This is a genomic window from Corynebacterium sp. (genome assembly GCF_030532195.1).
Taxonomy (GTDB): Bacteria; Actinomycetota; Actinomycetes; order Mycobacteriales; family Mycobacteriaceae; genus Corynebacterium.
Genome location: NZ_JAUNLP010000004.1, coordinates 114,964 through 230,306, shown reverse-complemented (window position 1 = coordinate 230,306; position 115,343 = coordinate 114,964). Strand labels below are relative to the sequence as shown.

101 protein-coding genes (2 of these 101 only partly in view) are annotated in these 115,343 nt (G+C 59.1%); 33 read left to right on the top strand and 68 right to left on the bottom strand.

Features of this window, described 5'->3' with window-relative positions; translation table 11 throughout:
- A protein-coding gene (gene secA, locus Q4E11_RS06440) for a preprotein translocase subunit SecA (RefSeq protein WP_303164559.1) crosses the window boundary here: on the bottom strand, positions 1 to 2,299 show its 5' portion. 410 nt of this gene lie to the left of the window's left edge; 2,299 of the gene's 2,709 nt are visible here — the first part of the coding sequence; its start codon is at positions 2,297 to 2,299; its stop codon lies beyond the left edge, outside the window.
- A gap of 113 nt (positions 2,300 to 2,412) precedes the next feature.
- Positions 2,413 to 3,078, bottom strand: a complete 666-nt coding sequence (gene raiA, locus Q4E11_RS06435) for a ribosome-associated translation inhibitor RaiA (RefSeq protein WP_303164558.1) — start codon at positions 3,076 to 3,078, stop codon at positions 2,413 to 2,415.
- Positions 3,079 to 3,640: 562 nt separating this feature from the next.
- Here raiA and Q4E11_RS06430 point away from each other — a divergent pair.
- Positions 3,641 to 3,928: a hypothetical protein gene (locus Q4E11_RS06430; protein ID WP_303164557.1), complete on the top strand. Its 288-nt coding sequence runs from the start codon at positions 3,641 to 3,643 to the stop codon at positions 3,926 to 3,928.
- Positions 3,929 to 3,975: 47 nt separating this feature from the next.
- On the opposite strand, the gene Q4E11_RS06425 is transcribed toward Q4E11_RS06430, so the two are convergent.
- From Q4E11_RS06425 to Q4E11_RS06400, 6 genes are all read right to left on the bottom strand, one after another.
- The gene (locus Q4E11_RS06425; RefSeq protein WP_303164555.1) at positions 3,976 to 5,634 is read right to left on the bottom strand and encodes an LpqB family beta-propeller domain-containing protein; all 1,659 of its coding nucleotides are present in this window, start codon (positions 5,632 to 5,634) and stop codon (positions 3,976 to 3,978) included.
- A gap of 183 nt (positions 5,635 to 5,817) precedes the next feature.
- Positions 5,818 to 7,452 (bottom strand): MtrAB system histidine kinase MtrB, encoded by a 1,635-nt coding sequence (mtrB, locus tag Q4E11_RS06420; protein WP_303164553.1) that lies wholly within the window; start codon positions 7,450 to 7,452, stop codon positions 5,818 to 5,820.
- Positions 7,453 to 7,540: 88 nt separating this feature from the next.
- Positions 7,541 to 8,215 carry an MtrAB system response regulator MtrA gene (gene mtrA, locus Q4E11_RS06415; protein WP_303164551.1) on the bottom strand — a complete coding sequence of 225 codons (675 nt, stop codon included), beginning with the start codon at positions 8,213 to 8,215 and terminating at the stop codon, positions 7,541 to 7,543.
- Positions 8,216 to 8,256: 41 nt separating this feature from the next.
- Complete coding sequence (locus Q4E11_RS06410) at positions 8,257 to 8,886, bottom strand: dTMP kinase (RefSeq protein WP_303164545.1); 630 nt, start codon at positions 8,884 to 8,886, stop codon at positions 8,257 to 8,259.
- A gap of 34 nt (positions 8,887 to 8,920) precedes the next feature.
- Positions 8,921 to 10,375 carry an adenosylhomocysteinase gene (gene ahcY, locus Q4E11_RS06405; RefSeq protein ID WP_303164544.1) on the bottom strand — a complete coding sequence of 485 codons (1,455 nt, stop codon included), beginning with the start codon at positions 10,373 to 10,375 and terminating at the stop codon, positions 8,921 to 8,923.
- A gap of 113 nt (positions 10,376 to 10,488) precedes the next feature.
- Entirely contained in the window at positions 10,489 to 10,863 is a 375-nt protein-coding gene (locus Q4E11_RS06400; protein WP_303164543.1) for a DUF4259 domain-containing protein, read from the bottom strand.
- Positions 10,864 to 11,155: 292 nt separating this feature from the next.
- Here Q4E11_RS06400 and Q4E11_RS06395 point away from each other — a divergent pair, with 292 nt between their 5' ends.
- Entirely contained in the window at positions 11,156 to 12,046 is an 891-nt protein-coding gene (locus Q4E11_RS06395; RefSeq protein WP_303164541.1) for a hypothetical protein, read from the top strand.
- A 169-nt stretch (positions 12,047 to 12,215) separates the two neighbouring features.
- Here Q4E11_RS06395 and manA read toward each other — a convergent pair whose 3' ends face one another.
- The 4 genes from manA to Q4E11_RS06375 form a co-directional block, all read right to left on the bottom strand.
- On the bottom strand, positions 12,216 to 13,418 hold the full coding sequence (gene manA, locus Q4E11_RS06390; protein WP_303164540.1) for a mannose-6-phosphate isomerase, class I: 1,203 nt from the start codon (positions 13,416 to 13,418) through the stop codon (positions 12,216 to 12,218).
- Between the two features lie 108 nt (positions 13,419 to 13,526).
- Positions 13,527 to 14,543 (bottom strand): hypothetical protein, encoded by a 1,017-nt coding sequence (locus Q4E11_RS06385; RefSeq protein ID WP_303164538.1) that lies wholly within the window; start codon positions 14,541 to 14,543, stop codon positions 13,527 to 13,529.
- A gap of 84 nt (positions 14,544 to 14,627) precedes the next feature.
- Positions 14,628 to 16,007 (bottom strand): phosphomannomutase/phosphoglucomutase, encoded by a 1,380-nt coding sequence (locus Q4E11_RS06380; RefSeq protein WP_303164537.1) that lies wholly within the window; start codon positions 16,005 to 16,007, stop codon positions 14,628 to 14,630.
- A gap of 104 nt (positions 16,008 to 16,111) precedes the next feature.
- Positions 16,112 to 16,513 carry a DUF3499 domain-containing protein gene (locus tag Q4E11_RS06375; protein ID WP_303164536.1) on the bottom strand — a complete coding sequence of 134 codons (402 nt, stop codon included), beginning with the start codon at positions 16,511 to 16,513 and terminating at the stop codon, positions 16,112 to 16,114.
- A gap of 181 nt (positions 16,514 to 16,694) precedes the next feature.
- Between Q4E11_RS06375 and Q4E11_RS06370 the strand changes: the two genes are divergently transcribed.
- Positions 16,695 to 17,177 (top strand): metallopeptidase family protein, encoded by a 483-nt coding sequence (locus tag Q4E11_RS06370; protein WP_303164534.1) that lies wholly within the window; start codon positions 16,695 to 16,697, stop codon positions 17,175 to 17,177.
- 232 nt (positions 17,178 to 17,409) lie between these two features.
- Here the strand turns inward: Q4E11_RS06370 and Q4E11_RS06365 are convergent, their stop codons facing one another.
- The 4 genes from Q4E11_RS06365 to rfbD form a co-directional block, all read right to left on the bottom strand.
- Entirely contained in the window at positions 17,410 to 17,778 is a 369-nt protein-coding gene (locus tag Q4E11_RS06365) for a WhiB family transcriptional regulator (protein WP_303164531.1), read from the bottom strand.
- A gap of 298 nt (positions 17,779 to 18,076) precedes the next feature.
- The gene (locus tag Q4E11_RS06360) at positions 18,077 to 19,234 is read right to left on the bottom strand and encodes an NDP-sugar synthase (protein ID WP_303164529.1); all 1,158 of its coding nucleotides are present in this window, start codon (positions 19,232 to 19,234) and stop codon (positions 18,077 to 18,079) included.
- Positions 19,235 to 19,275: 41 nt separating this feature from the next.
- Complete coding sequence (locus Q4E11_RS06355; protein ID WP_303164527.1) at positions 19,276 to 20,199, bottom strand: glycosyltransferase family 2 protein; 924 nt, start codon at positions 20,197 to 20,199, stop codon at positions 19,276 to 19,278.
- Positions 20,200 to 20,210: 11 nt separating this feature from the next.
- Positions 20,211 to 21,176, bottom strand: a complete 966-nt coding sequence (rfbD, locus tag Q4E11_RS06350; RefSeq protein WP_303164524.1) for a dTDP-4-dehydrorhamnose reductase — start codon at positions 21,174 to 21,176, stop codon at positions 20,211 to 20,213.
- Between the two features lie 179 nt (positions 21,177 to 21,355).
- Between rfbD and Q4E11_RS06345 the strand changes: the two genes are divergently transcribed.
- On the top strand, positions 21,356 to 22,948 hold the full coding sequence (locus Q4E11_RS06345) for an LCP family protein (RefSeq protein WP_303164521.1): 1,593 nt from the start codon (positions 21,356 to 21,358) through the stop codon (positions 22,946 to 22,948).
- A gap of 52 nt (positions 22,949 to 23,000) precedes the next feature.
- Here Q4E11_RS06345 and Q4E11_RS06340 read toward each other — a convergent pair whose 3' ends face one another.
- Both Q4E11_RS06340 and Q4E11_RS06335 read right to left on the bottom strand, forming a co-directional pair.
- The gene (locus Q4E11_RS06340; RefSeq protein WP_303164519.1) at positions 23,001 to 23,264 is read right to left on the bottom strand and encodes a HypC/HybG/HupF family hydrogenase formation chaperone; all 264 of its coding nucleotides are present in this window, start codon (positions 23,262 to 23,264) and stop codon (positions 23,001 to 23,003) included.
- Positions 23,265 to 23,269: 5 nt separating this feature from the next.
- Complete coding sequence (locus Q4E11_RS06335; protein ID WP_303164517.1) at positions 23,270 to 24,670, bottom strand: nickel-dependent hydrogenase large subunit; 1,401 nt, start codon at positions 24,668 to 24,670, stop codon at positions 23,270 to 23,272.
- 55 nt (positions 24,671 to 24,725) lie between these two features.
- Here Q4E11_RS06335 and Q4E11_RS06330 point away from each other — a divergent pair, with 55 nt between their 5' ends.
- Complete coding sequence (locus Q4E11_RS06330) at positions 24,726 to 25,073, top strand: hydrogenase maturation nickel metallochaperone HypA (protein WP_303164515.1); 348 nt, start codon at positions 24,726 to 24,728, stop codon at positions 25,071 to 25,073.
- A gap of 4 nt (positions 25,074 to 25,077) precedes the next feature.
- Here Q4E11_RS06330 and Q4E11_RS06325 read toward each other — a convergent pair whose 3' ends face one another.
- The 6 genes from Q4E11_RS06325 to Q4E11_RS06300 all read right to left on the bottom strand — a co-directional run bounded on the left by Q4E11_RS06325 (position 25,078) and on the right by Q4E11_RS06300 (position 31,524).
- Positions 25,078 to 25,653, bottom strand: a complete 576-nt coding sequence (locus tag Q4E11_RS06325; protein ID WP_368410410.1) for a hydrogenase maturation protease — start codon at positions 25,651 to 25,653, stop codon at positions 25,078 to 25,080.
- 52 nt (positions 25,654 to 25,705) lie between these two features.
- On the bottom strand, positions 25,706 to 26,974 hold the full coding sequence (gene cybH / locus Q4E11_RS06320) for a Ni/Fe-hydrogenase, b-type cytochrome subunit (protein ID WP_303164511.1): 1,269 nt from the start codon (positions 26,972 to 26,974) through the stop codon (positions 25,706 to 25,708).
- Positions 26,971 to 28,719, bottom strand: a complete 1,749-nt coding sequence (locus Q4E11_RS06315) for a nickel-dependent hydrogenase large subunit (protein ID WP_303164508.1) — start codon at positions 28,717 to 28,719, stop codon at positions 26,971 to 26,973. The genes cybH and Q4E11_RS06315 overlap by 4 nt, the downstream gene beginning before the upstream one ends.
- Positions 28,720 to 28,740: 21 nt before the next feature.
- A complete protein-coding gene (locus tag Q4E11_RS06310) occupies positions 28,741 to 29,994 on the bottom strand; it encodes a hydrogenase small subunit (RefSeq protein ID WP_303164506.1) in 1,254 nt (417 codons plus the stop codon).
- 336 nt (positions 29,995 to 30,330) lie between these two features.
- Entirely contained in the window at positions 30,331 to 31,146 is an 816-nt protein-coding gene (hypB, locus tag Q4E11_RS06305) for a hydrogenase nickel incorporation protein HypB (RefSeq protein ID WP_303164504.1), read from the bottom strand.
- A gap of 21 nt (positions 31,147 to 31,167) precedes the next feature.
- A complete protein-coding gene (locus Q4E11_RS06300; protein ID WP_303164502.1) occupies positions 31,168 to 31,524 on the bottom strand; it encodes a hydrogenase maturation nickel metallochaperone HypA in 357 nt (118 codons plus the stop codon).
- Positions 31,525 to 31,542: 18 nt separating this feature from the next.
- Here Q4E11_RS06300 and hypF point away from each other — a divergent pair, with 18 nt between their 5' ends.
- Positions 31,543 to 33,900: a carbamoyltransferase HypF gene (hypF, locus tag Q4E11_RS06295; RefSeq protein WP_303164500.1), complete on the top strand. Its 2,358-nt coding sequence runs from the start codon at positions 31,543 to 31,545 to the stop codon at positions 33,898 to 33,900.
- On the opposite strand, the gene hypE is transcribed toward hypF, so the two are convergent.
- Complete coding sequence (gene hypE / locus Q4E11_RS06290) at positions 33,897 to 35,033, bottom strand: hydrogenase expression/formation protein HypE (RefSeq protein ID WP_303164498.1); 1,137 nt, start codon at positions 35,031 to 35,033, stop codon at positions 33,897 to 33,899. The two genes, hypF and hypE, sit on opposite strands and share 4 nt — an antisense overlap.
- Before the next feature lie 125 nt (positions 35,034 to 35,158).
- Between hypE and Q4E11_RS06285 the strand changes: the two genes are divergently transcribed.
- Positions 35,159 to 35,428, top strand: coding sequence for a HypC/HybG/HupF family hydrogenase formation chaperone (locus Q4E11_RS06285; protein ID WP_303164496.1), 270 nt, complete (start codon positions 35,159 to 35,161; stop codon positions 35,426 to 35,428).
- 16 nt (positions 35,429 to 35,444) lie between these two features.
- Positions 35,445 to 36,596 carry a hydrogenase formation protein HypD gene (hypD, locus tag Q4E11_RS06280; protein WP_303164494.1) on the top strand — a complete coding sequence of 384 codons (1,152 nt, stop codon included), beginning with the start codon at positions 35,445 to 35,447 and terminating at the stop codon, positions 36,594 to 36,596.
- Here the strand turns inward: hypD and Q4E11_RS06275 are convergent, their stop codons facing one another.
- The 15 genes from Q4E11_RS06275 to Q4E11_RS06205 form a co-directional block, all read right to left on the bottom strand.
- Positions 36,597 to 37,460, bottom strand: a complete 864-nt coding sequence (locus Q4E11_RS06275; protein ID WP_303164492.1) for a CoA ester lyase — start codon at positions 37,458 to 37,460, stop codon at positions 36,597 to 36,599.
- 156 nt (positions 37,461 to 37,616) lie between these two features.
- Positions 37,617 to 38,825 carry an acetyl-CoA C-acetyltransferase gene (locus Q4E11_RS06270; protein WP_303164490.1) on the bottom strand — a complete coding sequence of 403 codons (1,209 nt, stop codon included), beginning with the start codon at positions 38,823 to 38,825 and terminating at the stop codon, positions 37,617 to 37,619.
- Between the two features lie 52 nt (positions 38,826 to 38,877).
- Positions 38,878 to 39,558 carry a 3-oxoacid CoA-transferase subunit B gene (locus tag Q4E11_RS06265; protein ID WP_303164488.1) on the bottom strand — a complete coding sequence of 227 codons (681 nt, stop codon included), beginning with the start codon at positions 39,556 to 39,558 and terminating at the stop codon, positions 38,878 to 38,880.
- Between the two features lie 2 nt (positions 39,559 to 39,560).
- The gene (locus tag Q4E11_RS06260; protein WP_303164486.1) at positions 39,561 to 40,304 is read right to left on the bottom strand and encodes a CoA transferase subunit A; all 744 of its coding nucleotides are present in this window, start codon (positions 40,302 to 40,304) and stop codon (positions 39,561 to 39,563) included.
- A gap of 3 nt (positions 40,305 to 40,307) precedes the next feature.
- Entirely contained in the window at positions 40,308 to 42,062 is a 1,755-nt protein-coding gene (locus Q4E11_RS06255; RefSeq protein ID WP_303164484.1) for an AMP-binding protein, read from the bottom strand.
- A 112-nt stretch (positions 42,063 to 42,174) separates the two neighbouring features.
- Positions 42,175 to 43,053 (bottom strand): CoA ester lyase, encoded by an 879-nt coding sequence (locus tag Q4E11_RS06250; RefSeq protein WP_303164481.1) that lies wholly within the window; start codon positions 43,051 to 43,053, stop codon positions 42,175 to 42,177.
- A gap of 6 nt (positions 43,054 to 43,059) precedes the next feature.
- Positions 43,060 to 43,599 (bottom strand): MaoC family dehydratase, encoded by a 540-nt coding sequence (locus Q4E11_RS06245; protein ID WP_303164478.1) that lies wholly within the window; start codon positions 43,597 to 43,599, stop codon positions 43,060 to 43,062.
- A gap of 2 nt (positions 43,600 to 43,601) precedes the next feature.
- Positions 43,602 to 44,774 carry an acyl-CoA dehydrogenase family protein gene (locus Q4E11_RS06240; protein ID WP_303164476.1) on the bottom strand — a complete coding sequence of 391 codons (1,173 nt, stop codon included), beginning with the start codon at positions 44,772 to 44,774 and terminating at the stop codon, positions 43,602 to 43,604.
- A gap of 70 nt (positions 44,775 to 44,844) precedes the next feature.
- On the bottom strand, positions 44,845 to 46,938 hold the full coding sequence (locus Q4E11_RS06235; protein WP_303164474.1) for an acetyl/propionyl/methylcrotonyl-CoA carboxylase subunit alpha: 2,094 nt from the start codon (positions 46,936 to 46,938) through the stop codon (positions 44,845 to 44,847).
- A gap of 52 nt (positions 46,939 to 46,990) precedes the next feature.
- Complete coding sequence (locus Q4E11_RS06230; RefSeq protein ID WP_303164471.1) at positions 46,991 to 48,571, bottom strand: carboxyl transferase domain-containing protein; 1,581 nt, start codon at positions 48,569 to 48,571, stop codon at positions 46,991 to 46,993.
- 330 nt (positions 48,572 to 48,901) lie between these two features.
- Positions 48,902 to 49,495 (bottom strand): TetR/AcrR family transcriptional regulator, encoded by a 594-nt coding sequence (locus Q4E11_RS06225; RefSeq protein WP_303164469.1) that lies wholly within the window; start codon positions 49,493 to 49,495, stop codon positions 48,902 to 48,904.
- Positions 49,496 to 49,572: 77 nt separating this feature from the next.
- A complete protein-coding gene (locus Q4E11_RS06220; protein WP_303164578.1) occupies positions 49,573 to 49,929 on the bottom strand; it encodes an LppP/LprE family lipoprotein in 357 nt (118 codons plus the stop codon).
- Between the two features lie 3 nt (positions 49,930 to 49,932).
- Positions 49,933 to 50,289, bottom strand: a complete 357-nt coding sequence (locus Q4E11_RS06215) for a hypothetical protein (RefSeq protein WP_303164467.1) — start codon at positions 50,287 to 50,289, stop codon at positions 49,933 to 49,935.
- Entirely contained in the window at positions 50,286 to 51,080 is a 795-nt protein-coding gene (locus Q4E11_RS06210; protein ID WP_303164465.1) for a hypothetical protein, read from the bottom strand. Before Q4E11_RS06210 ends, Q4E11_RS06215 begins: the two co-directional genes overlap by 4 nt.
- Positions 51,081 to 51,103: 23 nt before the next feature.
- A complete protein-coding gene (locus tag Q4E11_RS06205; protein ID WP_303164463.1) occupies positions 51,104 to 52,120 on the bottom strand; it encodes a hypothetical protein in 1,017 nt (338 codons plus the stop codon).
- A gap of 312 nt (positions 52,121 to 52,432) precedes the next feature.
- Here Q4E11_RS06205 and Q4E11_RS06200 point away from each other — a divergent pair, with 312 nt between their 5' ends.
- Positions 52,433 to 53,422 (top strand): hypothetical protein, encoded by a 990-nt coding sequence (locus tag Q4E11_RS06200; protein WP_303164460.1) that lies wholly within the window; start codon positions 52,433 to 52,435, stop codon positions 53,420 to 53,422.
- Positions 53,423 to 53,541: 119 nt separating this feature from the next.
- Here the strand turns inward: Q4E11_RS06200 and purH are convergent, their stop codons facing one another.
- Genes purH through Q4E11_RS06185 form a run of 3 tightly spaced genes read right to left on the bottom strand, consistent with a single transcriptional unit; the run spans position 53,542 to position 57,173 of the window.
- Positions 53,542 to 55,086 carry a bifunctional phosphoribosylaminoimidazolecarboxamide formyltransferase/IMP cyclohydrolase gene (gene purH / locus Q4E11_RS06195; RefSeq protein ID WP_303164458.1) on the bottom strand — a complete coding sequence of 515 codons (1,545 nt, stop codon included), beginning with the start codon at positions 55,084 to 55,086 and terminating at the stop codon, positions 53,542 to 53,544.
- Positions 55,083 to 55,736, bottom strand: coding sequence for a phosphoribosylglycinamide formyltransferase (purN, locus tag Q4E11_RS06190; protein WP_303164456.1), 654 nt, complete (start codon positions 55,734 to 55,736; stop codon positions 55,083 to 55,085). Before purN ends, purH begins: the two co-directional genes overlap by 4 nt.
- Before the next feature lie 57 nt (positions 55,737 to 55,793).
- Positions 55,794 to 57,173: a DUF6350 family protein gene (locus Q4E11_RS06185; protein ID WP_303164454.1), complete on the bottom strand. Its 1,380-nt coding sequence runs from the start codon at positions 57,171 to 57,173 to the stop codon at positions 55,794 to 55,796.
- A 695-nt stretch (positions 57,174 to 57,868) separates the two neighbouring features.
- Here Q4E11_RS06185 and Q4E11_RS06180 point away from each other — a divergent pair.
- A complete protein-coding gene (locus Q4E11_RS06180) occupies positions 57,869 to 58,576 on the top strand; it encodes a M23 family metallopeptidase (protein ID WP_303164452.1) in 708 nt (235 codons plus the stop codon).
- A 169-nt stretch (positions 58,577 to 58,745) separates the two neighbouring features.
- Complete coding sequence (locus Q4E11_RS06175; RefSeq protein WP_303164449.1) at positions 58,746 to 59,240, top strand: hotdog fold domain-containing protein; 495 nt, start codon at positions 58,746 to 58,748, stop codon at positions 59,238 to 59,240.
- A gap of 36 nt (positions 59,241 to 59,276) precedes the next feature.
- Here the strand turns inward: Q4E11_RS06175 and Q4E11_RS06170 are convergent, their stop codons facing one another.
- Positions 59,277 to 61,739, bottom strand: coding sequence for a UvrD-helicase domain-containing protein (locus Q4E11_RS06170; protein WP_303164577.1), 2,463 nt, complete (start codon positions 61,737 to 61,739; stop codon positions 59,277 to 59,279).
- 167 nt (positions 61,740 to 61,906) lie between these two features.
- On the opposite strand from Q4E11_RS06170, the gene Q4E11_RS06165 reads away from it, so the two are divergent.
- Positions 61,907 to 62,284, top strand: a complete 378-nt coding sequence (locus Q4E11_RS06165; RefSeq protein ID WP_303164447.1) for a chorismate mutase — start codon at positions 61,907 to 61,909, stop codon at positions 62,282 to 62,284.
- 33 nt (positions 62,285 to 62,317) lie between these two features.
- Here the strand turns inward: Q4E11_RS06165 and Q4E11_RS06160 are convergent, their stop codons facing one another.
- Entirely contained in the window at positions 62,318 to 63,799 is a 1,482-nt protein-coding gene (locus Q4E11_RS06160) for an NAD-dependent succinate-semialdehyde dehydrogenase (RefSeq protein ID WP_303164445.1), read from the bottom strand.
- A gap of 163 nt (positions 63,800 to 63,962) precedes the next feature.
- On the opposite strand from Q4E11_RS06160, the gene pgi reads away from it, so the two are divergent.
- Entirely contained in the window at positions 63,963 to 65,600 is a 1,638-nt protein-coding gene (gene pgi, locus Q4E11_RS06155) for a glucose-6-phosphate isomerase (RefSeq protein WP_303164442.1), read from the top strand.
- A 167-nt stretch (positions 65,601 to 65,767) separates the two neighbouring features.
- Here pgi and Q4E11_RS06150 read toward each other — a convergent pair whose 3' ends face one another.
- Positions 65,768 to 66,181: a YccF domain-containing protein gene (locus tag Q4E11_RS06150; protein WP_303164440.1), complete on the bottom strand. Its 414-nt coding sequence runs from the start codon at positions 66,179 to 66,181 to the stop codon at positions 65,768 to 65,770.
- Between the two features lie 140 nt (positions 66,182 to 66,321).
- Between Q4E11_RS06150 and Q4E11_RS06145 the strand changes: the two genes are divergently transcribed.
- The 4 genes from Q4E11_RS06145 to Q4E11_RS06130 all read left to right on the top strand — a co-directional run bounded on the left by Q4E11_RS06145 (position 66,322) and on the right by Q4E11_RS06130 (position 68,843).
- Positions 66,322 to 67,074 (top strand): 3'(2'),5'-bisphosphate nucleotidase CysQ, encoded by a 753-nt coding sequence (locus Q4E11_RS06145; RefSeq protein ID WP_303164439.1) that lies wholly within the window; start codon positions 66,322 to 66,324, stop codon positions 67,072 to 67,074.
- 25 nt (positions 67,075 to 67,099) lie between these two features.
- A complete protein-coding gene (locus Q4E11_RS06140; RefSeq protein ID WP_303164438.1) occupies positions 67,100 to 67,936 on the top strand; it encodes a thymidylate synthase in 837 nt (278 codons plus the stop codon).
- A 23-nt stretch (positions 67,937 to 67,959) separates the two neighbouring features.
- Positions 67,960 to 68,490 carry a dihydrofolate reductase gene (locus Q4E11_RS06135; RefSeq protein WP_303164437.1) on the top strand — a complete coding sequence of 177 codons (531 nt, stop codon included), beginning with the start codon at positions 67,960 to 67,962 and terminating at the stop codon, positions 68,488 to 68,490.
- Between the two features lie 74 nt (positions 68,491 to 68,564).
- On the top strand, positions 68,565 to 68,843 hold the full coding sequence (locus Q4E11_RS06130; RefSeq protein WP_303164435.1) for a mycoredoxin: 279 nt from the start codon (positions 68,565 to 68,567) through the stop codon (positions 68,841 to 68,843).
- A gap of 117 nt (positions 68,844 to 68,960) precedes the next feature.
- Here Q4E11_RS06130 and Q4E11_RS06125 read toward each other — a convergent pair whose 3' ends face one another.
- Both Q4E11_RS06125 and Q4E11_RS06120 read right to left on the bottom strand, forming a co-directional pair.
- A complete protein-coding gene (locus tag Q4E11_RS06125; RefSeq protein ID WP_303164434.1) occupies positions 68,961 to 70,370 on the bottom strand; it encodes an NAD(P)H-quinone dehydrogenase in 1,410 nt (469 codons plus the stop codon).
- A gap of 74 nt (positions 70,371 to 70,444) precedes the next feature.
- A complete protein-coding gene (locus tag Q4E11_RS06120; RefSeq protein ID WP_303164432.1) occupies positions 70,445 to 71,671 on the bottom strand; it encodes an amidohydrolase in 1,227 nt (408 codons plus the stop codon).
- Between the two features lie 143 nt (positions 71,672 to 71,814).
- Here Q4E11_RS06120 and Q4E11_RS06115 point away from each other — a divergent pair, with 143 nt between their 5' ends.
- Positions 71,815 to 72,513: a hypothetical protein gene (locus Q4E11_RS06115; protein ID WP_303164430.1), complete on the top strand. Its 699-nt coding sequence runs from the start codon at positions 71,815 to 71,817 to the stop codon at positions 72,511 to 72,513.
- Between the two features lie 12 nt (positions 72,514 to 72,525).
- Here Q4E11_RS06115 and upp read toward each other — a convergent pair whose 3' ends face one another.
- Complete coding sequence (gene upp, locus Q4E11_RS06110; protein WP_303164429.1) at positions 72,526 to 73,161, bottom strand: uracil phosphoribosyltransferase; 636 nt, start codon at positions 73,159 to 73,161, stop codon at positions 72,526 to 72,528.
- 144 nt (positions 73,162 to 73,305) lie between these two features.
- On the opposite strand from upp, the gene Q4E11_RS06105 reads away from it, so the two are divergent.
- The 3 genes from Q4E11_RS06105 (at position 73,306) to Q4E11_RS06095 (ending at position 76,113) form a co-directional block, all read left to right on the top strand.
- Positions 73,306 to 73,704 (top strand): hypothetical protein, encoded by a 399-nt coding sequence (locus Q4E11_RS06105; RefSeq protein ID WP_303164428.1) that lies wholly within the window; start codon positions 73,306 to 73,308, stop codon positions 73,702 to 73,704.
- Positions 73,704 to 74,732: a C40 family peptidase gene (locus Q4E11_RS06100; protein WP_303164427.1), complete on the top strand. Its 1,029-nt coding sequence runs from the start codon at positions 73,704 to 73,706 to the stop codon at positions 74,730 to 74,732. The genes Q4E11_RS06105 and Q4E11_RS06100 overlap by 1 nt, the downstream gene beginning before the upstream one ends.
- Positions 74,733 to 74,868: 136 nt before the next feature.
- The gene (locus tag Q4E11_RS06095; protein WP_303164426.1) at positions 74,869 to 76,113 is read left to right on the top strand and encodes a hypothetical protein; all 1,245 of its coding nucleotides are present in this window, start codon (positions 74,869 to 74,871) and stop codon (positions 76,111 to 76,113) included.
- 138 nt (positions 76,114 to 76,251) lie between these two features.
- On the opposite strand, the gene Q4E11_RS06090 is transcribed toward Q4E11_RS06095, so the two are convergent.
- Positions 76,252 to 77,493, bottom strand: a complete 1,242-nt coding sequence (locus Q4E11_RS06090; RefSeq protein WP_303164425.1) for an adenosine deaminase — start codon at positions 77,491 to 77,493, stop codon at positions 76,252 to 76,254.
- A gap of 123 nt (positions 77,494 to 77,616) precedes the next feature.
- Between Q4E11_RS06090 and Q4E11_RS06085 the strand changes: the two genes are divergently transcribed.
- A complete protein-coding gene (locus Q4E11_RS06085) occupies positions 77,617 to 78,864 on the top strand; it encodes a D-alanyl-D-alanine carboxypeptidase family protein (protein ID WP_303164424.1) in 1,248 nt (415 codons plus the stop codon).
- 7 nt (positions 78,865 to 78,871) lie between these two features.
- On the opposite strand, the gene Q4E11_RS06080 is transcribed toward Q4E11_RS06085, so the two are convergent.
- From Q4E11_RS06080 to Q4E11_RS06070, 3 genes are read right to left on the bottom strand one after another with little or no spacing between them, the layout of a single operon-like run.
- The gene (locus tag Q4E11_RS06080; RefSeq protein ID WP_303164423.1) at positions 78,872 to 79,897 is read right to left on the bottom strand and encodes a YhjD/YihY/BrkB family envelope integrity protein; all 1,026 of its coding nucleotides are present in this window, start codon (positions 79,895 to 79,897) and stop codon (positions 78,872 to 78,874) included.
- 22 nt (positions 79,898 to 79,919) lie between these two features.
- Positions 79,920 to 80,975: a tryptophan--tRNA ligase gene (trpS, locus tag Q4E11_RS06075; protein WP_303164421.1), complete on the bottom strand. Its 1,056-nt coding sequence runs from the start codon at positions 80,973 to 80,975 to the stop codon at positions 79,920 to 79,922.
- 60 nt (positions 80,976 to 81,035) lie between these two features.
- Complete coding sequence (locus Q4E11_RS06070; RefSeq protein ID WP_303164420.1) at positions 81,036 to 81,479, bottom strand: hypothetical protein; 444 nt, start codon at positions 81,477 to 81,479, stop codon at positions 81,036 to 81,038.
- 168 nt (positions 81,480 to 81,647) lie between these two features.
- On the opposite strand from Q4E11_RS06070, the gene Q4E11_RS06065 reads away from it, so the two are divergent.
- On the top strand, positions 81,648 to 84,302 hold the full coding sequence (locus Q4E11_RS06065; RefSeq protein ID WP_303164419.1) for a DUF6541 family protein: 2,655 nt from the start codon (positions 81,648 to 81,650) through the stop codon (positions 84,300 to 84,302).
- Positions 84,292 to 84,771 (top strand): hypothetical protein, encoded by a 480-nt coding sequence (locus tag Q4E11_RS06060; protein ID WP_303164418.1) that lies wholly within the window; start codon positions 84,292 to 84,294, stop codon positions 84,769 to 84,771. Before Q4E11_RS06065 ends, Q4E11_RS06060 begins: the two co-directional genes overlap by 11 nt.
- A gap of 35 nt (positions 84,772 to 84,806) precedes the next feature.
- On the opposite strand, the gene Q4E11_RS06055 is transcribed toward Q4E11_RS06060, so the two are convergent.
- Together Q4E11_RS06055 and Q4E11_RS06050 are read right to left on the bottom strand one after the other, a co-directional pair.
- Positions 84,807 to 85,763 carry an exodeoxyribonuclease III gene (locus tag Q4E11_RS06055; protein WP_303164417.1) on the bottom strand — a complete coding sequence of 319 codons (957 nt, stop codon included), beginning with the start codon at positions 85,761 to 85,763 and terminating at the stop codon, positions 84,807 to 84,809.
- 39 nt (positions 85,764 to 85,802) lie between these two features.
- On the bottom strand, positions 85,803 to 87,098 hold the full coding sequence (locus Q4E11_RS06050; protein WP_303164414.1) for an MFS transporter: 1,296 nt from the start codon (positions 87,096 to 87,098) through the stop codon (positions 85,803 to 85,805).
- A 259-nt stretch (positions 87,099 to 87,357) separates the two neighbouring features.
- Between Q4E11_RS06050 and Q4E11_RS06045 the strand changes: the two genes are divergently transcribed.
- From Q4E11_RS06045 to Q4E11_RS06030, 4 genes are all read left to right on the top strand, one after another.
- Positions 87,358 to 88,308 carry a molecular chaperone DnaJ gene (locus Q4E11_RS06045; RefSeq protein ID WP_303164410.1) on the top strand — a complete coding sequence of 317 codons (951 nt, stop codon included), beginning with the start codon at positions 87,358 to 87,360 and terminating at the stop codon, positions 88,306 to 88,308.
- Positions 88,309 to 88,575: 267 nt separating this feature from the next.
- Positions 88,576 to 90,798: an NADP-dependent isocitrate dehydrogenase gene (locus tag Q4E11_RS06040; protein ID WP_303164409.1), complete on the top strand. Its 2,223-nt coding sequence runs from the start codon at positions 88,576 to 88,578 to the stop codon at positions 90,796 to 90,798.
- Between the two features lie 516 nt (positions 90,799 to 91,314).
- Entirely contained in the window at positions 91,315 to 92,637 is a 1,323-nt protein-coding gene (locus tag Q4E11_RS06035) for an O-acetylhomoserine/O-acetylserine sulfhydrylase (protein ID WP_303164408.1), read from the top strand.
- Positions 92,638 to 92,683: 46 nt separating this feature from the next.
- The gene (locus Q4E11_RS06030) at positions 92,684 to 93,820 is read left to right on the top strand and encodes a homoserine O-acetyltransferase (protein WP_303164407.1); all 1,137 of its coding nucleotides are present in this window, start codon (positions 92,684 to 92,686) and stop codon (positions 93,818 to 93,820) included.
- Positions 93,821 to 93,831: 11 nt separating this feature from the next.
- On the opposite strand, the gene Q4E11_RS06025 is transcribed toward Q4E11_RS06030, so the two are convergent.
- Genes Q4E11_RS06025 through Q4E11_RS06005 form a run of 5 tightly spaced genes read right to left on the bottom strand, consistent with a single transcriptional unit; the run spans position 93,832 to position 100,896 of the window.
- A complete protein-coding gene (locus tag Q4E11_RS06025) occupies positions 93,832 to 94,200 on the bottom strand; it encodes a DUF3017 domain-containing protein (RefSeq protein WP_303164406.1) in 369 nt (122 codons plus the stop codon).
- 60 nt (positions 94,201 to 94,260) lie between these two features.
- Positions 94,261 to 95,121, bottom strand: coding sequence for a bifunctional methylenetetrahydrofolate dehydrogenase/methenyltetrahydrofolate cyclohydrolase (locus Q4E11_RS06020; RefSeq protein ID WP_303164405.1), 861 nt, complete (start codon positions 95,119 to 95,121; stop codon positions 94,261 to 94,263).
- A gap of 58 nt (positions 95,122 to 95,179) precedes the next feature.
- On the bottom strand, positions 95,180 to 95,707 hold the full coding sequence (locus tag Q4E11_RS06015) for a tRNA (cytidine(34)-2'-O)-methyltransferase (protein ID WP_303164403.1): 528 nt from the start codon (positions 95,705 to 95,707) through the stop codon (positions 95,180 to 95,182).
- A 14-nt stretch (positions 95,708 to 95,721) separates the two neighbouring features.
- On the bottom strand, positions 95,722 to 97,647 hold the full coding sequence (locus Q4E11_RS06010; RefSeq protein ID WP_303164402.1) for a S9 family peptidase: 1,926 nt from the start codon (positions 97,645 to 97,647) through the stop codon (positions 95,722 to 95,724).
- A gap of 18 nt (positions 97,648 to 97,665) precedes the next feature.
- Positions 97,666 to 100,896, bottom strand: a complete 3,231-nt coding sequence (locus Q4E11_RS06005; protein ID WP_303164401.1) for an error-prone DNA polymerase — start codon at positions 100,894 to 100,896, stop codon at positions 97,666 to 97,668.
- Between the two features lie 246 nt (positions 100,897 to 101,142).
- Between Q4E11_RS06005 and Q4E11_RS06000 the strand changes: the two genes are divergently transcribed.
- The 3 genes from Q4E11_RS06000 (at position 101,143) to Q4E11_RS05990 (ending at position 103,784) form a co-directional block, all read left to right on the top strand.
- Positions 101,143 to 102,009: a MetQ/NlpA family ABC transporter substrate-binding protein gene (locus Q4E11_RS06000; RefSeq protein WP_303164400.1), complete on the top strand. Its 867-nt coding sequence runs from the start codon at positions 101,143 to 101,145 to the stop codon at positions 102,007 to 102,009.
- Between the two features lie 36 nt (positions 102,010 to 102,045).
- A complete protein-coding gene (locus Q4E11_RS05995; protein WP_303164399.1) occupies positions 102,046 to 103,086 on the top strand; it encodes a methionine ABC transporter ATP-binding protein in 1,041 nt (346 codons plus the stop codon).
- A gap of 65 nt (positions 103,087 to 103,151) precedes the next feature.
- Entirely contained in the window at positions 103,152 to 103,784 is a 633-nt protein-coding gene (locus tag Q4E11_RS05990; RefSeq protein ID WP_303164576.1) for a methionine ABC transporter permease, read from the top strand.
- Between the two features lie 14 nt (positions 103,785 to 103,798).
- On the opposite strand, the gene Q4E11_RS05985 is transcribed toward Q4E11_RS05990, so the two are convergent.
- Positions 103,799 to 104,710, bottom strand: a complete 912-nt coding sequence (locus tag Q4E11_RS05985) for a sucrase ferredoxin (protein WP_303164398.1) — start codon at positions 104,708 to 104,710, stop codon at positions 103,799 to 103,801.
- 164 nt (positions 104,711 to 104,874) lie between these two features.
- Here Q4E11_RS05985 and Q4E11_RS05980 point away from each other — a divergent pair, with 164 nt between their 5' ends.
- On the top strand, positions 104,875 to 105,555 hold the full coding sequence (locus Q4E11_RS05980; RefSeq protein WP_303164395.1) for a hypothetical protein: 681 nt from the start codon (positions 104,875 to 104,877) through the stop codon (positions 105,553 to 105,555).
- 34 nt (positions 105,556 to 105,589) lie between these two features.
- Here the strand turns inward: Q4E11_RS05980 and Q4E11_RS05975 are convergent, their stop codons facing one another.
- From Q4E11_RS05975 to Q4E11_RS05965, 3 genes are all read right to left on the bottom strand, one after another.
- A complete protein-coding gene (locus Q4E11_RS05975) occupies positions 105,590 to 107,230 on the bottom strand; it encodes a DNA polymerase Y family protein (RefSeq protein ID WP_303164394.1) in 1,641 nt (546 codons plus the stop codon).
- Positions 107,230 to 107,937: a hypothetical protein gene (locus tag Q4E11_RS05970; protein WP_303164393.1), complete on the bottom strand. Its 708-nt coding sequence runs from the start codon at positions 107,935 to 107,937 to the stop codon at positions 107,230 to 107,232. The genes Q4E11_RS05975 and Q4E11_RS05970 overlap by 1 nt, the downstream gene beginning before the upstream one ends.
- Before the next feature lie 233 nt (positions 107,938 to 108,170).
- Positions 108,171 to 108,476, bottom strand: a complete 306-nt coding sequence (locus Q4E11_RS05965) for an antibiotic biosynthesis monooxygenase (RefSeq protein WP_303164391.1) — start codon at positions 108,474 to 108,476, stop codon at positions 108,171 to 108,173.
- A 64-nt stretch (positions 108,477 to 108,540) separates the two neighbouring features.
- Here Q4E11_RS05965 and Q4E11_RS05960 point away from each other — a divergent pair, with 64 nt between their 5' ends.
- The gene (locus Q4E11_RS05960; RefSeq protein WP_303164390.1) at positions 108,541 to 109,302 is read left to right on the top strand and encodes a hypothetical protein; all 762 of its coding nucleotides are present in this window, start codon (positions 108,541 to 108,543) and stop codon (positions 109,300 to 109,302) included.
- Positions 109,303 to 109,306: 4 nt separating this feature from the next.
- On the opposite strand, the gene guaA is transcribed toward Q4E11_RS05960, so the two are convergent.
- From guaA to guaB, 4 genes are all read right to left on the bottom strand, one after another.
- Complete coding sequence (guaA, locus tag Q4E11_RS05955; protein WP_303164388.1) at positions 109,307 to 110,881, bottom strand: glutamine-hydrolyzing GMP synthase; 1,575 nt, start codon at positions 110,879 to 110,881, stop codon at positions 109,307 to 109,309.
- A 13-nt stretch (positions 110,882 to 110,894) separates the two neighbouring features.
- Positions 110,895 to 112,643: an FAD-dependent oxidoreductase gene (locus Q4E11_RS05950; protein ID WP_303164387.1), complete on the bottom strand. Its 1,749-nt coding sequence runs from the start codon at positions 112,641 to 112,643 to the stop codon at positions 110,895 to 110,897.
- 121 nt (positions 112,644 to 112,764) lie between these two features.
- Positions 112,765 to 113,913 carry a GuaB3 family IMP dehydrogenase-related protein gene (locus Q4E11_RS05945; protein WP_303164385.1) on the bottom strand — a complete coding sequence of 383 codons (1,149 nt, stop codon included), beginning with the start codon at positions 113,911 to 113,913 and terminating at the stop codon, positions 112,765 to 112,767.
- A 51-nt stretch (positions 113,914 to 113,964) separates the two neighbouring features.
- Positions 113,965 to 115,343, bottom strand: the 3' portion of a protein-coding gene (guaB, locus tag Q4E11_RS05940; protein WP_303164384.1) for an IMP dehydrogenase. It continues 151 nt past the right edge of the window; the window shows 1,379 of its 1,530 coding nt (coding positions 152–1,530); its start codon lies beyond the right edge, outside the window — the gene reads right to left on this strand; its stop codon occupies positions 113,965 to 113,967.

Genomic DNA, 115,343 nt, shown 5'->3' with positions numbered 1-115,343 from the left:
GCTCGATGTTTCGCATCTGCTCTTCGCCACCGATGTTTGCAACTGCGGCCTCCAGCTGGTCGTAGCTGGCGGAGATGTCCTCGTGCAGTGCCTTGGACAGTTCCTCGGAGGTCAGATCACCCGGGGTGCCGTAGTCAGAGCTATCGATGAGCTCCTGCGCGGTAAAGGTCGGTCCGTAGAGGGACTCGAGTGCATTCCACAGCTCGTCGAGGTCCCAGTCCTCAACGTAACCCTCAGCGGTCGCACCGCCGACGTAGGCATCGATGACGCTGGACTGCATATCGCGCACCTGCGTCTTTAGATCCTCGCCTTCGAGGATGCGGCGGCGCTCAGCGTAGATGACCTTACGCTGCTGGTTCATGACCTCGTCGTACTTCAGAACGTTCTTACGGATTTCGAAGTTCTGGCTCTCCACCTGAGTCTGAACACTCTTAATGGAGTTCGAGACGACCTTGGAGTCAATCGGAACATCGTCCGGAACGTTCAAGGTGTTCATCAGGGCTTCCATGCGCTGGCCGTTGAAGCGAACCATCAGGTCATCTCGCATGGACAAGTAGAAGCGAGTCACACCTGGGTCGCCCTGACGGCCGGTACGACCGCGCAGCTGGTTGTCAATACGACGCGACTCGTGGCGCTCGGTACCGAGGACGTAGAGACCGCCGGCTTCACGGACCTTGTCGGCCTCTTCCTGCGACTGAGCACGAACGCGCTCAATCTCGCTGTCCCATGCCTCTTCGTACTCTTCCGGGGTCTCCACCGGGTCGAGACCGCGAGCACGCAGGTTCAAGTCAGCGACGATATCCGGGTTGCCACCCAGCACGATGTCAGTACCACGACCTGCCATGTTCGTTGCCACGGTGACGGCGCCCAGGCGGCCTGCGACGGCAACAATCTCAGCTTCCTTGTCGTGGTGCTTGGCGTTCAGCACAGAGTGCGGGATACCTTCGCGCTGCAGCAGCTTAGACAGGTACTCGGACTTCTCCACCGAGGTGGTACCGACCAGGACAGGCTGTCCCTTTTCGTGGCACTCACGGATGTCCTCGACGACAGCGGCAAACTTCGCCTCCTGCGTCTTGTAAATCAGGTCAGGCAGATCCTTACGCTGATTCGGGCGGTTCGGCGGAATCGGCATCACGTTGAGCTTGTAAATCTGGTGAAGCTCAGCGGCCTCAGTCTCAGCGGTACCGGTCATACCGGCCAGCTTGTCGTAGAGGCGGAAGTAGTTCTGGAGGGTAACGGTTGCCAGCGTCTGGTTCTCGTTTTTAATCTCCACCCCTTCCTTGGCCTCAATCGCCTGGTGCATGCCCTCGTTGTAGCGACGTCCGGAGAGAACGCGACCGGTGAACTCGTCGACAATGAGGACCTCACCATTGCGGATGATGTAGTCCTTATCGCGGGTGAACAGCTCCTTGGCCTTGAGAGCATTGTTCAGGTAGCTGACCAGAGAGGAGTTCTCCGGTGCGTAGAGGTTGGAGATACCCAGCTGGTCCTCGACGAACTCCACGCCCTCTTCGCGAATACCGATGGTGCGCTTGCGGTCATCGACTTCGTAGTGAATGTCACGCTTCATACGCGGGACAATGCGAGCGAATGCCAGGTACCAGCTCGGGTCACCATCAGCCGGGCCGGAAATGATCAGCGGTGTACGGGCCTCGTCAATAAGAATCGAGTCAACCTCATCGACGATGGCGTAGTGGTGGCCACGCTGCACCAAGTCATTGAGGGAATGCGCCATGTTGTCGCGCAGGTAGTCGAAGCCGAACTCATTGTTCGTGCCGTAGGTGATGTCGGCTGCATATGCCTCACGACGTTGATCCGGGCTGAGGTCCGACAAAATCACGGAGGTCTCAAGCCCCAGGAAGCGGTGAACACGGCCCATCCACTCGGCATCACGCTTTGCCAGGTAGTCATTGACCGTGACAACGTGGACGCCCTTGCCCTCAAGTGCGTTGAGGTATGCCGGCAGCACACAGGTCAAGGTCTTACCTTCACCGGTACGCATCTCGGCGACATTGCCGAAGTGCAGTGCTGCACCACCCATCACCTGTACGCGGTAGTGCTTCTGACCGAGCACACGCCAGGAAGCTTCGCGCGCTGTGGCGAAGGCATCAAGCAACAAATCATCCACATCAGCGCCATCGGCCAGCTGCTTTTTAAACTCGTCGGTCTTAGCACGGAGCTCATCGTCCGACAGAGCTGCGTACTCGTCTTCCTTGGCGATGACCTGATCGGCAATATTGCCAAGCCGTTTTACGGCTCGCCCTTCACCAACGCGGAGCAATTTGCTGAGCGAAAACACTAAATTAGGACCTTTCCGGCCGATTCATTCCGACTTTTAATGTGCAACGGTTAATTATACGACGAACCCGCCTCCCCCACTAAGGGAAGACGGGTTCAGTTGTCGATTACGCCTTACTTGGCGTCATCATCAGCCAGTTCAATCAGACCGTAGTCGAACGCGTGACGGCGGTAAACCACGGACGGACGAGACGTTTCCTCATTAACGAAGAGGTAGAAGTCGTGGCCGACGAGCTCCATCTCGGACAGAGCGTCTTCCACCGACATTGGGGTGGCCGAGTGCTGCTTGGTGCGCACAACCTGGCCCGGAAGTACGTCCTCCACCAAATCCTCGTACGGATCGGCCTTTTCAGCCTTCTTGTTCTGATCCTCTGCCTCAGCGACCAGCGATGCGGTTGCCTCACCGACGGACATCGGAGCACGGTGACCGGAGCGGCTGATCTTACGACGAGCCTTCACCTTGCGCAGGGAGCGCTCCATCTTACCCAGAGCGGACTCCAGGGCTGCGTAGAAGCTGTCTTCCTTGGCCTCGGCACGAGCCAGGTGGCCCTTGCCGGTAGCGGTGATCTGAATACGGTCAGAGCGATCTGCACGGCGTGGATTCGGCTCATGCTGGAGCTCAACGTGGAAGAAGGTCAATGTCGGGTCGAGGCGCTCAATCTTCGCCAGCTTCGCCTTAACGCGGTCTGCGAAGTGCTCTGGAACCTCAACGTTGCGCCCGGTGATGGTCACCTGAGCGTTCGGGCTGAGTACCTCGTTGTTGTCAGCAGGTGTGGACACTTGCTACCTACCTCCCGGTATGGCCACCGCCCTTCCGTGAGCGGGATTACTCACGGCGTCTACGGTGACGAGTCTTACTGCACCTCCAGGATACAGTCGCGGGGGTAACCAATGCCACGTACCCCTCGTTAAAGGTTCGCTTATCGACGGCACCTGCGATTCCTACGCTCTTGCGAGTACCAAAACCGCGTCGAGTCGCACCCCGACAGACGCTGCTACGAGCTCAGTTTCCGCTGCCGTGGCCCCTGTTGTGGCGACATCATCGACCAAAATTACCGTGGCTTCAGCGCAGTGTTTGCGCAGTTGAGGACTTATTCCTGCGCGATACTTCACAAATGGAACAATCTGTCCCGAAAGATTCCGGCGTCGCTGTGCCGCGCCCAACTCCGCCGAATCGCGCGTGTGCTCATCGGTAAAGACCAGGGGCAATACCGAAGTTTGGGGCAGCTGCGACGCTGCATAATCGCAGGCAACGGTAACGGGATCCCCACCCCGCTGTCGTCGTGATGAGGGCCGTGTCGGCGCTGGAATCAAAACAATGGGGGTAATTTCCGGGGGCATTATGGTTCCCTCGAAAGCTAGCCTGCGCACCGCGGCAGCGAACACCGCTCCCATTATTCGTCGTGCATCACCACTGCCCCGCTCCTTCGCGGAGAGAATTAGCTGCCGCCTGGCACCGGAATATGGGCCACACACCCAGGCTGCCGCACGCACACTCGCCCGTGGCGAAAACCTCACCGGTGGCTGCTGCAGCTCGTCCTTGCAGGCTCTGCACAACGGCCCGGACCGGCCACATCCCGGGCAGGACTCCGGTACTACGAGACCGGTTGCCTCGCGGGAAACGTCGTAAAGCGCACGCAGGACATCACGCGAAGACTGCCCCCAGCTGACCATTTGTTATTCCACGGACACCGGAGCCATGCGCCCGCGTGCGCCATCTACGCGACGCCAGAATTCCTCTTGTCCCTCGCTGGAGATTAGCTCGAACAGACCGTTGGTATCCAGCGCATAGCGCTTTGACGAATTAGCTGTGACCACGGCGATTGGCGGGCTGAGGTTGGTCTTGGGCAGGACGGAAGTCGTCGCGCCGTCGGGGAAGACGGTGAGCATCGGAGTCTCCCCACTGTAACCGCCGACGGTGATTGTCTGATTTGCCGACCACGTCAGCGACAACGGCGAAATGGCCTCGGGCAACGGAATCTGACGACGATGCGTTAGCTTCCACGGACTGTCCTCGCTGCGCTGGATGGTAGCGATGTGGACTTGATCGCCGATGATCATTGCGGCTTGGGTACCCGATGGGTCGATACGGAATTCGGATATGCGCATTGGCTCACGGCCGGTGAGTTCATCACCTTCGAGCAGGTCGTCGAACTCACTGACGTCGACCTCTTCCTGCTGAATTTGTGGCGAACCAGATGGACGTACCAGACGCATGACCGTGGTTCCGTCCTTCACTGTCCACACTGCCGCCGCATCGGGCGACCATGTCGGACGCGACAGGCTTTCTGCGGTAAGAACTGGTACGGATGTGTCCTTGGGACCGCCGAGCATCAACGTGGACTCGCCACGATTTTGCACGCTAGAGCGACCGTCGAGACTGGAGCGGAACACCGCCGCGATGAGGTCATTGCCCGTCGCGTCGACTCCCACCGCGGCAGACGCCACGAAGGTGTTGCCGCTAGCGCGCCATCCCTGGCCAACCGGTTGCGAACGGCCATCGACGATTTCATAGATACCGCCGCGATCGACTGTGCGCAGACCCGCGCTATCGGCGGGAAGATGGTTAGGGTCAAAGAGCTGGATAACGTCGGTGTCCTTGGTCCACGGTCCCTCATGCGTCGGCACCAGTGGTTTGCCATCGGCCATGAGAATCCACGGTCCCGGCAGCACAGCCATGTCGAGTGTCCAGACAATTTGCGCAGCAAGCATGACACGCAGCTCTTCAGAGACATCGCCCAGGCCAGTGATTTCGACCTTTCGCCCCTCCGAACTAGTGACAGGCACCGCCTCGACGGAAATGGAAGCGTTGGGGCCAAGCACCGTCGTCACACCGGGCACAAGTGGCGCGGAAGGACCATTTTTCAGCTTGGTCAGAAGATTAGTCGCGCCATCGTTAACACCGCGGTAGAGCCAGCGACGGTCGGTGACCAGGTGGTTTCCTGCCGGGTCCAAGAAGTAGAGATTGCGGGGGCGATTATTGTCCAAAAATGCCTGGCGCTCCATGACCGCACCATCTGGCAGTGAGGAAATACGCCACTGACCGTCGTCGCCAAGCGTCATCTCAACGGTTTCTTCGAAGTCACCGGACTGCGGCTCATACGCCCCATCGGTGCCCAATTGGCCGACCGTGGCACCGCGGGCAGTAAACGTTTGGTGCTTCTTCCCACCCGAAGTCTGCGAAATCAGATTGACACCATCGAGGATGCGAGCCTTGTCCAGAGGCTTCCAGCTGGCCGCTAATTCTGGAGTCATAAACGCGCGCATCGCCTGGAAGTCATCGATGGGGTGTGCAGCAGCGGCAAAGAAGTCACGCAGGATAACATCCGCGTTCACGTTTGGCCGCGGTTGGGGAACCTCAATGTCTACCTGAGGCGGTTGGAACGGCCGTAACACTTGTGGCGTGGTATTTCGCGGGATAGTTGTACATCCCGCTGCGGTGCCCAAAATGACCACGGAGCTAAGCGCGGCGAGTTTACGCATTGAGCGCCGAAGCGCAGGTTGCTGTAGGTGCACCATTTAGCTGTCCCTCTCCTCTCGATCATTTAGCTGCTCGTGGGTGTCATCGCTTGCGCCCTGCTCCAACGCAAGAGGCTGCACCAGCTCTTGGTGCGGCGCCTGAGTTGGCAGGGGCGGGACTTCCAGACCGAGTGGGTGCTCACCGAAGTTGGTGTTGGGCTCCAGCGGAACTGTCAGGCGGAAACAGCTACCGACCGTCGGCACGCCAAAGGCATCGAGGTCTCCGCCGTGGAGCTGCGCGTCCTCGCGCGCGATTGCCAGTCCCAGGCCAGTGCCGCCGGTGCGCCGCACGCGGGAGGGGTCTGCGCGCCAGAAGCGGTTGAAGACCAGGTCTGCCTGCTCTGGCTTGAGTCCCACACCGTGGTCAACAACTGTGAAGGACACGGCGGAGTCGCTGGCATGAACCGTGACATCGACGGGATTGCCCTCACTGTGGTCCACCGCGTTGGCCATGAGGTTGCGCAGTACGCGCTCGATGCGGCGGGAATCAACGGTGGCAATGACTGGCTCTTCTGGCAGATGCAGCCGGATCGGAGTACCGGTTTCCTTAGCCACAACGGCCACTTGCTGATACGCGGCATCAACACAGCGGCGGACATCGACCTTTTCGGCGGAAAGGTCAGCGACGCCCGCGTCGTGGCGGGAGATTTCCAGCAGGTCATTGAGCAGCATCTCAAACCGGTCGAGCTCCTCATTCATGAGCTCTGCAGCGCGTCGTGTTGCCGGATCGAGGTCTTCAGCGCCATCGGCAATCATGTCGGCGGCCATGCGCACAGTGGTCAACGGGGTTCTCAGCTCATGCGACACGTCAGAGGTGAACTGCCGCTGCAGACTGCCGTACTCCTCCAGTTGCCTAATCTGCGTCGACAGCGATTCCGCCATCTTGTTAAAGCTCATGGCCAGTCGCGCCATGTCATCTTCGCCCTGTACCGCCATACGTTCGCGCAGGTGGCCATCGGCGAAACGCTGCGCAATTTGCGCGGCAGAGCGCACTGGCTGCGTCACCTGATTGGAGAAGAACCACGTGATGCCGCCAAGCAGCGCCAGAATCACAACCGTGGTGCCGGCGAGCAGGCCACGCACCAGCTTAATTGTGGATTCCTCTGCGGCCATTGGCGTCACTAAATAGAGCTCAAGGCCGTCCACCGAGGTCGAGGTGGGTGTACCGATGATTAGCGCCGAATAAGTGCCACCGTTTTCATCTGGCACTTGACGTACCTGATAGGCAATCTGTCCTTGCCGCACAATGTCATGCAGGCGCTGTGGCACCTCGGTGCCTGACGGCGAAGTCGCCAACACTGTGCCCCGTGGCACCGGCGCTAACAGAAGTGGCTCATAGCTTGTCAGTGGGGCCGAGCCCGCATTGGATGTGCGGTTGACCAAGGCATCTCGGCCGATATTGAGCAGTGCCTGCAACTCGTTGGCCGTGGAATTTTCTATCGCCTGCTCCACCACTGCGCGGGCACGATCAATTTCTTCATCCGCCGCCGTGACCTTAGCGTCAATCAACCGTTGAGCCACGATTGTTGCCAGCGCAAACCCCAGCACCGCAATCACCATCGCACTCAGTACGACTACAGAGGTGAGAATGCGAGCCTGAATCGATGTCCGCCAGAGCGTAATCGCCCACGTCAAAAATCGATTCGTGAGGTTTTGAAGCTTTGTAATTAATCGACGCAAGAAATGGCTCCCACTTAAGCTGACTAGCCCTTAGCCCTGTGGCCTAGTCGCCCGTCTTGTAACCGACACCGCGAACAGTGAGCACAATCTGCGGATTTTCCGGATCGAGCTCAATCTTCGAGCGCAGGCGCTGAACGTGCACGTTCACCAGACGGGTATCAGAAGTGTGCTGGTAGCCCCAGACTTTCTCCAGCAGCTCATCGCGGGAAAAAACCTGCTTCGGACGCGACGCAAGCGCATGCAGAAGATCGAACTCCAGCGGAGTCAGCGAAATTTCCTTGCCATCGCGGAACACAGCGTGACCAGGCACGTCAATGGTGAGGTCACCGACTTCAAGCGTCTCACTCGGGCTGTCCTCCTGCCGACGCAGACGGGCACGCACACGCGCAACCAGTTCCTTTGGCTTAAACGGCTTCGTCACATAGTCATCCGCGCCAGATTCCAGGCCGAGGACTACGTCGACCGTGTCAGTCTTCGCAGTCAGCATGATAATCGGCACCGCCGAAGTCTCGCGCACCGTACGGCACACATCAACACCGCCCATACCCGGCAGCATGAGGTCCAGCAGAATCAGGTCTGGGTTTTCCCTCTCGGCTGCTTCGACGGCATCAATGCCATTGTCTACAACTACGGTGTCGAATCCTTCACGTTCCATCACCATAGTGAGCATCTCGGCGATGGCCGGATCATCATCAACAACCAGGATTTTTGAGCTCATAAAATTTATTCTAAACGTTAAGGCGGATTGCTCCGCATCGATTAATTAAGATTTTCGCTAATCCATTCGATTAACTGGTTTGCCCCATCATCCCCAGTCAACACCAGCCACGGCGATTGCCACGAGGTTTCGGCAAACTTCAAATACGCCGCTAACGTGCGCTCTTGCAGGCTCGAGTCCTTTTCGTAGGCATCACGTACACGCTCAGAAACCGTCGCTTCACGGTGTCGTGCACGCCCTGCCGCCACGTCCACCGATGTGGCCAGGCAGACCTGAACGTCGGGAAGCGGAAGCTGAAACTCGCCGAATTCAGTCTTCTCAATCCACTCGACGATCGCGGAATCTCGCGTGCGTGCCTGGGAGTACGCCGCATTTGACGCAACGTAGCGGTCGATGATCAGCACGTCGTTCTCACTCGCCGCAGTCTCAATCGCTTGACGACGTTCCCTGCGATCCAGCGCGAACAACAACGCCATTGCCCACGCGGAGTCTGCGGCATCACCAAGCTGACCGTGCAGAGCCTGATCGGCGAAATCAGCGAATATAGTCTGCCGATACGCCGGGAACGTCATCGTACCGACGGAGTGACCGCGCCTTCGCAGCTCCTCAGATACAGCTGTGACCAAGGTATTCTTACCGGCGCCGTCAATTCCCTCGACCGCGATGATCATGTTCTAGCTCTGCCCTGTCCTGACGTGATGGTGCTTAGTAGCGGTAGTGCTCCGGCTTGTATGGGCCTTCGACATCGACACCGATGTACTCTGCCTGCTCCTTGGACAGGCGAGTGATTTCACCACCGAGGGCCTCGACGTGAATACGGGCGACCTTCTCATCGAGAATCTTCGGCAGACGGTGGACCGAATTGTCGTACTTATCACCGTTGCAGAACAGCTCAATCTGAGCGATGGTCTGGTCAGCGAACGAGGTCGACATGACAAACGACGGGTGACCGGTGGCGTTGCCCAGGTTCAGCAGGCGGCCTTCCGACAGCACGATGAGGGAGCGTTCTTCGCCGTCGGCATGCGGGAAGATGTACTCGGCGACCTGCGGCTTGATTTCCACCCGACGAACGTCGTCGCGGTGGTGGAGGCTGTGCATATCAATTTCGTTGTCGAAGTGACCGATATTGCCCAGAACTGCGTGGTCCTTCATTTGCTGCATGTGCTCGAAGGTGATGATGCCCTTGTTACCGGTAGCGGTAATCACAATGTCGACATCGCTGATGACGCTGTCAGTGGTGACAACATCGAAGCCGTCCATCAGAGCCTGCAGCGCGTTAATCGGGTCCGCTTCGGTGACCTGTACGCGAGCACCCTGGCCAGCCAGTGCCTCGGCGCAGCCCTTGCCCACGTCGCCGTAGCCGCAGACCAGTACGTTCTTGCCGCCAATCAGCATGTCGGTACCGCGGTTCAGGCCATCGATGAGGCTGTGGCGGGTTCCGTACTTGTTATCGAACTTGGACTTGGTGACTGCGTCATTGACGTTCATTGCCGGGAACGGCAGCAGACCCTGCTCTGCGAAGTGGTACAGGCGGTGGACACCAGTGGTGGTCTCCTCAGTAACACCCTTGACGGACTTGGCAATGCGGTGCCAGCGGCCAGAGTCCTTCTCCAGGCTCTCACGCAGCATGTCCTTGAAGGCGATGAACTCATCCGCGTCAGACTCATCAGCCGGCGGCACGAGGCCAGCATCCTCGAACTCCATACCCTTAATTACGGCCATGGTGGCATCACCGCCGTCGTCGAGAATCATGTTGGCATCTTCATCACCCCAGTCGAAGATGCGATCCAGGCACCACCAGTACTCCGGCAGTGTCTCACCCTTCCAGGCGAAGACCGGAACACCCTGCGGATCTTCCGGGGTGCCGTTCGGGCCGACGACGACGGCCGCTGCGGCCTCATCCTGAGTGGAGAAAATGTTGCACGATGCCCAACGAACCTGTGCGCCCAGCGCAGTGAGGGTCTCAATGAGCACGGCCGTCTGAACAGTCATGTGAATGGAGCCGGAGATACGGGCTCCGGCCAGTGGCTGCTGCTCTGCATATTCTTCACGCAGCGCCATCAGGCCCGGCATTTCATGCTCAGCCAGGCGAATCTGGTGACGGCCGGCGGCTGCCAGAGAAAGATCTGCAACCTTGAAATCAGTGTTCTTCGAAGTCATGTAACGCCTTCTTTTTAAGAAAATATGGATAAAAGTGGATTTAGTTCTAACTGCGCCTGGCCTACTCTGGGCATGAAAACCCGACTGTGGAGCTCGACCACAGGCACGGTGGTCTACTCTACCGCTTCGACAAAGTCTTCCAGTGCGGCCTGAGTGGACTCACTGAGTTCCCCCAGCAGAGTATCGAATACCTCGGATGCAATCGACTGCGCTTCTTCCTCATCGCCACTGCTGTCTGCGATGCCTTCGCGGATGAAGCTGTAATCCTCCAGGATTTCACCGCCGCCAAACGGAGCACCGTTCCAGATCGCGATGATGATTGCCGCTGCGATTGCGCATGTGGTTTCATCCTGGTCATCCGTGTCCAGTCCAATGCGCCCGGCGTCGATTAATGCGCCCGTGCGATCCTGCGGATCCAAATCTTGGACTTCATCGAAAAGTTCGATGACTGAATCATTGTGAAAAACCTCGGTATCCCAGACGGACATGGTGGAAACGCTCCCTTCGCGCTACGAACCAAAGGACCTCATTGGACTATTCAACTAATCGAACTATCCGAAAACCAGAAAACAGCACCACAGTGCGGCTTGCGGGCCTTATTCAGATTTTGTACCTGAGTTCTCGCCAATTTAACACTATGTGGGGCGTTGTAAGTCCGCCACCAGGAATTCCCTCTAGTCGAATGATTACGAGCATGTTAAGTTAGTTGCCAAGCCTCGTAATAAAACTGTTATCTTCTTTCATCGCAAGGTGAATCAACTCACGATAGGAGCACCAGATATGGCGAAGAAGGTTCTTGGAAGTCTGCTTCTCACGACCCTCCCGCTCAGTGCCGCACTCGTGAGCTGTTCCGCCAGTGGCGCTGCAGAGGATGCACGGCCAGATAATGCCGGCGCAAATTCAACAATGCGCTCTTCTGCTCCGCTGCCTCCAGTGCCCAGTGACGCAGAACTGGAGCAGCAGGGCGATAACTCCGGCGCTAATTCGGAATTGAACTCGACTCTCTCGGAATCGACCAGTATGTCGGTTCCTCATCAGTCGAACATCCCTACGACCGAGGATGACCCATACCTGCCTCCGCAGGCCTACATTCCGCCGTCTGGATCTGATTCGGCGGCAGAACCGACCACTGCAACGTCGATGCCAACCTCGACAACTCCTACCTCCACGGCGCAGGCACCTGAAGCACCTACCAGCCGCGTTGCCTCGCCGAAGCCGAGCAAGCCGGTACCACTGCTGCCAGACAATGGCTCCGGCAACAGCACTGAAAAGCCACAAGTTGGCGCTGGCACGACTGAGCCGACACCAGGCTCCAAGCCGGCACCGGAGACCTCGGAGAAGCCGAACACCCCAGATACTCCTGGCCAGCCTAGCGGTGGCAACTCCATTCAGGGTTCGAATCAGGGCCAGACCACGGCCCCGACGTCTACGCCGCGCCCAGAGATTCCAAAGTTGGAGCCGGATACCAGCTCACCGTCCACGCAGCAGGAGCCGAGTGACTCCGACAATGCCGGTGGCACGGGGATGACTGCACCAGAGTCGACGCAGCGGCAGGGCACGACTTCTCGGTCAGCGCCACAGTCTCAGGACAATACCGAGAACAATTCGGTGACAAATGGTTTCCGAAACCAAGCTCAGCGCCTGATTGATTGGGTGAATCCGGGAATTTAAGGCGGAATCAGCTCCCTTCCGCCTCCCGGCGCTAGAAGTAATCCCCTATATGCGAAAAGGACTCGAGGTCGAAAACCAGACCTCGAGTCCTTTTGTCATAGACGCGCTGGATGTGGGGCTCGGATTTCGAATCCGCGACATCCTTCGCGCTACAGCTACGGCAAAGCTTTTACATCACGTGTGGAATCGTGGCGACAAAAACTTCCGCATCTTCAGCTCCGGCCACGATATCGGTATCCGCAGTATCGACCGCTGGCACCCACGCTGCATGGCCACACGGCACTTCTATGTGTGCCTCACCATGCTGCAACGTCGCTGCCCCCTTGGTCAGCAGGACGATTGTCGCTGAGCCTTCATCCAGGTTCACTCGCTCACCCGGTTCAAGCTCACGCGAGCACAGGCGGAACTCGCGCACTGGTGCGGCATAGTAGTTCCAGCCATCATCACCACGCTGCGCTTGCAACACCGGCGACGGCAGTGGCCTGAAGGACAACACACGTAATAGCTCCACGACGTCGACATGCTTGGATGTCAATCCCCCGCGAAGGACATTGTCGGAATTGGCCATAATCTCCACGCCCATACCGTTGAGGTAAGCGTGCAGCTGACCGGCGCCGAGGAAAATAGCCTCACCCGGCTGCAGGCGGAGACGATTGAGCAGCATCGAACCCAGCACGCCCGGATCTCCCGGGTACTTGCGGGCAAGTTCACAGGTAGTCTGCGCCACCAGCGCAAACTCCTCATCGTCACTGGCGAACAACGCGCACTTGCCCGCCACTGCCGCGACAAGCTCATCCAGGACATCCTGCGGCAGCGTCAACCAGGTGGTGAACAGTGCGCGCAGACCACTTTCATCATCAGCAGCATCGAGCAGACCCATGTAGTGGTCGAGCTCTGGCACTGCCAACTGCGCAAATAGTTCCTTGGTGCGCGCCACCGGACGGAATCCAGCCAGCGCATCAAACTCAGTCAGCGCGACGATGAGCTCAGGCTTGTGGTTGTCATCGCGGTAGTTACGAAAGTGTGCTGTCGCTGGGATGCCTTGCGCGTTTTCATTGGCAAATCCCTCTTGTGCCTCCGCCAGTGTCGGATGTGCCTGAAGCGACAGCGGTTCATCCGCAGCGAGCAGCTTCAGCAGGAATGGCAGCTTTCCGCTGTCTGCTTGGCTGGCTGGTCCGAGTGCCGCGACTGGATCTTTCGCGATCAACTGATCGAGTGGCTCGCCGGCTACCGTCGCTGACGCCAGCGCGTGGGCACCAAACCACAGTTCGGCCCACGGCTTCGACGTTGGAGCATCCGCACCCGTGATTCTCGCCAGATGAGTACGAGAACCCCAGGGGTACGACTGCAGCACGGGGTCCAACAGATCCATGCCCGTATCACTCCTCTATTAGTCCAAATATTGACGCGTGCACGCCAATCTCACCGAGGGCCCGTACACTTGCCGTACGCTGAATAAACCCTCGGTGATACTTCCCGATTACGCGGAAAAGGCCGCAATTGCAGCGACCCTGGCTGCGGTAACGCATACCTCAACCAGTGGATGACGAGCTTCCGCGTCGAGTGCCGGACACTCCACACGAGCCCATCCCGCCTCACCGTAGTAGTCCCGGTGGTGGTCCACATTGGCCGGCGTGGCTAAAACAATCGTCCCCAACGGTAGCACTGTCGGGGCCTCATCCTCACCATCGATGAGTGGATCGTAGAAAATATCATGGGTTTTCTGGGGCTCTGCGGCGAGCAGCGCACCGATGCTTAAGGACAATTCGCTTAACGACGAAGCCCCCGCGACCACTCCTGCCTCCAGCATCTGCAGCTCAGATAGCTCCGCAACCGATTCCATCGCGGATGTCGTGGAGACAAACAGTGGGCGACGCTCAGTCAACCACAGCGCTGTCTGCCGAGCTGGATTGACTGTTTCATCACGCTGCGGTGAGCAGGCTGCGATGTCGACATCGACTGCGTCGGCGACTTCCTCGACTACACCAGCCGGCGCCAAGGCAGTCACCCCGCACTCGGTCAGTGCACTGGCAATGGCTCCGATGTAGCCGGTAAACGAGGCGGACTCTGCCATCGCCGGCCGTGGCACAATCACGGTGTCACGGCCCGCCGCGGCCCGCAGCGGGCCGTCTCCGGCATCCACCACTACTGTGGCTGCGCCTCGCCTATCAGCTTCCGCCAGTGCCATAGCAAGCGGGCTTCCCGGATTTTCGTCACAGACAATCACCAGGTCCAAGGCTCCGACAAAGTTCGGTAGCTTCTCCGCGATGGTAACCGGGCACCGAATATCGTCGGCAAGCGCGCAAACCGCCTCCGCGGCGAGCTGTGCCCGCCGGTCGCCAACGAGAATGACCGCGCTGCGTGGCAGTGGGAGCTGCGTAAATGCGCCAGCGCGCGTGGCGGACGCGGCGGCGCGAAGTGCAGCACCTGCGGTTGCGGCGCGGTAGAACAGCGCCTCTTGGCGCGGGTTCGAGGACGGAGTCGATGACGATGTCATAGTTCCAAGCATGCCTCAAAATGCGGTGTGACTGCTGGCCCCAATTGCTGTGGCGACTGCGAACCAGCCATCCTCGGCGCGAGATTAGCCGCGGATGATGCCGAGGACTTCTTCCACCAGCGCATCGACTTCTGCGCGCGTCGGGGCCTCCACATTGAGACGCAGAAGCGGCTCGGTGTTGGAGGCGCGGACGTTGAACCAGGCCTTGGAATCGGCCAATTCGATGGTCAGGCCGTCCATCCAGTCCGCAGACTCGGTGCGGTCAGCGAAGGCAGCCTCAACTTCCTTCTGCTTGGCCTTCTGCTCCTCAGCACTGCCCAGTCGGGAATTAATCTCGCCAGAGGCCTCGTAGCGCTTGAACTCCGCCATGAACTCGCTCAGTGGCTTGTCCTGCTCTGCCAGGGCAGCCAGGACGTGCATTGCAGCCAGCATGCCAGAGTCCGCGTTGAAGAACTCCTTGAAGTAGTAGTGCGCAGAGTGCTCACCGCCGAAGACGGCACCGGTCTCGGCCATCTGGGCCTTGATAAAGGAGTGGCCAACACGGGTACGCACCGGGGTGCCACCGTTTTCCTCAATCATCTCCGGCACAACGTGAGAGGTAATCAGGTTATGGATGATGGTCGCACCTGGGTACTCCTTCAGGTAGCGAGTAGCCACCAGCGCGCAGATTGCCGAGGGGCTTACTGGGTTGCCCTTTTCATCGACAACAAAGCAGCGGTCGGCATCCCCGTCGAAGGCGATACCGATATCCGCGCCCTGCTCCACGGTGAACTTCTGCAGGTCCACCAAGTTAGCTGGCTCCAGCGGGTTGGCCTCGTGGTTCGGGAAATTGCCGTCGAGCTCGAAGTAGAGATCAGCGACATCCATCGCGTCACCGAGAACGGCCGGAACGGTCAGACCACCCATGCCGTTGCCGGCATCGACGGCGACTTTCAGGCGACGTCCGGAGCGAATATCCACCAAGCCGTGGAGGAATTCGGCGTAGTCCGCCAGGACATCTTCCTGGTCAATCGTTCCCGGATTGCCCGTGTACTCCGGAATTCCGTCGACAAGCAAATCCTTAATCTGGCCGAGACCGGTCTCCTGACCAATCGGGCGGGCCAGCGCACGGCACATCTTGATGCCGTTGTATTCCGCCGGATTGTGGCTGGCGGTGAACATCGCGCCTGGGCATTCTTTAACGCCAGAGGCAAAGTAGAGCTCATCGGTAGAGGTCAGGCCGAGCAACGTGACATTGAGACCCTGCGCTGCAGCGCCTTCCGCAAAACGCGCTGCCAGCTCTGGCGAGGACTCGCGCATATCGTGCCCAATCACAGCGCGCGATGCGCCTTCTTCACGCATGATGTGGCCGAAGGCGGCTCCAATATCACCGACGAGGTCGGCAGTAATGCGCTCACCGACGACACCGCGCACGTCATAAGCCTTAATGGCGGCATCCAAGTCGGAACGATTGTAAGTGCCCACGAAAAACCTCTCTGGGTAAGTATCAGTTTTGGGAAAAATGATACTAGCCACAGAGAGGCTCTCACAAAGAAATGCTGTTCACTCCACAGCGTGCGCAGGATATCTTAAGAATCCTCCGGATCTGGTACTACATGCAGATGCCCACGCGCGGACTTCCAGGAGGAAGGGTGCCTGCTAGAGTCAATCTTGTAGACCTGCGGGCGAGTTTCTTCCTCTTCGCGCAGCACGAGGCCAGTCGCATTGCGGCCAGCCTCACGCACGGCTTCGGCCAGGGCGGTCAAGTCATCATCATCCTGAGCCGGCGACGGCACGTCGTAACGCACGAGCTCCCACCCCAGCGGTGCGGTGATGGAACGCGCGTGCTTCTCGCAGAGATCCCAGCTGTGCGGTTCGGACGCGGCGGCCAGCGGCCCCACAACAGCTGTCGACTCCGCGTAGGCATACGTCAACGTAGCTACGGCAGGTTTGCCGCAGCCGGGCCGGCAACAACGTCTAAAAACACTCACGCCATGAAAGTCTAGACCTTAACTTTAAGATTCGACAGTTATTCGGACACTTCGGGCGTTTTCGCTTGACGACGAACCCCCGCGCCCGCAGGCAGGTAGCGCATGAGAAAGAAGCCTAGTGCGACGTGGCCGATGCCGACCTCTCCCACCGCGCAAGGCCGACCGATTAAGCTCAGAGACTATGACTCCATCGGCACACACTCCGCGTTCGCTGCGACGCTCTCAGCGTCGTGGCCGGGGACTTCGCGGTCCCCTACTCCCGCCGGAGGTGCCCCGGTGGAAGAGCCGCTCAGAGGCCTTCGACCAGGCGGTCATTGACGCCTATGCCCCACTGGATCAGCGGTGGTCGAGGCAGCTATCCCACTTGGACATCGCCATTGACACCATTCCGCGCATGCAGTTGCGGCCCGATATGTACTTTCCGGAGGAAGTTGTTGCCGACGGTCCGGTACCCCTCGGCCGTTTGATTCCCGCAGGCATTGACCGGTTGGGCAACCCCACTCGCCCGTGTGTGGTTGTTTTTCGTCGCCCCATTGAGCGCCGCGTGAATAGCCGGCTAGAGCTCGACCAACTGCTGCGCTATGTGCTGACTCGCCTGTTAGCTGTGTACCTCGGCATCGATGCGATTGAGGTCGACCCCAATTTTGATGAGGAGTTCCTGTAGCAGACCGCGCGTGCCCTACTGCGGTGACGCATGCGCTAGCAATCGCTACCCCACTCTCCTCTGCAGGATTCAAACAAAACTGGCGGTGCGTATGAAGACTGTGGCCGTTTTCAGGCATTAAATCTTCATACGCACCGCCAGTTTCAAGCTAAGAAAAAATCCCCCGAGGAGTTCACCCCTGGGGAGACTGCGGTTGCTACACCAATTGCTGGTGCACGGCGAAGGGGTACGCTTAGCCGATTTCCTTCTTCAAACGACGACGCTCACGCTCAGAGAGACCGCCCCAGATTCCAAACCGCTCATCATGTTCGAGCGCGAATTCTAGGCATTCATCCCTAACACCGCATGCACGGCAGATTCGCTTTGCTTCGCGCGTGGAACCACCTTTTTCAGGAAAGAAGGCCTCCGGATCAGTCTGCGCGCAAAGAGCCTGCTCTTGCCAGTCCTGATCCACTGCCTCAAAAAGTCCCGAAAGATCGTCTGCCCACTCTGCCAACGGACGAGGCTGGTTTTCAGAGGAGCTTTCATTCACGTGGAGTTCACCCGCATTCGTCTCACTATCCACAGCAACGCCGCCATCAAACATGCTGGGCTTTTCCATGCCGAAGGCCTCCTGACGGTTCTCGCTGTGGGTCTCTAATTTGGGTTTAGTGTGTGAAACACACATTTGTGATTACACACGTGTAACCCGTCATCGGTCAAGCCGAACAGAAAATTTCGACGGAACTTTTCATTGCCCCAGAAGCCCCTCCCCCCGCGTTGGGGATGAAGTTCAGGTTGAAGGATAAGGTTTGGCAGACCTGCTGGTCACCTGAACTAAATCACTCCAGTCACACCAGTCACAATGACAACTTTGGCATTGCGATTGGTGTGAAGAAGCGCGCTTCCGCCCCGCCTACCTAGACGTCAGTCGAGAAACGCACGCCGTGGTCCGGAATTTGAACTCCCGGCCACACACGCGCACCGTTAATCAGCTCACAGCGCGCGCCGATGACAGCACCCTCACCAATAATCGCGTCAGAAATCACCGTCCGCGGCCCAATGTCCGCGCCGTCGGCGATGACCGAACGTTCGATAACAGCACCGGCGCCAATGCGTGCTCCATCAAAAATGACGGATTGATCAATCCGAGCACCCGCGCCAATTTCAGCGCCACGGCCGACAACAGAGCCGCCGTAGAGCAGTGCCCCGCCACCGACAGAAGCGGATTCGTCGACAAGCGACTCACCGTGCTTGCCCGCCAGTAGCGGCGAAGGAGCGATACCGCGCACCAAATCAGAGGAGCCACGCACGAAATCACTCGGCGTGCCCATATCGCGCCAGTAGGCGTAGTCCACGTGACCGTAGACGTCCATGCCGCGATCCAGCAGCGACGGGAAGATCTCGCGTTCAACGCTGATAGGGCGGCCAGCGGGGATTCCCTCAATGATTTCGCGGCGGAACACGTAGATGCCGGCGTTGATCTGATCAGTCGGCGGATCTTGGGTCTTCTCCAGGAATTCCAGCACTCGGCCGTCCTGGTCGGTCGGTACACAGCCGAAAGCGCGGGGATCGGGCACGCGCACCAGGTGCATGGTGACATCGGCGTTCTTTTCAGCGTGAGTATTGAGCACCGCACACAAATCGGTGCCGCCGAGAACGTCACCGTTGAAAATCATGGCGGTGTCATAGCGCAGCTTGTCGTAGACATTGCGGATACCGCCACCGGTGCCCAGTGGCTCTTCCTCGAAGACGTAATCAATCTCAAGGCCCAGGTCGGAGCCATCGCCAAAGTGTTCTTCAAAAACTTCGGCGCGGTAGGAAGTACCCAGCACCACGTGCTTCATGCCTGCTGCACGGATACGCCCCAGCAAATGCTCCAGGAATGGGTGCCCAGCGGTGGGCAGCATTGGCTTCGGGGTATTGACAGTAAGTGGGCGCAGTCGTGTGCCCTGCCCGCCGACGAGAATGACAGCGTCAGTCTGCGCAGCTAGTTCAGCGCCCGCCTGATTGGCAGAGTTCGCATCTGCCTTAAAAGCGAAGCCTGAATCGCCGCTCGGGCGAACTTCGGTGGTCATAAAATCGGTTACTTTCTGTGATGGATCGTTCCAACAGTTATTTAATTCCTACGCTTCTTTACAGCGATAATGACTTTGCCACGCAGGAACAGCCCCACGCGGAGTGCCAATCGCACCGGAGCAAGCGCGAGCCCGGGCAAGCGATCGGACATGAATCGATAGGCCGACTCATGGTGCGCCTTGACGGTAATTTCCGGATGCTTGCTGGCAGAATGCCCCTGCGCATGGCGAATCTCCGCACTCGGGCAGAAGATATTGCTCCAGCCCGCCTTTCCCAACCGGTCGCCCAAATCCACGTCTTCCATGTACATGAAGTAGCGCGTATCAAAGCCATCAATTTCCTCGAAGGCCTCCCACCGCAGCAGCAGACAGGCACCAGAGAGCCACCCGGCCGGCCGCTCGCGGTCCATATCGGAATCATCGCGGTAGCGCCGCGAGAACGGATTATTCGGCCAGATATCGGCCAGCAGCGCATGTCCGATGCCGCTTACCAGTTCAGGTACTGCGCGTGCCGACGGATACACGCTGCCGTCCGCCTCGCGAATCAGTGGACCAATGGCTCCTGCCTTGGGATTGCGCTGCGCGCAGTCCAACATCGCATCGATCGCGCCAGGAGCAAACACCACGTCCGGGTTGACCAACATGACGTAGTCAGGATTAATTTCGCCGTTTTCGCGGGCCTTGTTCAGCTCTGCGATGCCTCGATTAGCTGCGGCACCGTAGCCGATATTGCCGCCGGTACGCAGGAGCCGAACATCGGCACCGGTTTTCCTGGCCCGCGCTTCCTCTGCCTCAACCGAGCCGTCAACCGAACCATTGTCGGCCATAATCAGCCGCGTGGACGCACTGGCCGCCGGGCCGAGTGAGTCGACCAGCTGGCTCAAGTGCTTTCCCGGTGAGAAGGTCACTGTGACCACACCGAGCGGGAGCGTCGATGGTTGTCGAGAAGTCGAGGTTGCGTTCACAAACCTAGACCCTAGGACAGGATGGTCCTCAAAGTGTCCTGCCACTCCGGAAGCGGTTTAAGACCTGCATCACTCCAACTGGTGCCATCCAGAACCGACCATGCCGGGCGTTTTGCCGGACGCGGAAACTCGCTGCTATCGCAGGCCACCACACGGTCTGCGTCATGTCCCGTAATGCGGAAAACCTCGCGGGCTACCTCGTACCACGTTGCCTGGCCGCTGCCGGTGACATGGAATGTGCCTACAGGTGCGGTGTCCGGATCAGTCACCACACGCTCAACTAGCTCCCAAATGGCCACCGCTAAGTCGCCCACAAAGGTGGGATTGCCATGCTGGTCATCGACAACCTTGATTGTGGCGGGATTGCCGTCGTCATCGACAGCAGTTTCCGCTAAGCGCATCATTGTCGAAACGAAGTCCTTGGCCTCAGGCTGCGTTGGCCCCGACCAGACCCACGCAGTGCGCAGAATGGCAGCGCGCGCACCCGAATCACGGACGTTGTTCTCTCCCACTAGCTTGGTGCGGCCATACATTGTTCGTGGCGCGGTGAGGTCATCGGTGCCAAGCGGCGTGCGCTGGGCATCCGGCAACCCTTCGACGGCGACATCGCCAAAAACGTAGTCGGTGGAGATGTGAATGAGATAAGCGTCCTCTTTGACCGCGCGAGCACTGAGATACTTCGGGCCGAGCGCATTGACCAAGTGTGCCGAACCAGGATCGGATTCGGCACCATCGACATCGGTTGCCGCTGCCGCGTTGATGATGATGTCGACGTCGTCAAGCAAAGGCGTTGTGCTCACGGCATCCGAATCTGTGATGTCCAGCTGCGCCCTAGTGAGCGCGCGGATGTCGATTGGAAAATCTGGGACGCTCGCTTGCAGCGCTGTGCCCAACTGCCCGGCGGCACCAATGATGGCGACGACGGGGCGGGTAAATGGATTGCCAGAAGGAGCGCGCGAGGCGGAAATTTCAGACATATTCTTATTTATCACTATCGTAGATACGATTGACACTGTGTTGAGATGCCAACACGTTCGGTAGGACGGCTAAGGTTTATGTAGTTTTCCACGGCTGTGGGGCGAACCTACAGCACGGACTGCCTACACTGACCAAAGCACAGATTGATTGTCCATAAACGGTATTGAGGAGACCCGGTTTGAGCAGCAACACGCCACGCGCGCGTCACGCACGCGATATCCAAGCGCCACCCTCCTCTGCAGAGAGTACCGCTCAGGCATGGCCAGCCGCGCTACGCCACAGCCTGGTGCTGCTGTCGGCAATCATTCTGGTGGTTTCAGCTGTGGGCTGGTGGACTCTTGGCCGAACCACTGACAGCTTGAGCTCGGGCGGTGACTTCGGGCTCGGCAATGAAAAGGACGGCGCGACCGACATTCTGCTGGTCGGCTCGGACTCTCGTAAAGATGCCCAGGGCAATCCGCTGACCCCGGAGGAAGTAGAGCTGCTGCGCGCCGGCGATGAAGAGGCCACCAACACCGACACGATTATTGTGATTCGTGTCCCGTCCGATGGGTCTTCCGCCACGGCTATTTCCATCCCCCGCGACACCTACGTCCACACCAACCGTCTGGGAAATACCAAAATCAACGGTGTCTACGGCAATACCAAGCAGGAAGTTGAAGCGGAACTGGCCGAATCCGGCGCATCTCCAGAGGAGATTGAGCGCCGCTCCACCGAGGCTGGCCGTCTAGCTCTAATCCAGACCATCAGTGACTTAAGTGGCATTACTGTTGACCACTACGCCGAGATTGGTCTGTTGGGCTTCGTGCTGCTGACCGACGCCATTGGCGGCGTCGATGTCTGCCTGAACGCTCCGGTGTATGACGAATTTTCCGGCGCTGACTTCCCAGCGGGTCCGCAGACTCTCAAGGGAGCCGACGCTTTGTCGTTCGTCCGTCAGCGCCACGGCCTGCCGCGAGGTGACCTCGATCGCATTACTCGCCAGCAGGTTTTCATGGCGTCGTTTACCAACAAGCTGCTCGGCGCTGGCACGCTGTCCAACCCGGCGAAGCTGTCGGAGTTGGGCAATGCAGTCCAGCGTTCGGTGGTTCTCGATGACAACTGGGATGTCACCGGTTTTGCCACCCAGATGCAGGGGCTGACCGGCGGAAACGTGAAGTTTGAGACTATCCCGGTGACCTCGATTGACGGTGTTGGTGACTACGGCGAATCCGTGGTGACGATTGATAAGGGCCAGGTTCACAAGTACTTCGAGACCCTCCTGGGCACTGCGGAAGAGACCACCAAGGACAAGCCCGATAGCGAGAAGAAGGATGACCACGACGCGGCTAAGACCACCGTCAGCGTCTATAACGCCACGGGTATTGAAGGCCTGGCCACCAGCGTCGCCGGTGTGTTGACCGAAAAGGGCTACACCGAAGGCGAAATTGGCAATGCTGAATTCGCCGGTGTGGCAAGCAGCCAGGTCAACGCTGCAGATCCCGATGATCCTGCGGCTAAGGCTATCTCCGAGGCTCTCGGCGGTCTGCCCATTGTCCACGACCCGTCGCTGGATCCGCACCACATCTCTGTCACCGTGGCGGGCGACTACGCCGGCCCGGGTCTGTCCGCCGACGGCACCGCAGAAGGTGCCGGCGCCGGGGAGCCTGGCGAGACTGAGCCGCCTGCCGACGACGGTGCCAACGGTGACATCATCGGCCAGGAAGGCGGCGCCATTGAGCAAGATCCGCAGCCACCAATTGATGCTGGCGGCCTGACCTGCGTCAATTAAGAGCGCGAGCCGAAGCGCCCCGGGGGGGGGCAGGCATTAGTCGCCCGGGGCTTTAGGTTCTGGAGCCCTTCGGTGAGACCTCAGCGACATGCTCGATGAGGTTGTATTCCTCAATTGCGGCGAGCGAATCCTGGGCTTCCTGCTCGTCCAACACATTCATGATGAAGCCGTTTTGAACGAACACCCAGTCGTCCACCTCTAGCTCTGGCACATACATGGCTGAACACCGGCGCTTCTGACCTGCCATGTCCACCACCGCCATTGGCAATGGTCCATCGGCAATCTCGACGACGCGTGCGGGAATTCCTAAGCACATAGTCGCTATTCCGTCCTCTCCGAAGTTTGAACACCAGAAGCGTGGACATCGGCCGGTTCAGTCGAGCCAGCCGACTCCTTTTGATCATGCTCTCGCATGGTGAAAGTCATCAATCCCTTTGGCGCAGAGCTACATGGCAGGCAGGGATCGGCCGCCCAGATGGATTCCTCAATGCCCGCCGTTTCCTCCAGCGAAGCATCAGCAGCCTCTCCCCCACTTTCCGAGCTACCAGCACCGCACAGTTGCTCGGTGAGCATCCGCGTCAGCCACAGCTCATTTTGCGCCGTCGGCGTCATAATCTGGCAATCGGTCACAATGCCATCGCAACCAGCGGTGTAGCGATGCACAAGCAACCCACGCGGACCGTCCACGATGCCAACACCACTGCGCTCACCGGCAAAATCGGCGTTTTCAATCGCAGCTCGCGCATCAGGGGCGCACACCGTCGTGCCCAACAAATCAGGGTCCGCCAGCAACCGCCGCGCCCACGACACGGTGTCCGCCAGTAGTTGTCGCTGTGCGTCAGCGGGGCTTACCCCGTGCTTGCCGACGATCACCTGCCTGGCCACAGGTCCCACACGGTAAAACTGTGCCTTTACCTGTAACTCATCCTTCGCGCCAGGGGTATCGGAAACGGCGAAAATTGGCCGCGGTGCAGCGTCTCCCAGCCGCGTTTCTGTCACTCGGTCGGTCCACTGATTCGCCGGGAAAATCGCAGGTTCGCTCTCGCTTCTGTGGTCGCGCACTGCCAGATACTGCCCCAATGGGGAAAGCTCACCTGCAGCATCTACAGCTGCGACATCGAGACCGTCGAACGTGTCACTCCACGAATTATCCTCCGCGCTGTCCGTCGCTAGCTCGAATGCACTTTGGATAATCTCGGTGTCCGCCAGGGCATCGAGAGCCGCGCGAGCATCGTCTGCCAACTGGGCATCGACGGGTGCGCGTACACCGCCCGGCACGGCCACATCGGGAAAGTGCGAAGGCGAGCCGGCAGCACGCATCAGTGCCTTGCCCGCAAGCTTCATTGCCCGAGCGCCCTCGCGGTCGGTCGTAACGAACTTGGTGGCCAAATTATCCAGCGTCGAGCCAGCGGTCAGGAGCTCACGAATCAGCTGTGCGGTGCGTGGAATCTCCGTCAGCCCGTAGAGGTTCTCGACTGCGCGCACTCCGGCCAAATGGTGCACGACCGGGCACAGGCCACACAGCCGTTTAGTGATATCAGGCACGTCCAAGGCGCTTTTCCCGACCAGCATTCCGTCGATACGCGGCAGACCGGACAGATCAAAAGCTACCTGCGTAATGGCGCCGGTGTCATCGCGGTAGACATCCAGGCGCGCCTCGAAGGGATCGACGAGCTCATCGAGTTGGATATTTTGCGTCACCGGCACAGATTCGGATGACATTGTCCGCGTGAGCCTCCTTGCTTGCTTTGGCGTTGCGTATGGACGCTTCGCCATAATGGTAACCGTGCATGAACTTGGACTGTTGACCAGCGTGGTGGAGAAAATCGCCGAGGTCTGCCCCGGACGCACAGTCACGAAAGTGAATATGCGTGTCGGCGACCGCTCGGGCGTAGTCTACGATTCCCTGATTGCCGCCTGGCCAGTCGCCAGCACCGGCACTCAGTGTGAGGGCGCCGAGTTGGATGCGCAGCTCATTGTCTCTACCGTCTACTGCCCTACCTGCGATGCTGAGCATGAAATCGACGAGTTCTACGCGCTGACGTGCCCAGTCTGTGGCACGCCGACGGCTGATTTACGCCATGGGCGCGAGTTTGAAATCTCCAGCATTGAGGTCGAAACCTAACCGCTTAACCGCGCTCTTCGGCGAGCCAGTCATTGATCAGCTCGCGGGCCGCACCTTCCGCTTCGTCGATACCGCCGAGGGCCGTATCACTTAAACCGACGACCATATCGGCCGACTCATAGACGACACCGACCACGCCGACGCGCTCAGGCTCACGCCCGAGCAACCGCGCCGCGGTCAGAAGATCCAACAGCCCAACCTGGTGCGCCGACAGCTTCGCCGCCAGTAACCGCGGAATCTGGTCTCCGACAAGCTTGACGACGTCGCCAGGCTCGCCTGGCCCCGCAACTGCATCAAGCAGCAACAGGTTCTTCGCCTCCTGAACGATGGGAAGCAGCTCCATGCCGCAAGTGCCACCATCGATGTAGGCCACCGCTCCCGCCCATTGATCACCTCGCCCAGAGGTGTCGGAGGGATCGTCGAGACGCGACGGCGACCAAATTAGGTGAGCGGAATCGCCCGCGTGCGTAGCATCTCCCATGCCGGAGGATTCAAGCTCAGGGGCCAGTCTGCGCAGCAGCTCAAGGCCGATGCCGTCGTCGCCCATGACAGGATTTCCAATGCCGAGCACCGTCACCAACGGAGCGTCGGTGACGGTGCTATCGGTTGAGTTATCTTTTTCCAATTCTCGCCTAACCAATACGCGGAGAATCAACGGGCTGCGTGCCACGCGGCAGCCAGACCGAACCGCCAATCATCGACGACAGACCACCGTGGTTGTGGACCGCGTCGGAACGAATCACCAAGTAGACGTGGACAATGGCAAACAGCCAAATCAGGTACATGATGATTGTGTGAATCAGGCGGAAGTAGCCGATACCAATCCAGTGTGTGGGCATTGCCATTATCTGGAAGAACCAGTTGGACTGATCCATCATCGCGTAGAGCGACAGGCCTGTGAGCATCTGGATAAAGCACATCACGTAGATGCCGGTGTAGGCCAGCTGCTGCAGCGGATTGTGCGCGAAGTAGAACGGACCTTCCTTGCGCAGGAACAGGTAGTACTGCATCGTGTGCCAGAGGTCCTTGACATCCTGCTTACTGTAAATCGGCCACAGTGCCCGCCATCGTGTCTGACGGTCCCGGGTAATAAACAGCAGGATAAAGCGCCAGAGGCCCACCGCAATCCACAGGAATCCGGCCAGGAAGTGCACGAACCGGACATAGCCCATAGCAAATCCCGCAGCCGAGCCATCGTAGGTGCGTTCGGTCAGGTAAGGCTGCATGATGTACCAACCCGACAGGGTCATCACAATCATCAGCGCCAAGTTCAGCCAGTGCTGAATACGCAGCGCGGTGCCCCACAGGTGAACTTCCACCCAGGAGCCAGAGCCCTTCTTGTTTTCCTCCGTTGCCTTTTCAGGGCTGCGCAGGCCCAGTGCCACGAAGCCTTCGAAGATGAAATCTCCGGTGATGTTGCCGTCTTTGTCAATCGGCGCCAACGCAACACCAAGATTTCGGTGACCGCGACCGTGATGCATGTTTGCATTGCGGCGCAGCAGAACACCTTCTTCCCTGCTCATCTTCGAGGCCTTGGCCACCGAGTCGAGCTCGCCACGCATGATTGCCACATCGACGACCTGGCCGGCGATAGCAAATCCCTGAATCTTCGCAATCGAATAGCGACGCTCCGGTGTGGCCGGCTCGAAGGAATCCGGCACCATCTTCATCGACGGTGTGCCATCGAGGTTGAACAGGTCATCGCGACGGCGCCGCAAGCTGTTGGCCAGTGCGGAGTCCACTGGGTCAGTGGTATCACTCGGCACCACGGCCGCCGCCTGAATGACTTCCGACGGCGACAGCCAGTGGCTGGTATGCGCATCGATAACTGCGATTACCAGCGGGTTGCCCTTGGGGTCATGGATTATGAATTCCGTATTTTCTGCCGCCGAGGTTGTCATGGCGTCGTCACCTTAAACATCTCCTGACCTTCGGGGTCCAGGACATGGACAGCGCAGGCCATACACGGATCGAAAGAGTGGATTGTGCGCAGCGGTTCCAATGGCTGCTCTGGATCAACTAGTGGGTGCGTGCCGTCGCCAGCCAATGCGTGCTCGTACGGGCCGAGCTGCCCCTTCGGGTCACGGCCACCGGCAAGCCACGTGGTTGGAACCACGGCCTGGTAGTTGGTCACCTTGCCGTTTTCAATCTTGACCCAATGGCTCAGCATTCCGCGCGCGACCTCGATGAAGCCCACGCCCTGGCACTTATCCGGCCAGGAGGTCGGCTCCCAACGGGTGTTGTCGAATACGTCGATATCGCCGTTCTTCAGTGCTTCGACGAACTCCGGGAAGATGTGATCTGCCAGGTAGTTCGCGGTGGTCACCGATTCCACAGCGCGGGCGTAGGTGCGGCCCGCGGTGGAGTTCATCTGCTCAACGCGCAAGTCGAGCTTCGCCAGCACATCGTCGACCAGGCGAACCGTCTCCGGCTCCTTCTGCAGGTATGCCAGCAGCACACGGGCAACCGGGCCAACTTGGACAGCACGACCGTCGTAACGCGGTGCCTTCGACCAGGTGTACTTGTCATTGTCCGACAGCCACTCAAACGGCGGCTTTGGACCGGTGTAGTTCACCGTGGTCTCGCCGTCGTACGGCTTCAGACCGACATCGTCGCCAGCTTCCTGCTTGTACCAGGCGGAGCTGATGAACTCTTCGATTTTCTCCGGCTGGAATGGGTGCAGCTTGGTGTAGTCACCGTCGAGGATGACACCCGGCTTGATGTTCGGGTGCACGGTCTTGACACGGGACTTGGCGGGGTCGCCGGAGTAGGTGGCCCCGGCCATACCAACTGCCAGGAAGGAGTCGGAGGAGCGTCCGATGTCGAAGTAGTCCTTGTAGACACTCATGATTGCGACTGCGTCCGGGTAGAAGCAGTCATTGACAAACTCCACAATCTCATCAATCCAGGACTTAATCTGGTCCAACCCAACCTGGTTGACTGTCTCCGAGCGATCCGGATCGATGGAGCATGCCATGCCGCCGACCAGGAAGTTCGGGTGTGGATTCTTACCACCGAAGACGGTGTTGATGCGGATGATAGAGCGCTGGAATGCCAGTGCGTCGAGGTAGTGCGCAACCGCCATCAAGTTGGCCTCTGGCGGCAGGCGGTAGTCCTCATGTCCCCAGTAGCCACCGGTGAAGATGGACAGCTGACCGGAGTCCACGATGCCCTGGACGGTTTCCTTGACGCGGGCGAACGTTTCTTCGTTATTGCCCTTCCACGTCGAGCCAATCGACTGTGCGAATTCAACGGTCTTCTTCGGGTCTGCCTCAAGCGCCTTGGTGACGTCAATCCAGTCCAGCCCGTGCAGGTGGTAGAAGTGCACGACGTGGTCATGAATCTCCTGCGAGGCAATCACCATGTCGCGGATGCGTCGTGCCTGCGGCGGTGGGGTCGAGCCAATTGCGTCTTCGACGGCGGCAATCGATGCCACCGAGTGAGTACCGGTGCACACACCACAGATACGCCCAACGAAGGCCCACACATCGCGGGGATCGCGGTTTTTCACAATGGTCTCAATGCCACGGAACTGAGTGGTCTCACTCCAGGCGGTCTTAATCTGATCGCCCTCGCGCTCCAGCTCAATACGAAGGTGACCTTCAATACGGGTAATCGGGTCAATTACAACTTTTTCAGTAGCCATGATCTCAGCCCTTGCCTGCCCTTAGTTGTCCTTCGATTCGCTTGCGGGTCCGCCGGTTGCCGACTGCCCCTGTGCGTCCAACGAGTCCGAGGAGGTGGAAATCTGTGGAGCTTCCTTGCCCTCCACACCGCCAAACGCGGCCAGCACCTTTTCTTCGCCGTTGGCGCGCTTGATCCTCATCTCCTTGACCACAGTGAGTCCACCGTGGATTGCTGCACCTGCTGCGGTAGCGGCCAACAGACCAACGCCGACCTTGTTCACGCTGGACTCCACACCAATGCCCGGGATGCCCGGCAGCTTGTCGTAGAACGGGGTGAACTGGTCGAAGAAGTCCTTTTCTGTACAACCAATGCATGGGTGACCAGCGCCGATTGGCCAGCCGGACTTTAGGTTCCACTGAACAATCGGGCACGGACTAAATGTGGACGGGCCCTTACAGCCGACCTCGTACAGGCACCAGCCGTTGCGGGCACCCTCATCGTCGAAGGTCTCAACAAACTGGCCGGCGTCGAAGTGTGCACGGCGCGGGCAGGAGTCGTGAATACGCTGGTCATAGGCAAACTTCGGGCGCCCCTCAGCGTCGACCTCCGGAGCCTTTCCGTAGGTCAGCACGTACGTCAGGGTGGCCGTAATAACCTCACCAATCGGCGGGCAACCAGAGACGTTAATCACCGGCTTGTCCTTGATGATTTCATCGACGCCCTTGGCACCGGTTGGGTTTGGCTTTGCCGCCTGTACGGAACCCCAGACAGCGCAGGCGCCGACGGCCAGAATTGCCGTGGCCTTCTCAGCTGCCTCCAGCAGCACCTGCTCAGCTGACTTGCCGCCGATGGTGCAGTACGCACCGTTTTCACCAGTTGGAATTGAGCCGTTGACCACCAGAATGTGGTCCTCGGAGTTCATGTCCTCCAGTGCCTTTTCAGCTGCGCGACCGGAGGGCGCCATCAGCAGCTCGTTGTAGTCCATCGAGACCAGGTTCAGCACCACATCTTCTGCGGTGGTGCCGCCGGAGCGCAGTACGGATTCCATACATCCGGTGCACTCCTGCAACTGCAGCCAAGCCACCTTCGGCTTCTTCACAGCCGAGAGCTTGTCCGCGATTTCCTCCGCCGATGGAGTCAGCGACTGTGCCGCGGCCTCACCGACGTTAGGAGTTCCAGCGGCGAAGATTGCCGCCATGGTGCCACAAAACTTCATGAAACTGCGCCGTGAGACACCAGCTCGCGCGAGGTTGTCGCCGAGGGTCCCTTCCTGCCAGTTCGCGCCACTAATCATTTATCGCTGCGCCTTCTACATAGTTATTGAGGTAATTGGGTTCAGAGGTTTTACAAGTACTTAGGCCCAATGCCGCATACAAGGCCAGTATAGCTACCTAATAAAAAACTTAAATAACGGCGCTGTGGTGCAGTTATACCGAAACATTATGCAATATAAATGTTGCGTAAATGTCATTCCAGGTAAGGCGAATTAACGAGACTTTTTGTTACAAAACGCTACGAAGTGTCACCTATCCCCCGCACTAGGGTGACGCGCGCGCAGGGGCCTCCGGGCCGTCGTAAAGCGCGCCAAAAACGCACCGAAATGTGTTCGCCTTACGACGGCTCCCGCGTCCTAATCCACCAGCGCAGGATTGACCCAGCGGAGCCATTCGTCGATGCCCTCGCCAGTCTTGGCGGATGCTTCAATGACCTTCACCCCTGGATTGACCTTTTCCAAGTTGGCGCGGAAGAGATCCATGTCGAAATCGAGGTACGGAGCCAAATCCATCTTGTTGATGACCACGACCTGCACGGAACGGAACATAACTGGGTACTTGACCGGCTTGTCCTCGCCCTCGGTGATGGAATAGACCATCGCCTTGCGGGTTTCACCCACTTCGAACTCGGCCGGGCAGACGAGGTTGCCCACGTTTTCGATCATGACCAAATCGAGCTTCGACAACTCCAGTCCCTCCAGCGCACGAGAGACCATCGGGGCATCCAGATGGCACTCGCCGCCAAAGCCATTGCCGGTGTTCAGAAGGGAAATCTGTGCATCATAGCCCTCTAGTCGGTCGGCATCGAGTGCAGTTTCAATATCTCCCTCGATAATGCCAACGCGAATCTTGCCCTGCGCCGCAGCCAGCGTCTTTTCCAACAGCGCGGTCTTGCCGGACCCCGGGGAACTCATCAGATTGATGGCCTCAACGCCGTGTTCAGCCAGCAGTTGGCGATTGTGGTCTGCGCGGTGATCGTTCTCACTGAAGATGTCTTCGAGAATGGTCACGCGCTCCACACCGGTGTCGTAGCCGGAGTGATCGCCGTGAGTGGTGTCATTCGGGTCGGCCAGATGCACATGGTCATGGTCATGGTCGTGACCGTGGCTGTGGTCGTGATCGTGGTGGTGATGATGCGCGTTATCGCCGTCGTGCCGATGGAAACGTCCCATGGTTTAACCCCGTCTTCCTAGTTACACGTCGACATCAATGTCGACGATGGTGAATTCTTCTCCGGAGATGACGTGCCCCGGTTTAGCACACTGCGGGCACAGCAGTCCGTCCAGCGGTCCAACTTGTGCGCGATGGCCCTGTTCACACTCAATAACGGCAGGTATCCAGTCAATATCCAGCTCAGCGCCACGTAACCCCGTATCCCGGCTGACAAAATTCCAGGCATATGACAGGGTCTCGGGAACCACCTGGCGCAGGGCCCCAATCCGGAGATGCACAGTGCGGACAGTCCGCCCCTCGGCCGCTCTGGTGACGACCTTCGCCAACTGCATACTCAACGCTACTTCGTGCACATCATCCAAAGTAGCAGTGCTCACTTACGTAGAGTTAGACGCATGATTCAGGCACGCTCGGCGGACACAAAACGCATTCGCCTTCGCATTGAAGGCATCGTCCAAGGAGTTGGCTTTCGCCCCTTTGTCGCCACGATTGCCCGGCGCGCGGGTCTCGTCGGCTTCTGCGGGAATGATGAGCAGGGCGTGTTTATCGAGGTCGAGGGCACCTCAGAGGCCCTGGATGCCTTCGATACCGCTTTGCTTACCGAAGCTCCCGCACTCGCGCGAATTATTTCTCACACCGCTGAGGAGATTCCCACGCTCGGCAGCGAGGAGTCATTTGTCATTGTCCCCTCGCGGCGCAGCGACGCCGGCCGCGCGCTCCTGCCACCGGATACCGCCCTGTGCCCCGATTGTCGCCGCGAGTTTTTCGATTCCACCAACTCGCGCTATCTCTACCCGTTTATCTCCTGCACCAACTGTGGACCGCGCCTGTCCATCATCACCGAACTGCCCTATGACCGCCCCCGCACCACCATGGCGGTCTTTCCCATGTGCGAGCCCTGCGAGCGCGAGTACACCGACCCCACCGACCGCCGCTATCACGCCCAGCCCATCAGCTGTTTTGACTGCGGACCGCGGTTGAGCTGGCGCGACGTGGAGGGCACCACCACCGCTACAACGCGTGATGAGGTCCTCGCCCTTTTCCGCCGCGCGCACGCACTGCTTGACGACGGCGCCCTGCTCGCCGTCAAAGGTATTGGTGGCTTTCACCTCGTCTGTGATGCCGCCAACGACGCCGCCTGTGAGAAACTGCGTCAGCGCAAGCGTCGACCGGATAAACCGCTGGCGGTCATGGCACCGGATGTCGCGACGGCAGCGAGCCTGGTTCAGCTATCCGAGGAAGAACAGCGCCTGCTGGATTCCCCGGAAGCGCCTATTGTCATCGCGCCGAAGCAGCCCGACTCTGCCCTTTCTGATCTCATCGCCCCTGGGCTGGACAGCTTTGGAGTGATGCTGCCCTACTCTGGTATCCACCTACTTCTGTGCGACCGCCCCCTCGTGGTCACCAGCGGCAATATCAGTGGCGAGCCCGTCTGCACGGACAACGACGATGCGATTGAAAAGCTCGGTCACATCGCCGATGCCTTCATCCTGCACGACCGCGACATTCATGTCCCCGTCGAAGATTCCGTCTTTATCGGCACGGCTCCTTCCCGCAGGTCCCGCGGCTTTGCGCCCATTCCGGTCGCGGTAGCGCCAAAAGCCCGTTCCACCACGCCACTGCCCACAGTGTTCGCCACCGGTGGGGAGCTGAAGAACACTTTTGCACTTGCCCACGGGAACTTGGTGCATGTCTCCGCACACATTGGCGACATGGGTTCCTGGGCCAGCCAACAGGCCTACGCGAAGGCCACTGACCAGATGCTTTCCATGCGTGATGTCGCCCCCGAGCTTGTCGTCTGCGATCTACACCCGGGGTATGCCACCACGTCGTTTGCCGAGCGCTTCGCTGCCGAACGCGACATCGAGCTCCTCGCCGTCCAGCATCACTGGGCGCACGCGCTGTCCCTTATGGCCGAGCATCGCCTGCTCTCCTCCAGCGCCAGGTCCACCAATCACGCTGCTAATCACGCCGACCGCGCAGTTGTTGCCACTCTCGACGGCACCGGCTACGGCACCGACGGCACTATCTGGGGCGGCGAGATTCTCACCGTCAGCCGCAGCAGCGCCGATTGGGAGCGCACCTGGCATCTCCCGACGTTCCCGCTGGTCGGCGGCGACCGTGCAGTCACGCATCCCTGGCGACTCGCCCTCGGGCTCGCCGACGCTTGGGCGCTTAACGACGACTACCTCTTGCGCCACCTCCCCAATGAGCAAGAGGTGGCACTGGTCAAAAGTCAATTGGCCTCCGGCGTCGGCACCGTGCCGACGTCCTCCCTCGGCCGCCTTTTTGATGCCGCCGCAGCCTTCGTCCTTCCACGGTGGCGTAGCGGTGAAAAAATCACCTATGAGGCACAAGCCGCCATGGAGTTAGAGGCAGCAGCCAACGACTATGTCCGGTCGCATCCGGAAGCGCTGGAGGCTGCGCACCCAGACACGGAGGCGGAATCACTCCGCGATGCCCTGGGCAAGGCGGTCACACTGACGAGCCCCGAGCAGGCTGCATTTGAATTTCACCGCTGCGTCGCAGGTGCCGTCGGCACGCGATTGGCGCAGGCCGCGCAGGAAGCTGACACGGACATAGTCGGGGTCAGCGGAGGATGCACGAACAACGCTCTGCTGGTCGAACTGTTGCGCCGCGACGTCGCAGCGTACGGTCTGAATTTGCTGCAGCACCAAATCGTCCCGCCGGGCGATGGTGGCTTGAGCCTGGGTCAGGCGATGGCCGGACGGCTGGTGCGTGCAGGCAGCTAGCAGATACGCGGCAGTGGGTCACCGACCAGCATGTCCACCATGCGAGTGCCACCAAAACCGGTGACCAACACCACGGAGGCAGCAGGCTCCTGCTCAATCGAACCGATATCGCGGGCCTCCGGTGCGCCTGCCTCATGCAGCGCGCTAAGCGCAGCATCGGCCTGGTCTGCGGGAACAACCGCCAAGAATGTGCCTTCGTTGGCGACGTAGAGAGGTTCAATTCCCAGCATGTCGCAGGCGCCACGGGTCATTTCGCGTACGGCGATGGCTTCGTCGTCAAGCACGACTCCAAGCCCTGTGCCACGGGCGAGCTCATTGGCGACGGTGGCAAGCCCACCGCGGGTGGCATCACGCATCCAGCGCGTGGCGGGGGCGGCGGCGAGAAGCGCGTCGACCAGGCCGTTGACGGCTCGAGTATCGGATTCGATGGGCGCGGCGAGAGCCAGATCACCGCGGGCGAGCATGACCGCCATGCCGTGATCGGCAATCGGACCGGAGACGAGAATACGGTCTCCAACCTCGATATTTGAGTACACCGAACCGTCCTTGGCGGCCCCGGCGTAATCACCGCGGACGACGCCTACGCCAGCGGTGGTGATGTAGACCTGATCACCGGCGCCCTTGGGGACGACCTTGGTATCACCTGCGACGATGCTGACTCCTGCGGCATCGGCAGCGGCGCGCATACTGGTCACAATGCGACGCAACGTGGCAATTTCCAGGCCCTCTTCCAGAATGAACGAGGCTGTCAGCGCCAGTGGCTTCGCGCCGGCGACAGCTAAGTCATTAACGGTTCCGTTGACAGCTAAATCGCCGATGTTGCCGCCCGGAAACTCGATGGGGTTGACCACGTAGGAGTCGGTGGACATGGCCAACCGAGCACCGTCGCCTGCTGCCGCGACTTCCAGCACGGGGTCAGCGGAGAAGAGGCCCGAGTCGCCGCCTTGGCTCAGGATCTCGTTGCCGTAGGCATCGAAGAAGACCTGCTCAACCAGGGCGGCGGAGGCCTTGCCGCCGGAGCCGTGTTGGAGGGTGACGTAATCGTCGAGAAGCCTGAACGGACGTGCCCGAACGCGGCCAATATTGGTGTTGACCTTTGCTTCGTTGGTGTTCAGACGATTCTTCGGCTGCATGTTCTAACTATCCCTAACTTCACAGCGATCTACGGAGAAAACAAAATGCGTAACTCATACTCCGCATACGAGACGCGACATCCCTGATGGTAGTCTCAAAAAGTATCGCAAACGAGGAGAAACGTATGTGTCTTGGTGTTCCTGCGGTCATCACGGAAGTCCACGATGCCGCCCGTGCAACTGTTGAAATTGGCGGTGTCGCCCGCATGATTTCCACCGATTTGCTCGTGGATGAATCCCTCACCAAGGGCGATTGGGTGCTCGTCCATGTCGGTTTTGCCATGAGCAAGATTGATGAGGAAGAAGCACAGCTTTCGCTCCAGCAGATCAAACAACTAGGTGGCGACACCTATGAGGACGAAGTGGAGTCCTTCTCCTCTTCCAAGATTGAGTGAGGGACGGTAACAAACCATGAAATACGTCGACGAATTCCGCGATCCGGAAGCCGCGAAGAAACTGCTTGCCCGCATCGAGCGCGATGCAAAGAAGCTGGATAAGCCGATTTCGCTGATGGAGGTCTGTGGCGGTCACACCCACACTATCTACCGCTACGGCTTAGAAAATCTGCTGCCGGAAAACATTGAGCTCATTCACGGCCCCGGCTGCCCCGTGTGTGTTATTCCGATGGGTCGCGTGGATGATGCCATCTGGCTGGCACAGCAGGAAGATGTCATTTTCACCACCTTCGGCGACATGATGCGCGTTCCGGGCTCCGAGACATCACTGATGCAAGCGCGTGCGCGCGGCGCCGATGTGCGCTTTGTCTACTCGCCTCTCGACGCACTGAAGATTGCCACCGACAACCCCGATAAGCAGGTTGTTTTCTTCGCCGTCGGGTTCGAGACCACCGCCCCGTCAACCGCCGTCACGGTTGAGGCCGCTCGCCGTCAGGGCGTGGAAAACTTCTCGGTCTTTTCCAATCACGTATTGATTGAGCCGCCGCTGCGTGCAATTGTCAACGGCGGCGAGACCAAAGTCGACGGTTTCATCGGCCCAGGTCACGTGGCTACTACAACTGGCACCGACGCGTTTGAGTTCCTGCCGCGCGAGTTCAATCTGCCTGTGGCGGTCACCGGTTTTGAACCGTTGGATATTCTCCAGGCCGTCGTCATGCTGCTCGATCAGTTTGTCAGCGGCGACATCGCGGCCGGCAAGGCGCGCGTGGACAACCAGTACGCGCGCGTCGTCCGTTCTGCCGGCAATACCACGGCGCAAAAGCTCATGGACCGCGTCTTCACCCTTCGAGACACCTTCGAGTGGCGCGGTCTCGGGTGGATTGAGCACTCCGGCCTCGGCATCTCCGAGGAATACGCGAAGTTCGATGCCGAGCGTCGCTTCCAGGTGCCGGGTCGTCGAATCCCCGACCCCGTGACCTGCGAATGTGGTTCGGTGCTCACCGGCCATATCAAGCCGTGGCAGTGTGCCGTCTTCGGCACCGCCTGCACTCCGGCCACGCCAATTGGCACCTGCATGGTCTCGCCCGAGGGTGCCTGCGCGGCCTACTACAACTTCGGCCGCATCGACCGCGAGGTCACACAGAACCTCGCAAAATCCCGCGGGTAGTTACTCCGTAATTCCCGCACGCGCAAGCGCTGCTACTGCCTGCTTGACGACGGGCGCGTCAATCATCTCGCCGTCGAGCTGGAAGGCGCCCGTGTGCGTGCCTGCGTTATCGACGATCTTCCGAGCGCGGGTCAGCGTTGCTTCCGACGGCCGGTAGGCTTTGCGCACCGGCGGCACCATGGCCGGGTGAATGCAGGCCGTCGCCAAGAAGCCGCAGCCCACGGCGTCGAGTGCCTCCAGATACTGGCCGCGCTCATCGCGGAAGTCCGCGTGAATAGCATCAATAGCAGCAATACCGGCAGCCGCTGCATGCACCTGCACAAGTGCACGCGCCAGCCGCTGCGGATCGCGGTAGTGGCGGCGTGGGTTTTCATCCACGCTCAGACGCGAGGAGACACCGCCCAGCTCGGCGGTTAAGTCCTCTGCTCCCCAGAACAGACCGACAACGCCTGGGTGCGTTGCAATCTGCTGAATATTAATCATGGCCTGCGGCGTTTCAATCATGGCGATGATCTTCAAGCCCTCCAGCTCTGCCGGAATGGACTCTCTGATCTTCGGCACCATGATGATGTCGTAATTGCACTTACGGGCAAACGCGACGTCTTCGGAAAAAGTCGGCGCTTCCGGCCCAGTAATCCGAAGAATCGTTGTTGCTGGGTCGAGCGGATTGGCCATGATGTTTTCGCGGGCCTGCGCGTGGTTATCGACAGCGGCGCCGTCTTCCAAGTCGATAATGACCATATCGGAACGTTCTGCGGCTTTGGCGAAGCGCTCGGGACGATCGGCCGGTGCGAAAAGTAGCGCCGGGCCAGTCGGGAGCCAAGGGTACGTCTGTTCTCCGTTAAGGGAGCTAATGCCTGTCATAACTCCTAACCTAATTGAATCCCGCAAAACCATTTGGCCGGGGTTACCCCAGGTGCGGGACCGAATTAGCCCGATTGTCGCAGCAGACGACAAACCCCGCTCTTCCCTGCCGCATTAGCAGCAGCGTAAAAGAGCGGGAGTAAGGCCGAAATCGCATTATTCGCGGTACAGCAGCAGCGCGTCACCCTGACCACCGCCACCGCACAGGGAGACACCTGCGCGACCGGAACCACGGCGGTTCAGCTCCATAGCCGCAGTCAGCGTCAGGCGAGCACCAGAGCAACCGATTGGGTGGCCAAGAGCAATCGCACCACCGTGGATATTGGTCTTCTCCAGCGGGTAGTCGAGCTCACGCAGGGACTTGACGGCAACCGCACCGAAGGCCTCGTTGATTTCGATGAAGTCCAGATCCTGAACGTCCCACTCGGCGCGGCGCAGTGCCTTCTGGAGGGAGTCCGACGGCTGTGCGTGCAGGGAGTTGTCCGGACCTGCGGTCTGACCTGCCGTGCCCACCACTGCGAGGTAGTCCAGGCCGTGCTTTTCTGCGTAGGCGCGGGATGCCAGCACGACAGCGGCTGCACCATCGGAAATAGGCGAGGAGTTGCCGGCGGTGATGGTGCCGTTTTCCTTCAGGAAGACCGGACGCAGTTTAGCCAGCGTCTCGACAGTGGTGTTCGGGCGAATGCCCTGGTCGGAGTCCACAACTACTGGGTCGCCCTTGCGCTGCGGAATCTCAATCGGAGCAATCTCCTCGGCGAAGATGCCGTCTTCCTGGGCCTTAGCTGCACGTTGGTGCGAAGCAGCTGCAACCTCATCCTGCTGTTCGCGAGTAATTCCGAGGTCGCTATTGCGGCCGTCGGTAAGCGTGCCCATGGACACGCCGTCGAAGGAGTCAACGAGACCGTCGCGCTCCAGGGTGTCCTCCAGCTTCAGCTCACCGAACGACTTGCCCTGACGGACACCGCGGGCCACGTGCGGAGCATGAGTCATGGACTCCTGCCCACCAGCCACTACGACATCAGCATCGCCGAGGCGAATCATACGAGCTGCGTGAATTACAGCGTTCAAGCCAGAGAGGCAGACCTTATTCACAATCTCTGCAGTGGTGTTCCACGGCAGACCTGCCTTAATAGCCACCTGGCGAGCCGGGTTCTGGCCTGCACCTGCGAGAATCACCTGGCCGAGAACAACGTGCTCTACCTCCTCCGGGGCAATGCCAGCGCGAGAAACTGCGTGCTTGACGGCGTGTGCACCGAGGTCGACAGAGGTAAGTGGAGCGAGCTGGCCGAGCAGCTTGCCCTGCGGGGTACGAGCGCCTGCGAGGATGACGACATCATTGGGGCTGGGAGCAGGAAGGTTACTCATTGATTAATTCTCCTAGTAATACTCATGAGCACTACAGCACATGGTTTTGTCTTTAATTCTCTAAATCCACCACGTACGCGGCTTCAGTGTTGGCCTCGATATCCGCCAAGGTCACGCCCGGTGCCAGCTTGCGCAGTACCAGGTGATCGTCAGCGACATCGAAACTTCCCAGGTTGCTAATAATCCTTTTCACTACTTTCGCACCAGTCAGGGGCAGTTCGCAGGCTTTTACCAATTTTGGTTTGCCATCTTTGGATACGTGATCGGTCAGGACCACGACTCGCGGGGTACCAGCCACCAAATCCATGGCCCCGCCCATGCCCTTGACCATCTTCCCCGGAATCATCCAGTTGGCCAGGTCACCGCATTGGCTGACTTCCATCGCGCCGAGAACTGCCATCTTCACCGCACCGCCGCGGATCATGCCGAAGCTCGTCGCAGAGTCAAAAATTGCCGCGCCCGGAACCAGAGTCACAGTCTGCTTACCCGCATTAATCAGATCTGCGTCCTCATCGCCCTCGTAGGGAAACGCGCCCATGCCCAAGATGCCGTTTTCGCTTTGCAACAGCACCCGCACGCCCTCGGGAATGTGGTTGGCAACCAACGTCGGAATACCAATTCCCAGGTTCACATAGTCACCGTCGCGCAGTTCTGCGGCTGCCAACTGCGCCATCTCATCGCGGCTCCAGCCCTTGGCTGAAATGCTGGTTGTCGCTGGTTTTGCTAAAGCCATATCTAAAGCTCCTCCCCTGTCGCCGCTTCCCCGGCGCCACGGACATCTCGCGGTCTGGTCGTGCGTTTCTCGATTGGCTTGTCACGACCGTCGCCACGCACCACGTGCTGCACGTAAACGCCCGGTGTCATCACCAGGTCCGGATCAATCTCTCCGCGCCCCAGCAGATGTTCCACTTCCGCAACTGTGGTCTGCCCTGATGCCGCGCACAGGGGGTTAAAGTTCTGCGCTGTGCGGCGATAGACGAGGTTTCCGTCGATATCTCCGCTGTAGGCGTGTACGAGCCCGATATCAGCGACGATGCCTCGCTCCTGCACGTAGGTGTGTCCGTCAAACTCGGCGTGTGGCTTTCCTTCTGCAACGAGCGTGCCGACACCGGTTGCGGTGTAAAAGGCAGGAATACCGGCACCTCCGGCGCGCAACCGCTCAGCCAGCGTGCCCTGCGGAGTGAATTCAACTTCCAGCTCGCCTTCAAGGTACTGACGTGCGAATTCCTTGTTTTCACCAACGTAGGAGGCAATGACCTTGGCAACCTGCTTGTTTTCCAGCAAAATGCCCAGCCCCTGGCCGTCGATTCCCATGTTGTTAGAGACAATCGTCAGGTTCTTAGCCCCGGAGTCACGCACCCCGTCGATGAGGGTGTACGGCACTCCGCAGAGACCAAAACCTCCTACTGCCAGAGTCATGCCATCGGTGACAAGACCTGCGACGAGCTCACGCCCGGTCTGATTCACAGTCTTCGACATCGGCTACACCCATCCCAGGATGCGCGGTGCCTGCTCACGCATCTCGACCTTGCGGACCTTGCCCGAGGCCGTCATCGGGAACTCTTCGACCACGTGGACATACCGCGGGATCTTGTGACGGGACAGTTTTCCCTGGGCAAATGCTGCAACATCCTCGGCGGTCAAATCCTCTACATCATCCTGCAAGATGACCCACGCCATAATTTCCTCGCCGTACTTGTCATCGGGAACACCGATGACCTGCGCATCGACGACAGCGGGGTGCGTGAACAGGAACTCTTCAATCTCTCGCGGGTAGATGTTCTCGCCACCGCGAATGAGCATGTCCTTAATCCGACCGGTGATAGACAAGTAGCCTTCGTCGTCAAGCACGCCCAAGTCGCCAGTGTGCATCCAACCGTCAGCGTCGATGGCTTCGGCGGTCTTTTCCGGGTGCTGCCAGTACTCCTTCATCACGGAGTAACCGCGAATGACCACCTCTCCCTGGGCACCGCGCGGGACGGTTTCACCTGTTACTTCATCAATGATGCGGGCTTCCAGGTGAGGCATGATCTGGCCGACAGTGTTGACGCGCTTTTCCAGCGGCGAGTCAGCGCGAGTTTGGAAGGACACCGGCGAGGTCTCCGTCATGCCGTAGCAAATGGCGATTTCCTTCATGTTCAGGTTGTCCATCACCTCTCGCATTGTCTTCGACGGACAGGAGGTACCGGCCATGACTCCGGTGCGCAGCATCGACAGGTCATACGGTGAGCCGTATTCGACCTGGTCTTCAGCTTCTTCAAGTTCGTTGATGAACATCGTTGGCACACCGTAGAGACTGGTGGCCTTGGCTGAGTGGACGGCCTTGAGCGTTTCGCGGGCTTTAAAACTCGGTGCCGGAATGATGATTGCAGCACCGTGGGTGAATGCAGCGAATGTGCCGATGACCATACCGAAGGTGTGGAAGAACGGTACTGGCACGCAGATGCGGTCGGCCTCGGTGTATCCCAGCAGCTCACCGATGAAGTAGCCATTGTTGAGCAGGTTGCGGTGTGTGAGCGTCGCGCCCTTCGGGAACCCCGTAGTACCAGAGGTGAACTGGATATTGATTGGATCATCTGGGTGCAGCTGCGAGGTGTACTCAGTCAGGTCATCGATGTCGCAGTGCATGTGCTCGTACCACTCAGAGGAACCGAAGTAGATGACTTTGTCCAAGCGAACACCACGCTGCTTGGAGGCCTCTATAAGCATGGTGCGGTAGTCGGAGTCCTTGTAACGGCGCGCGGCAAAGACCATCCGGACGCCGGCCTTTTCCAGCACGTAGTTCAGTTCGTGCTGGCGGTAGGCGGGGTTGATATTGACCAAAACCAGGCCAATGTGATGGCAGGCGTACTGCACCACGGTCCATTCCCAGCGGTTGGTGGACCAGATACCAATGCGGTCACCGGGGCGATAGCCCTCGCGGATAAAGGCGCTGGCAAGACGCAGAACTCTGTTGTAGAAGCGCTCATAGGTAAAGGACACGTCCGCGTAGACGTCCACAATGGCATCGCGGGAGGGGAACTTCTCCACGATAGCGCGCAGGTTTTCGCCCAGGGTTTCATCGCGCAGCGGTGCTGCTCCCTGCTCGATACCGGCGCCGAAGACATGACTCATTTTGTTGCCATCTGCATCGACGACATCCTTGCCGAATGGCGCCGGAACAGTGCTAAACCCCTCCGGCAGCTTGGACGGATCGGCAAGGCGCTGCTCCGCGTGCTTATTCAGTGTCGTGGTCATGAGGAGACCTCCTTGAAATCTGGGCTCTTCGCGCACTCGCGAAAAGCGGAGAAAATCTTTGCGGTGATGTGGTGGAAAATTGAGTGGAAGGTAGGTGGTGAGATTGGTTGGTTTAGCTGCTTGCCGCCGCTCTCCGGGCAATCGCTTCTGCTTGGCGGAAAAGTGGAGCATCGACCATTCGTCCCTCGAAACTGAAGGCACCGGAGTTCTTCTCGGTCTCGGCGAGCAGGCGCCGCGCCCAATCAATTTCTTCATCGCTGGGGCGGTACGCCTGGCGAATAGTGGCCACTTGACCTGGGTGAATACACACTGTTGCGGCAAAGCCAAGTGCTGCGGCATCGGCAGCTTCTGCGGCCAGCCCATCGGTGTCGGCAATGTTGACGTAGATGGAATCCAAGCTGGCCTTTCCATGTGCGGCTGCAGACAGATGCACATGGCTGCGGGTATGAACTGCCACGCTGCGATAGGCCCCGGCGTGGATGCGGCCCGGCGCGAGTTTGGCCTCTGTCTCGCTGAAACGCGATGCTGTCCCAGCTAGCCCTGCGACTAGGTCTTCGGCGCCCCAAAACAGTGCAACGACACCATCTGTGGCGGCCAATTCTTCAGCACGCAGTACTCCAAGTGGAGTTTCAATAAGTGCAATGACCTCCGTGGCCTCACCCAATGCCTCTACCAGGTCTTTTACCTGCTGCGCAGATGATGCCTTCGGCAACATCACCTGACGGAAATCTGTGCCCCGCAGCATCTCAATATCAGCTGCATAATCCGCTACCTCCGGCGGATTGACGCGCACAATGGTGCGAGCCGGATCGAGTTGGCTGGAGGCAATCGACTCACGGGCGGCCACACGATTTTCTGCACGGCATCCATCTTCGAGGTCAAGAATCACCATGTCGGCGCGGTCAGCCGCTTTGGCGAAACGCTCTGGGCGGTCGGCCGGCGCGAACAAAATCGCAGGTCCTACTGGCTGCCATGTCTCTTTCGCAGTCATGGGCGCTCACTTGTCCTTTTCGGCTGCGTTCGCGGTGCCGTCGTTACGCGATGTCGGTGCGCACTGCACAAGCGTGGAGCGCACGGCGCGGCAGACGACAGTGCCGTCTTGGTTTCGGCCGATATGCTCCAGCTCGACAATTCCCTGGTTAGGGCGGGATTTGGACAGTCGTTTAGCGCGGCAGACCGTTTCGGCGTAGAGGGTGTCGCCGTGGAACATCGGTGCGGGGAAAGCGACTTCGGTAAAGCCCAGGTTGGCGACGATGGTGCCGAGGGTGAGCTGACCGACCGAGAGTCCGACAACCGTCGACAGCGTCCACATCGAGTTGACCAGCCGCTCACCGCCAAATCCCGGCTGCTGACTCGCCCAGTGTGCGTCCAAATGCAGTGGCTGCGTATTCATGGTGAGAGTGGTGAAGATGACATCGTCGGTTTCCGTCACTGTGCGCCCGGGACGGTGCAGGTAACGCGCACCGACTTCGTATTCCTCAAACCACAGCCCACGCTGGACGACGTCGTGGGTAACTTCCGTTTCCTTATTAGTCATGGTTACAGCCCCAATCCGCGGGCGATGAGCATGAGCTGAACTTCGGTGGTGCCCTCACCAATCTCCAGAATCTTGGAGTCGCGGTAGTGGCGTGCCACGCGGTATTCGTTCATGAATCCGTATCCGCCGAAGATCTGGGTCGCATCGCGAGCGTTATCCATCGCCGCCTCGGAAGCAACCATTTTCGCGATGTACGCTTCACGACGGAAATCTGCGCCAGCGGCCATCTTGGCTGCTGCGTCGTACCACGCCATGCGGGCGGTGTGAGCGCGCGCTTCCATTCGGGCAATTTTGAAGGAAATGGCCTGGTACTCGCCAATCGCACGCCCCATGGACTGGCGCTCCTTGGCGTGGCGGACCGACTCATCGACGCAGCCCTGCGCGGCACCGGTGGCAAGTGCAGCGATTGCAACTCGTCCCTCGGCCAGGATGGACAGGAAGCTTGCGAAGCCGCGACCTCGGGTACCCAGCAGGTTTTCCTGGGGGACGCGGACATCGGTGAAGGTCAGCGGGTGGGTGTCGGAGGCGTTCCAACCGACCTTGTCGTAGGCAGGCTCGGCGATGAATCCCTCAGTGCCACTCGGCACAATGATGGTGGAGATTTCCTTCTTGCCATTGTCCTTTTCTCCGGTGACTGCGGTGACGGTGACCAGCGAGGTGATGTCGGTTCCGGAGTTGGTAATGAACTGCTTGGCACCGTTGATGACAAAGTCATCGCCATCCTCACGAGCCGTGGTGCGAGTGGCACCGGCATCGGAGCCCGCATCCGGCTCGGTCAGGCCGAAGCCGGCAAGTTTTTTACCTGCGGTGAGATCCGGCAGGTAAGTCTCCTTCTGTTTGTCGTTGCCGAAGTGGAAGATTGGCATGGCACCCAAACCAACTCCTGCTTCCAGCGTGATGGCGACCGACTGATCGACCTTGGCCAGCTCTTCCAGGGCGATGCCGAAGGAGAGGTAGTCGCCGCCCATGCCGCCGACTTCCTCCGGGAATGGCAGGCCGAATAGTCCCATCTCGCCCATCTGCGAGACGACCTCATACGGAAAAGTGTGGTTGCGGTCGTGCTCGGCGGATACCGGCGCGACAACTTCATTGGCAAATTCGCGAACGACTTTCTGCAGTTCCACGTACTCGTTGTCGAGGATGGCGGTTGCAATTGTGGTGCTGCTGGAAGACATATGTGTGCTCCTTAGTTATTAGGTGTGCGTTGCGTCTATGTAGGGTGCGTTGTGAGTTGCGTGGGTGCTGTTAGTTCTCGGCTTCGGCCACTGTGATGGTGGCCAGTTGCTGATCACCGGTGACCTGATCGCCCGGCGCGACTGCAAAGCTGACTTCACCTGCGACTTCAGCGGTGAGTGTGTGCTCCATCTTCATGGCCTCCATCACCAGCAGGGCGGCGCCGGCTTCGACGTGCGTGCCTTCCTCCACCGACAGGGCGATGATTGCTCCCGGCATGGGCGCATGTACCGCACCCGAGCCGGAGGTATCGGCTTCGGCACCGGCGGTGACGACCTCTGTGCGAGGCAACACCCACGTGCCGTGGGCACCGGTGACGACGTATTCCTCCCGCCTCGCAGAGCCCGCGCTGTCGATGGTTTCGACCAGGAAGTGCTGTGCTACTCCATCGCGGACAATGCGTAGGCGTTCCCCGTCGCGGTAGACGGAAACTGTGTAATTTCGTGGCTCTGGCGACTCGGTATCGCCGTTATCCGCCTCGGCGGACAGGCCTGCCACCACATCGCCGACGATGACGTCGGCAAGCGATGGCGTGCCCACAATAGAGATCAAGCGCGAGCTCTCCCCTACTCCGAAGCGAATGCGCTGCGAGGCAGGTTCACTGGCGCGCCAACCGTCTGGGGTGAGCCACGGCGAATCGATGGCGGCGTCAAAACGCGTGGTCAACCAGCTCATTGCCGCGGCGATGTAGACATCGTCTGGGGCTTCGGTGGTGGCAAAGCCCTCCGCGACGCGGTCTAGAAGACCGGTGTCGAGTTCGCCGGCCCGGACCTCAGGAATATTCAGCAGGTAGCGACAGAAATCGATATTGACCCCGACACCTGCAACAACGGTGTCTCCGAGGGCCTGGTCCAGGCGCTCGAGTGCCTGCTCGCGGTTGTCACCGTAAGAGATGATCTTCATCAGCATTGGGTCGTACAGAGAGGAGACCTCAGAGCCATCCACGATGCCCGAGTCCACCCTGACCCCTGCTCCGCGAGGCTCGATGACGCGAGAGACTGTACCGCCGGTCGGCAGGAATCCCGCCGCCGGATCCTCGGCATACACGCGCGCTTCAATCGCGTGACCGGTCAACGTCACATCGTCCTGCGCAATCGGCAGGGATTTACCCGAGGCGATTTCTACCTGCAACGCCACCAAATCCAGCCCCGTGACCTGCTCCGTTACTGGATGCTCCACCTGCAGGCGCGTATTCATCTCCATGAAGTAAAACGACGACGGATCCTTTGCCGGCACAATGAATTCCACTGTGCCCGCACCGACGTAGCCCACCGATCGGGCCGCATCACAGGCCGCCTCACCAATTGCTGCACGCGTTTTTTCATCCAGCAATGGGCTCGGCGCTTCCTCAATGACCTTTTGATGACGTCGCTGCAGCGAGCACTCACGCTCTCCCAGATGGATTACATTGCCGTGTTTATCTGCGAGAATCTGCACTTCAATATGCCGCGGGGTATCCACGAAATGCTCGATGAACAGCGAGTCATCGCCGAAGGCTCCCGCCGCTTCACGACGGGCCGTTGCGAGCGCAGCCGGCAAGTCCTCTGCATTTTCCACACGGTGCATACCTTTGCCACCACCACCTGCAGATGGCTTAATCAGTACCGGAAAACCAATCGAAGGAGCTGCCTCGATGAGATCTTCGTCGGCAAGCCCGGGGCGAGACAGTCCCGGGACGGTCGGAACATCGCGGGCTTCTACGGCGGCACGAGCCGAGATTTTGTCGCCCATGGTGTTGATGGCGCTGGCTGACGGACCGATGAATTCGATTCCAGCCTTTTCACAGGCGATCGCGAAATCGGCATTTTCGGACAGGAAGCCGTAGCCGGGATGAATGCCGTCTGCGCCGGAGCGACGAGCGGCATCGATAATCTTGTCGATGACCAGGTACGACTCGCGAGCAGCAGACGGCCCGATGTGGACTGCCATGTCTGCCATTCGCACGTGTGGCGCATCGGCATCGGCATCCGAGTAAACCGCGACCGAGCGAATCCCGTTGTCACGGAGTGTGCGGATAATGCGGAAGGCAATCTCCCCGCGGTTTGCGACCAACACAGTGGTCAAGCTGGTGGCAGCTGCCTGTGGCTGCATGTTGTGCGCTGTCATGTGCCCTTTGTTTCCCTTCAAGAAAAGTGGTGTCGAAAGTTTTTTCAGGTTGCTACATGCGGAAGACGCCAAAGCCCTGGTCATCCAGCGGTGCGCTACTTGCCACATCGAGGGCCATGCCGAGAATTCGGCGGGTATCTGCGGGATCGATGACACCGTCATCCCAAAGGCGTGCTGAGGAGTAATAACAGTGCGATTGACGCTCAAACTGCTCGCGGATTGGCGCCTCAAACTCTTCTTGCTCCTTTTCGGACCAGCTCTCACCTGAGCGTTCAATCTGATTACGACGCACAGTCGACAGCGTCATGGCTGCCTGCGGCCCACCCATGACCGAGATGCGAGCGTTCGGCCACATCCACAGGAATCGCGGTGAGTAGGCACGACCGCACATGGAGTAGTTGCCGGCACCGAATGCTCCGCCGATGACGACGGTGAACTTGGGTACGCGCGTAGTAGCTACGGCGTTGACCATCTTGGCGCCGTGCTTGGCAATACCGCCGGCCTCATATTCACGACCGACCATGAAGCCGGTGGTGTTCTGCAGAAATACCAGCGGAATACCGCGCTGATCACACAACTCAATAAAGTGCGCGCCCTTTTGTGCGGACTCTGCAAAGAGGATGCCGTTATTGGCGATGATGCCCACACGGTGACCGTGAATGCGGGCGAAAGCAGTGACCAACGTGGTGCCAAATTCGGCTTTGAACTCCTGATACTGCCCGCCATCAACGATGATGTCGATAACCTCGTGGACGTCGTACGGTACCTTGGCATCGACAGGAACGACATCGTAGAGGTCAGTTTGGCTGCGTGTCGGCGCGACAGTGGGCTCGGTATCCCACGGTGCCGCCGGATCTTTCGGCAAGGTCGCGACGATATCTCGGACGCGACGCAGAGCGTCGGCGTCGTTAACCGCCAGGTGGTCAGTAACGCCGGATGTCTTCGAGTGCAGCTCACCGCCACCGAGCTCCTCGGGCGTGACATCCTCACCGGTTGCAGCTTTGACCAGCGGCGGACCTGCCAGAAAGATGGTGCCCTGGTTTTTCACGATGACTGCTTCATCACTCATTGCTGGCACGTATGCACCTCCGGCGGTGCATGAGCCCATCACCGCTGCGATTTGCGGGATGCCACGGGCGGAGAGGTTCGCTTGGTTGTAGAAGATTCGACCAAAGTGATCGCGATCGGGAAAGACCTCATCCTGGTTGAGCAGCATGGCTCCACCCGAGTCCACGAGGTAGATGCACGGCAAGTGATTGAGGCTGGCAATCTCTTGGGCACGTAAGTGCTTCTTGACTGTCAGCGGGTAGTACGTGCCGCCGGAAACAGTTGCGTCATTGGCAACGACGAGGCAACGGCGACCTTCAACAATGCCGATACCGGCGATAACGCCCGCGGCCGGAACTTTGCCACCGTACATCTCATGGGCGGCCAGTGGCGCGACCTCTAAAAACGGGCTGCCAGGATCCAGCAGCTGATTAATGCGCTGGCGCGGCAGCAGCTTTCCGCGAGAAATGTGGCGGGCACGAGCGCGCTCGGAACCACCTCGTGCAGTAGTGCTGAGCAGCTTTTTTAGCTCTGCAACGAGCTCTTCGTGGCGCTGCCTGTTGGTCAGTGCTGTGGCTTGAGTCATGGGCGAAATACTTTCCGTTAATGACTATTAACTTTCTTGGCAGAAAGGTTAATGTGACCCCAGTCACCTCACAAGAGTTTTTGTTTTGCAGAACACACTTCTACCCCCGACAATATCGCCGACAAGCCCGACCTCCACGCCATTTGCCGAGATAAAACGCCTATTCCTAGCCCTGATAAAAGTTTCCCAATAAAACCTGTTTCGGGGGTAAATTTACTGTGTGTAACCCCACCGGAAGCCGCTCACACCGACACTGCACACAACAAAACCGCCCGACCTTCGAGCTACCGCGATGTAGCGAGGCCAGACGGCAAGAAAAGTTAACCGGGATTATCTATTCTCAATCCCCATGGCTCCAAGAGCCATTTCAAAGGTGTTTTCACTGGTCACAGCAGGCCCTGCCCATTTGAGCACATGCCTGGAAGAGTTAATCAGACCGGCTGCGAGCTGCACTTTCAGCTGCGCATCATCGGAGCTTAGATTCGGATGCAGCTCACGCAGCGCATCCACCCACATCATCATGTACAAGCGCTGCAATGACCGCACTTTCGCGCTCTGCTTCGGCGAAAGATTTCCACCTTCGCGCTCCTGAACCAAAATGCGATCCGGCTCAGTCACAGCAAAGTGAACATGATGCGCAAGCAGCTCGCGAAGCGCCTCCTCCGCACCCCAATTTTTGCGCTCTGCCTGCTCCAATACCGCCCGCGCACCGTCGACAAGGCGAATCGAAATATCAATGAGAATCTGCGCGAGCAGCTCTTCCTTACCGCTGAAGTAGCGGTACAGCGCCGGGCCAGAAACTCCCACGGCGGAGCCGACATCCTCCAGCCGAGTCTGGTGAAATCCCCGCTCGGCGATAATGGCGGCGGCAGCGGAGAGGATTTCTGCTTCTCGACGCTGTCGTGCTTCGGCTCTACGTGACATAAACCCCTATGTTAAACGCGATCAGCTGCTAGCGTCAGTGAAATTTTGATGGCGGTATCGAAGCTCGCCTGCACAAACTACGTGGGTGGAACATTTCCAGACATGATGACACGGCCAGCCGAGTCGTCCCATGTGAAGGTGGCATAGGTTTCCCCTGAACGATTCGCAACACCTTCACCCGGTTTTTGATAGTAGTAAGTGACGTCGATTTTGTGGTCGTTCGCACGCGTCACGGTTGGCCAGAATCCATAAGCTTCTGCGGTAGTGGTACCCAGATATTCGCCGTAATGAAAAAGCATAATCTGGAACGGCGACGAGGCCGTACCATGATGGATTGTCACTACTACCCATGACAAGGGCTTACACGCATCATAAGTTGTGGTGTCCGCGGAGCCCGAATCCCAATCCCAGCGGGTGGGTTGTACTGTGGCGATATTCTAACGCACAGCCTGATTACCGTTTGTATTACCGCAGCCGGTGGGGTCGGATTCTGATGAGTTGGGCTCCTGATTGAGATAGCGCGGATTGCTCATATCGGTGTCAGGTTTGCGATGCCCAATGTACGGTTTCACATTCGGTGGCAAGCTGGACTCTGAGGTCTGCACTGAAGAAACCGCGGATTCAGCACTATCCGACGTGCCGACAGATTCAGCATTATCCACCGAATTGCCAGTCGCAGCTGAATTGTTGTGGCTTGCTGCGCCAGATTGCGCATTGTTTTGACTAGCTTGCTCAGTTGCACATCCCGTTAATGCGAGACCAGCTGCGACAAGCAGAGGGACGAGTCGTCTCATAGTCCAATCTTCCGTCCGTAGTAAACGCGAAGGTGCCAGATGGAGTTCAAGGTCACGAGCATTCCCGCGGTGTGAAAGATGACAAAACTAACTAGGAAACCAAGAACTGAAGCACGCTCAATACTTGCGAATAACCCTTCGCTGGAACCGCCCCTGTCAAAAACTAAATAGCCCAACAAGACAAGCCATCCCAACAAAATGAGCATCCAGCCAATTAGCCACATGAGTGATTCGGTACGCTTGCGATTTGGGGAAACTGCCAAAGAGCGCAGGTCAAAGCCGGTTGGATTCGGTGCTCCTGAAGTGGACTGAGAGGACGGTGCGTGCGCAGCCGTAGGCGAATATCCCGAATAGCCAACGCTGTGTGACGGTGACTGCTGGCTAACAGGCCCATGTACATCCGACTCAGCCCACGACATGTTTGTCGGAGTGGACGCTCTATGGGATGCCGAAGAATTGCTCGTCGTGACGCCCGAAGTCGTCGCCTCGTGGCGGCTGACTGATGTGGTTGATTGCGGCTTACGGGCCGTGGTGTCCGAAAATGTGCCATCAGCAAAAGCTCGGAAGCGACCAATAGTGATTTCTGGGCTCGTTGGATCAGCGAGAGCCTTATCGTATGCCACGCGGCGTGTGTCATCTTCAAATAGTTTGCGAGCCGTTTTCAACCGATCCAGATCAGCTACGTTGCCGGACGGCGTAGCGGCTAGACGCTCGTCCAAAATTTTGGTGATTTTCCCAGACTCCAGCGAACGGTCTAATCCGAGATCTTCGTAAATGTCGTAATGAGCCATGTTGTTCCTTTCAGTTAGCGTTGCTAGCAGGGACTGTTGTAGTCCGCGACCCGCTGTAACTTGCGCACTTGACCTTCGCCGCGGGCTTCAGCGGCACATGCTCCGGCGAGATCATCCCCGTAGTCGATGTAGATGGGATAGACGGTCATTCCGTCAGCCTTTGCGCGAAATGCATCACATGTTCCGGGATACGTGGATATTGAGCCGGGGTGCGCATCGAGGCTCTCATTCACTGGGTCATATGGTTCTTCGCCTGGTGCAACCAATACGGAATCGACAATCAAGGCGTAGCTGTCTCCGTCGCATTTTGCCCACGGCAGCCAATCACCATCAGGTCCATAACGCCCCCAATTGTCATCAGAGGTTGAGTTTGTGGATGAGTCTTCGTCAGTCGTTGGTAAATCCTGATGACACAGAAGAGTTTTCTGATACATCAGGTCTCTTAGCTCGATAGGCGCCTTTACATCAGCTAACTTATCTCGGTCATAACATTCTCCCCGCGCCCCATCGGAGTGGTAACCGTCACTTTCGTACGTGCCCCACGCATCCCCCATCCAATAGAGCAGGTCGATATGATCTGTGCCGTAGTCGCCGAGTAACGCCCACTGCCCATCACAAAAATGAGCTACGGGGCTATGCATTCCAGAGTTACTTTTTGCCTGTTCACAGGATCCCTTGCTGGTGGTCGGCTGTTCTTCACGTTGACGCGTCGCCTCTTCTGAGGACGTATTGTCCCCAGAGTCAGTTGTGCGGGCCACGTTTGAAGGAACCGTTGGAGTCGGCTGCTGCGAGGCTTGCTCATCAGATGAAGAATTACGTTGACCGAGATACCAGCCACCGCCACCCAAAACCGCAAGTACAGCAATAACCGCAACTGCGATTAGCACCTTCTTTGTCGAAGACTGGTTGGTCTTCGGCGTTCCTCGGCCGGTGCCATTGTCGCCGATAACGCCTTCACCATTGGTACCTTCGCCACGACTAGATGAGTTCTCCGATTCGCCCCACTGGTCGCGGTAGCCCCATTGATCAGACGGGTCCATCAATTCTCCTATTCGTTTCTGTGCGCAAGACGCGGCAAATCTGCTACCCGTAATGATTGCGCCATAAACGTTACGTCACCTATATCGACATCGGGGCTGATACAGCAGATTTAGAACAGGCCTGTTAAGCTTAAACCACAAACATTACATATTTTTGAGTTTGTTTGGGATACCATATCTGCCTGCGAATCCTGCATATCCCCTGTAAACCACACACCTTGGCGTTCGGACGCGAGTTTCGTGGGACGCTTCACCACTGGGCGATAATCCAAACAACAACGCCCCGTGATTAGGGGATGATAAGGAGACTCATTGGATACTCCACGTAACACCGCACGTGAAATCAACGCTGCCGAGCTAATTGGCACGCACAATCGGCTAACAATCTCCCCCGACTTATTAAGGGAAATCGCAACCGAACTAGGCTATGCCGACCACCCTGCTTTCGATGGAGACTCCCCAGCTGCCACGACAGGCTACTTCGACATTGCGGATATTCTTGAGCTCCTTACGCGCGCGAAACTCAGCGAATTTCGAATGGTTAATTCCTCAGCACAAGCTCAAGAAGCGCGAATTGCAAACGAGGTATTGAAGAAAATCTTCTCGGGCAACTACATGACGCGCAAGGAAGTCCATGACAAACTGCCATCCGAAACAGTCGTATTGTTCAAAATGGGACCGCCTCGCCTGTGGGGATATGCCGTTAGACAACGCGCTCCAAAACGTGCGGAGGAAGTCATTCCATCGTCGTTTCACAAGGATGTGACTGGCCCCTACACCGATGCCCAAGAGGCCTGGTTGGGCGCCAATGTTGTCGACGCTGCCAACGTCGAAGAGCTCACCACGATTGTTGATGATGTACCGGTAGACGAAGACCGCTACCAGCGACTGCGTCTGGGAATGGCACTGTCAGATTCCTATGACCAAGTATGGAGTTCAGCGCGCGGTCACTGGCGCCTCAGCCCCGAAACCCGCTACATCATCCCCTCCCGCTACGGGTGGTGCCCTTATGTTTTTCGTGTCGCCGACGATGGCTGGCGCCGTGATGAGTTTGATAATGGCGTGGACAGATATATGGCCACACACGGCTTCTACATTGATTACGCGAATAACAGGCTCATTGAGCTTGGTAAGCCGGATCCCAATAATGCATGGCGCCCTCACCTGCAAGTATCGAAGCAGCCGCCCACTGACCGCGACTTGGAAATTGCAGGCACCGTCGCCAACTCAGTCATCGCACTGGGCGCACAGCAACGAAATCCCGTAATCAGATTGCGCCAGCGCGGTCGCCGCCTTTTCTAGGCAGCTGCCACAACCACCAAGACAACAAAAACCGCCGAGATGGCAATAAGCATCTCGGCGGTCGTTTGCTCACTTCGAGCTACACACCTCTGCGGCTGGTTCCCAGCCTCAGCCGGGGACTAGTGGAAGAAGTGGCGAGTACCAGTCATGTACATGGTGATGCCAGCTTCCTTGGCAGCAGCGATGACCTCTTCGTCACGGATGGAGCCACCTGGCTGAACCACTGCCTTCACACCAGCATCGATGAGAACTTGCAGGCCGTCAGCAAATGGGAAAAAGGCATCGGATGCAGCGTAGGCACCCTTAGTACGGTTCTTACCGTCGGCAAGCGTATTTGCGCGTTCGACTGCGAGCTTTGCGGAGTCCACGCGGTTGACCTGGCCCATACCGACGCCGACGGTGGCGTTGTCCTTGGCCAGCAGGATGGCGTTGGACTTCACGGCACGGACAGAGCGCCATGCGAACTCGAGCTCAGCGAGCTCATCGGCGGACAGAGCCTCGCCGGTGGCAAGCTTCCAGTTCTCCGGATTGTCGCCTTCTGCCTGGTAGGTATCCGGGTCCTGAGTGAGCAGACCGCCGGAGATGAACTTATTCTCGGTGGTCGGTGCTTCGTACTCGGCGACGAGGATGCGCAGGTTCTTCTTAGTCTTCAGGATCTCGATTGCGCCGTCTTCGTAGGACGGAGCGACGATGACCTCGGTGAAGATGTCCTTGACCTGCTCGGCCATCTCAACGGAGACCTCGCGGTTGACGGCGATGACGCCACCGAATGCGGACATCGGGTCACATGCGTGAGCAGCGCGGTGAGCTGCAGCGATGGACTCGTCGGAGACAGCGATACCGCACGGGTTAGCGTGCTTGATGATGGCCACGCACGGACGCTCGTGGTCCCAGGCGGCACGCCATGCGGCGTCGGCGTCCTGGTAGTTGTTGTAGGACATCTCCTTGCCGTTGAGCTGCTTGGCGTTTGCCAGGCCCTTGGAGCCAATGCGGGTCAGAGTTGCTTTCTGGTGGGAGTTCTCGCCGTAGCGCAGCGGGGTGACCTTATCGGTATCCTCACCGAGCTGCTCAACAAACCAGTTGGACACAGCTGCGTCGTAATCCGCGGTGTGCAGGAATGCGTCGCGTGCCAGCTCCTTGCGCTGCTGGAGGGTAAAACCACCCTCCTTCACAGCAGCGGTGACATCGTTGTAGCGAGCCGGGTCGACGACGATGGCAACCGACGGATGGTTCTTCGCTGCAGCGCGAACCATGGACGGGCCTCCGATGTCGATCTGCTCAACGCACTCGTCGTAGGTAGCGCCCGATGCGACGGTCTCGCGGAACGGGTACAGGTTAACGACAACAAGCTGGAAGGCCTCAACACCGAGCTCCTTCAGCTGAGCCAGGTGGTCTTCCTTGCGAGTATCAGCCAGAATGCCGGCGTGAACACGCGGGTGCAGCGTCTTAACACGACCTTCAAGACACTCCGGGAAACCGGTGAGGTCCTCAACCGGGGTGACCGGGACACCGGCTGCAGAAATCTTGCCCGCGGTGGAACCGGTGGAAACGATTTCTACGCCAGCCTCGTGCAAGTTGCGAGCCAGCTCCTCGAGCCCAGTCTTGTCGTAGACACTAATCAAAGCGCGCTTGATGGGTTTACGCTGCGTGCTGTCGTTGGTCATTTCAGATAAGCCTTTCGTCCGTCACGCTCAATTCCGTGATCGGCAATCGAGTGCAATACATCAACCAGGAGTCGGCGTTCGACAACCTTGATTCGTTCGTGCAGGGTCTCCACCGTGTCGTCGTCTTCGACGGCCACTGGCTGCTGCGCCAGAATCGGCCCGGTGTCCACTCCATTATCAACTATATGCACGGTCGTGCCGGTGACTTTCACCCCGTAGTCAAGCGCATCCGGTACTGCATGCGCTCCGGGGAAGGACGGCAGCAGCGCTGGGTGCGTATTGATGATGCGATTCTTGTAGGCATCCACAAAGGACGGCCCGAGAATGCGCATGAAACCCGCCGAGACAACGATGTCCGGCGAAAAGCTATTTACGGCCTCCAAAACACGAGCATCCCAGCCCTGCCGGTCCTTCTTCGCCTCTTCGTCGAAGGAAACCTGGAAGGTTGGGATGCTTAGCTTTTGAGCCCTTTCTAGTGCCGGACAATCCTTGTCCGACCCGACCGCGACAATCTGAACCTTGTCCTTATCGAGCAACTCCAACATCGATTGCAGCAGCGAGCCCACACCGGAGGCGAGGACCACGATGCGAATCTGCTGGTTAGCGGAATTATTGTGCGGAAAATCTGCGACGGGCTGTGCTTCAGTCACGGCGTTTAGCATACCTAGCCACTCATGGAGCCCAAATTCCGGACCCCTAAGTTGTGGCTAACTGTCTTTGCTTTCTTCCTCGCTTTGCGACGGTTCGTTGTCCGCCTCTTCCTCATCCTGGTCGCCCTCAGATGTCGACACCACTTCCCCGTCGACCACCTCCTCCGGTTCCTCCTCGGTACCTTCGGAGTTATCGGCGGAATCATCCTCGGCGGAATCATCCTCGGTGGCAGCACCCTGTTCAGTCTTCGGCGGGAACTTCTCAGCACGAACCTTTGGCACCTGCTGGTAGCCACCAGCCGACGGCAGTCCAGTCATTGCCACCACCACGATGGCTCCCGGCACGACCAACCACATCGAGCCCAGCAGCCCTGTCAACCACCACGATGCACCGGCCCAGCCGAAGACTCCGACCTCGCCACCCATCAGCCACGCCAGAGCCATGAGGAACAGCGCTGACCACACCGCAGCGACGACCACGACCAGGTACGGCCGTTTGGCCGTGGTGGACTTCAGGAACTTCACCACGCGCCACACTGCAACCGCGGCTGGCAGCACAATCAGCACACCAAAAGCCCAGTGCTGCAGCGACTGTGGCATCGCGGCAAGAATCGGCAGCGGCGGCAGCTGCGCTGGGTGGACCGCAAAGAGCCCCACTTCAGCAGGACCAAAGGACGAATGACCACCGACCAGCACGCCGAGCGCACCGAACGCAATGTTCGGCACGTACAACAGCGACAAGCCAGTTACCGCAATGGCATCACCAGTGGTGTCGGTAATGGCATAGGTCTGCGACAGCAGCTCGTAATGCCAAATCAGTGACGCCACGGTTACTACTGCGCCGACCAGCCACAGCCAAGCAACATAGCTGCCGGCCAGGCGTGCCGACCCCAGCAGCCACTCCGGCAGTCGACGACGCACCAGCAGTGCGCGGATTAGTCGCTGCCCCATGCCCAGCACCAGCGCAACCAGATTGACTAGCAGGCTGGCTGCAATCGCAAGACCGAAACTTGGTGTTTGAACGCGGGGAAACACCTTGGATGCGTCGTAAAGCATGAGCCACGCGATGATGGTGAGCACCACCGGCGTTAACAGATAGGCGCCGACCAGCGCACGGACGTCCTTGATGCTGATGCGGTCGGCGACCTCGCGACGCACGCGCCACGCGATGAATCCGACCATCAGCACCGCCGGCAGCGCAGGCGTTAGCCCCAACGTCGTGCCGTTGAAGCGGAACGGTGCGAGGTTGAACATCATCCACAGCGACGCGATGCTTGCGGGCAGCGGCGACATGCCCGCGCCGCTGACGATGACGCCAATCAGCGCCACCGAGATGATGAACAGCAGTACGACACCGTACGACCCCAGCACCGACAGCCCGAACCGACGCACGCGCGGCGAGTTCATGAAACGGCTGATACCGGGCAGCGCGCTCATGCGTGACGACGTCCCGGAGCCCTTTGCCCCCGTCCTTCCAGAAGCAGCTCGGCTACTCCCCGACCCTTTCGAGCCAGTTGCAGCCCCCTGACTGGGTTGTGAATTCTGCCATGCACGAGCTGCCCGTCCGCTGCCCCGGCTACGGGTGCTGCTGGCGGCGCCTGCACCAGTGCCGGTGCGACTTCGCCGGTTTCGATCGCTACCGGAGGTGCCCCTTCGAGAGTCCGCGCCTTTCACAGTGACATTGTCCTTCCCAAGACTGGTCGTGCAAGCCGTTACTAAAGCTATATCGCCATATAGTGCCATATATACAGCGGTGAATAGTTTTCCCAGTAGTTTCCCGTCACCGCGTTCGGAACCGTTTTCCGTATCATCTGGAGGATGGGGTGGATGACGGGGTGGATGACGGCGAAATTCTTCGCAATATATTCGCAATATATTTCAGTGCCCCTATTATCTGGGGCCACTTGCTCTGAAGCCCTATATAACCTCATATAGAAAGGCATTAGCGTCATTCACTGCTCACTGTGAAACTCAGCCGACCCGGCCAAACAGCCACCGCCCTGTGAACAAAAGGTAACCAAACGGTAAACCATATTCACAATTTTAAGTTGCCACCGGTATATAGAACCGTTATTATCTACGGAAGTTGCATAACAGTTGGATTACAAAAGCTTGATGTCGGGGAGAATGAAGTGACGTTTTTCAATGCTCGTCGCGGAGGCGGCAAGCACCGCAAGGTAGAGGTGTCCGCAACTTCACGTGCGGCACTGGTCGCACTTTCTGCGTCCACTATCGCCTCTTCCAACGCCGTCGCCCACGCAGCAGAGAACGACGACAAGGCACCGGAGCACTCCGCTTCTACTCAGACGCGCGCTGCCCAGCCGAAGGACAATGCACCTATGGTGCTGGCCTCCAGCGCTTTCAACCCGAACACCAACCTGAGCACTCAGCTGGCTACCGCGCTGCAGTACAACCAGGAACGCATTGCTCGCGACCTGGCTGCTCGCGCACCGAAGCTGTCCATTCCAACCGTCGGTGTGTTCACCTCTCCCTTTGCGGCACGCTGGGGCACATTCCACTACGGCGTTGACATTGCCAACGTCACCAACACTCCAATCATGTCCGTGATGGACGGCACTGTTATCGATGCCGGCCCGGCTCAGGGCTACGGTCAGTGGATTCGTGTCCGCCACGATGACGGTTCCGTGTCCGTGTACGGCCACATCGAGTCCATCTACGTCGCTGTTGGCGAGGCTGTTCGCGCTGGCCAAGTCATTGCTGGCATGGGCAACCGCGGTTTCTCCACCGGCACTCACCTGCACTTTGAAATCCACCCAGATGGCACCACCCCGGTTGACCCGGTGGCATGGTTCCTCGAGCGCGGTCTGAGCATCAACTAAATCACGCAACAAATTGCCAGTGTTTATGGCACTTTCGGCTTGAATTTCGCCGCTATAGTGCCATAAACACTGGCAGTTTCTTTTTCTCTGCAAGCGTGACGACCACTAAGTGCAACTAGATTCCGCAAAACTGCCGCGCGTTGAACGATTCGGCCTTTACTCTTGGTTCATGGCCGAAACTAAAACTCTGCAACTGTGGAAGAAGATGGCTGCGACTCCGGTCGTCGGCAAGCGTCTCTTCTCCTTCAGTGCGTCGATGGTGGCACCGTATTTCCGCACGATCCGTCCTCGCCGGGAGACGATGCAGCCTGGTCTTGCCGTGGCGCATATGTCCGCTCGGTGGGGCGTGCGCAACCACATCAAGACCGTGCACGCCATTGCTGCGTGCAATCTCGCGGAGTTTGCCATGGGCATGCTGTGCGAGGCCAGTGTGCCGACCTCGCACCGCTGGGTGCCCAAGGGCATGACGACGAACTATAGGCGGATTTCCGTCGGCGGGCTCACGGCAGTGGCCAAGGCGGAGCTGCCGGACTTTTCCGCAATCACGCCAGAAACCGGTGGTGTCGATTTCCCCGTGCACATCACGCTGACGGATGAAGAGGGCACGGAGGTCCAAGACGTCACAATCAACTGTTGGGTAACGGCGAAGAAGCCTAAGAAATAAGGCTCGCTCCGCCTCCCCTCTTTCCTGACATGCGGCTTAGAGCTTTTCCATCGGCACTCCGCCGATGAGCATCATGCGCACCTTGCCCGCGGAGCCGAAGTCAATCATGGCAGTAGCCCGCGGTGCCACACCCTGGACCTCCAGCACGGTGCCCAGGCCGTACTTGTCATGGACAACTTTGTCTCCCGGCTCCAAGTGCAAGACCTGGTTCTTCTTCCTCGATGCTGCCCCAAAACCGGCGCTGGATCCGAAGCCCGCCGAGCCATGGCCACGACCAAACGCGCTGCCAGCACCAGCCCCGTAACCGCTGGAACCGATAGAGCTGCCCGAGCCCCAGGCCCTGGTCGGGCCTTCCCGGAGCCAATCGATCAAATCACTTGGGATTTCTCCCAGGAACCGTGATGGCGGATTGTTCTGTGGCGAGCCCCACGAGGAACGCATCACCGCACGCGTTAAGTACAGCTGCTTGCGGGCGCGGGTAATGCCCACATACGCCAGGCGCCGCTCTTCCGCGAGCTCCTTCGGGTCTCCCAGAGCACGCAGGTGCGGGAAGAGGCCGTCTTCCCAACCAGTGAGGAACACGACTGGAAACTCCAGGCCCTTAGCGGTGTGGAGGGTCATCAGCGTCACCACACCAGTGTCATCGTCCGGAATCTGGTCAGCATCAGCCACCAGCGAGACTCGCTCCAGGAAAGCCTGCAGGCTGCCGGGTTCTGCTTCGCCATCGTTGGCAAAGTCCTCGGAGAAATCACGGGCAATCTCACCAGCGGCCGCGGCTTCAACCTCAGAATCAGTCTCTGCCCCGTCTGCGTCGTCATCGACATCGGCGCTGATATCAATCGAGGACATCATGCGTGCCTCGGCAGAGAATTCACGAGCAACGCTGACCAGCTCATTCAGGTTATCCAGGCGGGTGGCATCCTGCGGATCATTGGAGTTTTCCAACGAAGCCTTGTACCCGCTGCGGTCAATAATCGCATTGACTAGGTCACCGATATCGGCCAGATCTCCGGACTTCATGTCCGCCGCCAGCGTGTCGATCAATTCCACAAACGCAGCCATCGAATTTCGACTGCGCGCAGCCACTGCCGGAACCTTGCCCTCGGCCGCAGCGCGCAAAGCAGTGCCGAAAGAGCAACGCTCATCTTCGGCATACAGGGAAACATGTCCCACCGCTCGGTCTCCGATACCACGGCGCGGAGTATTGATGATGCGCCGCAGCGACACGTCATCATTGAAGTTCTCAATTACCCGCAGGTAGGCGACAATATCGCGGACTTCCTTGCGCTCATAGAACCGTGTGCCACCGACCACCGTATACGGCACGCCCATGCGAATGAAAACATCTTCCAAGGCACGTGAAGAGTTGTTCGTGCGGTAGAAAATCGCAATATCCGAGTAGGAATACGGACCATAGTCCACCAACTGCTCAATCTCGTTGGCGATAAATCGGGCCTCATCATGCTCGTTATCAGCCACATAACCCTTGATCTTGCCGCCTTCACCAAGATCAGTCCACAGCTTCTTTTCCCGGCGGTTTTCATTGCGGGAAATCAGCGCGTTGGCCGCCGACAAAATCGTCTGCGTCGACCGGTAATTCTGCTCCAGCAAAATCGACGTCGCATCTGGGTAGTCCTTCTCAAACTCCTCAATATTGCGAATCGTCGCACCACGGAACGCATAAATCGACTGGTCCGAATCACCCACAACGCACAGCTCACTCGGAGGCACCGCACCACCGGGCTTGCCGACGAGTGCCGAGACCAAAACATACTGCGCATGGTTAGTGTCCTGGTACTCATCCACCAGCACATGGCGGAAACGACGACGGTAGTACTCGGCCACTTGCGGATGGTTGGTGAAGATACGGACTACCTCGCCGATGAGATCATCAAAGTCAACGGCATTCGCAGCCCGCAGGCGCGTCTGGTACTCCAGGTAGACGCGTGCGACAACATCATCAAAGGGGTTCCGCGTCGTCGATGCATCAGCAATAGCCCGCTCCGGATCAATCAACTCATTTTTCAAGTTGGAAATCCGCGACGACAGCACCCGCCCGGTGAACTTCTTGCCGTCCAGATCCATGTCCTTGGCGATCATGGCCAGCAGGCGACGGGAATCATCGGAATCATAGATGGAAAAGTTGGAATTGAGCCCCGGCACCAGTGCATGCTGCATACGCAAGATGCGCACACACATGGAGTGGAACGTGGAGACCCACATGCGCCGCGCCTGGCCCCCAACCAAACCGGCCACACGCTCACGCATCTCAGCGGCAGCCTTATTGGTAAAGGTAATGGCCAAAATCTGGCTGGGCAGCACGCCGCGCGCACCAATCAAATACGCAATCCTGCGCGTGAGCACAGCCGTCTTGCCCGACCCCGCACCTGCGACGATGAGCAGTGGCGAACCAATGTGTTCCACCGCCTGCCGCTGTTGCGGGTTTAGCCCCTCCAGCAGACCTTCGGCATCAAAGCCAGCATCCGGCCCAGCGCCCATCCCGCCGAAGCCGACGTTACTACCAGTGCCAGCCCGGCCATCACCAGCCCGACCATCATCTGCGTTGAAAGACCCGAACAGCATTCCAGTTTCATTTCCCATGATGGCTTCTACAGTAGCGGAGCCCGCGGATTGGATTGGCGGCGTCCTTTGGCACAATAGGACACATGAGCGAAAACCCTGCGGACACTCCCACCGCACCCCCTGGCACTTCTGACCATGAGACTGTGCACAGCCAGCAGGCTGAGGCCGTGTCTCCTTTCGAAGTTCGCACTCCCACCGGCACTGATGATCCACTCAGCTCGGCTGAAATCGAGCAGTACCGCAAGGAAATTAACCGCTTAGATGGACTGATTATTGATGCCATCAAGCGCCGCACAGCTATCAGTAAGGCCGTCGGCAAGACCCGTCTCGGTTCGGGAGGCACTCGTCTGGTTCACGGCCGTGAGGTTCAAATCATCAACGAGTTCCGCGACGAGCTCGGCCCCGAGGGCCCGGCAATCGCCTCCGCACTGCTGCGGATGGGACGCGGACGCCTCGGCTAATTCGCCGGAGTAATCCGGAATCGTCCGGATAAATTAGGCCTCCAGGGAAATCAGCTTCTCCTCCAGGAACTCATCGATTCCCGAGAAGCCACCCTCACGGCCCAGGCCCGACTGCTTTACACCACCAAATGGAGCAGACGGATCCGACAGCGAGCCCTTATTAACCGCAACCATGCCGGATTCCAAGGCCTCGGCCGCACCGAGCGCCTTGGTGAGGTTCTCGCTGAAGACATAAGCAGCCAGCCCAAAGATCGTGTCATTGGCCTGCTTAATTGCCTCATCATCATCGGTGAAGGTCACAACTGGCACGACCGGACCGAAGATCTCTTCGCGGACAATATCCGCATCTGCGGGCACATCGGTCAGAACCGTGGGTTCGAAGAAGTAGCCGTCGGAAAGCGCGCCTCCCAAATCCGGGATGCCGCCGCCGACCTCGACCTTGGCGCCGCGCTCAACGGCATCGTTGACCAGGTCACGCACCTTTTCCTGCTGATCGCGCAGCGCCAGTGGCCCCAGATTCGTGGCTGGATCAGTGCCCTCGCCGAGCTTCAGCTCCTTAAAGCGCTTGACGACGCCCTCGACGAACGCGTCCTTCTTGGATTCATGGACAATAAAGCGATTCGGGGCGATACACACCTGACCGCCATTGCGGAGCTTGGCATCCACGACTGCCTGGACGGCCTTGTCCACGTCGCCATCGGAAAGAATGACAAATGGTGCGTTACCGCCGAGCTCTAGAGAGACCTTCATCGACGTCTCGGCGGCCTTGGCTGCAAGCATCTGGCCGACCTCGGTGGAGCCGGTGAACGTGAACTTGCGAACGCGGTCATCGGAAAGCAGTGCGGAAATATTGGACGAATGCCCCGTCGGCAGCACGGAGATAACGCCTGCGGGAACACCGGCCTCGACAAGCAGTTTGCCCAAGTAAAGCATGGTCAGCGGGGTCTTGGAGGCGGGCTTGATAATCACTGGGCAACCAGCGGCCAGCGCCGGTGCAATCTTGCGAGCACCCATTGCCAGCGGGAAGTTCCACGGAGTAATGGCCAGAACCGGACCGACCGGCTGACGGATAACGGCCACACGCGACGTGCCGGCCGGGGCAATGCGGTAATCACCGGAAATACGCACGGCTTCCTCGGCAAACCAGCGGAAGAATTCCCCACCGTAGGACACCTCACCCTTGGAATCCGGGAGCGCACGGCCCATCTCCAGCGACTGGAGCTTGGTCAACTTGTCAGTGTCGCGGCGAATTAGCTCAAACGCGCGGTAGAGAATCTCACTGCGCTTTCGCGGCGAAGTGGCCTTCCACTCGTCCTGGGCGGCAACGGCGTCGTCAAGCGCCTGGCGAGCATCGTCCTCCGTGGCTGATGCGACTGTGACCAGCGGCTTGCCGGTTGCGGGGTTAATAACGTCGAAGGTCTCACCATTGGAGGCCTCGCGGAACTTACCGCCGAGCAGTAGGCCAGTGGGAACGTCTTTCAGAATTTCTTGGTATTCGGCAGTTAATTCACTCATACATCCCAGGCTAGGCGTGATTGGTGATGTCGGCTAGGGAGGATTGTGATTTGTATCAATCTTGGCGCTCCTTCGGCTCCGGCAAGGGCTGCCCCGGCGAGAGCGCCAAAACGCAACTAGGCTTGTGCGTATCAAGTGCTTTCGACCAACCTGGGGAGCAGGAATGACTGTAGATATCACCGGAACCGAGCAGTGGGCAAAGCTCATTAAGCGCGTTGACAGCGTACGCGGAGTCAACTTGCGCAAGCTCTTTGAAACTGAGGAAGGTCGCACCGACAAGCTGACCTTCGACGCCGGAAATCTCCACGTTGATTTATCCAAGAACCTGATGTGCTTGGACGGCTTCGCAGAGTTGGTTGAGCTCGCACGCGCTGCTGGTATTGAAGAGGCCCGCGACAAGATGTTCCGCGGTGACAAAATCAATATCACCGAAAATCGCTCGGTTTTGCACACTGCCCTGCGCCTGCCGGCGGAGGAGAACCTGGTCGTCGATGACCAGGATGTTGCTGCCGATGTGCACGAGGTGCTCGGTCGCATGCGTGACTTCGCCCGCAGCCTGCGCAGTGGTGACTGGTTGGGCTACACCGGCCACACCATTAAGACCGTGGTCAACATCGGTATCGGAGGCTCCGACCTGGGCCCGGCAATGGTGACCAAAGCGCTGCGCACCTACGCCACCGCTGGCATCGAGGCTCGCTTTGTCTCCAACGTCGACCCGTCTGACCTGCAGGCTGTGCTGGATGAGGTCGATCCGGAGTCCACACTCTTTATCGTCGCGTCCAAGACCTTCACCACGCAGGAAACGCTGTCCAACGCTCATGCTGCCCGCCGCTGGCTCATTGAGCAGCTCGGCAGCGAGGATGCCGTCGCCAAGCACTTCGTCGCGGTTTCCACCAACGCTGAAAAGGTCGCGGAGTTCGGCATCGACACCGAGAACATGTTCGGTTTCTGGGACTGGGTCGGCGGCCGCTACTCCGTCGATTCCGCCATCGGCCTGTCCATCATGGCCGTCGTCGGTCCGATGGACTTCATGCGTTTCCTCCAGGGCTTCCGCGCGATGGATGAGCACTTCCTCAACGCACCGCTGGAGGAAAACGTCCCGGTCCTGATGGGCATGCTCAACGTCTGGTACTCCAACTTCCTGGATGCCCAATCGCACGCCGTCCTGCCCTACTCGGAGGATCTCTCCCGCTTCCCGGCGTATCTTCAGCAGCTCACCATGGAATCGAACGGCAAGTCCGTGCGTGTCGACGGCAAGAGGGTTGACTACAACACTGGAGAAATTTTCTGGGGTGAGCCGGGAACTAACGGTCAGCACGCATTTTTCCAGCTCCTCCACCAGGGCACTCGCCTGGTTCCGGCCGACTTCATTGGCTTTGCTCGCCCACGCCAAGATCTGCCGACGGCTTCCGGCGAAGGCTCCATGCACGACCTGCTGATGAGTAACTTCTTCGCCCAGACCAAGGTTCTTGCTTTCGGTAAGACCGCCGACGAGATTCGTGCGGAAGGTATCCCGGAGGAACTCGTTGAGCACAAGGTCATGCCGGGCAACCGTCCGACCACGACCATCCTGGCTGAGGAGCTAACCCCGGACGCAATTGGTGCGCTGATTGCACTCTACGAGCACATCACCTTCGTTGAGGGCGTTGTCTGGGGCCTGAACTCCTTCGATCAATGGGGTGTGGAGCTGGGCAAGCAGCAGGCAGGTGATTTACTGCCGGCCGTCACCGGCGAGGTCGCCCCTGATTCTGGCGATGCCTCCACCGATGCCCTGCTGACCTGGTACCGCGACAAGCGCTAAACCATCAAGCACTAGGCCATCTGGGCCAGGTCGCCCACGGCAACTACACTGAGCAACTAAAAAGTCCGCCACCGGCTTCTCGCCGGCGGCGGACTTTTGTTACTTGTATGGCTTCTTGGCTACTTTTTGGCGGTGAATCCTGGTTTCCAGGTGCCCAGGAGCAGAGGCTAAATCTTGACCGCGTAGCCGTCAGCGCGATAGCCCTTGACAATCTCCTTGCCGAACGGGAAGCAGGTAACCGGAATCATCTTGATGTTGGCTACCGCCAGCGGCAGGCCAACGATGGTGACAGCCTGAGCTGCCGCGGTGGTGATGTGGCCGATTGCCAGCCACAGGCCAGCGACAACGAACCACACCGCATTCATCAGACCGGCGCCCAACTTGCCCAACGCGCCCTGACGCGGGTGAGCAACAACTGTGCGGCCAAACGGCCACAGAGCGTAGGCCGCCATGCGGAACGACGCCACACCAGCGGGGATAGTGACAATGAAAATGCAGGCAATAATGCCAAAGAAAATGTAGCCCAAGGCTAGCCACAGGCCACCGAACAACAACCAAATGATATTCAGCAACTTCTTCATGCCACCCAAGTGTAGTCCGGTTCTCATGCCCCTGCCCGAAGTGACAATTGCCACACTCAGGTTTTGGCGCGGCAGACCGTCGTAAAGCGGATAGAATTTTAGCCCGGCGAGTATTGCCAAAACCGCATAGTATTTAAGACATGTCTGCCTACATTGAAGATGATGTTCTTGCTTACCGCCTTGCAGTGGGAGCTAGCGAAATTCTAAAGGGTGTTCGCAACGTAGGTCTGCTGCGTGGCCGCATCTTGGGTGATGCTGGCGATGCGCTGGCACAGGAGTGGATTTCCCGCGTGCTGGAGCAGCACCGTCCGGACGATGGTCTGCTGTCGGAAGAAGCCGCTGACAACCGCGAACGCCTTGACAGCAAGCGTGTGTGGATTATTGACCCGCTCGACGGCACTCGTGAATTTGCCTCTGGTCGCCAGGACTGGGCTGTACACGTGGCGCTGGTAGAGGATGGAAAGCCGACTCACGCGGCTGTTGGCCTGCCGGACCTGGGCCAAGTCTTCCACACTGGTGAGGCCAAGGCAGTGCAGGGCCCGCACTCGGGCAAGTTGGTGGTCTCTCGTACTCGCCCGCCGGCTGTTGCGAAGTTCGTCGCGGACAAGCTCGGCCTGGAGCTGGTGGAAATGGGCTCGGCGGGCGCGAAGGCCATGCACGTGCTGCTGGGTGACTACGATGCCTATATTCATGACGGTGGCCAGTACGAGTGGGACTCGGCAGCTCCTGTTGGTGTGGCACAGTCTGCGGGACTGCACGTCAGCCGCCTGGACGGATCCGAGCCGACTTACAACAACGTCGACACTTTCATGCCGGATATGCTCTTCTGCCGTCCGGATATGGCTGAGGACATCCTGGCAGCGGTCAAGGAATTCAAGGACAACGAAAAGTAGAGGGACTAGTAAACTTCAAACGGCTATGACCGACTCGACTGACACCACTGCACAACATCATCAGGGCATTAAGACGCCGTACGAGGATTTGCTGCGCGAAATTCTCGCAGACGGCACCGCCAAGTCCGACCGCACCGGCACCGGTACGCGCTCGGTTTTTGGCCGCCAGCTGCGCTTTGACTTAAGCGAAGGCTTCCCGCTCATCACCACCAAAAAGGTGCACTTCAAGTCGATTGTGTACGAACTGTTGTGGTTCCTGCGCGGTGACTCCAACGTCCGCTGGCTGCAGGAGCACGGCGTGACTATTTGGGACGAATGGGCGGATGAAAATGGCGATCTCGGCCCGGTCTACGGCGTGCAGTGGCGCTCGTGGCCGACTCCGGACGGCAGCCACATTGACCAGATTGCGCAGGCGCTGGAGACTCTGAAGTCCAATCCAGATAGCCGCCGCAACATCGTCAGTGCCTGGAATGTCTCGGAGATTTCCAATATGGCGCTGCCACCGTGCCACCTTTTGTTCCAGTTCTACGTTGCCGACGGCAAGCTCAGCTGCCAGCTCTACCAGCGCAGCGCGGATATGTTCCTGGGCGTGCCGTTTAACATCGCCTCCTACGCGCTTTTGACTCATATGATGGCGCAGCAGGCGGGCTTGGAAGTCGGCGAATTCATCTGGACCGGCGGCGATTGCCACATCTACGACAACCACATTGAGCAGTGCAAACTGCAAGTTTCGCGTGAGCCGCGCCCCTACCCCACCCTGAAGCTGCGCAAGGCAGACAGCATCTTCGACTACGCTTACGAAGACATCGAGGTCATCGGCTACGACCCGCACCCGCTGATTCGTGGTCAGGTGGCTGTTTAAGTCATCGAAAGGTGAGTGTGCCCATGAGTGAGTCCACCGTTTCCTCCAGCCCGAGGCCCGCTTTTGTCGGCATGATTTGGGCACAGTCCCGCGACGGCATCATCGGCGATGGCTCCGATATGCCCTGGCACCTGCCCGAAGACCTCAAGCATTTCAAATCCACCACGATGGGCGCGCCGGTGATTATGGGCCGCCGCACATGGGATTCTCTGAACCCGAAATTCCGCCCGCTACCAGGACGGCGCAACATCGTCCTATCGCGTTCGCAGACGGACTTTCCCGGCGCTGAATCCGCCACCAACCTCCCGGACGCACTCGCCGCCGTCGCCGACGAGCCCGCGGCGTGGATCATTGGGGGCGGGCGCGTCTATCGTGACGCACTTTCGCTTGCCGACGAATGCGTCGTCACCGAAATCGATATCGATGTCACCGTGCCGGTGCCTGTCATGGCTCCAGATCTTTACGACTGGGTTCGTGTTGAAGATGGCCCATGGCAAACCTCAAAGAATGGTCTGCGTTACCGTTTCTGCACGTGGCACCGCCGCGCAGAATAGGTTTTGCAGGCGGTAACGCTAAACACCGCGTAACAGGTCGGAATATCGCTCCGAGGCTTCGCGTTGAACAAAGTATGACTGATGTGAAGACTCCGAAGACCACTGAACATGTGACCATTTACGCTGCATCCTGGTGCCCGTTCTGCCAGAATCTCATCGCTGGTCTGAAGGATAACGGCACGCCGTTTGAGGCTTGGGATGTAGAAAAGCACGAGGATCTTTCGAAGTGGGTTGAATCCGTCAATGACGGCAATCGCGTTGTCCCGACTGTTCTGTACTCCGATGGTGAGCACGCCACTAACCCATCGGTTGAGGAAGTAACCGCCAAGTACGCAGAGCTCTCCGGTAAGTAGGCCCGCCCACTGCGAAACGCGCACAGCCGAGACACAATACAAGTAAAAAGCCGAGCCCCGATGGCAATCGGGGCTCGGCTTTTCGCGCATAAGCAGCTGTACGCGTCAGATCAGAGACTAGTCCAGGTCGTCGTGTGCCATCAGCTGACGGGCTGCCTCCGTGATGGAGCCGGACAGCGACGGGTAGACGGAGAAGGAGCTTGCCAAGTCATCAACCGTGAGCTGGTTGGAGACACACACGGCAATCGGCAGAATGAGCTCCGATGCCGTCGGTGCGACAACAACACCGCCGATAATCATGCCGGAGTTCTTGCGGCAGAACAGCTTGACGAAGCCGTGGCGCAGCGAGCGCATCTTTGCACGCGGGTTACCTGCCAGCGGGAAGACCTCAACTCGTGCAGAGACTTCACCGGACTCAATCTGAGCCTGAGAAACACCGACAGTAGCAATCTCCGGGCGGGTGAACACTGCGGAGGCAACAGTGCGCAGGCGAATCGGGGAAACGCCCTCACCCAGCGCGTGGTACATCGCAATACGCCCCTGCATAGCGGCCACGGAGGCCAGCGGGAACAGGTCGGTGCAGTCGCCCGCAGCGTAGATACCCGGAACGTTAGTGCGGGAGACGCGGTCAACGTGAATGTGACCGGACGGGGTCAGCTCAACGCCGCTGGCCTCCAGCCCGATATCAGCGGTATTCGGGATGGAACCGACGGTCATCAGCGCGTGGGAACCAAAGACCTCACGGCCATCGGAGGTAACGACGCGCACACCGCCATCCTCAGTACGCTCGACCAGGTCACAGCGAGCATTCTTAACGACATCAACGCCGCGCTCCAGCAGCACTTCTTCCAGTGCGTCAGCTGCGTCTGCGTCCTCATGCGGCAGGATGCGGTCACGGGATGCGACCATGGTGACCTTGACACCCAGCTCAGTGAAGGAGGAGACGAACTCAGCACCGGTAACACCGGAACCGACAACAATGAGGTGCTCCGGCAGCTCTTCCAGGTCGTAGACCTGGCGCCAGGTCAAAATACGCTCACCGTCCGGGATAGCGCCCGGCAGAATACGGGGCGACGCACCGGTACACACCAGCACCAGATCGGCCTCGAGTGTAATTTCGCCGCCTTCTAGCAGGTCAACGGTGACGTAGTGAGTGACAAGTCCCGGATCCGAGTCATCGAGGCGTCCACGGCCCTGCAGCATCTTGATACCTTCGCGCTCCATCTGAGCACGAACGTCGTCGGACTGTTGCTGTGCCAGACGCTTCACTCGTTCATTGACTGCCGTAAAGTCAATCTTGCGCTGCGAGAAGTCCGGGCGCAGACCCATCTCGTCCGCACGCCGCATATCGGTACGAACGCCGGTTGCGGCGATGAAGGCCTTAGAGGGAACGCAATCCCACAGAACGGAAGAACCGCCCATTCCGGCATCCTCAACCACAGTGACTTCAGCACCGTACTTAGCGCCGACCAAAGCTGCCTCGTAGCCGGCCGGGCCGCCGCCGATGATTACGATCCTCTTCGCCACAAATCCTCCAAAGTTGCCAGGGATATCACAAATATTTACTGCGGGAGATGGTTTCCCCGCTTTGCCCCCATAGTCTAACGGACAGTCATGCTTGGCTGCGCGTCGTCTTCATAGCGTGCGACGATGCCGGCGAACAGTTTTACACCGACGCCCAGGCAGCGCTCGTCCACAATGAGGTCATCGCGGTGCAGATCATGCTTTTCACCACGCCCGGACCAGCATCCCAGACGCGCCATAGCTCCCGGTACATGTTCGAGGTACCACCCGAAGTCCTCGCCGCCGGAGGACTGAGGAGCCTGCGTCACTGCGTTTTCATCCACACGGCGCACAGTTTCCGCAATGAGGGCGGTGCAGTATTCGTCGTTAAGCACGGGCGGCACGCCTCGTTCGTATTTGATGGTGTAGTCGGCACCTGTGGGAGCGAGGACCTGGCCGATGAGTTCGCGGACGAGCGGATCGATCTCACGCCACGTCGTAATGTCCGCGGTGCGCAAAGTACCGGCAACGGAGCCTTCCGACGGAATCGCGTTGTGAGCATAACCGGAGTGGACGGAGCCGAATGTCAAGACGGTGCCGGTGCGCGGATCGACGCGTCGCGACAACAGACCTGGTAGATCAGTGATCAGCTTGCCCAGTGCGTACACGATATCGACGGTCATCTGTGGCCGTGAAGTGTGCCCGCCAGGACCGGTGAGTTGGATATCCAGAGTGTCCGTGGCAGAGGTAATCGCACCTGTGCGCACGCCTACGTGGCCAACACGCAACTTCGGTTCGCAGTGGACTGCAAAGATGCGTTCCACGCCCTTGAGCGCGCCCGCGGCAATGACCTCTGGTGCGCCGCCGACCATGACTTCTTCAGCGGGCTGGAAGATAAAGCGCAGCGGAGTCGGTAGCGGGTGCTTTTCGCGGTATTCAGCCATCGCCAGCGCAGTGGCCAGCGTGATAGTGGTGTGGAAGTCATGGCCGCAAGCGTGCATGACACCGTCGTTGGTGCTGGCAAACTCTAGCCCGGTGGCTTCAGTGATGGGAAGCGCGTCCATGTCGCCACGGAACGCCAGGCGCCCTGGCCGTTCACCGCCGACTTCGTTGTCGGCGAGCTCATCTTCACCGATGTCGACCATGAGACCGGTATTGGGGAATAGCACCGGCTCAAGTCCGGCGGCGCGCAGCTTCTCTTCCACAAACGCCGTGGTGGCGTGTTCCATATGTGATAGTTCCGGATGCGCGTGCAGGTGCCGCCGCCACTGAATGATCTCATTCGCGTGCTCGGCCCACCAGTGCTTAATAAACTCCTCAATCACAACTATCAAGTGTAGGCATTTGCGGTATTGAGCGTGTCAGAGGGCTCTGCAACAGAAACGTGCATGTTGTTTACTTGCGTAACATTGGCCACTTTAATTGCCAGATGTTTCACATTGGGCCGATTTTTGTCATGATAAGAACCATGTCCGGCAACGCCTCGTCCAAATCACTGACCATCCCCATCATCATCGCTGCTACGGCACTGGTAATTGTTATCGGCATCGCCATTGGTCTGTCACTGAGCAATGATGATGAACCGAAGCGCCCTGAGGTCCCCTCCTCCGCTCCGGCGACCTCATCTTCTACGCAGTCGTCACAGCCGTCGTCGCAGTCCTCGACCAGCAAGACGACAACCACCACGACGACTACGACGAGCTCGCGGGAGACGTCGTCAAGCACGACCAGTAGCTCTTCGACGCCGTCGTCGTCGACCTCTACGTCGTCCAAGAAGCCGACGACTACTTCGTCGAGCTCCACGACGACCTCGACTACAGAGCCAGTTCCTTCAGGACAGGACTTCGGTACCGGACGCGGTGACCTCGACGGTTTGGGCTTTGTCGGTAGCTCCGCGCGCTGCGATTCGGGCGACCGTGCGTTTGCCGTAGTCGCTGCGGAAGAAGGCATTAAGGCCACTGCGTGTGAGACGCGTTCGGGCGAGAAGTACTACCGCTCCGACTCGCCACAGGGCGCGATGTCGACCGAAGTCATCGTCGACGAGGGCGACCGCGTAGTGGCCCGCAATGGCTCATACAAGTACCAGATGTCCCCCGACGGCCTTCTGGTGACCAAGGACAATGAGGTCATCAAGAAGTACGCCGCCGAGGCTTGGGGCACTGCGTAGAATCTTCTGACCTTAAAGGTCGATATTGCGGGGGCCGTAGAGACGGTCGCCCGCATCTCCCAGACCCGGCACGATGTAGGCATCTTCGTTGAGATCCGGGTCAATCACTGTGGTGACGAGGCGCACCGGCAGACCGGAGTTCTCAAGGGCATCAACGCCCTGCTGAGCCGAGATAATGCACACGGCCGTGATATTGTCCGCACCGCGGTCTACCAGCAACTTCAGTGCGTGCAGCAGAGAGCCGCCGGTTGCCAGCATCGGGTCGACCAGGAACACATTGCGTCCCGACAGGTCCTGCGGCAGAGCCTCCAAGTATGGAACCGGCTCATGCGTTTCCTCATTACGAGCAAGCCCGATGAAGCCGACCTGCGCGTCCGGAATCATCGACAGCGCTGGATCGACCATACCCAGCCCGGCGCGAATCACCGGCACGATAATCGGCGGATCCTGCAGACGACGGCCCTCTGCAGTGGTGATTGGGGTCTTGACATCGAATTTTTCAACGGGCAGCTCGCGGCTAGCCTCATAGATCAGCATGGCGCCCAGGTCAGCGAGTGCCGCACGGAAGCCCGCATTGTCAGTGCGCTCATCGCGCAGGATGGTCAAACGTGACTGTGCCAAGGGATGGTTGACAACGGTAATCTCCATAGCTTCCAAAATACATTGGTTCCGCCCACGCATTTTTGCGCTGGCACGCCTGGGGGAACTTTCGCTAAAAAGAATGGAACCGAATCGGCCTTTTTCGCGCCTAACAATACGAAGGCATTTTTACATCCCAGAAAGGCCACCACATTGTCGCTTCCACCGCTGACCACACCACCGACACCATCGTTTCTCTCTACACCGACATCTAGCGGCGCATTCACGCTGGTACCAGAGCTCATCTCCGCCAACGCCGCACAGCTGTCCGCACTGTCGCAGCAGGCCGCTGGCACGGATGCTGTCGAGGTCGATGCGCTGCATTTGCTTGGCGACGCTCCGTTTGTAGGCCAATTCTGTCGCGCGGCGGCTTCCGCCTTGCATAGCCAGCGCGACAACGTGGCTGCTTTAAGTGACTATGCCACCAACGCTTCCAGTGCCCTATCTCACTTTGTCGCGGCGGTAACGGATGCTGAGGACGCGGGCGCACGAGCTTTGCAGTCGCTTACTCCGACTTCGGCGTCGAACATGGTCGTTGACGGTGGTGCGTGATGCTGCCGCTAAATCTATTGACCGAGGTCCCCATTGCCATCGCGCAGCAGATTAGCCCCGCAATCGTGCCGGCGCTGTCCAATCTGGCAGTCGCAGCTGTCCCCGCTGCCAGCAGCGCCTGGCGTTCGGTGGCCAATTCGGTTGAGCGCAATTGGGTAGATGGCACTGATACCGGAGGCGCGGGTGTCAGCCTTGCGCGGGCGGCTAACGCTGCAGCTGATTTAGAAGGCCGTGCTCAAACCATTGATGGGGACATTGCCCGTGGGTCGGCGGCAATTATCTCCGCGGTGGGAGATTTGGCGCGCATTGCGGTCGATTTCATGCTGGCAGCTGCGCGCTTCCTACCCAGTGCTACTTCCAGCCCCGCGGGCATGGCACAAGCTGCGGCAGGAATCGCAGGCGCTGCAACCTCAGCTATGAACCAGGCGATGGAGCGCCTGCGAAAGCTGGAGCAAGAACTTAGCCCGCTTGTGCAGTCACTGATGCAGCAAGCCAGCGCTGCAGTGGATACCCCTCCCTCACCGAAGTCAGCGCAGTTGGACACGGCTGCGACTCAGGCGGCCTCCACCGGTTCCGCTGATCCCGTAGCTTCCACTGCTGGCAGTAGCGAGGGTAACCAGGCAGATGCTGGCACCGCGGGCGCTGCGCCAGTTGATGGCAATGCCGGGGCAGATGCTCCAACACCAGAGGCGCAGGCTGCGGTTCAGGCCGCCTTGAGCGCTGTTGGCACGCCTTACGGCTGGGGCGGAAATACACCAGGCCAAGCACTGGATTGCTCCGGTCTTACGCACTGGGCATACGGCCAGGCCGGCGTGGATATCCCGCGCACCGCGGAGGCGCAGGCTATTGGTCGGCAAGTCAGCCAGGATGAACTGCTGCCGGGAGATTTGGCCGTGTGGGATGGACACGTGGCCATGGTGGTTGGTGATGGCCAAATGGTTGAGGCTGGAGACCCGGTTCAGGTCAATCCAGTGCGCACGACCAACATTGGTATGCCATTTAAGGGTTTCTATCGCCCTACCGGCTAGGTGCTGTGGGAATCTCGCGCCCAAAACTCCTAAGATGGGAATACGCATCTTGCAGTCCTTTACGCCGCCGCGAGAAAGACTGCTTATTTAACCATTAGATAGACCTCCGACTACCAGAAGGGCTGCGACGACAACTATGGCCAGGCAAGGCATCGTTCCCATCGAACTCGAGCTGACTTCGGGCACTTTTTACACTCTGTGGGCTCCAAGTTGGCGCGAAGGCGGCGCCGAATGGCAGGCTCTTCTCGGTCACGGCGAGGACATTTACATGTTCTCCTCTGCCGCCGAGCTACTTGCCTTCCTGCAGTCCGGTACCGCACATGACTTTGAGCAGCACCCAGCCTGGGGGCGTTTTAGCCAACAGCTGCCTGGTTCTGTCATTTCGGAGCCACGCCACCGCTACGATCTCATCGGCCTGCCGGAGGTTCTGGCTGGTCGCGCTGACTATGACCACGTATCGCGCGCGGATCGCATCCTGTCCATCGCACGTTCCATCGGTGCTATTGCTGATTTGACTCCGGTCAATCAGATGTTCGCATCTCACTCCGTGCTGGCTGCCACCGCCAATGGCGCTGATCACTTCCAGGGCAACGGTGCTGCGCAGTGGTCGGCGATTGGTCGAGTCATCCTGTCCAACTGGGATGACTGCATTGATGCTTTCGATGGCCTTGGGGCAAAGACTCCGAAGGTCGACGAGGCTGCCGCCAGCGCCGCTGCCACGTCCTTGGAAGAGGCCAAGAAGGCCGAGATGGAACGTCGTGAAGCCGCGGAGAAGAAGCGCGAAGAGGAAAAGAAGGCCGCTGAAAACGCAGATCAGGGCGACCCTTACGACAGCACTGTGTGGGCCAATGCCGGCATCGATCCCATTAAAATTTCCATTGCGGGTCGTACTCTCTACACGCTGCGTTGCTACATGGGGCGCCGCCCGCTGTTCCTCGGCACCAACGGTGAGATTCACACCTTCTCGCAGCCACGCACGATGGTGCGCTGGCTGCTCGAGCACAAGCACCACGACATGTCTAACCTGCTGACCTGGGATGAGATCATCACCGCGGCCAATGCCGGTGAGCTCGAGGCTGTGGTCCATGCAGACAATGAGTACTCGTTTACCGGTTTGGCTGAGGACATTGAAAAGGGTCCGAGCTACGTCGATACTCACCAGCTGGCTCGTGCTTATGAGCTGCTGGCTGATGCCGCTGACTGGGCTGGCGACGACGCGGTCAACGAAGTTCTGGCCGGTAACCAGCAGCTGCAGTGGCTGCTGAACTTCTTGCTGGATACCGGTGAGATGTCTGAGCCGGTGCCACCGTTTGATGAAGAGGCAGCGGGCTGGCGTCAGCTGGAGAAGAGTCTGACCGACCGCTTCACCACCAAGATTTAACGCGCGAAACTAAAGTCGCACACTAGCAAACGAAAAGCGCCCTGAGGGAAAGGGAATCGAAACACATTTCGTGTTCGCCTCTCCTCGGGGCGCTTTTTGCAACTGCCAGCAGCAACTGTCGTCAGCACCAGTCAGCAGCTAGTCCAACTTCATCTCCAGGGATTCCCCACCGAGAACGTCGGTGTCTTCTGGAACGCCATCGGCATCCTCGTCGTCATCCAGCAACTGAAGGTAGGCCGGGTAGATGATGGTGTCCATGATGCGCTGGCGAGTCGGCAAATCAGTAAATGCATTGTTGATTGCGTTACAGGTCAAATCGAACAGCTCGCTGTAGCCGTAACCGAAGTTCTCAACCAGCTCCATGCACTCCTTGGTCATGGAGGTCGCGCCAATCAGGCGGTTATCGGTATTGACGGTGCAGGCAAAACGCATATCGTCGAGAAGCGGGAACGGGTGATCAGCAACGCTGTCACACACGCCAGTCTGGACGTTGGAGGTCGGGCAGATCTCCAGCGGCAGCTGACGGTCGCGGATGGCGGCGGCGACTGGCTGGCACTCGATGCCCTCCAGGGAGGCACCGAAGTCCTCGTAGATGCGAACGCCGTGGCCAAGGCGGTGTGCGCCCTGGACGACAGCATCGCGCAGTGAATCCACACCGGCATCCTCACCGGCGTGAATGGTCACTGGAATGAGGTTCTCACGCAGCAGGTCAAATGCCTCTGCGTGGTTGGCCGGCGGGAATCCGTTTTCCGGACCAGCGATGTCGAAGCCGACAACGTAGCCGTCGGAACGCTTGCCGTAGTTATCGACGACCAGCTGCGCGACTTCCTTGGAGTTGTCGTTCTGGCGCATCGCGCAAATCAGCAGGCGCGCGGTGATGTTCTTACCAGCAGCGGCTGCATGCGCCTCACCGTGTGCGAGTCCCTCTACCAGTGCGTCGACAACATCCTGCATGCTCAGACCCTGCTCCAGGTGATTTTCCGGTGCCAGACGCAGCTCAGCGTAGACGACGTTGTCATCGGCCAAATCCTCGACGGCCTCACGGGCAACGCGCGTCAGCGCCTCCCGAGTCTGCATGACAGCGCAGGTGTGTGCGAAGGCAGTCAGGTAGCTCGGCAGCGAACCGGAGTTACCAGTGTCAATGAACCACTGCTCCAGCTCATCAGCATCGGTGGTTGGCAGCTGATCGGTATAACCGCAGTCAGCCGCCAGATCGATTACGGTCTGCGGACGCAGGCCACCGTCGAGATGGTCGTGCAGCAAAACCTTCGGCAGACCCGCCACGACCTCACGAATTTCCTCGAGGTCATTCTGGCGCGGCTGCGATGCCACCGACTCGGCGGCCAAAGACTTTGCATCACTGTGCGAAGAGTTAGTCATAGAGGACACACTATCGGTACTTGCCCGCTAGCTCTACTAGCGCGCACTTATCCCCCGCTATCCCCCTCCGAAACACGGTCAATACCGGATTTCAGGCGCCCGTTTATTAACCTTTCATGCATCATGATTACCTCCCGCCGTCTTACTGCCTCTGCCCTGCTCGCCTCCGCTGCGCTGATGCTCGTAGGCCCGGCACCGTCAGTTACGGCGCAGGAGCCACCGCTTGACGACGAACCCTCGGTCGTCGGTCCCGCTCCTGGTATCCGTGACACGACTGGATGCCCGCATCGCACCTTCCCGCCGGCTCCGGTAGACACCTCGGAGATTCCGGCCCCAGGTCAGACCGCACCTGCGGCCGTCCCGGTGCCGGAAAAGCCGGCTGGCGGTGAGAAGATGTCGGCATGTGGCATTGTCAGTGGTGACGGTTTTGCAGTACCTGCAGATCTCTCCGCTTCGGCATGGACTGTTTTCGATTTGGAGTCCGGTGATGTGCTGGCGGCAAAGGACCCGCATGGTCGCTATCGACCGGCTTCGATTATTAAGGTGTTGCTGGCGATGGAGGCCCTCGACCAGCTGAGGCTCAATGACACGGTCAAGGCCACTTTCGAGGATGCGAATATGGAGGGCTCGCGAGTCGGCATCGTCGAAGATGTGAACTATTCCGTGGAGACACTGCTGACTGGCCTGCTACTGAATTCTGGCAATGACGCGGGTCACGCTCTAGCTCGTCAGCTCGGCGGCATGGCGGAGACCACGAAAAAGGTCAACGAGTTAGCAGCCCAGCTCGGTGCAACAGATACTCGCGTGGTCAATCCGACAGGCCTGGACGCGCCTGGGCAGATGACCTCTGCCTATGACATGTCGCTGTTCTTCCAACACGCATTCAACAATCCGGAATACCGCAAACTCTCGGCCACTCGCCTGGCCACTATCCCGGGTGACAAGGAGCTGGATGTCGAGGACTTTGAGATCGCCAATGACAACCAGCTGATTGCACAGGACTATCCCGGCGCCCTCGGCGGCAAGACCGGTTTCACCGACGATGCTCGCCACACCTTTGCCGGTGTCGCCGAGCGCGATGGACGTCGCCTCGGTGTAGTGCTCCTCGATGCCACAATCGATGACTCGCCACGACCGTGGGAGCAGGCCGCCTCACTTCTCGACGCAGGCTTTGCGGCCCCACCGAAGAGCTCCGTCGGCACCCTGGAGGCCAAGGCCGATGATGACACTCTGGCTGAAAAACTACCGGATCTGCTAACGGAAAAACCCACAGACACCGGGCTCAAGGTATCTGTGGGTGCTGGTTCTGCGATTATTATTGCGCTGATTGCGGCACTGACGTACCGCTCTGGTAGGCGCAAGCGTCGTTAGGCAGTAACTACTTGGAGCCGAACAGACGGTTCAATCCGGTCGGATTGCTGGCCTCAGCACGGACATTAATGACGGCAGGAGCCGGTGCGTCCAGTTCTTCGTCGGCAAGCGCTTCCTCAGTCGTCGCGGTCCAAGCGGCGGCGTACATGGTGATGCGCCAGATGAGGTAGAACACGACCATCAGGCCGATGACCGGGCCGAAGACGGCACCGGCGGGGTTGGACAGCGCGTTGGAGAAGAAAACGCTACCGAGCTGTTTGACAACCTCAAAGCCAATTGCGCCGATGATGGCTCCCTTGGCGGCTGCTCGGATGGGAGCACCGCCGCGTGGCAGAGCTGCGAGCATCCAGACGAAGAACAGCCAGTTGGCCAGAATACCGACGGCGATGGCAATCAGGCCGGTGATGACGGTGATGCCCGGGACGTGGCCAAGCCCGACCTTGTCCAGCAGCGACTGCGTCAGCCCGGAGGAACCAACTGCTGTGACTGCGAAGGTCAGTGCGATCATGATGAGCATGCCAATCAGTCGTAGCAGGTCACGCAGCTTGCCCATGACAAAGTTGTCGGCGGCCATCGGGCGCTTCCACAGCTGTGTCACAGCGTTGGTGAGGTTACTCATCCAGGTCAGTCCTGACCACAAGGTGACAATGAAACCAATGGTGAACACGCCACCGGCCTGCTCAATGGCGCCTTCAATAACCTCGTTGATGGTCTCGCCCATGGATCCGTCAATGGAATCGGTGATGGACGTTTGAATCTGCTCGAGCATCTGCTCGTTTCCGCGTAAGACCAACGCGAGGATGGCGAAGGCCGTCATAATTAGCGGAAAGATCGACAGTACAGAGAAGTACGTAATAGCGGCAGCAAAGTAGTTACCGCCCTGCTCCGAGTAGCGTTCCTGCATTCGCATCAGGTGATCGAACCACCCCCACTTTTCGCGGAAGCGGTCGATCGCACCTGGCTCATCAGCGTGCACACGCTCGATTCCGTAGCGGTCCGTCTTTTTCGGATCTTTTCTTGTAGAGGTTGCCATGTCCTCTACAGTATCGTGCCTTCTATCGATGTGCGGGCTTTAAGAAGCCAACACGATCGTAGACATCGGCGAGAGTCTTGGATGCAACCTCGCGAGCGCGGTCTGCGCCTTCGGCCAGGATGCGCTCCAGCTCCGCACGGTCCTGCATCAGTTCGTCGTAACGCGCACGCAGCGGCGTGGTGAATGCCTCCAGCGCATCAGCGGTGTCGGCCTTCAGCTGACCGTATCCGGCACCTTCGTAGCCCGCGACCAGCTCGTCGACCGGCTTGTCAGTCAGCGCGGACTGAATGACCAGCAGATTGGACACACCCGGCTTGTTCTCGCGGTCGAAGCGAATCTCACCGTCGTTGTCGGTAACGGCCGAGCGAATGCGCTTGGCGGAGACCTTCGGATCATCGAGCAGGTTGATGATGCCCTTCGGGTTCGCGCCCGACTTACTCATCTTCGCAGTCGGCTCCTGCAGGTCGTAGATTTTTGCCGAGCCCTCCATGATGTGCGCATCCGGTACCACGAAGGTCTTCTTGTAGCGGGAGTTGAAGCGCTGCGCGAGGTTGCGAGTCAGCTCCAGGTGCTGACGCTGATCCTCGCCCACCGGCACCAGCTGCGGGCGGTAGAGCAGAATGTCGGCGGCCATCAGCATCGGGTACGCAAACAGACCTGCGGAGGTGTGCTCCGCACCGTGACGCGAGGACTTGTCCTTAAACTGCGTCATGCGGCTGGCCTCGCCGAAGCCGGTCATGCACGTCAGCACCCAGCCGAGCTCAGCGTGCTCCGGCACATGCGACTGCACGAACAGCACCGACTTGTCCGGGTCAATGCCCAGGGCAATCAGCTGAGCGGCACCGGCGATGGTGCGCTGGCGCAGTTCCTTCGGGTTCTGCTCAACAGTGATGGCATGCAGGTCAGGAATGAAATAGTAAGCGTCGAAGTCATCCTGCAGATTAATCCAGTTCTTCAGTGCACCCAAGTAATTGCCCAGGTGGTAGGAGTCTGCAGTCGGCTGAATGCCGGACAAAACGCGCTGCTTACGCGCGGTTGCTGCAGGATTAGTTGCGTCAGGACCCTTGCTTTCACTCATAGGCAATAAGTCTAGCGTGCGTTGTGCTCACCGGAGACGCTAGTGGGCCGACAGGTGCTACTAATCCTGATTGTGCTGTTCGTTATCGCGCTTCTTTTGCTCGGCGACCATGCGTTCTGAGACCAACTTGACGGTCCGCGCTGCCGCTGCCGGCGACTCTTCCGGGTAGAGACCACGCACCAACGTAATGGCCGCGCGTGTGCCATGCGCACGGAGGACGCGACGAACACGCTCACGCTCAGTCTGCGTCAGCTCCAGAGGAGCAACCGGAGGCCTGCGCGTATACGACACCACCATTACCGCGCCGAGCAGCACGATGAGCGCCAGCGAAATCCACAGCGGCCAGGAGTAGGCGAAGGACAGCACAATCAGCGCAACGATGACACCCGAGGTCACCACCACGGGAACATTGACGGCCGTGCCCGGATCATTCTGCAAACTCCGTGCAATGGCATCCAGGTCCGCCATGTTGTGATCGTCGCTATTGCGTTTGCTGTTCTTCACTGGGGCGACTTCTCCTCTCCGAGTCCACTCCGAAGTAGCCAGCAGCTCTCCTTCAAATCTTATGCTCTCATCCCCGAAGTGCCGAACAAGCCCACGCTTCACGACGGTGCTATGACTGAACTTACAAATTATGTTTGTTGGCCAACAGCCATTTCCGACAGGAGTCCTATGCTCGCAGCCATCGCGGTTACTGTGCTCATCTTGCTGGTGCCGGGCACCCTTTTGGGTTTAGTAAGTGGGCTGCGCCCTGCTCTTGCAATTGCTTCAGCAGCCCCATTGATGCTGGGTGTGACGGGCTTTAGCGCCTGGCTGTCCCACGCGCTGGGACTTGATTATTCCTGGCTTTTCGTCGCCGGAATCTGGGCTTTCTTCTGCGCCATCGGTTACCTTGTGCGAGAACTAATCCCCAAAGCTTCGCCTGACGACGACTTCGATGACGGGCTTGTCACTGCCATCATTGTCACTGGCGTGACTGTCGTTGCCGCGTTCCGCACCATGTATGAGCTGGGCAGGGTAAACGGTGGCCCCGGCGCTATCCGCGAGGCCTGGGACATGCTGTGGCACACGAACTTCCTGCGGTTTATTGATGACCACGCCGTCGCCTCACCCACGGCAGCCGGCGACCTGATGAACCAGGAAACAGGCGCCGAGATGTTCTACCCCACCGGCTGGCATGCCATGGCCCACTTCCTGCCCGGCTCTGTTTTCCTCGATGCCAACGTCTTCGGTTTCTTAGCCCCAGTCCTGATCCTCCCGGCCGCCACTGCAGTGCTAGCTCGCACTGCAGTGGGCCCCAAATGGGCGGCCTACGCCGGCCCCGCAGCCGCGATTTCCACACTGGTCCTGCCGGAGATCTGGGTGGCCCTGTGGAGCACCTCCTCCATGCCCTACCTGCTCGCGGTGGCCACCCTGCCCATCGCTGCGGCACTGACCATGCGGGGATATGTTGTCCCCGCCGTGATTGCCACCGTGGGAACTGTCATTACTCATCCAGCGGCTGCTGTGGCGGCGGCCTTGTTTGTTGTGCTGTGGCTTCTCACGCAGCCAAGTCTGGAACACCTCGTTCGCACGCTCATCATTGGCGCAATTGCGCTGGCGATGACTTTGCCGGTGCTAATCTCTGCGCTGGGAGTCGGCGAATCAGTGGCGGGTTTTTCCGGCCAGATTGAGATTTCGCGTGCCGATTCCCTGTGGAAAGCCTTCGTCGGTTTCTCCCGCTACGCCGAGGAATCGGCCTTTACCGTCACCGTCGTCATTCTCACCATTCTGGGTCTACTGGTAGCGCTGTTTCGCCGTCACCCCTGGGCACCGTGGCCAGCTCTGGCGTTCGCTTTGCACCTAGCCGTTGCCGACAATGCGCAGCTCCGGTGGGCTGACCCGGGCGGCCACATCGTGAAATTCCTCGGCACTTTCTACTACGACCTGCCCTATCGCGTCGAGGCTGTCATGGGTGTTTTGCGCTCGGTGCTGGTCGGTTACGCAGCGGCGGCTATTTTTGTGGCGGTCGTGGCTGTGGCGCAGTATGTCGTCGTCAAGCGCACTGAGCGGGAGTCCGCGCCGACGTGGAATACCGCGCTTGCTGTGGGGGTAGTTGCGGCAGTGGCGATTGTGCCGGCATCGTGGGCGGGCTGGTCCGCCCAGCGCGACAGTGTGCGGGCAAGTTTCGGCGGCAAGTATGTGACGGCGGCGGATCGGCAGGCGATTGACTGGCTGGCCAAGCAGCCGCAAGCGTTCGAGGGGCATATCCTCAACGATCGTCGTGATGGTTCAGCGTGGATGTACGCGATGGTTGGTCTGCCGACGCTGTTTAGACACTTCTCGTTTGCCGATGATTCCGCCACGGCGTCGAAGAAGTTGCCGCCGAATGTTGACCTGATTGGCGCGGATCCGAAGTACGACGCGATGGCGAAGAAGCTGGGCGTGCGCTACATCATCAGTTCGCCGCCGACGGTGCAAAAGGACGGCACCGATGCGTTGTCGATGCGCTCGTGGGCGTGGTACGCGCCTGGGCTGACGCCGGTGTATCACGATCGCGCGATCATGATTTTCGCGGTGAATAAGATGTTCTCACCTGCGCAGTTGCACAAGATTGTCGCGGATTCCCCGCATCGCCCGGCGCGCCCGAATCCGCTCTGGATGCCGTCGCGCCAGCCAATCATCGCCTCTCCCGACGAGACGGTCGACCCCGTCGCCGGCGCCCGCATCGCCGTGGCATCGAGCCGTGCCGCCATCGCCGCCATCAACGGTGAACTACCGCGCGACCTGCAATTGAGCAAGGAGGCATCCGCCGACATCGATCGTATCGTCGCACGCGCGAACGACAAGCTCCGCAAACGCGGCGCAATCGTGAGCTCGTCATCGCTTGACGACGGCCACAGCGCCGCAGCCACTGTTGTCGTCGGTCGCTCCGCAGGTGACCAGACTGGCGAGCGCGGTTTTTCCGTGTCCGCACTGGTGGATTCCTCGAACCCCAAAGAGGATTCCTCGGCTGATTGGCAGTTGGCGGCGGGCCTGCGCGATGGGTTGGTCTACCGTGGCTTCCATCCGCACAGTAGTTACAGCGCGGATGGTCGGCCAACGGAGTTTCGGACCGGGCTGGGGCCAGCTGTCGTGCCTGGTCGAGCCGCTGGCTCCCACTCCCCTACTGTGGCGCTTTCTCTCGGCGCCGAGAGTGCAGCCAAGCTGGCTAAGGATCTAGCCGACCCCGCCATGCAGGACAAGTGGGCCAATGCCATTGTCGATGGCGTGGCCTCTATGCTGCGGCAGAATCCGCATTCTCACGCGAATTCAGATCTGAATCAGGAGAAACTCAATGTGCAATAATCTCACCTTTCAATCAAACTCACGTTTTCCAGAAGACACGGAGTTAACAGCACGAGCCTGCGATGTGGTGAGGCGATGGATTTCGGAGCTAATTCCAGAGCTTGCTGACGAACAAGACCCGTGGACACATAGCTCCATCCAGCGTATTGAATGCTGGATGGAAGAGCAGAACAGTGAAGATCGCTGGCAGGAGTTCGCGCTGTTTCTCGGCGAAGGCCTTCGCCACAATGGAGTGGGCTACTGGTCTGTGTACACACTTGCCAACGAAACTTCTTCGAGTTCTTCGCCCGATTCGCCACAAGCAGGCCAAAAGGTTTTACCGGTTATCGTCGATAACGATGGCAATGGCGTAACCCCAGTTTCAAGCTGGGTGAAGATTGCTCGAGACCAGTCAACTCCAATAAACGCGGCAGACCTTTTCCATGAAATCGGGTTGGAAGGTTCCAGCCCAGGAAACAAAAGCAGTTAAAAAGCCATAGCCAATAAGCCATTGGCTCTGCGTAATCATCGGTACTCCACAATCACCGGTGCGTGGTCCGTCCAGCGCAGGTCGTAGGCGGCAGGCTTGTCCACCACAGCGCTGACTACGCGCTTGAGCATCGGCTCGGTGGCCGCCTGGTAATCAATGCGCCAACCGGCATCGGTATCAAACGCCTTGCCGCGGTACGTCCACCACGACCAAGGGCCGTCGGCCTCCGGGTGCAGGCGGCGGGTGACATCGAACCACACAGGATCGGTAGCAAGTTCCGGAGCCTCCCACACGGAGCCGTCCGAGAAAGTACCGGCCTCCATCTCCTTGTCAGTGGCCTGTACCTGGGAATCCTGCGGAGCCTCATCCGGCCAGCAGCCAAAAACAGAGTCCATCCATGCGCGTTCCTGCGGCAGGAAACCGCTCTTGCGACGGTTGGTCTTCCAATTCTTCAGGTCCTGCTCACGGTGGCAGATGTTCCAGTCGCCACCGATGACCGCGTGGTGACCATCGCGGCCCTTGGCACCGAGGTCGGCCAAGTAGTCGGAGAAGGCATCGAGGAAGCGGTACTTCTCATCCTGCTTCTCGCTCAAGGCTGCACCCGAGGGCAGGTAGAGGCTGGCAATCTGAACATCTGTATCCAGGCCAGTATCCGCTGCTGCGGCAACGCCGCTGATAAACCGACCGGCTTCTTCAAACTCCTCGGAGCCGATGCCCACCTGGACGTCGTTAAGCGGAAAGCGCGAGAGAATGCCCACGCCGGCGCGCCCCTTTGCCCCCAGATTTTCGGCGCCCACCCAATGCCAGCCGGCACCGATTGCGGGTGCGAGCGCCTTGCGCGCCTGGTCATCGGTGGCGCGGACTTCCTGCAGCAGTACGACGTTCGACGTGGTGTGTTTTAGCCACTCCAGCAGCCCCAGGTTTGTCTCACTGCGCTGTTTCACGGCGGCGCGAATGCCGTTGACATTAATCGTCGCGATTGTAAGGCTCATGCCCTCATACGTTACCGATATGGGCAAATCGTCCTGTGCCTAGCGCAGTTCGATGCGGTCAGCCTTCTTCGCCTGTGCGCGGCGGTGGAAAACAATAGTTGGCAGTGCGATGCAGATAGCCGCCACGGCCAGCGTCGCACCACCCAGCGCCGGCGCACGATAACCATAGCCAGCAGCGATGATCCAACCGCCGAGCGCGGCACCAAAAGCGTTGGCCATATTCAGCGCAGCCTGGTTGAGAGCAGCCGCCAGTGTCTGTGCGCGGCCCGCGACGTCCATGAGGCGGGTCTGCAGGTTCGGCACCAGAATCGAGCCGAGCAGGCCGATGATGAGGAAGTTGATGGTGCCCAGCACCGCATTTTGCGAGGTGAAGTGGAAGGCGGTGAGCATGACCACCATAAGCACCAGTGCGACCATGATGCCCCACTCGCCGATGCGGTCGGCCAGCCAACCGCCGATGTAGGTGCCCACCACCATGCCGATGCCGTAGGCCATCAGCACGATCCAGATGAGGTTTTCGCTCATGCCAGCCTCACGCGTCATCGTCCACGTGATGTAGGTGTAGACGGCAAACATGCCACCGAAGCCGACCGTGCCAATTGCCACAGTCAGCCACACCTGCGCGTTACCCAGCGCAGAGAGCTCATCGATGGGGCGCGTCTTGGGCATGCGGTTCATGTGCGGCACGGCAAACCACAGCGACACCAGCGCAATCAGGCCAATAACCGCCACAAAGGCAAAGGCACTGCGCCAACCGTAAATCTGGCCGAGTACCTGCGCCGCCGGCACACCGATGACCGTCGCCACCGACAGCCCCACGCCTGAGAGCGCTACCATTTTGCCGCGCTGCCCGGGCTTGGCCAGCGATGCTGCCACCAGCCCCGCCACGGAGAAGTACGCACCATGTGGCAGACCGGCGATAAAGCGCGAAATCATGACGGCCTCAAACGAACCCAGCGAGCCCGCCCATACCGTCGCGCCATTGCCGATGGTGAAGGCGCCCATCAAAAGCAACAGCATGCGCCTGCGCGGAATGGAACCGGTCACCACCGTAATCAGCGGCGCACCCACCACAACGCCGAGGGCGTACATGGAGATCATGCGCCCAGCAGCATCCTCATCACGGCCAAACGCGTCAGCGATGTACGGCAGCAGCCCCATTGCCACGAACTCCGTGACACCGATGCCAAACGCGCCCACCGACAGCGCAACAATCACCAAAACTCGACGGGTATCAGAGATGTCGTCCTGCAAAGGCACAGGGCGACGATGCGCGCTCAGACGCGAGCGCGATGTAGTTTCATGCGGGGTCGTCATTTCGCTTGGCGACGTCATTAGCGAGCGCAGCTCCTTTTCTATACCGGCAACGATTGTGAGATTCGGAAAAATGAGACTCTACTCCCCAACCCAAAAACTCCACCATTCATAACCGCATTTTCGCCACTATTTGTGTGCGGAATAACACCTGTGGTGCGCTCGCGAGCGGCGACACGTTGCGCGAGGTCATCTGTGCCTTTTGATGACCTACCGAGTAAATTGCTTTTCAGAACATTTCTAAAATTCAATTTATTTCGAAAAAGGACATTGATTAACTGTGGCCGACCGCTATGACCTCTATGAGTCCCTGAGCCTCGACCCCTCTGCCAGCACGGAGGAACTTCGTGCCCAACTTGACGAAAAGCTCGCCGAGATGCGCTCGGAAAATGTGCCGGAATATTCCGGCCAGTTTCAGGAGACCTTTACCGCAAGGCAGATTCTGGGCGAAGATTTTCGCCGCCAGGACTACGATGCACAGCTTGCCGATGACAATGCATCGATCACCATCGCCACGCTGAGGGAATTGGCTGCACAGCCGGAGTCCGCTTCGGAAACCACCAGCCAGTCGGCACCGGCAGAACCGACGCAGCAGGAGTGGATGAATCAGCCTCCGGTTACCGAGACGATGGTGACGACAACCGTCACCACGACAGTGCCTCCACTGCCTGAGAATGCAACTATCAAGGACGCGTGGAAGCGTTTGCCCAAGTTCCCGAGAATCACCGCTTCCGTCTATGGCGTAGCGACGATCCTCGGCTACATCACGGCTACTGCCGCCATCTACGTTGGCTTTGCCAACCTCAATTCCGCAGCAGATGCAGGTAGCCGAGATTCCTCCCTGGGCTCAGTTTTCGGCGATATCGCCGAGATTTATCTCAGCCTCATTAATGTCGGATCCGCCTCCGCATTCTTCACTCTCGGCATCGTTATCGCCCTGTTGTCCATGTTCTGGTTCAACAAGATTCTGCACGGCCGCAACATCCGTGCCCTGCCCTACCTGGTGGCATCGACGACACCGCTTGGTGTTGGCCTGCTCGTAATGAGTTTCTTTGTCCAAGACGAAATGATCTTTGTCTGTTTGATTCTGACTGGGGTGGCTTTGGTTGCAGCCACTGCCCTGACACTGACGAAGGACATGCGCGCATGGTTCCGCGGCCAGAAACTGGTTCGCACTACACAGCCGGCACCCGCACAGGGCTACATGCCGCAGTACCCTCAGGGCTCTTAAGAGTTAGCCTGCCGCTTTACCGCACCGAGGTTGTGAACTTCTGTTCTGAACTTCGGTGCGGTTTTTGTTCTCGAAAAGGCGTGCTCGCTTGTGACCGTCGTAAAGCGGGAAATGAAACGTAAAGTGGCTCAATGCTGATTTTTTTGTGATTTATTTCACATGTTTGCGTTATTCGTATCACTATCACCTGAGATGCGGTATGCCCCTGCGCCACCTAATTCTTAAAACTGGGTTATCGTGGAACAAAACAGATAGGAGACAAATACTATGGCGACAATTAATTGGACCCGTACTGACGAAGCCCCGTTGCTGGCGAGCTACTCGCTGAAGCCGATTGTTGAGGCTTTCGCAAGCCAGGCGGGTGTCGATGTTGAGACCCGCGACATCTCCCTCGCTGGCCGTATTCTGGCTCAGTTCCCGGAGCGTCTCTCTGACGACCAGAAGGTAGAGGATGCCCTTGGCGCCCTCGGCGAGCTGGTTAAGGAACCGCACGCCAACATCATCAAGCTGCCGAACATCTCCGCTTCGGTTCCACAGATCAAGCGCGCTGTCGCTGAGCTGCAGGAAAAGGGCTACGACATCCCGAAGTACAAGTCCCAGCCGGAAGGTGAAGAGGAAACCGCTGACCGCGCAAAGTTCGACAAGGTTAAGGGCTCTGCCGTTAACCCGGTCCTGCGTGAGGGCAACTCCGACCGCCGCGCTCCGGAGCCGGTAAAGAACTTCGCCCGCAAGCACCCGCACCGCATGGGCGCTTGGTCCGCAGACTCCAAGACCAATGTCGCCACCATGGCTTCCAACGACTTCCGCCACAATGAGAAGTCCGTCGTCATGCCAGCCGACGACAAGCTGACCTACCAGCTCGAGGCCAACGACGGCCAGATCATCACCCTGAAGAAGGACATGCCAGTCCTCAAGGGCGAGATTATTGACGGCACCGGCATGAACGTCCACATCCTGGACAACTTCCTGCGCGCTCAGATTCGCCGCGCACAGCGCGAGAACATCCTGTTCTCCGTGCACCTGAAGGCCACCATGATGAAGGTCTCCGACCCGCTGATCTTCGGTGAGGTCGTCAAGGCCTTCCTGCCATCTGTTTTCCCGAAGTTCGAATCCAAGCTCGCCGCCGTCAACCTGACCCCGGACAACGGCCTGGGTGCCATGCTCGATGGTCTGCATAAGCTTGACGACGCTACTGCGGCGGCCGTCAAGTCCGCTATCGAGAAGGACCTGAAGGAAGGCCCAGCCCTTTACATGGTCAACTCCGATAAGGGCATCACCAACCTGCACGTTCCGTCCGACGTCATCGTTGATGCCTCCATGCCGGCCCTGATCCGCAACGGCGGCAAGGGCTGGGGCCCGGACGGCGAGGAGCGCGACACCCTCGCAGTCATTCCGGACTCCTCCTACGCAGGTGTCTACCAGGCTGTTATTGATGACTGCCGCGCAAACGGCGCATTCGACCCGGCCACCATGGGCTCGGTTCCGAACGTTGGTCTGATGGCTCAGAAGGCCGAGGAGTACGGCTCCCACGACAAGACCTTCCAGATTCCGGTTGACGGTGTCCTGCAGGTCATCAACTCCGCTGGCGAGGTTCTCATTGAGCACCACGTCGCAGAGGGCGACATCTGGCGTTCCTGCCAGACCAAGGATGCTCCGATCCGCGACTGGGTGAAGCTGGCCGTCAACCGCGCTCGCATCACCGGCGACCCGGCAGTGTTCTGGCTGGATCCGCAGCGTGCACACGACAGCAACCTGATTGCCAAGGTCAACGAGTACCTGGCTGATCACGACACCGAGGGCCTGGACATCCGCATCATGGATCCGGTGTCCGCTACCAAGTTCTCCCTCGAGCGCATCCGCCGCGGCGAGAACACCATCTCCGTTACCGGTAACGTTCTGCGTGACTACCTCACCGACCTGTTCCCGATTATGGAGCTGGGCACTTCCGCCAAGATGCTCTCCGTCGTGCCGCTGATGGCTGGTGGTGGCCTGTTCGAGACCGGTGCTGGCGGTTCCGCTCCGAAGCACGTCGAGCAGGTTATCGAGGAAAACCACCTGCGCTGGGACTCCCTGGGTGAGTTCCTGGCACTGGCTGAGTCCCTGCGCTACGCCGCAGAGGATGACGACGACCCGCGTCCGCGCGTTCTCGCTTCCGCACTGGACAAGGCAACCGCTACCCTGCTCGACGAAGGCAAGTCCCCGTCCCGCAAGGCTGGCGAGATTGATAACCGCGGCTCCCACTTCTACCTGGCTCTCTACTGGGCGCAGGAACTGGCCAAGCAGGATGAGAACTCCGAACTCAAGGAGGTCTTCGCACCGGTTGCTAAGGCTCTGTCCGAAAAGGAAGAGTCCATCATGAAGACTCTGATTGACGTCCAGGGTTCCCCGGCCGACCTCGGCGGCTACTTCATGCCGGACGATGAGAAGGCAGCTGCCGTCATGCGTCCGTCCGCTGAGTTCAACGAAATCATCGACGGTCTGAAGAAGTAAAACTTCAACTGCTCGGGGATTCCTGACCAGCAATTTCAGACAATAGCCCCTCGCCCATGTTGCATTTGATGCGCATGGTGCGAGGGGTTTTTTGCGCTCTGCGGGCTTGCCGGGGGCTTTGCGAGATGTTCACAACTCCATTGACAGCAGGGGGTGCCCAGCGCCCCGTCACCTCAACCCATGATGCAATGACCGCCTGACCCCACCGCCCGAAAAATGCTCACAAACTGCCATAAACCTAGTCACTAACCTTTCAGCGCCCCAATACCTGCCTCGGCCCGTGCCCCACACCACGCCCTCCGCAGGCCGCCTGCCCATACCGCCACCCAGCACCACTAACCCCACCAACACAACCAACCAGACCAGTCCGTACCAAGCGGACTAGGTAGCACTTCTTACACCCTCACACCCACGCTTACCTTGGGTTTTTCTAAAACTTTGCAATAGACAGCTTGGTTCACTATTGTTTGTAATCAACGTTTTGAACAACCGATTTAGCTCAAGGAAGTAACCGTTATGTCCACCAAGTACGACAACAGCAATGCAGCCAACTGGGGTCTGTCCACCCGCGCTATTCACGCTGGCTTCGCCCCGGATGCGCAGACCTCTTCGCGCAATCTGCCGATTTACAACACCTCCTCCTACGTTTTCGATTCGGCTGAGCACGCAGCCAACCGCTTCAACCTCTCGGACGAAGGCCCGATTTACACTCGCCTGACCAACCCGACTGTTGATGCTGTTGAGCAGCGCATCGCCAGCCTCGAGGGCGGCGTTGCTGCAGTGCTGTTCTCCTCCGGTCAAGCTGCTGAGACCGCTGCGGTGCTCACGCTGGCTCGTCAGGGTGACCACTTCGTCGTCTCGCCACGCCTGTACGGCGGCACGGAGACCCTGTTCAAGGTGACTCTGCCGCGTCTCGGCATTGACTGCACCTTCGTGGAGAACCCGGATGACCCGGAGTCGTGGCAGGCAGCAGTTCAGGACAACACTGTCGGTTTCTACGGTGAGTCCATTGCTAACCCGCAGATTGACGTCCTCGACATCCCGGCCATCGCCGAGGTTGCTCACCGCAACAACGTTCCACTGATTGTGGACAACACGGTTCCGACCGCTGCCCTGCTGCGTCCACTCGAACACGGCGCTGACATTGTGGTTGCTTCCACTACCAAGTTCCTGACTGGTAACGGTTCCTCCCTCGGCGGTGTCATCGTCGACGGCGGCAAGTTCGACTGGACTCAGACCCGCGACGGTCGCTCCATCTTCCCGAACTTCACCGAGGCTGACGCGGCCTACCACGGCCTGAAGTTCGCCGATCTGGGCGCTCCGGCCTTCGCTCTGCGCGCTCGCGCTGGCATTCTGCGTGATACCGGTGCTGCTCCGGCTCCGTTCAACGCCTGGGTTCTGGCTCAGGGCCTGGATACTCTGGCCCTGCGCCTGGAGCGCCACAACGCAAACGCCAAGGCCGTCGCTGAGTTCCTGGACAATCACGACCAGGTTGCCAAGGTTAACTACCCGACTCTGCCGAGCTCCCCGTGGCACGACACCCTGAAGAAGCTGAACCTTAAGGGTGCCAGCGGTGTGCTGTCCTTCGATTTGAAGGATGCCGACACGGAGAAGGCATGGAAGTTCATCGATGCTCTGAAGCTGCACTCCAACGTCGCGAACATCGGTGACGTTCGTTCCCTGGTTGTTCACCCGGCTACTACCACTCACTCCCAGTCCGACGAAGAGGGCCTGACTCGCGCCGGCATTTCCCAGGCCACGGTGCGCCTGTCCGTCGGAATCGAGAACATCGAGGACATCATCGCTGACCTCGAAGCAGGATTCGCCGCCATTTCCTAGGCGACTTAAGGCACGCACCGAATGCAGACTCAGTAGTCTATAGACCATGAGCTTTTCCCCGTCTACCCCGGTCTCCCTCCCACCCGAGGGCGAGCCGGGGCGTGTCTTTATTGGCGATGTCACCACCGAAGCCGGCGCTGTCATCAAGGATGTCACCGTTGAGTTTGAGCGTTGGGGTCGGCTTAACGACGACTGCTCGAACGTCATCCTCCTCGAGCACGCGTTGACCGGCGATGCTCACGCTTCCGGCCCAGCTGATGACTATCACCCGACCGCCGGTTGGTGGAATGGCATGTTGGGTTCAGCACGTGCGTTGGATACTGACCAATACTGCGTCATCTGCACCAACGTGATTGGCGGCTGTCGTGGCACTACTGGCCCATCGAGTCCGCATCCAGATGATGGTAAACCATGGGGTTCTCGCTTCCCCGCTATTTCTGTGAGGGATACCGTCACAGTCGAGCACCTGGCGCTAAAGGCTTTGGGCATTACTCACCTGGAGGCCGTCATCGGTGGTTCGCTCGGCGGTGCCCGCGCACTGGAGTGGTCACTGATGCACCCTGATTTCGTCGGCAAGGCATTGGTGATGTGCGTCGGCGCGCGTGCTTCTGCCTGGCAGATTGGTATTCAGTCCGCGCAGATTCAGTTCATTGAGTCCGACCCGCATTGGCATGGTGGCGACTACTACGAGCATGATGTCAGTCCTACTCGAGGTTTGGGTTTTGCTCGCCGTGTCGCGCACCTGACCTACCGCGGCGAATTGGAACTCGATGATCGCTTTGGTGCGGCCGCGCAGCAGGGCGAAAATCCATTGGGGCCGATGCGAACTGCAGATCGTTTTCAGGTGGAGAGCTACCTGGATCATCAGGCGGCGAAGCTGGCCAGCCGATTCGATGCCGGTTCCTATGTTGTGCTGACAGATACGCTGAACCGTCATGACATTGGCCGTGGTCGAGGTGGTCTCAACGAGGCGCTTCACTCCTCTACCGTGCCGACGATGGTCGCTGGCGTGGATACCGATATTCTCTACCCCTTCCACCAGCAGCAGCACCTTGCCCGTAACCTGGGCAACTGCATGGGGCTAGAAATGATTGAATCCGCCGTGGGACACGACGGATTCTTGACCGAGTTTGAGCGAGTGGACACGATTGTGCGTGACTTCCTCGCTAAGGATGTCAGCTAGTGGCGCTGTGATTAGCTGCCCAGCGCATCCACGCTGACTGCTAGGAAGACGATTCCCGCGCCGACCAAAGAACAAAACCACAGGTCAAAGGTGCGGGATCGCACAGAAAAGATACCCAGAATACTATCTGGCAGATACTGCCTGGCAACGCCGAGCAGAATCATTGTCATTCCCAGCATGAAGGTGGCACGACGCCACCGTTCCAGTCCCAGGAATACGACGAATGCGGACATACCGAAAAAGAGCAGGCCGTACATTGTGTACTGCGCCCACTTGGGCCAGAACGCTCCCGGGGGCGGAGTCTCCGGGCTGTGCGGGTTTAACTTCGGATCTGGTAGATCTTCAGGCCGCGCGCGCTTTGCAATTTCCCTTTTCGGCACTACAGGCACTTTTGTCCCCTTTTAGTCCCTTTTTGCTTGGTTAGTCTGGCTAGCCTCTGACTAGTCGGCCAGACCGGCCAGCTTCTCGGCGCGCTCAACAACGTTGCGAACCAGGAAGGCACGAGTGAGCGGGCCAACACCGCCCGGGTTCGGGGATACGTAACCTGCGACATCCCACACGTCCTCGGCAACGTCACCGGCCAGCTTGCCGTCGACACGCGAAACTCCCACGTCGAGCACGGCAGCACCTGGTTTGACCATGTCGGCGGTGAGCATGTGCGGCACGCCTGCAGCAGCGATGATGACGTCGGCCTGGCGGGTCTCTGCCGCGAGATCCTTGGTGCCGGTATGGCAGAGCGTCACGGTGGAGTTCTCGCTACGGCGAGTGAGCATCAGACCGATTGGGCGACCAACGGTAACACCGCGACCAATGACGACGACCTTTGCGCCGTTGAGCTCGACACCAAAGCGACGCAGCAGGTGAATGCAGCCGTTCGGGGTGCACGGCAGCGGAGCCGGCTCATTGAGAACGAGCTTGCCCAAATTAACTGGGTGCAGGCCATCGGCGTCCTTATCCGGGTCAATCAGACCCAGGATGCGGTTTTCATCGAGGTGCTTCGGAAGTGGCAGCTGAACGATGTAGCCGGTGCACTCCGGGTTCTCATTGAGCTCGGTGATGACTGCCTCGAGCTCTTCCTGCGTGGTGTCAGCCGGAAGGTCACGGCGAATGGACGCGATACCAATCTGCTCACAGTCGCGGTGCTTCATCTTCACGTAGGAATGGCTACCGGGGTCATCGCCCACCAGCACAGTGGCCAGACCCGGGGTGTGGCCTGCCGCCTTCAAACGCTCAACGCGCTTTGTCAGGTCTTCGAAGATTTCGTCTCGGTAGAGTTTTCCATCAAGCTTTGTCGCTGCCATGGCATTCATCTTAGGCACAGGCCAGCTCTATTCCCACCTCCGCCCCCACTAAATTTTCCTATTTCCCACCGGCAAAGCCCTGCTGACGCCACGCCTCATAGGCGGCCACGGCAGCGGCATTGGACAGATTCATGCTGCGACGTGCAGGCAGCATCGGGATACGCACCAATTGTGTAATTCGCGGATCTTCCAATACCTCGGGGGCGAGCCCTGTTGGTTCTGGGCCAAAGAGCAACACATCTGTGTTGGCGTATTCGATATCCGTGTACCAGGTGTCGGTGTGTGCGGTAAACGCGAAGATACGGCTGCCGCGGCTGGCGAAGAGTTCCAGGGCCTCATCGATGGACTCATGAATGAGCACGTCGGCGAGGTCATGGTAATCGAGCCCGGCGCGACGCAGATTCTTGTCATCAAAGTTAAAGCCCAGCGGTTTGGCCAGATGCAGCATCGCACCAGAGCCCGCGCACATGCGAATCGCATTGCCGGTGTTTGGTGGAATGACCGGCCGGTCAAACATCACGTGGCAGGTATGGTTGCCAATCCATTCGGCGGGGTCCTGCTGAGCTTTTGGCTTCGAAGAATTCATTTCTTGTGTTTCTTTCACTGCTTTTCAGCATTCATGGCGTGGTCTGTCTTCATGGCGTGATCAGCCAGGAAGGCAATGATGGTCTCGCCGATAAGGGCGCGACTCTTGGGCTTGGAGAACTTGTGGCCTTCGCCTTCTACCACCAGGAAGTCAGTGGGCACGCCATAGGCATCCAGGGCATTGCGCATCTGACCGGATTCACGTGGCGGCACGTTGGTGTCCCATTCACCATGGATGAACAGCGTCGGTGCTTTCATTTCCTCTGCTCGGTGCAGCGGCGAGATATCGCGCAGCAGCTCGGCATCCTGGTACGGGTAGCCGTAGCGAGGAAATGCCGCCTGCGCCAGCCAAGGTTCCGTGGATTGGTAGTAGGTCTCAAAACTGGTCATGCCACAGGCATCGATAATGGCTGCAAAATCATCCGGGTACCAGGCAGATGCCAGCAGGGACATAAAGCCACCGTAGGAACGACCGCCCAGGGTGATACGCTCCGGATCTGCCAGGCCCGCATCGACAAGGAAGGAGCGTGCAGCGGCAATATCTCCGATAGCGGCGAATCGTCCATAGCGGTCACCGGCATGCTCAAAGGCACGACCCGAACCTGAAGACCCGCGCAGGTTGGGCGTGAACACCACATAGCCGGCCTCCACGATGGCAGCCAGAATGTCGTGGTGAATGGGCTTAGCCTGGAGTTCTGGGCCTCCGTGGATGTGAATAAACGCCGGCGGCAGGCCTTCGTCAGCGCTCTCTGAGGTGTTGTTGCGCAGCGACTCTGGCAGATAAAGCCAGCCGGATAGCTCCAGCCCATCCTGAGAGACAAAGTAGACCAACTCCGGCGCGGGCATAGTCTCGAGGTTTTTCTCCTCCAGCGCCAAAATCCGCTCACTGCGCTCGGCATCCAGTGGCTCGATGACACCACCGATATTGCGCAGGATTTCCACCGTAGGCGCCAATCCGGGCCCCTCCACGGTCAGCGAAATCAGCTCGCCATCTCCCGAGATAGACAACTCGCGCGCAACCATACCCGGCAGCTCCACGTTGCGACGCACCATAACGCGCAGGTCATCAGTCTGTGGCTGAATGCCCAGTGTCAGTACCTCCAAGGTGCTGACTCCACCGCTATTCCACAAGATCGCAGCAGTCGATGCATCCTCGCTGATGACAAATTCCTCGACATCCTGGTCGGGATTGCCGATGAACTCTTCGACATCCACATCGATGCCGACCTTCATATCCAGAATTGGTGACTCCGGGTCATCCGCGACATCTCCCGCAGGAGTGATTCCCAACCGTAAAATCCGACGCTGCTCAGCGCCATGATCTGACAGCACGAATGCCGTCAACTTCGGTTTGCCCGGATGCGCAAGCAACACACCAAAGTCCGTAGTCGACCCCGGATCCGTGGGAAGGAGAGGCTGCCACTGCTGATTCGGGCCGACCAACATCAATTCGCGGTGCCCACGCGGACCAACGCGGACCAGGCCGAACCCATTCTCTGCCGCCACCAGCTGACTGTCGGTCCGCCTATCGATGACCTCATATTTCGAGTTCGTCGGATTGACCAAACGCGCATAGTTGATGCCCTTGGCGTCTACCGCATTCATCGCCAGCAGCTCGTTGTCCCATTCCACCAGCGTGGCACGCATATCGGCATCCATCCGCAGCGGACGGGCACCGTCGACGGCAGGATCTGTGGAGACCAGCCACGTCTGCAGCCGCTCGGTACCCAGTGGAGAGACCTCACAGGCAATCCATTTTCCATCCGGGGAGTGCAGCACCCTTGTCACAGGGCCTTCCACTGGAAGACGGACTGTTCGTTCCTCCCCCAGCCCATTGGGCGTGATCTCCTGCTGGACCGCATGCGGATAGCCACTATCCCGGACAATGAAGGCAATCGCACGCCCATCCGGTGCTAGTGAAGATTCATAGGTCTGGCGCATGACAATCCATTCTAGTGCTCACCGGAAATCTCTACTGCGACCTGCCACCACGGGCCTACCCAACGCCTCTGCCATATCCAGCAATCGATCAGCCACAACAGTCACCGCACCCGATGCCGTCTGCGCAATGCCACGCACCACTAATGCCCGCGAATTGAGCGCTACCGGCCGAAACCGATTCCACAGTCCCGGCGTGCACAACACGTTGACCAGCCCTGTTTCATCTTCCATGCCCAAAAATGTCACACCGCCGGCCGTCCGCGGGCGTTGCCGATGCGTCACCACTCCTGCGACTTCTATTCGCGTACCGTCAGGCACCGCTTTCAATTCCGCAGCGGGCACGACTCCTCGCGCCTGCAAATCCTCCCGCAGCGCCGCCACTGGATACTCACCTGGGGTAACGCCCGTGGCTGCAAGGTCCGCAGCGGCGAGCTCGAACTCTGTCATACCGGGCAACGCAGGTGCGTCGACAAGCGTGAGCCCCGGCAACATGCCCTCACTTTCCGTCGCCGCAACACCCGCCGCCCACAGTGCTTGACGACGGTCAATCCCCAGCGATGCAAGCGCTCCTGCGCGAGCTAATGCCTCCATGTGCCCGACATTGAGCCGAGCTCTGCGCGCCACATCAGCTGCGTCAACATATGGCCGAGCTGCGACAATGCGCTCAGCCACCTCGTTGCCCACCCCTGAAATGCCACCGAGCCCCAGCCGAATTCGGCCGTCGATCACGCTGGCTTCCACACCGGAGACAGCAATGTCCGGGCCATCGCACTTCACACCATGCCGACGGGCATCAGCGATAAGCGACTGCGGTGAGTAGAAGCCCATGGGTTGCGCGCGAAGCAGTGCCACACAGAATTCCGCTGGGTAGTGGTACTTAAACCACGCGGAGAAGTACACCAACGATGCAAAGGACTGCGCATGCGACTCGGGAAAACCATAGGCGGCAAATGCCACAATCTTGTTCCACAGTTGCTCACCGACTTTTGCACCAATGCCGCTAGTTTGGCGCAGGCCCTCCAGAAAACGTGCGTGCAGCGCCTCCATTTTGGCTACTGAGCGTTTTGACCCCATCGCGCGGCGCAGGGAGTCCGCCTCTGCACCGCTAAAACCTGCCGCATCAACAGCCATCTGCATGAGCTGCTCCTGAAAAAGTGGGATTCCCAGGGTTTTTCCCAAAGACTTTTCCAGCACCGGATGCTCATACGTCACCGGCTCGAGCCCATTTCGGCGCCGGATATAGGGATGCACACTGCCGCCCTGAATAGGGCCGGGGCGAATCAGCGCTACCTCTACCACCAGGTCGAAGAACTTCCGTGGTTTCAACCTGGGCAATGTGGCCAGCTGCGCGCGCGATTCCACTTGGAATACTCCCACCGCATCCGCCCGCGCCAGCATCTCGTAGACCTCAGGTTCGGTGACATCAATTTCCCAGAGATTTACGCGACGGCCATGCTGCTCATAGACCAAGTCGATGCAGTGGTGAATGGCTTCCAGCATGCCCAGCCCCAACAGATCGAACTTCACCAGACCGGCTGCCGCGCAATCATCTTTGTCCCACTGCACCACCGAGCGGCCTTCCATCCGCGCCCATTCCACAGGGACGACATCAGCAATCGGCCGGTCACAAATCACCATGCCACCAGAGTGGATTCCCAAATGGCGAGGTTGACCGCGAAGCTGGTTGGCCAACTGCTGCACAACTCCAGGCGTTTCTGCTTCTCTGTCACTCACCCATGCATCAATCACTCCTGGGGAGTATCCGAGTGCCCGTGCGGCATCGCGCAAGGCACCGCGTCGCCGATATGTAATGACGTTGGCGACTTGCGCTGCATTATCACGCCCATACTTTTTGTAGACGTACTGAATGACCTCTTCTCTGCGGCCTGATTCAATATCAACATCAATATCCGGCGGCCCATCGCGCTCTGGTGACAAAAACCGTTCGAACAACAACCCCGCACTAATCGGATCGACATTTGTAATTCCCAGCGCAAAGCACACCACCGAGTTGGCGGCAGAACCGCGTCCCTGCGCCAGGATGCCGGAGCGACGACAGAACTCACAAATATCGTGAACAATGAGAAAATACCCGGGAAAGCCCAGCTCGCGAATGACTTTCAGCTCATGGCCCAGCTGCGCCCAAGCACGGGCTTGGATGGAGCCTTCCCCAGCGCCTTCCACCGGACCGTAGCGCCGACGTGCACCAGCGCGCGCAATTTCTGCCAGCCAGGAGTTTTCATCATGTCCCTCTGGGACCTCCCAGCGTGGCAGCTGCGGCGCAATGAGGTCGAGCGTGAAAGCGCACTCTGACGCAACTTGCTGAGTATTGCGCACCACGTGTGGGCCCACATGCTGCGCTGCCGCAGCTAGCTCCTGCCACGAGCGCAGCCAGGCCCCACCCGCAGGTTCTAACCACGGCTCAAAATCATCCAGACTCTGCCGCACGGCCAATGCCTGTTTTGCCCCAGCAAGCCGACTAGCTGCGGGATCTGCCGCTGTGGCAGCCGAGGAAATAACTTCCCGCAGGCCGTACTGCTGCGCCGCTGCTATGAGCCGGTCGGTGTCATCGGCCGCCTGAGCGGTGGGACTCACTCGATGCTCAAGAGCCACATTCTCCACCCCGAAAGCTGCAATGAGTTCTTCGAGGTCGTCGACCCAGCTTACGTCGGCAAGCACCTGCCAGTACCCGCCTGCCGCCTGCCCCAACTGCGATAACTCAGGGTATTGCACCACGGACTTCTCCCCTGAGGACATGTGTGCCTGGCAGAGAAGACGGCTCAGACGGCGGTAGCCCTCTGGACCGCGCACAAGCACGGTGAGCGGACGCTGCGGCAGGCTGAGCTCTGCCCCAATAATGGTCGCCAGCCCAGCTTCTGCTGCAGCCTCTGCAAAACGAGCGATTCCATAGAAACCATCGCGGTCCGCCAGACCCAGCACGTTTAACCCCATACGCATGGCCTCAGACACCAATTCTTCTGGATCCGATGCGCCGTACAGAAAAGAGTAACTCGAACGACAGTGCAATTCGACCCTAATTTCCGCAGGTGAAACGGAGGTTCCACCAGAGCCGTCCGTCGGCGATTCAAACGCCCCCACGATAGGGTCTGTCAGTTGTCCGCGCCAACCATTAAAACTGGCATTGGGCTGTAGTTTTCCTAAAAATTTTCCCGATAGAATACGTTCAATCCGCGACCAGCTCAAAGGCCGGTTGACCTTCCCCGACTGCCCGTCCGAGATGTTTTCCATGCCTCGAACAGTAACTCACGCCCCGGATAGATTTCAAACATATTTTCGATTACTATTTGTGACTGAGTTCACCCCCACACACCATCTGTAAATCACAATCCAGTCCGCCTGACGCTTCCGAGTTCACGGCAGATTTTCAGCGCTACCTGGGCGAGTGCTAGCCTTAACCCCAGAATTAAAGACAGCTTGGTCTAGTTCTGTATTAAAAGTTCATGTAACAAATCTCATTAGAAGGAGACCCCTTAAATGAATCTCAAGCGTTTTTCCGCAGGCGTTCTTACCGTTGCGTTCGCCGCTACTGGCCTTACCGCCTGTGGCAACTCGGATGATGCCATTCGCATTGGCACCACGGATGCCAGCAAGAAGGCCTGGACCGTTTTTGAGCAGAAGGCCTCTGAACAGGGCATTGACCTGGATGTTCAGAACTTCTCCGATTACCAGACTCCGAACCGCGCACTCGATGAGGGCCAGTTGGATGTCAACCTCTTCCAGCACATCAAGTTCCTGGCTGAGTACAACGTGGGCGCAAAGTCGGATCTGACTCCGATTGGCTCCACCGAAATCGTCCCGCTGGCTCTGTTTTGGAAGGACCACAAGTCGGTTGATGAGCTGAAGAAGGGCACCGAAGTTGCCATCCCGAATGACCCGTCCAACCAGGGCCGCGCCATTAATGTGCTAGTCCAGGCGGGTCTGCTGAAGTTGAAGCAGGATGACCTGCTGACTCCGTCTCCGGCTGATATCGACGAGGCCGCCTCCACCGTCAAGGTTCTGCCGGTGGACGCCGCTCAGACTCCGGCCGCCTACGGCGAGGGCAAGCCGGCCATTATCAACAACTCCTTCTTGGACCGCGCTGGCATTGACCCGAACACTGCCATCTTCCAGGATGACCCGAACTCCAAGGAGGCAGAGCCGTACATCAACGTGCTGGTCACCAAGGCTGAAAACGCCAATGACCCGAAGTACGCGGAGCTGTCCAAGATCTGGCACACCAAGGAGGTCCAGGACGCAGTGGCCGAGGACTCCAAGGGCACCTCGGTTCCAGTTGACCGTCCAGCAAAGGAACTGCAGGATATTCTGGCGCGCGTCGAAAAGCAGCAGCGCGAACAGAACTAACGTCACTGCCACAGACCAAGGGGTACTGATTCACTCGTGACCAATAAGGGAACGAAGCTCGAATTCCGCGAGCTGAACAAGCAATTCGGCGACGTCACCGCGCTCGCCGGCATCAACCTAACCGTTGAACCCGGTGAGATCCTCGGCGTCATCGGTTATTCCGGTGCCGGAAAATCAACGCTCATCCGCATGATTAACGGCCTGGAAAAGCCCACCTCGGGACAGGTTCTGCTCGACGATACCGACATCGTCGGCATCTCCGAACGTCAGCTGCGGGGCCTGCGCCGCAATATCGGCATGATTTTCCAGCACTTCAACCTCTTCCACTCGCGCAACGCGATTCGCAACGTTGAATACCCGCTGGAGCTGGCCGGTATGCCAAAGGCAAAGCGCCGCGCCCGCGCGCAGGAACTGCTGGAATTCGTCGGTCTCGGCGATAAGGCGGAGTCCTTCCCCGAGCAGCTGTCGGGCGGACAGAAGCAGCGTGTCGGCATCGCCCGCGCGCTCGCCACCGAGCCAACGCTTTTGCTTGCCGACGAAGCCACCTCGGCTCTCGACCCGGAAACTACCGCTGGTGTCCTGGATCTGCTGCGTCGCATCAATCGTGAAATGGGTGTCACCATCGTGCTGATTACTCACGACATGTCGGTGGTGCGCGGCATCGCCGACCGCATGGCCATCATGGAGAAAGGCCGCATCGTGGAAACCGGCACGGTTCACGAAGTCTTTGCCAACCCACAGACAGAGGTTGGCCGCCGCTTTGCCACCACGGCTCTGCGCGACACTCCGATTGGCCGCGAGCGCGATTCGCTCAACCAATCCGTGCAGAGTGCATCGGCTCGCTTGGTCACCATCACCATCAACGACGGGGTAGACCTCGGTGCCCTGGCACAGGCCACTGGTGCCCACGGCGTGGCCGCCTCGGTGGCGCATGGTGCCGTCGCCAATGTGCAGACGAAGTCCTACGGTCGTCTCACCCTGCGGTTGACCCCGCTGGCGGATGGCCCCTCCCCTGACTTCGATGCCGCCGTTGCTGCTATTTCCGAATTGACACAGGTAGAGGAGCTTGCATCATGATTAATCTCTTAAACTCCCTGCCATCTGTAAGTGGTAAGGACACCAATTGGGATAGCCTCGGGCCAATGCTGGGTGAGGCATTCGGTCAGACTCTCTACATGGTCTGCGTCGCCATGCTCATCGGCGGTGTCGCCGGTCTGGCAATCGGTGTGCTGCTCTACGCCACCCGCGACGGCGGCGTGCTGCGCAACAAGTTTGTCTACCAGGTTCTCAATGTCCTGATTAACTTCGTCCGCCCGATTCCGTTCATCATCTTGGTCACGGCTATCGGCCCACTGACTAAGAGCGTTGTCGGCACCACTATCGGCACCGAGGCTGCAGTCTTCGTCATGTCCATCGCCGCCACCTTCGCCATTGCGCGTCTGGTGGAGCAGAACCTGATGTCCATTGACCCCGGCGTTATTGAGGCTGCGCGTGCCATGGGTGCTGGCCCTTGGCGCATCATCCGCACGGGCATCGTGCCGGAAGCCCTCGGTCCCCTGGTCCTGGGCTACACCTTCGCCTTCATTGCCGTGGTCGACATGTCAGCCATGGCCGGCTACATCGGTGGTGGCGGACTGGGTAACTTTGCAATTACCTACGGCTACCAGGCATTTGACTGGAATGTCACCCTGGTCACCACCTTGGTCATCATCTTCATCGTCCAGTTGGCGCAAATCTTCGGCAACTGGCTTTCGAAGAAGATTATGCGCAGGTAGCCGCGCACTACCGGCTAGCGTCGAGTCACACCGACAGCAGCCCAGCCCTTCTTTGGCCCTGGAGCATCACCACAGGAAGACACCACACCTTCCGTGATGATTTTCTCCAGGGCCACTTCATATTCCACGACCCCGCCGCGCTCGCTGGTGCCGTCGTCAAGCGCGACGACAGCAGTCGTGCCGTCGACATCAATGCGCGCGATATCGTCCACGCCCCACGCGTCTGCTTCACGACGCACAGCCAATTCCGCGACCTGTGCCGGCGGGGTGTAGATGCCACGGCCACGGCAGCCTTCCGCATGCACAATTCCTTGCTGTGCGTCGTCGACGACTCCCTTCGCATCGACTGCGCTGAGCCGCCCGAAGCTGTAGTTCCATGGCAGGAGAATGCTTGCCGGCGCGAAGCGATGTCCCTTCGAGTGCGAGGTCTCCCACACCATGTTCGGGAAAAGATTGTGCATCGCCGCAGCTAGCGGGCGACCTTTCATTGCACAGCAGCGGTCGCGCTTGCCATGCGTGCAAATCAGATACAGCGGATGATCCAGGCGAGTAGCCCCTTCCGTGGACTGGCCGAGACGAATATCCAGCGTCATCAGGTCTTCGACATCTGCGACCATGCGGTGCTCGAGGAAGATCTCTGAGTCGTCGGTTTCGGTGCAGTGTGCGATATAGACATTGACGCCATCACACGGTTGCTGCCCAATGCGGCCGGGTTTGCGGATTAGCTGCATCACGCCGCCGCGCTCTTCCAACCAGGCCTCGACTCGACCAGTGATTTCGTCTCCCCACACGCCACCATCGAGGATGTCGTGTGACCAACCAAGTTGGTGCTCCAAGGCAATGAAGAGCTTGGCGGGCTTGGCAGTGCCCGGAAGCGGCTCAGCAGCCTGAGCGGAACAGGTGGTATCAAATTTGGCCTGGCTCATAAGGCTAAGCGTAATAGAGGACACCAAATACTGTGTCGTAGGTCGCAGTATTCACCCCCTGTTTTATTACTATTCTGCAACACTTTTACAACGAATATTTTTAACCTGCACTTTTACACTTCAGCTTGTTGAAATTCCGTAAATGCGCACCTACCGTCAGGCATATGAATACGAACTCACTGGGTGCCTCGCGCGTACGCACTGGTGTCGTGGCATCCCTGTGCCTGGCACTGGGACTGGCTATCGGCGCGTGCTCGCCTGACTCATCCTCAGATTCAGCTGCTGCGGTGTCAATGAAGACTGACTCGACCGCTGGCACTTCTGATTTGTCGAGCAGCTCTGACAGCTCCACTAGTTCGTCTTCCGAAGCAAGTACCACCATGGATGATGACGCTGCACCGGACGGCGATTTCACAATCTCCTCTGCGGAAGCCACTCCGTCTGACGGTGCATACCTGGGCATCGAAGATGTCCGCGTTGGTTCTCACGATGGCTACGACCGCATTGTGTTTGAGCTCAAGGGTGAGGGAACGCCGGGATACTTCGTCCGCTATGAAGATGTCCCAACTCAGCAGGGATCTGGCAAACCGGTTTCCGTCGATGGTGCTGCCAAGCTGGTCATTAACCTGCGTGGCATGGGCTACCCCTTTGACTTCCAGATGGAGGACTTCCCCGCCGGTCCGGTGAAGCCAACCTCAACTTCTGTTATTCAGGAAGTCGTCGGTGCGGGCACCTTCGAGGGGCAGTCTCAGTACATTGTCGGTCTCAAGGGCGACAAGGCTCCTTTCAAGGTCTTCCCACTGAGCAACCCGAACCGTCTGGTTATTGACTTCCAGTCGAAGTAATTCACCTACGCCTTACCTGCCAACTACCTATCGCCTACTCATAGGCACCCTCGATTTTCCATGCCCCGGCATGCCCTATGAGCAACCAGGCAACGACCTTTCCATCAGTCGCCGTCACCTGGACCTGCATCCTCGCTGCCCGACGAGCTTCATCTGGCACCCACCAGCGTTCATCGATGGGCCATGGTCCCGCCCACGATGACACGCGGTAGGTCTGTGCCCCACGGCGCACCATCGCTGGCTCCGCTGTCATGGTCGCCCGCCCGGTGACGCCCACGGCCTGCCCGCTGGCATCCAGTACATCCACCTCTGCGTTTGCAGCCACTGGAGTTATCGCCGGATTGGGGTTAAGAATTGCACCTGGCCACGGCTGATTTCCCCCGGCACTTTTTGCGTTTTTGGGCTTTTCCCCGAAAGCGACAAAGCCCACCCGCTCGGCTGGCCCACGTCCTCCTTGCATGACCGGCTGCTGTACGGCCTCCGGCCCCAGCAGACCCTGTACGCGTTCGGCGGCTCGGCGAGCTTTGGCTAACGCATCATCACTGCCGTGCCACAGATCTTGTTTCACGGTGCCGGCAGCAACGACATCCATGGGCTCTAGGCGCAACTCGACGATTCCACGGCCGTCATCATCAGCAATTTCCACGCCGCTATCATCCATCTGTGGCTGCTGCCGATTCCTGTTATTCAGCCACCCATCAAGCTGCCAGCGAACCCTGTCCGCCGTAGTCTGCTCCGCCAGCGGCTCAGCACAGCGCCACACTCTGCGTATCTCAGAGCCATCACTAAACTGCGCCACCACCGCGAGCCGATAACACGAATACCCGTGCTCAAAGAGCTGCTCATGAAGCTGCGCCGCCAAAGAGCGCGCCACAAATGAGGCCTCATCCACCCGGCGCAGAGGTGTCTCCCAGGACTGATAGGTCACCTCTAACCCCGGCGGCAGGGACCGCGGTGCCACCAGCCGAACTTCCCCATGACAGGCCAAGTCATGCCACCTGGCACCTTGAGCTCCAAACCGGTTTGCCACGTCCCGTTTGGGCAGCGCACCGACATCTCCTAATGTGCGCAAGCCCAGCTCCTGCCATGTTTTCGCAAGCTCCGCGGGCAGCCCCAAGGCACTTTCTGCCATAAGCTCCACCAAGGAAATTCCCTGCCGAAACCTCTTGCCCTGCTGGGCTCCCGGAGCCACCAATATTCCCCGCCGAGCTGCCAAAATGGCCGTCACAATATCGTCCGCGAGCCCCAAACTGCAGTCCACACCGGGCACCGCTGCAGCGTCGAGCAGTTTTTCCAAAGCCGTATCCTGCCCGCCGTAATAGCGCACCACCCCGCGCGCTGCCACAACCGCAAGGCCTGGTCGCAGCGCCTCAACCCCGGCGGCCACGGCCTCCAACCGTTGCATCACCGGCTCAAACTCCGCGGCATCACGCACCGCGCTTTCCTCCACAACGTCTAGCTGCGGACACAGCGCTTCCGCATGACGACGACTCTGCCCGCGCCGCACCCCGGCGCGGCGCGCACTGGGTGAGCACGCTGCCACCCCGCTATCGCCCACAATCGCCACCGGGCTGAGAGGATCCGCCTGCGCTGTCGCAGAGGCCAAATGCGCTGCCTGCACCGGCCAATCCGGCAGCCACAGCGCCACCACACGGTTGTGATCTACTTCAGCCATTACGCCCGCCTCCGCGAGGGAAACGCCACCACGTTGCCCTGTACCACTTGTTCTCCAACATGCTCTCCTACCCGCCAGCTGCACTGGCGCCGTGGAAAGCGTGTCCCCGACACATTGACGTGGTAGTCCACCGCTCGAATCCGCCCGCACCCTGCGCCCAGACCGGAAACATCTACGACAGAGCTAGAAATTGTTGCGGCAGCTCCCGGCCACTGAGCCCCGACAAAGACTAGCGCGCAACCACTTGTACGCAGACGTGCCTGCAGTGGACGAGCCTGCGACGGCGTTGGGGTCCGCGCCAATGAAGCCACTACCAAATCAACACCTTCCGCCAGCAGCCCAATCACCTCAAGTGGCTGCATACCAGGATCTGGCACACAGATGATGTTCGATAACTGCCCACCCAACTCTGCAACGGCGAGCAACCCTTGTTCTGCAACACCGACCAGTGCCACATGCCCCGTCTTGGTAGCTTCCGCAATAAGACCTGCCAATACTGCACCCGGCTGCTCAATGACACTGACCGCCCCTTTTCGCACCGCTCCTGCCAAAGCGCTTTCCAAAGCAGCTGGCACCGGCAGGGCCTCGCCGAACCCAAAGCTTTCACTGGACGCCATCCCGCCAGACTGCGCAGCCATTGCCTGCCGCAACGCGGCAATAGTCTGTTCTTTAGATTGCCCGGCAGCAACGCCAACCGCCGTTGTCATTTCTCGTTCCACCTCATCTCGTTGTTATCCCCGAGTTATCCCGCAGTACAGCAGTAGCCTTCCCAAAAGCCCTGCTCGAACATTCTTTCTTGATGTGCGGATTTGATATTACCCATAGTGGAACGTGTGTTCGAATTGGAAGTGTGAAGAAAAGCGCCGCACATCACCGGCGCAACGCTTTCTAATTCAGCTGACCAGCACCAACCGGTCAGGCGTACTAGTTTCCTACTGCTTTACGCTTTCACGTCCAGCACTACATCGAACTCGAGCAGCTCCGCCGACGAAGACACCGGCTTGCGCTTCTCGCCCTCGTGCGAGGCCTTAAACGCATGGCCATTCCGCCAGCCCTGGTAGGCCTCTTCGCTCTCCCACTCGGTAAAGACGAAGTAGCGGCTCTCCCCTGCGGTCGGGCGCAGCAGCTGAAAACCAATGAATCCAGGCACGTTGGTCATCTTTGAAGAGTTAGCGGAAAAGCGACGCTCGAGTTCTTCGCCAGCGCCTTCTGGAACGGCAATAGCGTTAATCTTGACAATGCTCATAGCCATAACTCTAACTATCTAAAACTCAACAATCTATAGCTCTGCCACTGCTAGCGTGGAAACTATGACCGAGCACACTCAACCACTCCACTCTGGCGCGTCTTACCAAGATGCCGCTCAGCGCACACGGAGTTTCATCAATAGCCCGCTGCGACTTGGCACAATGATCGGAGCTATCACCGCAGTCATCGCGCTGCTGGCGCTACTCCAATCCGACATCATCGGTTCTATCGGATGGTGGATTCTCGCGGCACTGGTGCTAGTTTTCATCGCAACAATCATTTACTCCGGCAAAGTAGGCCCGGCTACCAAAGACACGCGACCACCATTCTTTGCAGAGCCAATGCGAGAAAACCCCAACGATATCTCCTGGGCTAGCCCCATGGGCTTTTTAATTATCTTCCCGGGGGCATGGATTATCGCATCTGTCACTGAGGCCATCCCATCGACCTTCGCCGCTTGCCTCGTCGCCATCGTTCTGTCCGCCATTGCCGCTACCTGCGCAATTCTGCCGCGGCAATTCGGTTTCCTCCCTCGAGCCGCACAACTCCCCGACAACTTTGCCGAGCGCTGCCCCTACCCCACCGATTCCCCCGAGGCACGAATTCTCGCAGCCCTCTTCACCGCGCGTCTGCGCGATGACTACGTCTTTTTCGCCGACCAGCTGCCCTATTTCGCACTGCTTGACGACGACACCGCGAGCGCAGCCCTCCGCCAACTTGCAGCCGACAAGCGCATCACCATCACCAACCACAACTCGGCGCTGACGGAAAAGGGCCGCGCCCGTAAGTTTGTCCAACTCACAGACACGGCCCTCGCCAGCTAGTGGCTTATTCCCACTCAATGGTTCCCGGTGGCTTGGAAGTCACATCCAAGACCACTCGGTTGACCTCCGGCACCTCATTGGTAATGCGGGTGGAGATCTTCTCCAGGGTGTCATACGGAACGCGAGTCCAGTCAGCGGTCATCGCGTCCTCCGAGGAGACCGGGCGCAGCACAATTGGGTGGCCGTAGGTACGACCATCGCCCTGAACACCGACCGAGCGAACGTCGGCAAGCAGGACGACCGGGCACTGCCAGACAACCTCGTCCATACCTGCGGCGGTCATTTCCTCACGGGCAATGGCATCGGCGCGGCGGAGAGTATCCAGGCGCTCCTCATCGACAGCACCGATGATGCGAATGCCGAGCCCCGGGCCCGGGAACGGCTGACGGGCAACGATTTCCTCCGGCAGTCCCAGCTCGCGGCCGACCGCACGGACCTCATCCTTGAACAGCAGACGCAGCGGCTCAACCAGGGTGAACTCGACATCATCCGGGAGACCACCGACGTTGTGGTGGCTCTTGATGTTGGCGGTACCGGAACCGCCGCCGGACTCCACAACATCCGGGTACAGAGTGCCCTGGACCAGGAAGTCCACGGTCTCGCCCGCCGGAGCGCCCTCCAGCGCCTGTGCGACTGCGCGCTCGAAGGAGCGGATGAACTCGCGGCCGATGGTCTTGCGCTTGGTCTCCGGATCGGTGATGCCAGCCAGTGCATCGAGGAAAATCTTGGAGTCATCAACGGTGATCAGCTTCGCACCGGTGGCAGCGACGAAGTCCTTCTCCACCTGCTCGCGCTCACCCTGACGCAGCAGACCGTGATCAACGAAGACACAGGTCAGGCGATCACCAATAGCGCGCTGCACAATCGCGGCAGCAACTGCGGAGTCAACGCCACCGGACAGACCACAGATCGCGCGACCGTTCTCGCCGACCTGGCTGCGGACCTTCTCAATCAGCTCTTCCGCGATATTGGCAGCAGTCCAGTCCGGCTTAAGCCCTGCAACCTCGTACAGGAACTTCTCCAGGACCTTCTGGCCGTACGGCGAGTGATTGACCTCCGGGTGGTACTGCACGCCAGCCATGCGCTTTTCCAAGCACTCAAAGGCGGCAACCGGCGCCCCCTTGGTGGACGCCGTGACAGTGAAGCCCTCCGGTGCCTCAGACACCGCGTCACCGTGGCTCATCCACACCTCGTGCGACTCCGGCACATCAGCGTGCGCAATGCCGCCGCCATCGACGACATTGAGCTGCGTGCGGCCATATTCACGGTCACCGGTCGCAGCAATCTTGCCACCGAGAGCCTCCGTCATAGCCTGGAAGCCGTAGCAAATGCCAAACACCGGAATGCCCAGCTCAAGCCACTCAGGGTTGAGCTTCGGAGCACCATCGGCGTAGACACTCGACGGACCACCCGAGAGAATCAGGGCCGCTGGGTTCTTGGCCTTGATCTCCTCGGTTGCCGCATCATACGGAACAACTTCAGAATAAATTTTTGCCTCGCGCACACGTCGCGCGATGAGCTGCGCATACTGCGCACCGAAGTCCACGACGAGGACGGGCTTAGTCACCTGTTCAGACACGCTTTAAAGCTTATCAAGACTTGCGGACCGCAGGCATACCCAGGTTCAAAGCAGCCGGCGCGTCAGCTGGCACGACCGGGTTATTCGGGTCAATCGGCTCGAGGCGCACATACGGTTCGCCCTGGTTCGGACGCTGATCTTTCTCGCCCTTGTTCGGCCACAGCGAGGTCGCACGCTCGGCATTCGCGGAAATCGACAGCGACGGGTTGACACCTGGGTTGGCCGCCATTGCCGAGCCGTCGTGAATCGACAGCGTCGGGTAGCCCCAGACGCGCAGGTACGGATCGACAACCCCCGTCTCCGGCGAGTCCGAAATCGTTGCGCCTCCAATAAAGTGCGCGGTCAGTGGGATATTTGCCAGCTCACTAATCGTTCCGCCCGCCAGCACACGACCATTGCGCCCGCGTTCATTGAGCTTCTTCGCCGCACGCCGCGTCGCTTCATTACCCGACGGAATCCACGTCGGATTCGGCTCGCCCTCGCCCTGCTTACTCATCAGGAATCGCACCGGGCCGAACTTCTGCAGGTACGTCGTAATCGAGTTATCGCGGTTCTGCATCACCAGTGAAATCACCGTACGCTGCGACCACTTCCGTAAGTTCACCAGCTGCAGAACATAACTCGGGTGCTTTACGACGGATCCCAGCGCCTTTACCCACCGCGGAGTACCGGTACCGCCATCGGTCATAATCGTCTGCAGCAGAGCAATGGCATTGGACCCCTTGCCATAGCGAACCGGCTCAATGTGCGTATCTTCCTCCGGGAAGAACGACGAGGTGATGGCCACACCATTGGAGAAGTCATTGTCCGGATCGACCTTGGTGCCCATCGCGCCCAAGATGGCCTCGGAGTTGGTACGAGTCAACCGCCCCAGTGTGTTGGGCAACAGTGGCAGGTGGCCATCGACCTTCTGACGGTGCAACAGGTTTTGCGTTCCCCACGACCCGGCAGCGACGATGACGCGCTTTGCCGTGAACGTCTGCTTGCCCTTGGCTACCCAACGACCGGTGCGTTCAGTGTCCACTTCCCAAGAGCCATCGGCCTGTGGGTGCAGTGCAGTGACCGTCGTGCGGTCAAAGACCTGCGCTCCGGCCTTTTCGGCCAGGTAGAGATAGTTCTTGACCAGGGTGTTCTTTGCGTTGTGACGGCAACCGGTCATGCATTCGCCACATTCAGTACAGGCCGTGCGGTCTGGGCCAACACCGCCGAAGTACGGGTCGGACACCGTCTCACCAGGTGCTCCTTCACCGCCGGTCTTGGCACCGAAGAAAACACCCACCGGAGTGGAGCGGAAGGTATGTCCAACGCCCATGTCCTCGGCCACCTCACGCATGACAACGTCGGCAGGCGTAGTGGAAGGATTGGTGACGACGCCGAGCATCCGAGACGCGTTGTCATAGTGCGGGCTCAACTCCGACTCCCAGTCGGTGATGTGTGCCCACTGACGGTGCTGGAAGTACTCCGGACCTGGCTTGTACAGGGTGTTTGCGTAATTCAGCGAACCGCCGCCGACACCGGCTCCCGCGAGGATCATGACATCTTTGAGAAGATGCACGCGCTGCACGCCGAAAAGGCCGAGCTTCGGCGCCCAGACATACTTGTGCAGGCGCCAACTGGTCTTGGCAAAGTCCTTATCTTCGAACCGACGACCAGCCTCCAAGACGGCTACCCGATAGCCCTTCTCTGTAAGACGCAATGCGGAAATGGAACCGCCAAAGCCGGAGCCTACGATGACGACGTCGAAATCGCGCTGTTTACTCATGAAAAAGTCACCTTCTCTGAGGGCATGTAACACATGTCCGGAACATATGTTTATAACCCTAAGTGAAGGTGACTTCTCAGCGAGGTAGTTTTACGAAAAAACTAACCGACGACTTTTTACGCTAGAACCCCTTTGGGCGAACCGACAGCTCGACGCGGTGGAAGGACTTCAAATCAGTGAAGCCACACTTTGCCATGGCACGGCGAAGGCCGCCGGCCAGGTTGCGGTCGCCCAGTGGCGAAGCTGATGGACCAAACAGTGCCTCTTCAAGGCTGACCAGTTCCTTTTCATCCTCAACGACCGGCCAGACAGCGCCGCGCGGGTACATCGGGTGCGCGGCCACCGACGGCCAGGCGTAGCCCTGCCCCGGGGCTTCCGTGGTACCTGCCAAAACGCTGGAAAGTGCTACCGCATCAGCGCCACAGGCGATTGCCTTGGCGATGTCACCGGCAGTCTCAATACCGCCGTCCGCAATGATGTGGACGTAGCGGCCCTCGGTCTCATCCAGGTAGTCCTTCCGAGCAGCTGCGGCATCTGCGATGGCGGTCGCCATTGGCACATCGATGCCCAGCGCATCCGGCGACGTCGTAAAGCCCGTGCCCACAATCACACCAGCAGCGCCGGTGCGCATCATGTGCAGCGCGGTCTGGTAGTCAACGACACCGCCGACAATGACCGGCACGTCCAGGCTGCCGATGAAGTCCTTGAGATTCAACGGCTCACCCTGTGCGGTGACGTGCTCTGCGGAAATCAGAGTGCCCTGAATAACCAGCAGGTCAATGCCGGCCTTAATAGCCAGCGGAGCCAACTCACGAGCATGCTGCGGAGAGACGCGCACTGCGGTGATGGCACCGGTTGCGCGAATCTCCTTGATGCGCTCGACCAACAGCTCGGTGTTGATTGGAGCGGAGTGCAGCTCCTGCAGCTTGCGGTTAGCAGCCTCAAAGTCGAGCTTGGTGGTGGCGTTCTTAGCCACCTGAATCAGCTCTGCAATCTTGTCGCCTGCATCAGCATGTCGAGCCCAGATGCCCTCAGCATTAAGAACTGCGAGACCACCCAAACGAGCGAACTCTGCGACAGATTCCGGACTAGCGATGGCATCCGTCGGATGCATCATCATCGGGATCTCGAAATCATAGGCATCAATACGCCAGGAGGTATCAACGTCCTTGGACGACCGCGTACGACGGGTTGGAACGATGGCAATATCATCCAGCTCGTAGGTACGGCGTGCCTCGCGGCCAATACCGATTTCAACGATGTCGCGCATGAGCTCTTCTCACATGCCCTTTCCGTGGAATAAAACTCGACTTACTGAAGTTTAGCGCTGGTAGTAGTTCGGCGCTTCAACAGTCATCTGAATGTCGTGCGGGTGCGACTCGCGCAGACCGGCAGCGGTGATCTGAACAAACTGTGCGTCGTGCAGCTGCTCGACGGTTGCAGAGCCGGTGTAGCCCATTGCTGCTCGCAGGCCGCCAACCAGCTGGTGAATGATGGAGTCGATGTTGCCGCGGAACGGAACACGCCCCTCAATGCCCTCCGGAACAAGCTTCTCTTCGCTCTTGACATCGGCCTGGAAGTAGCGGTCCTTGGAGTAGGAGCGCTTCTCACCAGTCAGACCACGGCCCTGCATAGCGCCGAGCGAACCCATGCCGCGGTACATCTTGTACTGCTTGCCGTTGACAACAGTGACCTCGCCCGGAGCCTCAGCAGTACCGGCCAGCATGGAGCCGAGCATGACGGAGGATGCACCGGCAGCCAGAGCCTTGGCGATGTCACCGGAGAACTGCATACCGCCGTCGGCGATGATTGGCACGCCTGCCTTCTTAGCGGCGACCGAAGCCTCCATGATGGCGGTGATCTGCGGAGCGCCGACACCTGCAACAACGCGGGTGGTGCAAATCGAGCCCGGGCCGATACCGACCTTGATGGCATCTGCGCCAGCATCAATCATGGCCTGTGCAGCGCTGCGGGTAGCGAGGTTGCCACCGATGATCTGAATGTTCTCGCCGAATTCCTTCTTCACGCGAGAGACCATTTCCAGCACGCCGGTGTTGTGGGCGTGAGCGGTGTCAACGACCAGGACGTCCACGCCCGCGTCGGCAAGCGCATGTGCACGCTTCCAGGAGTCCTCGCCGGTACCGATGCCGGCGCCGACGAGCAGACGACCGGAGCCATCCTTGGAAGCGTTCGGGTACTGGTCCTTCTTCACGAAGTCCTTGACGGTAATCAGACCGGTGAGGCGACCTTCGCCATCGACGATCGGCAGCTTCTCCACCTTGTGGGTGCGCAGCAGATTCAAAGCGGCATCGCCAGAGACACCCTGCTCAGCAACGATCAGTGGCATCGGGGTCATAATCTCGGAGACCTTGCGGTTCAGGTCTGCCTCAAAACGCATGTCGCGGTTGGTGCAAATGCCGACGAGCTTGCCGTCCTTATCAACGACCGGCAGGCCGGAGATACGGTAGCGAGCACACTTGGCATCTACATCAGCAATCGTGTCATCCGGGGAGCAGGTCACCGGGTCGGACACCATACCGGCCTCGGAGCGCTTTACGATTTCCACCTGCTGAGCCTGATCCTCGATGGACAGGTTGCGGTGGAGAATACCCATACCGCCCTGGCGCGCCATGGCCACAGCCATGCGAGCCTCAGTGACCGTATCCATTGCAGCGGACACAATCGGAATGTTCAGTCGCA

Excerpts from the sequence above, each read along its gene's own strand:
- upp (WP_303164429.1), bottom strand. The coding sequence starts at position 73,161 with ATGGAGATTACCGTTGTCAACCATCCCTTGGCACAGTCACGTTTGACC.
- Q4E11_RS06170 (WP_303164577.1), bottom strand. The coding sequence starts at position 61,739 with ATGGGCGCTGGGCCGGATGCTGGCTTTGATGCCGAAGGTCTGCTGGAG.
- Q4E11_RS06005 (WP_303164401.1), bottom strand. The coding sequence starts at position 100,896 with ATGGAAAACATCTCGGACGGGCAGTCGGGGAAGGTCAACCGGCCTTTG.
- Q4E11_RS06365 (WP_303164531.1), bottom strand. The coding sequence starts at position 17,778 with ATGGAAAAGCCCAGCATGTTTGATGGCGGCGTTGCTGTGGATAGTGAG.
- Q4E11_RS05980 (WP_303164395.1), top strand. The coding sequence starts at position 104,875 with ATGAATACGAACTCACTGGGTGCCTCGCGCGTACGCACTGGTGTCGTG.
- Q4E11_RS06165 (WP_303164447.1), top strand. The coding sequence starts at position 61,907 with ATGAGCGAAAACCCTGCGGACACTCCCACCGCACCCCCTGGCACTTCT.
- Q4E11_RS06140 (WP_303164438.1), top strand. The coding sequence starts at position 67,100 with ATGACCGACTCGACTGACACCACTGCACAACATCATCAGGGCATTAAG.
- Q4E11_RS06055 (WP_303164417.1), bottom strand. The coding sequence starts at position 85,763 with ATGAGCCTTACAATCGCGACGATTAATGTCAACGGCATTCGCGCCGCC.
- hypF (WP_303164500.1), top strand. The coding sequence starts at position 31,543 with ATGATTCAGGCACGCTCGGCGGACACAAAACGCATTCGCCTTCGCATT.
- Q4E11_RS06100 (WP_303164427.1), top strand. The coding sequence starts at position 73,704 with ATGCTGCCGCTAAATCTATTGACCGAGGTCCCCATTGCCATCGCGCAG.
- hypD (WP_303164494.1), top strand. The coding sequence starts at position 35,445 with ATGAAATACGTCGACGAATTCCGCGATCCGGAAGCCGCGAAGAAACTG.
- Q4E11_RS05945 (WP_303164385.1), bottom strand. The coding sequence starts at position 113,913 with ATGCGCGACATCGTTGAAATCGGTATTGGCCGCGAGGCACGCCGTACC.
- Q4E11_RS06260 (WP_303164486.1), bottom strand. The coding sequence starts at position 40,304 with ATGTCGAAGACTGTGAATCAGACCGGGCGTGAGCTCGTCGCAGGTCTT.
- Q4E11_RS05965 (WP_303164391.1), bottom strand. The coding sequence starts at position 108,476 with ATGAGCATTGTCAAGATTAACGCTATTGCCGTTCCAGAAGGCGCTGGC.
- Q4E11_RS06385 (WP_303164538.1), bottom strand. The coding sequence starts at position 14,543 with ATGACATCGTCATCGACTCCGTCCTCGAACCCGCGCCAAGAGGCGCTG.
- purH (WP_303164458.1), bottom strand. The coding sequence starts at position 55,086 with ATGACCAACGACAGCACGCAGCGTAAACCCATCAAGCGCGCTTTGATT.
- Q4E11_RS06240 (WP_303164476.1), bottom strand. The coding sequence starts at position 44,774 with ATGTCTTCCAGCAGCACCACAATTGCAACCGCCATCCTCGACAACGAG.
- Q4E11_RS06335 (WP_303164517.1), bottom strand. The coding sequence starts at position 24,670 with ATGTCATCCGAATCTGTGCCGGTGACGCAAAATATCCAACTCGATGAG.
- Q4E11_RS06330 (WP_303164515.1), top strand. The coding sequence starts at position 24,726 with ATGGTAACCGTGCATGAACTTGGACTGTTGACCAGCGTGGTGGAGAAA.
- Q4E11_RS06285 (WP_303164496.1), top strand. The coding sequence starts at position 35,159 with ATGTGTCTTGGTGTTCCTGCGGTCATCACGGAAGTCCACGATGCCGCC.
- Q4E11_RS06000 (WP_303164400.1), top strand. The coding sequence starts at position 101,143 with ATGAATCTCAAGCGTTTTTCCGCAGGCGTTCTTACCGTTGCGTTCGCC.
- hypB (WP_303164504.1), bottom strand. The coding sequence starts at position 31,146 with ATGGGACGTTTCCATCGGCACGACGGCGATAACGCGCATCATCACCAC.
- Q4E11_RS05960 (WP_303164390.1), top strand. The coding sequence starts at position 108,541 with ATGACCGAGCACACTCAACCACTCCACTCTGGCGCGTCTTACCAAGAT.
- pgi (WP_303164442.1), top strand. The coding sequence starts at position 63,963 with ATGACTGTAGATATCACCGGAACCGAGCAGTGGGCAAAGCTCATTAAG.
- rfbD (WP_303164524.1), bottom strand. The coding sequence starts at position 21,176 with ATGTCTGAAATTTCCGCCTCGCGCGCTCCTTCTGGCAATCCATTTACC.
- Q4E11_RS06095 (WP_303164426.1), top strand. The coding sequence starts at position 74,869 with ATGGCCAGGCAAGGCATCGTTCCCATCGAACTCGAGCTGACTTCGGGC.
- Q4E11_RS06175 (WP_303164449.1), top strand. The coding sequence starts at position 58,746 with ATGGCCGAAACTAAAACTCTGCAACTGTGGAAGAAGATGGCTGCGACT.
- Q4E11_RS06065 (WP_303164419.1), top strand. The coding sequence starts at position 81,648 with ATGCTCGCAGCCATCGCGGTTACTGTGCTCATCTTGCTGGTGCCGGGC.
- Q4E11_RS06265 (WP_303164488.1), bottom strand. The coding sequence starts at position 39,558 with ATGGCTTTAGCAAAACCAGCGACAACCAGCATTTCAGCCAAGGGCTGG.
- Q4E11_RS06215 (WP_303164467.1), bottom strand. The coding sequence starts at position 50,289 with ATGAGACGACTCGTCCCTCTGCTTGTCGCAGCTGGTCTCGCATTAACG.
- Q4E11_RS05985 (WP_303164398.1), bottom strand. The coding sequence starts at position 104,710 with ATGAGCCAGGCCAAATTTGATACCACCTGTTCCGCTCAGGCTGCTGAG.
- Q4E11_RS06050 (WP_303164414.1), bottom strand. The coding sequence starts at position 87,098 with ATGACGTCGCCAAGCGAAATGACGACCCCGCATGAAACTACATCGCGC.
- Q4E11_RS06015 (WP_303164403.1), bottom strand. The coding sequence starts at position 95,707 with ATGAATTCTTCGAAGCCAAAAGCTCAGCAGGACCCCGCCGAATGGATT.
- Q4E11_RS06410 (WP_303164545.1), bottom strand. The coding sequence starts at position 8,886 with ATGATCATCGCGGTCGAGGGAATTGACGGCGCCGGTAAGAATACCTTG.
- Q4E11_RS06210 (WP_303164465.1), bottom strand. The coding sequence starts at position 51,080 with ATGGCTCATTACGACATTTACGAAGATCTCGGATTAGACCGTTCGCTG.
- Q4E11_RS06395 (WP_303164541.1), top strand. The coding sequence starts at position 11,156 with ATGGCGAAGAAGGTTCTTGGAAGTCTGCTTCTCACGACCCTCCCGCTC.
- Q4E11_RS05990 (WP_303164576.1), top strand. The coding sequence starts at position 103,152 with ATGCTGGGTGAGGCATTCGGTCAGACTCTCTACATGGTCTGCGTCGCC.
- trpS (WP_303164421.1), bottom strand. The coding sequence starts at position 80,975 with ATGAGTGAAAGCAAGGGTCCTGACGCAACTAATCCTGCAGCAACCGCG.
- Q4E11_RS06340 (WP_303164519.1), bottom strand. The coding sequence starts at position 23,264 with ATGTGCTTAGGAATTCCCGCACGCGTCGTCGAGATTGCCGATGGACCA.
- Q4E11_RS06130 (WP_303164435.1), top strand. The coding sequence starts at position 68,565 with ATGACTGATGTGAAGACTCCGAAGACCACTGAACATGTGACCATTTAC.
- Q4E11_RS06035 (WP_303164408.1), top strand. The coding sequence starts at position 91,315 with ATGTCCACCAAGTACGACAACAGCAATGCAGCCAACTGGGGTCTGTCC.
- Q4E11_RS06230 (WP_303164471.1), bottom strand. The coding sequence starts at position 48,571 with ATGACTCAAGCCACAGCACTGACCAACAGGCAGCGCCACGAAGAGCTC.
- Q4E11_RS06250 (WP_303164481.1), bottom strand. The coding sequence starts at position 43,053 with ATGACTGCGAAAGAGACATGGCAGCCAGTAGGACCTGCGATTTTGTTC.
- cybH (WP_303164511.1), bottom strand. The coding sequence starts at position 26,974 with ATGACAACCTCGGCGGCAGAAAATACGGAATTCATAATCCATGACCCC.
- Q4E11_RS06205 (WP_303164463.1), bottom strand. The coding sequence starts at position 52,120 with ATGGACCCGTCTGATCAATGGGGCTACCGCGACCAGTGGGGCGAATCG.
- Q4E11_RS06060 (WP_303164418.1), top strand. The coding sequence starts at position 84,292 with ATGTGCAATAATCTCACCTTTCAATCAAACTCACGTTTTCCAGAAGAC.
- Q4E11_RS05970 (WP_303164393.1), bottom strand. The coding sequence starts at position 107,937 with ATGACAACGGCGGTTGGCGTTGCTGCCGGGCAATCTAAAGAACAGACT.
- Q4E11_RS06090 (WP_303164425.1), bottom strand. The coding sequence starts at position 77,493 with ATGACTAACTCTTCGCACAGTGATGCAAAGTCTTTGGCCGCCGAGTCG.
- Q4E11_RS06160 (WP_303164445.1), bottom strand. The coding sequence starts at position 63,799 with ATGAGTGAATTAACTGCCGAATACCAAGAAATTCTGAAAGACGTTCCC.
- Q4E11_RS06040 (WP_303164409.1), top strand. The coding sequence starts at position 88,576 with ATGGCGACAATTAATTGGACCCGTACTGACGAAGCCCCGTTGCTGGCG.
- Q4E11_RS06430 (WP_303164557.1), top strand. The coding sequence starts at position 3,641 with ATGGTTCCCTCGAAAGCTAGCCTGCGCACCGCGGCAGCGAACACCGCT.
- Q4E11_RS05975 (WP_303164394.1), bottom strand. The coding sequence starts at position 107,230 with ATGGCTGAAGTAGATCACAACCGTGTGGTGGCGCTGTGGCTGCCGGAT.
- Q4E11_RS06150 (WP_303164440.1), bottom strand. The coding sequence starts at position 66,181 with ATGAAGAAGTTGCTGAATATCATTTGGTTGTTGTTCGGTGGCCTGTGG.
- Q4E11_RS06275 (WP_303164492.1), bottom strand. The coding sequence starts at position 37,460 with ATGACAGGCATTAGCTCCCTTAACGGAGAACAGACGTACCCTTGGCTC.
- Q4E11_RS06135 (WP_303164437.1), top strand. The coding sequence starts at position 67,960 with ATGAGTGAGTCCACCGTTTCCTCCAGCCCGAGGCCCGCTTTTGTCGGC.
- mtrA (WP_303164551.1), bottom strand. The coding sequence starts at position 8,215 with ATGAGCTCAAAAATCCTGGTTGTTGATGATGATCCGGCCATCGCCGAG.
- Q4E11_RS06185 (WP_303164454.1), bottom strand. The coding sequence starts at position 57,173 with ATGAGCGCGCTGCCCGGTATCAGCCGTTTCATGAACTCGCCGCGCGTG.
- ahcY (WP_303164544.1), bottom strand. The coding sequence starts at position 10,375 with ATGACTTCGAAGAACACTGATTTCAAGGTTGCAGATCTTTCTCTGGCA.
- manA (WP_303164540.1), bottom strand. The coding sequence starts at position 13,418 with ATGGATCTGTTGGACCCCGTGCTGCAGTCGTACCCCTGGGGTTCTCGT.
- Q4E11_RS06145 (WP_303164439.1), top strand. The coding sequence starts at position 66,322 with ATGTCTGCCTACATTGAAGATGATGTTCTTGCTTACCGCCTTGCAGTG.
- Q4E11_RS06085 (WP_303164424.1), top strand. The coding sequence starts at position 77,617 with ATGATTACCTCCCGCCGTCTTACTGCCTCTGCCCTGCTCGCCTCCGCT.
- Q4E11_RS06235 (WP_303164474.1), bottom strand. The coding sequence starts at position 46,938 with ATGACAGCGCACAACATGCAGCCACAGGCAGCTGCCACCAGCTTGACC.
- Q4E11_RS06245 (WP_303164478.1), bottom strand. The coding sequence starts at position 43,599 with ATGACTAATAAGGAAACGGAAGTTACCCACGACGTCGTCCAGCGTGGG.
- Q4E11_RS06225 (WP_303164469.1), bottom strand. The coding sequence starts at position 49,495 with ATGTCACGTAGAGCCGAAGCACGACAGCGTCGAGAAGCAGAAATCCTC.
- Q4E11_RS06255 (WP_303164484.1), bottom strand. The coding sequence starts at position 42,062 with ATGACCACGACACTGAATAAGCACGCGGAGCAGCGCCTTGCCGATCCG.
- Q4E11_RS06310 (WP_303164506.1), bottom strand. The coding sequence starts at position 29,994 with ATGATTAGTGGCGCGAACTGGCAGGAAGGGACCCTCGGCGACAACCTC.
- hypE (WP_303164498.1), bottom strand. The coding sequence starts at position 35,033 with ATGCAGCCGAAGAATCGTCTGAACACCAACGAAGCAAAGGTCAACACC.
- Q4E11_RS06315 (WP_303164508.1), bottom strand. The coding sequence starts at position 28,719 with ATGGCTACTGAAAAAGTTGTAATTGACCCGATTACCCGTATTGAAGGT.
- Q4E11_RS06010 (WP_303164402.1), bottom strand. The coding sequence starts at position 97,647 with ATGCGCCAGACCTATGAATCTTCACTAGCACCGGATGGGCGTGCGATT.
- Q4E11_RS06030 (WP_303164407.1), top strand. The coding sequence starts at position 92,684 with ATGAGCTTTTCCCCGTCTACCCCGGTCTCCCTCCCACCCGAGGGCGAG.
- Q4E11_RS06115 (WP_303164430.1), top strand. The coding sequence starts at position 71,815 with ATGTCCGGCAACGCCTCGTCCAAATCACTGACCATCCCCATCATCATC.
- Q4E11_RS06020 (WP_303164405.1), bottom strand. The coding sequence starts at position 95,121 with ATGGCAGCGACAAAGCTTGATGGAAAACTCTACCGAGACGAAATCTTC.
- Q4E11_RS06080 (WP_303164423.1), bottom strand. The coding sequence starts at position 79,897 with ATGGCAACCTCTACAAGAAAAGATCCGAAAAAGACGGACCGCTACGGA.
- Q4E11_RS05950 (WP_303164387.1), bottom strand. The coding sequence starts at position 112,643 with ATGAGTAAACAGCGCGATTTCGACGTCGTCATCGTAGGCTCCGGCTTT.
- Q4E11_RS06370 (WP_303164534.1), top strand. The coding sequence starts at position 16,695 with ATGACTCCATCGGCACACACTCCGCGTTCGCTGCGACGCTCTCAGCGT.
- Q4E11_RS06270 (WP_303164490.1), bottom strand. The coding sequence starts at position 38,825 with ATGAGTAACCTTCCTGCTCCCAGCCCCAATGATGTCGTCATCCTCGCA.
- Q4E11_RS06400 (WP_303164543.1), bottom strand. The coding sequence starts at position 10,863 with ATGTCCGTCTGGGATACCGAGGTTTTTCACAATGATTCAGTCATCGAA.
- Q4E11_RS06360 (WP_303164529.1), bottom strand. The coding sequence starts at position 19,234 with ATGACCACCGAAGTTCGCCCGAGCGGCGATTCAGGCTTCGCTTTTAAG.